Here is an 81,052-nt window from a genome sequence, read left to right on the forward strand (position 1 = left end):
TGTGCCGCCAAAGAAGCGCTGACTGAAGTTGATTCGGCTGAGGTTGCGCACGGCGATTGGCACTCAGTTTTAACCCGCCAGGCTTTCGATGCGATGCTGGAGCCCATGCTCGCTCGCAGTCTGAAAGCCTGCCGTCGTGCGGTTCGCGATGCGGGTATTGAGATTGAAGATGTTGAAGCAGTGGTCATGGTTGGCGGTTCGACCCGTGTGCCTCGTGTCCGTGAAGCGGTTGCTGAGTTGTTTGGTCGCCAGCCGCTGACCGAAATCGATCCGGATCAAGTAGTCGCCATTGGTGCTGCGATTCAGGCCGATACTCTGGCAGGCAACAAGCGCGATGGCGAAGAGTTATTGTTGCTTGATGTCATCCCGCTGTCTCTGGGGCTGGAAACCATGGGCGGGCTGATGGAGAAGGTGATCCCACGCAATACCACCATTCCAGTCGCCCGTGCCCAGGATTTCACCACTTATAAAGATGGCCAGTCAGCCATGATGATTCATGTGCTGCAAGGCGAACGCGAGCTGATCAGCGACTGCCGTTCCCTGGCACGCTTCGAATTGCGTGGTATTCCGGCGATGGTGGCGGGCGCGGCGAAAATCCGTGTCACCTTCCAGGTCGATGCCGATGGCTTGCTCAGCGTTGCTGCTCGCGAGCTGGGTTCGGGTATCGAGTCGAGCATCCAGGTCAAGCCGTCCTACGGTCTGACCGACGGCGAAATTGCCCGCATGCTCAAGGATTCGTTCCAGCACGCCAGTGACGACAAGGTGGCTCGCGTGCTGCGTGAGCAGCAAGTCGACGCTCAGCGCCTGATCGAAGCCGTACAGGGCGCGCTGGAGGCCGACGGTGATCGCTTGCTCGATGCCGAAGAACGTATGGTCATCGAGCTGCAAATGCAGGAACTGACCGAATTGATGCAGGGCACCGATGGCTTTGCCATCGAGCAACAGACCAAGCGTCTGTCGCAAGTGACCGATGCCTTTGCTGCCCGACGCCTGGACTCGACGGTGAAAGCCGCGCTGGCGGGGCGCAATCTGAATGAGATTGAGGAATAACGATGCCGCAGGTCATTTTTCTGCCACATGAAAAGTTTTGCCCGGATGGCATGGTGGTCGAGGCCGAGCCCGGCACGTCGATCCTTGAGCTGGCGCATGAGCACCATATCGAGATGGAAAGCGCCTGCGGCGGTGTCTGCGCCTGCACCACATGCCACTGCATCATTCGCGAAGGGTTTGATTCGCTGGAAGAAGCGGACGAACTGGAAGAAGATTTCCTTGATCGCGCCTGGGGGCTGGAGGCACAGTCCCGCCTGGGCTGTCAGGCCCTTGTCGGCACTGAAGACCTGACGGTCGAAATTCCGAAATATTCGCTCAACCATGCGGCCGAAGCGGCGCATTGATTCAAGGAATTGTTTCATGAGTCTTAAATGGGTTGATGTGCTGGAAATCGCAATCCAGCTCGCTGAAAGCAAGCCGGATGTCGATCCGCGCTTCGTGAACTTCGTCGATCTGCAGCGCTGGGTACTGGCTCTGCCAGAATTCAGCGACGATCCGACGCGCGGCGGCGAGAAGGTTCTTGAAGCGATTCAAGCAGCCTGGATCGAAGAGCTGGACTGAACCGTTTTGCACCGTTAGGCAATAACCCTAAACCCGCGTATAATTCGCGGGTTTAATTTTTCGCATTAATCACCGTTTCTGGAGTTACACCCATGGCTGTTCAACGTACTTTCTCCATCATCAAGCCTGACGCCGTTGCTAAAAACGTAATTGGCGAGATCGTCACTCGTTTTGAAAAAGCTGGTCTGCAAGTCGTCGCTTCGAAAATGAAGCAGCTGTCCAAGGCTGAAGCTGAAGGTTTCTACGCTGAGCACAGCGCTCGTGGCTTCTTCGGCGACCTGGTTGCGTTCATGATCTCCGGTCCGGTTGTCGTTCAGGTTCTGGAAGGCGAAAACGCCATTGCCAAAAACCGCGAACTGATGGGCGCTACCAACCCTAAAGAAGCAGCTGCAGGCACTATCCGTGCTGACTTCGCTGATTCCATCGACGCCAACGCTGTACACGGTTCGGACTCCGAAGCCGCTGCTGCACGTGAAATCGCTTACTTCTTCGCCGCTACCGAAGTAACCGCTCGTAAAGCCTAAGGCTAATGAGTGAGGGTGAAAAAATGACAACATCGACTGGCAAAACCAACCTGTTGGGTCTGACTCAACCGGAAATGGAAAAATTCTTCGACTCGATCGGGGAGAAGCGTTTTCGTGCCGGTCAGGTAATGAAGTGGATTCACCATTTTGGCGTCGGAGATTTCGACGCCATGACGAACGTCAGCAAGGTCTTGCGCGAAAAGCTCAAGGTCTGCGCTGAGGTTCGCGGTCCCGAAGTGGTCAGCGAGGACATCTCCACCGATGGCACCCGTAAATGGGTAGTTCGGGTGGAGTCCGGTAGCTGCGTCGAGACCGTTTACATTCCCCAGGGCAAGCGCGGTACGTTGTGCGTTTCGTCCCAGGCGGGCTGTGCGCTGGATTGCAGTTTTTGCTCCACCGGCAAACAAGGCTTCAATAGCAACCTCACCGCCGCCGAAGTGATCGGTCAGGTGTGGATTGCCAATAAATCGTTTGGCAGTGTTCCTGCTACGGTCGACCGTGCCATTACCAACGTGGTGATGATGGGCATGGGCGAGCCGCTGCTCAATTTCGACAATGTCATTTCCGCCATGCAATTGATGATGGATGATCTGGGTTATGGCATTTCCAAGCGCCGGGTGACGTTGTCCACCTCCGGTGTGGTCCCGATGATCGACGAACTGTCCAAGCACGTCGACGTTTCCCTGGCGTTGTCGCTGCACGCACCTAACGATGCGCTGCGCAGCCAGTTGGTACCGATCAACAAGAAGTATCCGCTTAAGGTTTTGCTGGAGTCTTGCCAGCGCTATATGGCGTCGTTGGGCGAAAAACGCGTATTGACCATCGAATACACGATGTTGAAAGACATTAACGACAAGGTTGAGCACGCCATTGAAATGGCTGAACTGCTCAAGGACATCCCTTGCAAGATCAACCTGATCCCGTTCAACCCGTTCCCGCACTCGGGCTACGAACGCCCAAGCAACAACGCGATCCGCCGCTTCCAGGATCAGTTGCATCAGGCCGGTTACAACGTCACTGTGCGCACCACCCGTGGCGAAGATATCGACGCTGCGTGTGGCCAGTTGGTGGGCATGGTCAACGACCGCACTCGCCGCAGCGAACGTTATATTGCCGTGCGTGAGTTGAGTGCCGAGGCCGATCCGGTCCAAAGCGCCGCGACGCAAAACTGATCGGGATTATGTTCATGAGCCTGCGCACTGCGCTGATGCTGTGTTTGGTTAACGTGCTGGTCGGCTGTGTGTCATCGGGCAACGTCAACCCGTTGAGCACCAGCAAGGGCCGGGATGAGGCGCGCCTGGCCTACGTGCAATTGGGTGTTGGGTATTTACAGCAAGGGCAAACCGAACTGGCCAAAGTCCCGCTGAAAAAAGCGCTGGACATGGACAGCTCGGACGCTGACGCCAATGCAGCGTTGGCGTTGGTCTTTCAGGCCGAAATGGAGCCGGAACTGGCCGACAAGCAGTTTCTCAAGGCGCTGTCGGCACGTCCCGGCGATGCGCGAATCCTGAATAATTACGGCAGTTTTCTCTACGAACAAAAGCGCTATAAAGACGCTTATCAGCGTTTTCAGCAAGCGGCCGCCGACACGCTGTATCCCGAGCGTTCCAGAGTTTTCGAGAGCCTGGGGATGACCTCAATGAAGCTGGGTCAGCGTGACGAGGCCCTGACTTACTTCACCAAGGCCTTGGGGTTGAACCCTCGACAGCCGCGGACGCTGCTGGAAATGGCTGAGTTGTCTTACGAAGACGGGCATTATGTGCCCTCGCGTGACTATTACGACCGTTTTAGCCAACTGAGCGATCAAAATGCACGTAGTCTATTACTCGGTGTGCGATTGGCTAAACGTTACGACGATCGCAACAAGGCGGCCAGCTATGGCTTGCAACTAAAAAGACTCTATCCCGGTTCGCCGGAATATCAGCAATACCAGGCGGAGCAATGATGAAAGCGGCGCATCCTGAAGTTGTAGCAGCCATTCGCGTGAATCCTGGTGAAACCCTGCGCAAGGGACGCGAGAGTAAAAACTGGTCGCTGCCAGATGTCGCTTCGAGGCTCAACCTCACCGTGACATCGTTGAGCAATGTCGAAACCGGTAACTTTGACAAACTGCCTGGGAATACCTTCGCCCGCGGTTATATTCGTGCCTACGCGAAACTGCTTGGCCTTGACCAGACCGCACTGGTTCAGCAATTCGATCATTACACCGGGACCGATTCCCAGGGCAGTAATGTCCACAGCCTCGGCCGTATCGAAGAGCCGGTGCGTTTGTCCCATAACATTTTGCGCATTGTCAGCCTGTTGTTGCTGGTCGTGCTGGTTGGCGCCGGTTTTTTCTGGTGGCAGGACCAGGCGTCCATGCGTGGCAAGGACCCCGTCAGCACCAACCTGGAACACGTCGAAGTCGAAAGTGCGGACGGCACCACGCAAATTCATCCGCTGGATGAGCCTGAAGACCAGGCCGTAGTACAAGCTCAAGGTTCCACTTCTTCACTGCCGCTTCCGGCTGGCAATCAAACTGCCGAAGTCGCACCCACTGTGCCACCGGTTGTCGCGCCAGCCAGCACCGTGCCTGCAGCACCGGTCCATGTGGTTCCTGTGACGCCGACCACCACCGTTGCGCCAACCCCGGCCACTACTACGCCAGTGACGGCGCCAAGCACACCTGCGGTACCTGTTGCCGGTGCCGGTTTGGTCAATCTGAACTTTTCTGCCGATTGCTGGACCCAGGTGACCGACGGCAATGGCAAAGTGCTGCTCAGCGGTGTCAAGCGTAAGGGTGAGAACCTGGACGTCAGCGGCAAACCACCACTTACCCTGCGGCTGGGCTTTGCCCGCGGTGTCCAGGTGACCTATAACGGCCAGGCCGTTGATCTGGCCCCTTATTCCTCTGGCGAAACTGCTCGCCTAAAATTAGGGCAATAAGTCATGCACGGCGAATCCCCAATCAAGCGTCGCGAAACACGTAAAATCTGGGTCGGCTCGGTTCCGGTGGGCGGTGACGCCCCTATTGCCGTGCAGAGCATGACCAACAGCGACACCAATGACGTTGCGGCGACTGTTGCGCAGATCAATCGTCTGGAAGCTGCGGGCGTCGATATTGTCCGGATCTCAGTGCCGGACATGGACGCCGCCGAGGCGTTTGGCCGGATCAAGCAATTGGTCAAAGTGCCGTTGGTTGCCGATATCCACTTCGATTACAAGATTGCGTTGCGCGTTGCGGAACTGGGCGTCGATTGCTTGCGGATCAATCCAGGCAATATTGGTCGCGAAGACCGTGTGCGCGCAGTGGTAAGCGCCGCCCGGGACCGTGGCATTCCAATCCGAATCGGCGTCAACGCGGGTTCATTGGAAAAAGACCTGCAGAAAAAATACGGCGAGCCGACACCGGCTGCCTTGGTTGAGTCCGCATTGCGCCATGTCGAGCATCTGGACCGCCTGGATTTTCAGGATTTCAAAGTCAGCGTCAAGGCCAGCGACGTGTTCATGGCGGTGGCCGCTTATCGACTGCTGTCCCAGCAAATCAGCCAACCGTTGCACCTTGGTATTACCGAAGCCGGTGGTTTACGTTCAGGCACCGTGAAATCTGCGGTGGGCCTAGGTATGCTGCTCGCCGAAGGAATTGGCGATACTATCCGCATCTCGTTGGCCGCTGACCCGGTCGAAGAGGTGAAAGTCGGCTACGACATCCTCAAATCGTTGCACCTTCGTTCCCGTGGTATCAACTTCATCGCCTGCCCGAGCTGCTCGCGGCAGAATTTCGATGTGGTCAAAACCATGAACGAACTGGAAACGCGCCTTGAAGATCTGTTGGTGCCGCTTGATGTCGCAGTGATCGGTTGTGTGGTCAACGGTCCGGGCGAAGCCAAAGAGGCGCATATCGGCCTTACCGGTGGTACGCCGAACCTGATCTACATCGACGGCAAGCCAGCGCAGAAACTGACCAATGACAATCTGGTGGACGAGCTTGAACGCTTGATCCGGCAGAGAGCGGCCGAGAAAGTCGAAGCCGACGCAGCGCTTATCGCGCGCGGCTAAACGTGCGGCTAATTTAGTTTTTAAGGATTTTTTGTGAGCAAGTCTCTGCAAGCCATTCGCGGCATGAACGACATCCTGCCGGATCAGACGCCGCTGTGGCGCTATTTCGAAAGCACGGTTTCACGGCTGCTGGATAACTACGGTTATCGCCAGATCCGTATGCCGATCGTCGAATTCACCGAGCTGTTCAAGCGCTCTATCGGCGAAGTGACCGACATCGTCGAAAAAGAGATGTACACCTTCGAAGACCGCAACGGTGACTCCCTGACCCTGCGCCCTGAAGGCACTGCTGCGTGTGTACGCGCGGTGCTTGAACACGGGATTACCGGTGGCGGTCAGGTTCAAAAATTGTGGTACATCGGCCCGATGTTTCGCCACGAGCGTCCGCAAAAAGGCCGCTATCGTCAGTTTCACCAGATCGGCGTGGAAGTTTTCAACCTCGACGGTCCGGACATCGACGCTGAGCTGATAGTACTCACCTGGCGCCTGTGGGGTTTGCTGGGTATTCGCGGTGCAGTCAAACTGGAACTCAACAGCCTGGGCACCAGCGAAGCGCGCGGCCGTTATCGCGAAGCCCTGGTGGAGTTTCTGTCGTCACGCTTGAGCGAGCTTGACGAAGACAGCCAGCGTCGATTGAAGACGAACCCTTTGCGCGTTCTCGACAGCAAAAACCCTGAGACTCAGGCGGTGCTGGTCGATGCGCCGAAGCTGGCGGATTACCTGGACGACGAGTCGCGCATCCACTTTGATGGGCTCAAGGCCCGTCTGGACGCAGCGGGTATACCGTTCGTGATCAACCCCAAGCTGGTTCGCGGGCTTGATTACTACAGCAAGACCGTCTTCGAATGGGTCACTGACCAATTGGGCGCCCAGGGCACCGTGTGTGCCGGTGGCCGTTATGACGGTCTGGTCGAGCAAATGGGTGGCAAGCCTACCAGCGGTGTTGGCTTTGCGATGGGTATCGAGCGGCTGGTATTGCTGCTGGAAACCCTGGGGCAAATTCCAGAAGAAATCTCGCGTCAGGTCGATGTCTACCTGTGCGCCTTCGGCGAAGCGGCCGAAGTGGCCGCATTGGCGCTGACCGAGCGTTTGCGTGACCAGTTGCCGAACCTGCGGTTGCAGGTGAATGCCGGCGCTGGCAGTTTCAAAAGCCAATTCAAAAAAGCCGACAAGAGCGGTGCGTTGTATACCCTGATCCTGGGTGACGACGAGTTGGCTCAGCAAGTGGTTGGTGTCAAACCCCTGCGTGGCCAGGGCGAACAACAAAATATTGCCTGGGATGCTCTGTCAGAGCACCTGGCCTCCTGCGTTGTGCAGGGTTGAAGCTGATAACAGCCGATTTAGTAAAAAGGAGTATTGGGGTGTCGAGTACCGAAGATGATGAGCTGGCAGTGATGAAAGACTGGTGGCAGCGTAACGGCAAACCCTTGGTCACCGGCTGTTTGGTCGCGGCGATCCTGGTACTTGGCTGGCAGGCTTGGCACCGCTATCAAAACAATCAGTCCCAAGGCGCATCAATGCTGTATCAGGCGTTGCTGGAAACCACGTTGACCCCGGATGGTCAGCCGGACGCCGCCCGCGTTGCCGACATCGCCGGCAAGCTGAAAAGCGAATTCGGCGGCACGGCTTACGCTCAATATGGCAGCCTGTTTGTTGCCAAGGTGGCGGTGGATACCGGCAAGCTGGATGACGCCGCTGCAGAACTCAAAGCCGTAGTCGACAAGCCGGTGAGTGACACGCTGGGTGAAGTGGCGCGCCAGCGACTGGCTCGCGTACTGGCGGCACAAAACAAGGCTGATGACGCGCTGAAACTGCTCGATGGCGATGCTGATAAAGCGTTCCTCGCCAGTCGCGAAGAGCTCAAAGGTGACTTGCTGGTGCAGCTGGGCCGCACCGACGATGCTCACGCTGCTTATCTAAAAGCCAAATCCGCGCTGTCTGAAGAAGCGGCAGTGGGTGGCCTACAAATGAAGCTCGACGACTTGGCGAAAGGGGATGCGTGACGTGATGCGTTGGAAACATGCAGCATTGCTGGCCTTGGCCATTTTGGCCGCGGGTTGCAGCAGCAACGGTAAAAAAGAACTGCCACCAGCCGAGCTGACTGACTTCAAAGAAGAAGTTGTTTTGCAAAAAATATGGAGTCGTTCAATCGGTGACGGTCAGGGCGACATCTATAACATCTTGACCCCGGCCATCGATGGCGAGCATCTCTATGCCGCTGACGTTAAAGGCGTTGTCATGTCGCTGGACCGCAATACCGGTGACGTGGAGTGGAAGAAGGACCTTGAGTTACCAGTGTCCGGCGCCATTGGCTCGGGCTATGGCATGCTCATGCTCGGGACGCTCAAAGGTGAAGTCGTTGTTCTGGACGCCACTACGGGTGACATCAAGTGGACTGCTCACGCTACCAGCGAAATTCTGTCAGCCCCGGCTACCAATGGCGATGTAGTGGTCGTTCAGACCCAGGATGACCGTGTCATCGGCTACGACGCTGCCACCGGTAACCAGCGCTGGATTTACGAAAGCACCCCTGCGGTGCTGACGTTGCGCGGTACGGGTGCCCCGATCGTCACTAACCACCTCGCGTTGGCAGGTCTGTCGACGGGTAAGGTTGTAGCGCTGAATACCAGTAATGGCGTGCCGATCTGGGAACAGCGGGTAGCGATTCCACAAGGTCGCTCGGAACTTGATCGGGTTGTCGATATCGATGGCGGTCTGTTGCTGTCGGCTGACAAACTCTATGTCGCTACCTATCAGGGCCGCGTTGCCGCTCTGGATCTGGAAAGCGGTCGTATACTTTGGCAGCGTGACGCCTCCAGTTACTCAGGCGTTGCCCAAGGGTTTGGTAGCGTTTACGTAAGTTTGGCAACCGGCACCGTTCAAGGCATCGATGAGCGTTCGACGACTGCTCTGTGGAGCAACGATTCGTTGGCTCGTCGCCAGTTGGGTGCGCCGGAAGTGTTTTCCAGCTACGTAGCCGTCGGCGATATGGAAGGCTATTTGCACCTGTTGAGCCAGGTCGATGGGCGTTTCGTAGGCCGTGAAAAAATCGATGGCGATGGCTTGCGTGCCCGTCCATTGGTCGATGGCGACACCATTTATGTGTTTGGTAACAGCGGCAAGCTGGAAGCCCTGAAGATCAAGCAGTAACTGTCCAGGCGTGAGGTCGCTGTTTATGCTTGACGCAGAAGGCCTCTCGTAACCTTGCTCTGGCAAGGCTCGCGGCACTTTACGTGCCGCTCCGAACACCGGCCGCTGCCCTGCAGCGGCCTTTGTATTTTCTGAAATAACGAAGTGGAGAGCCGCATGGTTCCCGTAATCGCCCTGGTGGGTCGACCGAACGTCGGCAAGTCCACCTTATTCAACCGCCTGACCAGGACTCGCGACGCTATCGTCGGCGATCTGTCCGGTCTGACCCGTGATCGCCAGTACGGCGAGGCCAAATGGCAAGGGCGTTCCTACATTCTGGTCGACACCGGCGGTATTTCTGGTGATGAGCACGGCATGGACGAAAAGATGGCCGAGCAGTCGCTGCTGGCCATCGAAGAAGCCGATGTTGTGTTGTTCCTGGTAGATGCCCGCGCCGGTTTCACCGCTGCCGACCAGATGATTGGCGAGCATTTGCGCAAGCGTGGCAAGCGTTCCTACGTGGTTGCCAACAAGGTCGACAACATCGACCCAGAGATGGCCCGCGCAGAATTCAGTCCGCTGGGCATGGGCGATGCAATCCCGATTGCCGGCGCGCACGGTCGTGGCATCACGCAGATGCTGGAAATCGCCTTGGGCGAATTCCCGAAAGACCCTGAAGAAGAAATCGACGAAGAACACGTTGAAGAAGGACAGGAAGCCAAGCGCATCCCTGGCCCGAGCGAAAAAGACGGCATCAAGATCGCGATCATCGGCCGCCCTAACGTCGGTAAATCGACACTGGTTAACCGCATGCTGGGTGAAGACCGGGTTATCGTTTATGACGAGCCTGGCACTACCCGTGACAGCATCTACATCCCGTTTCAGCGTAATGACGAGAAGTACACGCTGATTGACACTGCTGGTGTGCGTAAGCGCGGCAAGGTCCATGAGGAAGTTGAAAAGTTCTCGGTAGTCAAAACCCTGCAAGCGATCAAAGACTCCAACGTCGTGGTGTTCGTGATGGACTCCCGTGAAGGCGTGGTCGATCACGACCTCAACCTGTTGGGTTTCGTGCTTGAATCAGGTCGTGCACTGGTTATCGCATTGAACAAGTGGGACGGCATGACGCCCAGCGAGCGCGACTTCGTGAAGGTCGAGCTGCAACGTCGACTGTTCTTCGTCGACTTTGCCGATATCCACTTCATCTCGGCCCTGCACGGCACGGGCGTGGGCAACCTTTACCAGTCGGTGCAGAACTCGTTCAAGTCTGCGGTTACTCGCTGGCCGACTAACCGTCTGACCCAGATTCTCGAAGACGCAGTCAGCGAGCACGCACCGCCGATGGTGGGCAGCCGCCGCATCAAACTGCGCTACGCGCACTTGGGTGGTGCCAACCCGCCATTGATCGTGATCCACGGTAACCAGGTCGAGAAAGTTCCAAAGTCCTATGTCCGTTATCTGGAAAATACTTACCGTCGTGTGTTGAAGCTGGTCGGTACGCCAATCCGGATCGAGTTCAAGGGCGGCGAGAACCCGTACGAAGGCAACAAGAACACGCTGACAGACCGTCAGGTCAACAAGAAGCGTCGGATGATGTCGCACCACAAGAAAGCCGACAAAAAGCGCAAAGATAAGCGCTGATTGTGTAACGGACTTTCTCAAGAAAGGCGCCAATGGCGCCTTTTTTTATGCGCGTCGTATGGGCTATCCTGCTGTCTTCCGCGCCCCGTAGAGTCGGGGCCAGCAAGGTATTAGCCGATGATCACCAGTAAACTGCCGAACGTCGGCACCACCATCTTCACCACCATGTCACAGCTCGCCACGCAAACGGGCGCGATCAATCTGTCCCAAGGGTTTCCGGATTTCGACGGCCCGCAGTCGCTGCGCGATGCCGTGGGGCGCCATATCGCTGAAGGCCACAACCAATATTCGCCTATGACGGGCCTGCCAGCGCTGCGCCAGCAAGTTGCGGCGAAGATCGCTCGCAGTTATGGCCGTCAGGTGGACGCCGACACTGAAGTCACCATCACGCCTGGCGCGACCCAGGCTATTTTTTGCGCGATCCAGACGGTGATTCATCCCGGCGATGAAGTGATTGTGTTCGACCCGTGTTACGACAGCTATGAACCTTGCGCCGAACTCGCCGGTGGTCGCTGCGTGCACGTGCAGCTGAGTGCTGGCGACTTCGCAATTGATTGGCAGAAGCTCGCCGAGGCTATCAGCCCGCGTACCCGAATGATCATTCTCAACAGCCCACACAACCCGACGGGCGCGCTGATTACTCGGGCTGAACTCGATCAACTGGCTGCGCTGATCGCCAACCGCGATATCTATCTGGTCAGCGACGAAGTGTATGAACACCTGGTGTTCGACGGGGCGAAGCACGTCAGTATCCTGGCCCATGAAGAACTGTATCAGCGTGCTTTTGTGGTTAGCTCATTCGGCAAGACCTACCACGTCACCGGCTGGAAGACCGGCTATGTGGTCGCGCCACCGGCACTGACTGCGGAGCTACGCAAGATTCATCAGTACGTGAGCTTTTGCGGAGTGACGCCACTGCAATACGCCCTGGCTGATTTCATGGCCGAGTGTCCCGAGCATGTGGAAGAGCTGCCTGCGTTCTATCAGGCCAAGCGTGATCTATTCTGTGATTTGCTTGGGCCGTCGCGCTTCACGTTCGAGCGTGTAGGCGGCACGTACTTTCAGTTGGTGGATTATTCACAGATTCGTCCGGACCTGAATGACGTCGATATGTCGCTGTGGATGACCCGGGAGTATGGGGTCGCGAGCATTCCTGTTTCGGTGTTCTACCAGTCCCCGCCGCAGGGCCAGCGGCTTGTTCGACTGTGCTTCGCCAAACGCGAGGAGACGCTGCGTCAGGCAGCCACAAAACTATGCGCGATCTAAGCGAGTTACCCGACCTAAACATAGCCTTGGTGCAGACCACGCTGGTGTGGCATAACCGCCAAGCGAACCTCGACCATTTCGAGCTGCTGCTTGATCAGGCCATGGGTGCTGATTTGGTCGTGCTGCCAGAGATGTTTACCACCGGTTTCACCATGGAATCCGAAGCCCAGGCAGAACCTGAGCAGGGTCCTACGACGAGCTGGATGTTGGCCCAGGCGAAAAAGCTCAACGCTGTGATGACTGGCAGCGTGATTATTCGTGCTGCTGACGGCAGCCATCGTAATCGCCTGCTGTGGGCACGGCCTGACGGAGAAATGCTGCATTACGACAAGCGCCATCTGTTCCGCATGGCGGGCGAGCACAAGCACTACACCCCTGGTGAGCGCCAGGTGCAGTTCGAATTGAAAGGCTGGCGAATCCGCCCGCTGATTTGCTATGACCTGCGTTTTCCGGTGTGGAGTCGCGATCCGCAAGACACCGATTTGCTGCTATATACCGCCAACTGGCCCGGCGCCCGACGTTTGCATTGGAACCGCCTGCTACCGGCGCGGGCCATCGAAAACCTGTGCTATGTCGCGGCGGTCAACAGGGTGGGTGTTGACGGCAAAGGATTTGCGTATACCGGCGACAGCCACGTTTTTGACTTCCAGGGCGAGAGCTTATTGAATGCCGGCGAAGCCGATGGCGTGTTTCACGTCAGCCTCAACGCCGCCGACCTGGCCGCCTACCGCACGCGCTTCCCGGCCAACCTCGATGCGGATGTGTTTGAGCTGAAATAGGTGTTTTTTTGGGGCGCGGTTCATTCGGTGGGAGCGAACTTGTTCGCGAATGGCTTGATGCGGTGGCTCAGGTACACCGCCTTCGGCAGCTCCTAAAAAATACATGCACATAAAAACGGCGCTGAAGCTTGCACTCCAGGGCCGTTTTGTATTTCAGGCGTTTAGATCAAGCCGCTTTGGCTTCAGCCAGGCACAGCGACCGGTTCAGGGCGCTGAACAGCGCGCGGAAGCTTGCGGTGGTGATGTTCTCATCGACACCCACACCATGCACCGCACGATCACCGTTAACCCGCAGCTCGATGTAAGCCGCCGCTTTGGCCGTGGTTCCGGCACCAATCGCGTGTTCGTTGTAGTCCATGATTTCCACGGACACCGGCAGCCCGGCGACCAGCGCTTCCAGTGCGCCTTTGCCCTTACCGCGCCAGTGTTGGGTTTCACCTTCGCAATGGACCTCGGCATCCACGGCGCTGTGGCCATTCTCTTCCTGCAGCTTGTGGCTGAGCAGGGCATACGGGGTGTTGGCTTGCAGATATTCCCGGTGCAGCAAGCTGTAGATCTGCTGCGCAGTCATTTCCAGGCCCAGACGGTCGGTTTCGCCTTGAACCACCTGGCTGAACTCGATCTGCATCCGGCGCGGCAGGCTAATGCCGTATTCCTGTTCCAGCAGGTAAGCGATACCGCCTTTGCCGGACTGACTGTTGACCCGAATAACCGCTTCGTAACTACGGCCGATGTCAGCCGGGTCGATTGGCAGGTAAGGCACTTCCCACAGGGTGTCCGGCTGTTGCTGAGTGAAACCCTTGCGAATCGCGTCCTGGTGCGAGCCAGAGAATGCGGTATGCACCAGGTCGCCTACATAGGGATGACGAGGGTGAACCGGAATCTGGTTGCACTCCTCAACGACCTTACGCACGCCATCGATATCGGAGAAGTCCAACTGCGGATTGATGCCTTGGGTGTAGAGGTTCAGCGCCAAGGTCACCAGATCGACGTTGCCGGTGCGCTCGCCGTTACCGAACAGGCAACCTTCAACGCGGTCGGCGCCAGCCATCAGGCCCAGCTCAGTGGCGGCAACGCCAGTGCCACGGTCGTTGTGGGTGTGCAGGCTGATCAACACGCTGTCGCGGCGGTTGATATGACGACCGAACCACTCGATCTGATCGGCATAAATGTTCGGTGTTGCGACTTCAACGGTCGCCGGCAGGTTAAGGATGACCTTGTTCTGCGGCGTTGGATTCCACACCTCGATCACCGCATCACAGACTTCTTTGGCGAAGTCGAGTTCGGTGGCGCTGAAGGTTTCCGGTGAGTATTCGAAGGTCCATTGCGTCTCAGGCTGCTCGGCGGCAAATTTGACGAACAGCTTGGCAGCACTGACGGCAATTTCCTTCACGCCTTCTTTGTCTTGGTTAAAGACAATGCGGCGGAACGACGGCGACGTCGCGTTATACAGGTGAACAATGGCCTTCTTCGCGCCGCGCAGGGATTCGAAGGTACGCTGGATCAGGTCTTCGCGGCCTTGGGTCAGCACCTGAATGGTGGTGTCGTCCGGGATGTGATTGCCTTCGATCAGCGTGCGAACGAAATCAAAGTCGGTCTGCGATGCGGCCGGGAACGAGGCTTCGATCTCCTTGACGCCTACTGCAACCAGGGTCTTCCAGAAACGCAGTTTTTTAACCGCATCCATTGGCTCGATCAGCGATTGATTACCGTCGCGCAAGTCAGAGCTGCACCAGATAGGCGCCGTAGTGATAGTTTTTGACGGCCAGGTACGATCAGGCAGATCGATGGTTGGAAACGCGCGGTACTTGGTCGACGGGTCGTTGAGCATGGTCATGGGAAATCCTTTTGTGTACTGGCCGGAAAAAGGCGGCCTACCGTTGTAGCAAAAGAGGGTTGCGTCGAGGCACAGCGATTAGCGTGGCAGTCGTGCACTGACCAGGCTAAGGCAGCTGTGTTGGCGCAACAGGATGAGGGTCTGAGGAGTATTCATGCTCTAACCGTACTCACTGAGGTGAATGTTGGCAAGCAGCGGTGAAAATTTGATAGAAAATCTTGAGCGGGGTGGTTTTATCGATTTTTATTGCGTTGATTCCCGTTGGAGTGCGGGGTTATTGCGTAACGCAACGGCCCTTAGCAATCGGCCGCACAGTTAAGTCGCGATCCTCTGTAGGAGCCAACGTGTTGGCGAAACAGGCAGCGCGGTTCATCTGGAACACCGCGGTGCTGTTGATATCGCCAACGAGTTGGCTCCACGGAAGGTCGCGGATATGTATGGAGCCGAATTCATTCATCGGGAAGGGCCGGAATCATCAAGGCTGAAACGCCCCAATAAAAATCGCCGGATCAACCCGTGCATCATTCAAGCTAACGTTCCAATGCATGTGCGGGCCAGTCGCGCGGCCCGTCGAGCCAACACGGCCTACCACGCCGCCCCGTGGCACGTTGTCGCCGACCTTCACGTCGATCTTCGACATGTGGCAGAACATGCTGATGAACCCTTGACCGTGGTCGACGAACACTGTGTTGCCATTGAAGAAGTAATTGCCGATCAAGATCACTCTGCCCGCAGCGGGCGATTTGATTGGCGTACCTGCCGGCACGGCAAAGTCCAGCCCGGCGTGGGGGTTACGCTCCTCACCATTAAAGAAGCGCCGCACGCCGAATTTGCTGGAGAGCGGGCCATTCACTGGTTTGTCCAACAATAGATTGCTCGGCGTGCCCGGCGAAAAGCTGCGATAGGCGCGGATCTGCTCGGCCAGCTCGCCATCGATACGTTTCAAGTCAGCCGGATTCGGATTGACCTGACGCTGATTTTTCAGCGTGATGTGCTGCTCCGGGTAAGCCTTGAATCCGACGGTGAAGGGCAGGGTGCGGGTGCCGCTAGAGGTTTTCGCGGTGATTTGCTGACTGCCAGGTTTAATCGTCAATGGCACACCGATTATCGCCACCCAACGTGCCTCCTGCTTAACCACTAACACCGGTTTGCCTTGATAGCTGGCCTGTGGCGTTTGCGCGCTGGGGCCGAGGTCAACCACCGCGACGCCGCCGGGCACCGGCTTGTTTAGCAGCCGATCTATATAACTGTCGGGCGCAGCGTGGGCCGGTAAGGCCAGAAGCAGAGCAACAATCGGGGTAATAAAACGCAGCATCACTTTCATATCCAGGCTTTTCATCTCTAAGCTTTCTGTTTGTAAGCTTTCTATTTCTAAAGCATCAGTCCAACAGGGACAGGGTGACCGGGGCCAAATGGTTATCTTCGACCCGTACGTGCAATTCACCTTCGCCCAACCGCGCTTTCAAACGCTGACCGTTGTGGGTTTGTTCTGCACTGCGAATGGCATGGCCGCGCTCATCGAGCAAAATGCTATACCCGCGACTCAAGGTAGCCAGCGGGCTGACCACGTTTAAGGTCTGCACCTGACTTTGTAGTTGTAAGCGACGGGTTTTAAGGGTTTCACGCATGGCCCTGGGCAAGCGTTCGGACAAGCCGTCCAGGCGCTGCTTCAAAAACGCCAACGTGCGCCCTGGATGTTGCGCGGCAAGGCGAGATTCCAGATGCGCCAGGCGTACCGTGCGTTTATGGGCGTTTTGTTCAAAGGCTCGACGCAGGCGCATGTCCAGGTCATCCAGGCGCTGCGCCTGTTGCCGCAGGCGTTCGCCGGGATGACGCAGGCGTCGTGACATGCCTTCCAGACGTAACCGGTCACGCATCAGGCGGTCTTGAATCCGCGCCACCAAGCGGCGTTTCAAGCTATCGACGCGGCGATGCAGATCGCTGGTGTCTGGGGCAAGCAGTTCTGCGGCGGCTGACGGTGTCGGGGCGCGTATGTCGGCGACGAAGTCGCTGATCGAGACATCGGTTTCGTGCCCGACGGCGCTGACGATTGGCGTGACACAGGCGTCAATCGCCCTGGCCACGGCTTCCTCGTTGAAACACCACAAATCTTCCAGCGAGCCGCCGCCTCGGGCCAGGATCAGGGCGTCGAAACCTTGGGCATCGGCCAGTTTCAGCGCTCGCACGATTTGCGCGATGGCCTCGCGACCTTGCACCGCGGTGGGGATCAACGTTAGCCGGACCTGCGGCGCACGTCGGCGAAACACGCTAATGATGTCGCGAATCACCGCGCCGGTTGGCGAGCTGATAATGCCGATACGCTGCGGGTGTAACGGCAGCGGCACTTTACGTTCGGCGCTGAACAGCCCTTCGGCACTGAGCTTTTCTTTCAACGCATCGAAAGCCAGGCGCAACGCACCTTCGCCAGCAGGCTCAACGGTGTCGAGAATCAACTGGTAGTCGCCACGGCCTTCGAACAGCGAGACTTTGCCCCGGACCTTCACTGCCAGGCCGTCTTTCAACACCTGACGAACCCGTGCCGCGTTCTGCCGGAACAGCGCGCAACGCACCTGGGCGCCACTGTCCTTTAGCGTGAAGTACACATGGCCAGACGCGGGACGAGACAGGTTAGAGATTTCACCCTCAACCCAAATATTGCTGAACACATCCTCCAGCAGCACACGCGCGCGGCCGTTCAGTTGGCTGACAGTGAGGACTTCCCGGTCGAGGCCGAGTCTTGCGAAGGGGTCTTTGATCATGCCCGGCATGATACACGGAGCAGGCAACGTGATCCTCTGTAGGAGCCAACTTGTTGGCGAGGCGGCGTTTCAGGCAGACCCTATTCATATTCTCGCCAACACGTTGGTTCCTACAGGGAAGCTGAACCTTGCTACAGTCAGCGCCCCTGCATTCACGGACGTGCTCCCATGGTCTTTTCCGATATCGCCACGCTGTTCAATCACCTGGCTTTTACGCCGCTTGACTGGGTGTTGATTGAACTGGGCGTCGTAGGGGCTTATATCGTGTTCGGCATTGCCGGGTTCGGCACTGCCCTGATCGCTGGGCCGGTGTTAATCAACTTCATGCCGCTGTCCCGGATCATTCCGTTGCTGGTGTTGCTGGACTTCATTGCAGCGTTCGGCAACCTGCTGCCTTCGCGCAAATCCCTGGTCAAAGCCGAACTGTTGCGCTTGCTGCCATGCATGGCGGTAGGCTGCACCCTGGGCGTGGTGTTTCTGCTTAACCTTCAGTCCAATGTGTTGCTGTTGTTGATGGGGCTGTTTATCACCACCTATGCCCTGTACACCCTGCTGATCAAGGCACGCCCGGCTCAGCTCGCGGTAGGTTGGGCGATACCGATGGGTACTGTGGGCGGGTTGTTCGGCGCACTGTTTGGCAGTGGCGGCTTCTTATATGCGATCTACCTCAATAGCCGCTTATCCTCCAAGGAGCAAGTGCGGGCCACCCAAGCCGCGCTGATCAGTTGCAGTACCATCGTGCGTTTAAGCTTATTCATCATCGCCGGGGTTTATGCGGATGTTTCCTTGTTGTTATTGGCCGCATGCCTGTTTCCGGCGATGGCATTGGGCTCTTGGATCGGCCGCTCCCTGACCAACAAGCTGTCCCGCGAGGCGTTTGTGCGATTGATCACATGGTTGGTATTGGCCAGCGGTATTGCGCTGATTGGCCGCTATATTTCTCTAACAGCCGGCACTTGACCTGACCTCGCGAGGGATTAAGCTGCCGGGTTCTTAACGCGTCACAACAGGCAGTAGCATGAATTCGCAAAGCATCATCGTCCCGAAAATCTCCACGCTGGCGGTTCATGAACCCCGGGCGCGGGCTATCGTGCGTTGGCTGGTGCGCAAAAATATCGTCGAAGAAGCGCCGACCACCTGTGGCCGCAGCGGTAATCGCATGGCCCATGCCATTGCGCCGGGCGCGGCCAGCGTCGTATTGCACCCGGAAGCCTTGCCGTTCAATGAGCCGGTCAATGGCCTGGAAGTCATCACCCATCGCTGCATTTACACACCGGCCAAGGGGTTTTTAGAAGAAGCAGGCTGCGCCGAGTGCCGTAAAGAAGTCGGCGAAGCGCTGTTCGAAAGCCTGGAAGACTGGATGCCAGGGCGCACCGACAACTTCGTCTGCCCGGAATGCGGGCACGAAGACGACATCAACGGGTTCCTGTTCTTGCAGCCCTGCGCGTTTTCCAACCTGGGCTTTATTTTCAACAACTGGGCTGAAGCCGGATTCAAACAGGACTTCATCGACGAATTCGCCGATTGGCTGGACAACCCGGTGGCGTGGGTCAAGGTTGAGCTCTGACTGGCGCACCTCTAAAAAACCAATAAGTTATTGAAATTAAAGGTATTTGTAGGAGAGCGCTTGCCGGCGATGGAGCGCGAAGCGGTCCAGGTGCCGAACGCAGTTCTAACGGAAGAATATACATTCGCTGGATTACGACTGCTGCGCAGCTGACGTGAGAACACAGTTGCTACAGTGTCCGTATTTGCGGCTCGACGGCACGCGTCGAAGATTGGGTATCGCAAACGAGCGTAAATGACCGCTCTGGAGCTCAATGAATAATAGCCCAAGGTTTACATTGAGCCGAAGGGTCTGTCTGGGTATAATGGCGCGCTTCCAATTTCCCGCTCGGGAGCCCCCGCATGCTGCGTATCAGCCAAGAAGCTCTAACCTTCGACGACATTCTCTTAGTGCCCGGTTATTCCGAGGTACTTCCTAACGAAGTTAGTTTGAAGACACGTTTGACACGTGGCATCGAGCTCAACATTCCGCTGGTTTCGGCCGCAATGGATACCGTGACCGAAGCCCGATTGGCAATTGCCATGGCTCAGGAAGGCGGCATCGGCATTATCCACAAGAACATGACCATCGAGCAGCAAGCTGCCGAAGTGCGCAAGGTCAAGAAGTTCGAAGCGGGCGTCGTGAAAGACCCAATCACCATCGAGGCCGACGCCACGGTTCGTGACCTCTTCGAACTGACGCGCCTGCACAACATTTCCGGCGTACCTGTACTGCACGATGGCGACCTGGTCGGCATCGTGACGTCCCGCGACGTGCGCTTCGAAAACCGTCTGGACGCCAAGGTCCGCGAAGTGATGACGCCTAAAGAGCGTTTGGTCACCGTGCGTGAAGGCGCCGACAAGTACGAAGTGCGTGAATTGCTGCACAAGCATCGTCTGGAAAAAGTCCTGATCGTCGACGCCAGTTTCGCGCTCAAAGGCATGATGACGGTCAAGGACATCGAAAAAGCCAAGGCCTATCCATTGGCCAGCAAGGATGACCAGGGTCGCCTGCGCGTCGGCGCTGCAGTCGGCACCGGCAAAGACACTGGCGAACGCGTTGCGGCCCTGGTGCTGGCAGGCGTTGATGTAGTGGTGGTCGACACTGCCCACGGACATTCCAAAGGTGTTATTGACCGCGTCCGCTGGGTCAAGGAAAACTTCCCCGACGTACAAGTCATTGGCGGCAACATCGCCACTGGCGCTGCCGCCAAGGCATTGGTTGCCGCTGGCGCTGACGCGGTAAAGGTCGGCATCGGTCCTGGCTCCATTTGCACTACGCGCATCGTCGCCGGTGTAGGCGTCCCGCAAATCAGCGCCATCGCCAACGTGGCCGCTGCCCTTGAAGGCACCGGCGTTCCGTTGATCGCCGACGGCGGCATCCGTTACTCGGGCGACCTGTCCAAAGCCATCGTCGCCGGCGCTTCCAGCGTCATGATGGGTTCGATGTTTGCCGGTACCGAAGAGGCTCCCGGAGAAATCGAACTGTTCCAGGGTCGCTCGTACAAGGCCTACCGCGGCATGGGTTCGCTGGGCGCCATGTCCCAGGTTCAGGGCTCGTCGGACCGTTACTTCCAGGATTCTTCGGAAGGCGCCGAGAAGCTGGTGCCTGAAGGCATCGAAGGCCGCGTTGCCTATAAAGGCTCGTTGACCGCCATCGTTCACCAACTGATGGGTGGCCTGCGTTCCTCCATGGGCTACACCGGCAGCGCCGACATCGAAGAAATGCGCACCAAGCCAGAATTTGTGCGTATTACCGGTGCCGGGATGGCTGAGTCCCACGTCCATGACGTGCAGATCACCAAAGAAGCGCCGAACTACCGCGTCGGCTAACAACGCAATTAGCTGTCCCTGCAGGAGCGAAGTCATTCGCGAAAAAGCAACAACACGGTCTGCCAGACAAACCGTGTCGTCCGCTTCGCGAATGGATTCGGTCCCACGGGTAATCGGGGCTGCTTTAGCAGCCCCGTGTTATTTCCGAATTCCACGAGAGAAGAGTCATGGCCCTCGACATTCACGCCCACCGCATTCTGATCCTCGACTTCGGTTCGCAGTACACCCAACTGATCGCCCGTCGTGTGCGAGAAATTGGTGTGTATTGCGAGCTACATCCGTTCGACATGGACGATGAAGCGATCCGCGAATTCAATCCGCGCGGGATCATCCTCGCTGGCGGCCCGGAGTCTGTTCATGAAGCGGGCAGCCCACGGGCGCCGCAAGCGTGTTTCGACCTGAACGTTCCCATCTTCGGCATCTGCTACGGCATGCAGACCATGGCCGAGCAGTTGGGCGGTCGCGTGCAAGGCTCCGAGATGCGCGAGTTCGGTTACGCCCGTGTTGATGTAGTCGGCAAAAGCCGCATCCTTGATGGCATCGAAGATCACATAGACCTCGACGGTGTTCTCGGCCTCGACGTCTGGATGAGCCATGGCGATAAAGTCACTGAAATTCCAGAAGGCTTCCATCTGTTGGCCAGCACCCCAAGCTGCCCGATCGCTGGCATGGCCGATGACACACGCGGCTACTACGGCGTGCAGTTCCACCCGGAAGTGACCCACACCAAGCAGGGCGGGCGCATTCTGTCGCGCTTTATCCTCGACATCTGCGGCTGCGAAGCGCTGTGGACGCCATCGCATATCGCTGACGACGCCATCGCCAGCATTCGCGCTCAAGTGGGCACCGACAACGTACTGCTCGGCCTGTCTGGGGGCGTGGATTCTTCGGTAGTCGCCGCCCTGCTGCACAAAGCCATCGGCGATCAGCTGACCTGCGTGTTTGTCGACAACGGCTTGTTGCGCTTGCATGAAGGCGAGCAAGTGATGGCCATGTTCGCCGAGAACATGGGAGTCAAAGTGATTCGGGCCAACGCTGCGGACCAGTTCCTCGGCAACCTGGCAGGCGAAAGCGACCCAGAGAAGAAGCGCAAAATCATCGGTCGTACCTTCATCGATGTGTTCGACGCCGAATCCTGCAAGCTGGACAACATCAAGTACCTGGCCCAAGGCACCATCTACCCGGACGTGATCGAGTCGGCTGGCGCGAAAAGCGGCAAGGCCCATGTGATCAAGTCGCACCACAACGTGGGCGGTTTGCCGGACGAGATGAACCTCAAGCTGGTCGAGCCACTGCGCGAACTGTTCAAGGATGAAGTCCGTCGTTTGGGCCTCGAACTCGGTCTGCCTTACGACATGGTTTACCGTCACCCATTCCCTGGTCCAGGCCTGGGCGTGCGGATTCTCGGTGAAGTGAAAAAGGAATACGCCGACCTGTTGCGTCGTGCTGACCATATCTTCATCGAAGAACTGCGCAAGGCCGACTGGTATCACAAAGTCAGCCAAGCGTTCGTGGTGTTCCAGCCAGTGAAATCGGTCGGCGTGGTGGGCGATGCTCGTCGCTACGCATGGGTCGTTGCCCTGCGCGCCGTTGAAACCATCGACTTCATGACCGCACGCTGGGCGCACCTGCCCTACGAGCTGCTTGAGGTTGTCAGCGGCCGTATCATCAATGAAATCGAAGGCATCTCCCGCGTCACCTACGACGTGTCGAGCAAACCGCCAGCGACCATTGAGTGGGAATGATCTCCAATAGATGTCGCAAAAAAACCGCTGATTTTTGATCAGCGGTTTTTTTTACGGCTCGCAGCGTAGCTGCGGGTGATACCGCTGAAGGTCGTACCGATCCAATCGCAGCCTTCTGCAGTTCCTACACATTCTGCATTTATGTGGATTGCGGTTTGCCTATAAATAACGGGCTAGTGAACCCACGTCATGCCCATCAACGTCAGCGCGTCCACCAGTTGGCGAACGCTGTCATAGCGCCTGCCGCTGATGTAGATCCATTTCGGTCGCAGGATATAAAAATGCCCGTCCTCGGACTGGATGGGGGTGCGAACCAGCACGTTTTCTCCACTGCGGTGAATCAAGACCGGTTGACCCGTTGAGCTGTCGATGGTGAACATGCCTGCCTGAACCAACCAGTCGCTATCCATGCTCAGTGGGGTATCGCTTGGGCGCGTTCCCATTTGTAGTCGCAGGTCGCTTTTTACAAACCCGGCGTTCGCCCCCATTGCAGTAGTCATACCGGCGCCAGGGTCAACCTCGATGCCACTGGAACGTCCTTTACTGACGTCTTCAATTCGCAGACCGATGGCGCCTTCTAGTTCGCTTACGCCGGGCACGCCTTTGAACGTATTGGCGTGGCTATTGCCAACCAGCGCCACCCAATTGCCAGCGCCGTGAGCAGTTTGATCGGCACGGATGACGAGCCGAGCAAAATAATTCATTGCTTGCTGGCGAAGCGTTTTAGTGTGGTCAGGTAATCCTGCCAGCCTGTAACTGGCCATGCAGTCGATGGCACGGATGCGAATATGATGTTCGTTGGCCGCCTTGACCAGCGCGAGAAAGGTGAATTGGCCGCTGGGGTCCGTACGGTGTCCGATATCCAAACTCTTGAGATACCGTTTCAGGCCCTTGGGCATGCTCCCTGTTCGGGAGAACGCGTCTAGCTCAACCTGATGGAAATCTGTTAGCAGATGCTCCATGTACAGCGTCTTGACCTTCAACTTGGCCAGCTGCGGCATGCTCTCAATCAGCAATTTTTTGCTGCCAATGCTTGCATGATTTTCGCCGATGACCAGGCCCGACGATTTTTCGAAAATCTGTTTAAAGATATCTTTGCTGTTAGCCGTGGCTTTTATCGCCGGGATTTCAGGCCGAGGGGGTAATCCCGGGTTGGCGAAAAAGGCAGAAACGTCTGCGGCCAAGCGCTTTCGAATTATCCTGAATGCCACGTAAGGGTCACGCCAGCCAGGGGCGAGATTTACTCGTTCACCGCTGAGTACTTTGGGGTCGGCACCCTCGGCACCGGCTCGTAAATCTGCTTTTTCCACGTCCGATACATCATAGGGATAAACGACAGGGTCCACCTCAGGCGTCACCGCGGCGGCCCGCCCCCAGGGCATTCTGCCAAAAATTTTACCGCCACCTTTAAGTCCACCAGCCAGTACGGGCTCCCACTCGCCAGCAGCATTCAAACCCACGGGTAAGTTTCGGTAAAACGAGAAAGGGTTGGTCGGGTCGATGATCACCCAGCGTTTCATCTCGTTGACGTAGCGTACGGCGTACGCAAAGCCATTCATGGGGATATAGGTTTGACCCATTTCCAGCTCATAAACGCCGAGCATCTTGCCCTCGCTTGAGGGTACATAACCGTCGAGCAGTACGTTGGTTTCGAACGGCGTCAACAACGCGTCAGCTTCCACCGGATAAACCGGTCCTGGCGCCAGGGTTGCAAGTTCACCAGCGATGGCCGGGTGGTCGACAGGCAGCGGCGGCCCAACGTCTACTTCGTGTATCGCAGGGTCCACTGCGCCTTCGCCTTCTACGGACTCTCCACCCAGGCCGACTAGAAACAGACTGTTAAACAATGTATCCACACCGCTGAGAATGGCACCAATGACTCCGGCCCTGCGTTCAGCCGTTGTGTGGCCAGTGACCGCTTGATCAATGTTCAGGCCAGTGTTCGAAACGCCAGCGCCGACGGCTACTAACGCGACCGGCCAATCCAGTGCGGCCAGTCCGCCAGCGATCCGCGAGAAATTGCCGAGAAAACCGATCCACATCTGTTTTCTCAGGTCAGCATTGGAGTGCAGGGAGACGTAAGCGTCCTCGGTCATTCGAGCCTTCGCTGAGTCGCGCAGCCAGGTGAACGCATCGCCGGTAATGGTGTGATCGTTTTGGTTGATCAGACCAGGGCCAGGCGCACCCCACTGGCTGAACATCAAGTCGATCATGTGGTTCAAGCCCACGGCGCTGTCAGTTTCCAGATGGCTGGATAAAGGAAAGTGCGCCATGAACTCGGCGCGGTTGGTGGCTCGGTTGGTTTGCGACATGACCCACCACTGCAGATCGTCCGGGGTTTCAAACCCATGAAACGCGTCAATATTGCCTGGCACGTAGAGCAGCTGCCGACCGTTCCGGTCGACGATACGCAGGATATTGCTGGCGACGATACCGGCGATATCAAAGCTGCAAACCCGCAGAGAATCGACGGGAGACGCCTCGGACATGAGCTCAGGAATGCCCATCGGCCAGGTGGCCTCGCCGCAGGTGGCTTTAACGACGGTGTTAAAGTTCGCTTCAGACAGCGAGCCACTTTCCCGTTCTTCCAGTGCTTTGGCGAGGAAGTTGCCTTTAGCCATGGTTCGGAAGTCATCTGCGCATTTTTGCCAGAAAGCATTCAGTTTCGTCGAGTAGCGAGCGCTGAAGTCTATTTCCCAAAGGTCATTAAGCACGTCGGCAGGCAGCAGCCTGACTTCGTTAGTTTCATTGAATATCCTGGCCGACGGACCCGCTGTATAGAAGCCGCCAATGACTTGAAGGTCGAGCACGTTATCTTGGTCATGGGCGTTAAATCGACGCATCACCAGCTGCGGGAGGGTCAGGGATTCGATGGGTGGATCGTAGTGTTGCCAGCCGTTGAATGTCTGCGGGCTGCTGACGGAAGTAGTGAAGCGGTGCCAGTAGACATGATCGGGTTCGATAAACGCGCCGATGCGTTTTTCGAGGATCTCGATGGCTGCTTCCCGGGCCATTTGCAGCATGTCTGGGCAGTTCCAGACGAGGTCTTCAGCAATAGTCTGGAGGACGGATTGGTCTACAGTGGCGTTGTTTGAGGCTGTAGTTGTTTCAGGCGAGAGCATGTTCTTCATCCATGAATAAAGGTGGAACGTCATCGTGACGGATGTCTTTACCCATTGAGTAATAGGTATTTATCGGATATGTAACGGGTAAGACGGGTGCTGCTGTTGCGAAAAAACCCGCTAAGAATCAGCGGGTTTTTTTTGCGTGAGGGCAGTCAGCGTTGGCTGCCGTTTAGCAGGCTAGTGAACCCATTTCATACCCATCAATTTCAGAGCGTTTACGAGTTCACGGATGCTGTCGAAACGCCGTCCGCTGACGTATGGCCATTTCGGCCTTTCGATATAAAAATGCCCGGCTTGCGAGTGAATCGGCGTGTGGACCGGGACGTTTGTTGAATCGCGATGTATCAGCATCAGCTGATCGCCAGTTCTGTTGATAGTGAACATGCCCGCCCGGGTCAATCGATCAACGGACACGCCCAGCGACGTAGCGCTTGTGGCCAGTTCCATCTGCAGCCTTAGGTCGCTTCGAACAAACCCTGTTTCGTTTGCCGAGCCAACAGGCAAGCGTTCACCGGGATCTGCTTGAATTCCACTGGATTGGCCGTTGCCGACGTCTTCAACTCGCAGGCTAATGGCGCCCTCCAATTCGCTGATTCCGGGCACTCCGTTGTAAGTGCTGGCGTGGCTACTGCCTACTAGCGCTACCCAGTTTGTTGCGCCGCGGGCTGTTTTGTCTGCGTGAATAACGGTTCGGGCAAAATAATTCATAAGCTTTTGGCGAAGCTGGCCGCTTGGGTTCGGCATTCCGCCGAGCCTGTAACTCGCCATGCAGTCTATTGCCCGCACGCGAATATGATTTTTGTTGGCTACCTTAACCAATTCCAGAAAAGTGAATTGGCCGCTGGGGTCAGTACGGTGGCCGATGTCCAGCTTTTTGAGATAACGCTCAAGCCCTTCGGGCATATTCCCGGTACGGGAAAAAATATCGAGGTCAGTCTGATGGAAGTCTGTGAGAAGGTGTTCCAAGTACAGCGTTTTGACCTTCAGCTTGGCCAGTTGCGGCATGTTTTCAATGAGCAGTTGTTTGCTGCCAATACTGGCGTGGCTTTCTCCGATCACCAGGCCCGAGGTTTTCTGAAAGATTTTTTTGAATCCATACTTAGCCCCGGTCGTGGCCTCCATTACCGGCAGTCCCGGCCTGGGTGGGATGTCCGGGTGTGTATAAAAAGCTGAGGCGTCCGCCAGTAACCGCTCTCTGATGGCCCTGAAGTTGACATAGGGGTTACGCCAAGCGGGATCCACGCTTTGACGTTCACCACTGAGCACCTTGTTGTCCGAACCCTCGGCACCGGCTTGTAGATCTGCTTTCTCTGAATCCGCGACGTCGTATGGACTGACAAAGGGCTCGGCCAGAAGCGCTCCCCCGGTTGCCTGGCCCCAAGGTAATCTGCCAAGGACCTTGCCGCCGCCTTTAAGCCCACTGCCAACGGACGGCTCCCATTTGCCGAGGGCATTCAACCGAACGGGTAAATTGCGGTAAAACGAGTATGGCTGGGCCGGATCAACGATCACCCAGCTTTTTATCTCGTTGACATAGCGCACCCTGTAGGCGAGGTTGCCTATGGAGACATACGTTTCGCCGTTACTCTGCACGGAGATACCGCGCATTACGCCATCGCCCGCTGGCGCAAAGTCTTTAAGCAAGGCGTTGGTTTCGAAGGGTGCCAACAGTGCATCGCCCGCAACGGGATAAACCGGGCCGGGTGCTATCGCTTCAACGTCAGCGACTGAGCCTTGGTAATCACTAGGCTCGAATGAGGCGCCGCCTGCCTCGGGAGGGTCCGGATGCAGCGCCGCGTCGCTTTCTGCTGGCCTTGTTCTCAGGCCGACCAAAAAGGGTGCGTTGAACAACGCATCAATGCTGTCGAGAATGGCACCGATCACTCCTGCCTTGCGTTCAGCGGTAGTGTGGCCGTTTACCGCTTGATCGATGTTCATGCCAGTGTTCGTCAAGTCAGCCCCTACCGCCACCAACGCCACTGGCCAATCCAATGTGGCCATCCCACCGGCGATCCTCGAGAAGTTACCGAGATAGCCGACCCACATCTGTTTCCTCAGGTCGGCATTGGAGCGCAGGGAAACGTAAGCGTCATCAGTCATCCGGTTTCTTGCCGAGTCGCGCATCCAGTTGAAAGCATCGCCGGTAATGGCCTGTTCTTTCTGGTTGATCAGGCCTGGGCCGGGTGCGCCCCATTGGCTAAACATCACGTCGATCAGGTGATTCAAACCCACGGCACTGTCGGTTTGAAGGTGGCTGGATAAGGGGAAGTGCGCCATGAACCGGGCGCGGTTCGGCGCTCGGCTGGTTTGCGACATGACCCACCATTGCAGGTCGTCCGGGGTTTCAAACCCATGAAATGCACCGCTGTCGCCCGGTACGTAGAGCAATTGCCTGCCGGAGGCGTCAACGATGCGCAGGATATTACTGGCAACGATACCGGCGATGTCAAAGGTGCAAACCCGCAGATTTTCGGCTGGAGGACTCGCCGACTCCAGTTGCTCCAGGCTGACCGGCCAGGAAACGTTGCCACAGACCGCCTTGACGACTGTGTTGAAATTTTTTTCAGACAACCCACCGCTGTTGCGTTCCTCCAGCGCCCTGGCGAGAAAATTTGCCTTGGCCATGGTCCGAAAGTCATCTGCGTGGTCGTGCCAAAAGTCATTCAGTTGTCCCGTATAACGGGCGCTGAAATCGATTTGCCAAAGGTCGCTCAGCACGTTGGCGGGTAACATTCGGACTTCGTTTGTGTCATTAAAAACCTTGGCTGACGGCCCCGCAGTGTAAAAGCCTCCAATCACCTGGAGATCAAGTACATCGTCTTGGTCATCGGCGAAAAATCGGCGCATGACCAGTTGCGGCAGCGTCAGGGATTCAATGGGTGGATCGAAGTGCTGCCAACCGTTAAACGTTCGTGGGCTGCTGACCGAGGTGGCAAAGCGGTGCCAGTAAATCTGGTCGGGTTCGATATAAAATCCGACATGGTTTTCCACGATTGTTTTTGCAGCGTCCCGCGCCATTTGCAGCATGTCCGGACACGCCCGGACCAGTCGCTGGCCCGTGCTGTTGAGCGCCAACTGGACAGGGCTGGCAGCGGATGATTGTCGAGAGGTTTCAGGTGAGGGCATCGTCATTCATTCATAAAAAAGCAGAGCTTGAGCGTGATTGATTTGTTTATCGGTTTTGCACTAATCATTTATCGGGATGAAAAAATATAAAACGGGCTAGTCATCTGGAATAACAGGTTGCAAGCCACTGCGTTTTGCCTGACGCGTGACCCGGTGTATCGTGGTTGCCCTTTTCCAGGCCGTGGTGTTCGACAGCGCGTCGGGCCGGCTTCGTTTCATTCAGGCGTTTTTGTATTCATGTCCTTTACCCGTCGGCAAATGCTCACAGGTTTGATCGGTCTTGCCGCTGTCGGTTTCGGCGCGGGGGGTGCGTCGCGATATTGGCTCGGCCGCCGGGAATCGCCTGCAGGTTCAGTCTACGAACTGATCGCCGCGCCGTTGGACCTTGAGCTGGTACCCGGTCATCAAACTCACGCCTGGGCCTTCGGTGGATCCGCGCCGGGCACCGAGCTGCGAGTGCGGCAAGGCGATTGGCTGCGGGTGCGCTTCATTAATAAGCTGCCGGTGGCCACTACGATTCATTGGCACGGCATCCGCTTGCCGCTGGAAATGGACGGCGTACCTTACGTGTCGCAGTTACCGGTGCTGCCGGGTGAATATTTCGATTATCAGTTCCGCGTACCCGACGCGGGCAGTTTTTGGTATCACCCTCATGTAAACAGCAGCGAGCAACTGGGGCGCGGGTTAGTGGGCGCTTTAATCGTTGAAGAGCGCGAACCCACGGGTTTCAAACACGAACGGACCCTAAGCCTGAAAAGTTGGCACGTAGATGAGGCGGGCGCTTTCACCGACTTCAGTGTGCCCCGGGAAGCGGCCCGAGGCGGTACGGCGGGGCGTTTGTCGACAATCAATGGCGTGCCGCAGGCCGTTATCGATTTGCCCGCAGGACAGATCGTTCGGGTACGCCTGCTCAACCTCGATAACACCCTGACCTATCGTTTGAATGTACCGGATGCCGAAGCGCGAATTTATGCGTTGGACGGCAATCCCATCACGCCGCGCCCGCTGGGCAAGGATTACTGGCTGGGGCCGGGTATGCGTATGTGCCTGGCCATAAGGGCGCCGGCCGCAGGAGAAGAAATTTCGTTGCGCAATGGGCCGATTCGACTGGGCACCTTTCGTTCAGTCGCCAACAGTGGAGCGCTGGGCGACTGGCCAGCCGCGCTGCCGGCCAATCCAATCTCCGAGCCGGATTTGGCCAATGCCGAGAAGCTAAATTTCAACTTTGAGTGGGTGGGGTCGGTTTCTGTCAACGTCGACAAGGGTGCGCCGCCGAGCCTTTGGCAAATCAACGGTAAGGCCTGGGACATCAATGACAAGACCTGTGCTGATCGGCCAATCGCCCAGTTGGTAAAGGGCAAAAGCTATATTTTTGAACTGAAGAACATGACCCAGTATCAACACCCGATTCACCTGCACGGGATGAGCTTCAAGGTCATCGCCTCGGACCGCAAAGCTATCATCCCGTATTTCACCGATACGTATTTGTTAGGTAAAAACGAACGCGCACGCGTGGCGTTGGTGGCTGATAATCCCGGCATCTGGATGTTTCACTGCCATGTGATCGACCACATGGAAACCGGCCTGATGGCCGCAATTGAGGTGTCTTGATGAGGCAGCCACAGATTATTGATCGCAGTCAGGATCGGCACTTTATGCAAGAGGCCCTGGCACTGGCGGCACAAGGCGCGACCCTGGGCGAAGTGCCAGTGGGCGCGGTGGTGGTGCAAAACGGCGAGATCATCGGTCGCGGCTTCAACTGCCCGATCAGTGGCCATGACCCAAGCGCCCATGCGGAAATGGTCGCGGTTCGCGCTGCCGCCCAGGCGCTGGGCAATTATCGGCTGTCAGGCAGCACCCTCTACGTCACCCTCGAACCGTGCAGCATGTGCGCCGGTCTGATCGTGCATTCACGCATCGCTCGGGTGGTGTACGGCGCGCTCGAACCCAAGGCCGGCATCGTTCAGAGCCAAGGGCAGTTTTTTACTCAGGCTTTTCTGAATCATCGGGTGCTATTCGAGGGCGGCGTATTGGCCGAAGAATGCAGCACGATGCTCAGCGAGTTCTTCAAGGCGCGGCGGGCGAAGGCAAAAGGCTGAATACAAAACCTGTAGGAGCCAACCTGTTGGCGAGAATTCAACGCGGTATGCCAGCTATCGCCTCGCCAGCAAGTTGCCCCCGACAGAGGTTCATGGCAGGTCTACAGCGCAGGGTTTTCTTCTTGCGGTGGCTTGGTAGTCTTGTCGACACCGGGCACATGCAGCGCGCCGTCAGCCACCTGACTGCCTTCAAGCTGTGGCTGGGTTACCCAGGTAAGAATGTCGTAGTAGCGACGGATGTTCGCGACAAAAGTTACGGGCTCGCCACCGCGGGCGTAACCGTAGCGGGTTTTGCTGAACCACTTTTTCTGAGCAAGCCGTGGCAGCATCTTTTTTACGTCCAGCCACTTATTGGGGTCTAGCCCCTCGGCTTGCGCTAGCTTTTGGGCATCGTCCAAATGGCCACTGCCAATGTTATACGCGGCCAGCGCCAGCCAGGTTCGATCGGGCTCCTGGATTTTGTCGTCCATTTGATCTTTGATCGAAGCGAAATACTTGGCCCCGCCTTTTATACTTTGCTTCGCATCCAGCCGATTGACCACGCCCATGGCTTGCGCTGTGTTCTGGGTCAACATCATCAGGCCGCGCACACCGGTTTTAGAGGTCACCTCCGGCTGCCATAACGACTCCTGATAACCGATGGCGGCGAGCAGACGCCAATCCACCTGTTCTTCCTTGGCAGACGTACGAAAGTGTTTTTCATACTTCGGCAGACGCTCTTGCAGATGCTGGGCAAACGTCTGGGCGCCGACATAGCCCAACACATCAACGTGCCCGTAATACCGGTCTTTCAAACGCTGAAGCGTGCCGTTCTTTTCAACTTTGTCGAGAAAGTTGTTGATCTCGTTCAACAGGCTATTGTCTTCCCCCGGCGCAACCGCCCAGCGCTGATCGCGACCATCGCCCAAATCGAAGCCGACGCGGACATTAGGGAAGTACACCTGATTCATGGCTAATTCATTCGAGTCGACCAGGGTCAGGTCGATTTGTCCCTCGTCGACCATTCGCAGTAGGTCCACGACTTCAACGGCGTCGGACTCTTCGTATTCCAGCGTAGGCATTGTCAGTTTCAGCGCCGCCAGTTGCTCTGCGTGGCTGCTGCCTTTGAGCACCATGATCTTTTTTCCGATCAAATCTGCGGTGGTCGAAGGTCGGGACTGGCCGTTGCGATAGATAATCTGCGGCGTGACTTGCAGGTAGGGATGGGAGAAGCGCACCTGCAATTTTCGCGAATCTGTCGCCACCAGACCGGCAGCCGCCAGCACTGGGCCGCCAGGTTTGTGCAACTCATCGAATAAATCGTCGATATTGTCTGCGGTCTCGATCTTCAGAGTGACGCCGAGATCTTCGGCGAAACGCTTGACCAATTCGTATTCAAAACCGGTTTCGCCGGTGCGATCCTGAAAATAAGTGGCCGGACTGTTACGAGTTACGACGCGCAAAACGCCATCCTCCTTGACTCGCTCCAGTGTGTTGGGTTTATCAACACAGGCGCTGAGCATCAGGAAGAGTCCGGTTGCGATGAGCCATTTGGCACACAGCGGGCGGAAAGCGGATTGGGAAAACATCGGTGCAGTATACGCAAAGGACCCCCGGCACCATATCTCGACAGAGAAGAGCATGTCTGGTAGAGCAGGGGGTGTTCTCCGGGCACCGACACCCGGCAACGTCAAAAACCACCGTTCTGGGTGCCGAAAGGGGCGGTTTAGGCTAGAATGCACGGCCTCAAAGCACACCCCTTCCCGAGGCTGTCCCGAAGATGTTGATCCTGCGCGGTGCTCCTGCCCTTTCTGCCTTCCGCCACAGCAAATTACTTGCGCAATTGAAACTCAAAGTTTCAGCTGTCAGTGGCTTGTACGCCGAATTCGCCCACTTCGCTGAGGTCGCCGGCGTTCTTAGCGACGAAGAACAGCAGGTGCTTGCACGCCTCTTGAAATACGGCCCGAGCGTGCCGGTTCAAGAACCTGGCGGTAGGCTATTTCTGGTGTTGCCGCGGTTCGGCACTATTTCGCCATGGTCGAGCAAGGCCAGCGATATCGCACGCAATTGCGGTCTTGCGAAAATCCAGCGCCTGGAGCGCGGGATTGCTTTCTATGTAGAAGGCCAGTTCAGCGACGCCGATGCCGAGTTGATCTCAAGCTGCCTGCATGACCGCATGACCCAGTTGGTGCTGGGCTCGCTGGAGCAGGCCGCCGGCCTGTTCAGCCACGCCGAACCGAAGCCATTGACGGCCGTCGATGTATTGGGCGGCGGTCGCGCCGCACTGGAGAAGGCCAACGTTGCCTTGGGTCTGGCTCTGGCTGATGACGAAATCGATTATTTGGTAACGAGTTTTGCCGCCCTGGGGCGCAATCCCCACGACATCGAACTGATGATGTTCGCTCAGGCCAACTCCGAGCATTGCCGTCACAAAATCTTCAATGCCAGCTGGGATATCGACGGCGAGAACCAGGAAAAAAGCCTGTTCGGCATGATCAAAAACACCTTCCAGATGCATGGCGAAGGTGTGTTGTCTGCTTATAAAGACAACGCTGCGGTTATCGCTGGCCCGGTTGCTGGACGCTTCTTCCCGAATCCCGAGACCCGCCAATACGGTGCGGTGCAGGAACCGGTGCACATCCTGATGAAGGTCGAGACCCACAACCACCCCACCGCCATCGCGCCGTTCCCGGGTGCGGCAACCGGTTCCGGTGGTGAAATTCGTGATGAGGGTGCGACCGGTCGTGGCGCCAAGCCCAAAGCGGGCCTCACCGGGTTTACCGTGTCCAACCTGCAAATTCCCGGTTTCGTACAACCTTGGGAAGTGCCTTATGGCAAACCTGAGCGCATCGTCACCGCCCTGGACATCATGCTCGAAGGCCCACTGGGCGGCGCAGCATTCAACAACGAATTCGGGCGTCCGGCACTGACCGGTTATTTCCGCACGTTCGAACAATCCATCAGCACCCCCCACGGCGATGAAGTCCGTGGTTACCACAAGCCGATCATGTTGGCTGGCGGTATGGGCAATATTCGTGACGAGCACGTCCAGAAAGCCGAAATCGTGGTGGGCTCCAAGCTCATCGTGCTCGGCGGCCCGGCCATGTTGATCGGCCTCGGTGGCGGTGCCGCCTCCTCGATGGCCACCGGCACCAGCTCGGCCGACCTCGACTTCGCCTCGGTTCAGCGTGAAAACCCCGAAATGGAGCGTCGTTGCCAGGAAGTGATCGACCGTTGCTGGCAGTTGGGGGAAGACAACCCGATCAGCTTCATCCACGACGTCGGCGCGGGCGGTCTTTCCAACGCCTTCCCGGAACTGGTCAACGACGGGGAGCGCGGTGGTCGTTTTGAACTGCGCAATATCCCGAACGACGAACCGGGCATGGCCCCGCTGGAGATCTGGAGTAACGAATCCCAGGAACGTTACGTAATGGCGGTAGGCGCGGCGGATTTCGAGCGCTTCAAAGCCATCTGCGAGCGTGAGCGTTGTCCGTTTGCGGTTGTCGGTGAAGCCACCGCTGAACCACAATTGACCGTCACCGACAGTCACTTCGGCAACAGCCCGGTGGATATGCCGCTGGAAGTGTTACTCGGCAAAGCGCCGCGCATGCACCGTTCGGCTGTTCGTGAAGACGCGCTGGGGGATGATTTCGACCCCGGCACGCTGAACATCGAAGACTGCGTGACGCGGGTTCTGCATCACCCGGCCGTTGCCAGCAAAAGCTTCCTGATCACCATTGGCGACCGCACCATCACGGGTCTGGTCGCACGGGATCAAATGGTCGGCCCGTGGCAAGTGCCAGTGGCTGACTGCGCGGTGACCGCCACCAGTTTCGACGTTGAAACCGGCGAGGCCATGGCCATGGGCGAACGTACTCCGTTGGCGCTGCTGGATGCTCCGGCGTCCGGGCGCATGGCCATTGGCGAGACCCTGACCAACATCGTTGCGTCACGCATCGCGAAAATGTCTGATATCAAACTGTCAGCGAACTGGATGTCGGCGGCCGGTCACCCCGGCGAAGACGCCCGTTTGTACGACACCGTCAAAGCGGTCGGCATGGAGCTGTGCCCGGAACTGGGTATCACTATTCCAGTGGGCAAGGACTCCATGTCCATGAAAACCCAATGGCGTGATGAAGACACCGACAAAAGCGTGACCTCGCCGCTGTCGTTGATCGTGACCGGCTTTGCGCCAGTGACGGACATCCGCAAAACCATGACCCCTGAGCTGCGCATGGACAAGGGCGAAACCGACCTTATTCTGATCGACCTGGGCCGTGGTCAAAACCGCATGGGTGCTTCGATTCTGGCGCAGACCCACGGTAAGCTCGGGCGCATTGCTCCGGACGTTGATGATGCCGAAGACCTCAAGGCCTTCTTCGCAGTGATCCAGGGTCTTAACGCCGACGGTCATTTGCTGGCTTACCACGACCGTTCCGATGGCGGCTTGTTGGTCACCACGCTGGAAATGGCCTTTGCCGGCCACTGCGGCTTGAACCTGTTCCTCGATGGCCTGGCCGACAGCTCGGCTGATCTGGCGGCGATCCTGTTCAACGAAGAACTGGGCGCCGTCATTCAGGTTCGTCAGGACGATACTCCGGACGTGCTCGCGCAATTCAGCGCAGCCGGACTTGGCGAGTGTGTGTCGGTCATCGGTCAGCCGGTGAACAATGACGAAGTGGCCATCAGCTTCAACGGTGATCCGGTGTTCGGCGGACAACGTCGCTTGCTGCAGCGCCAGTGGGCTGAGACCAGCTATCGGATTCAGCGTCTGCGTGACAACGTTGAGTGCGCCGAGCAAGAGTTCGACGTGCTGCTGGAAGAAGACAACCCAGGCCTTAGCGTTAAAGTCGGTTTCGACGTTAACGACGACATCAGCGCGCCGTACATCAAGAAAAATATTCGTCCTCAAGTGGCGGTTCTGCGTGAGCAGGGTGTCAACGGCCAGGTCGAGATGGCGGCTGCGTTTGACCGCGCCGGCTTCAATGCCATCGACGTTCACATGAGCGATATCCTCGCCGGTCGCGTCGATCTGGATGAATTCAAAGGTCTGGTAGCGTGCGGTGGTTTCTCCTACGGCGACGTACTGGGCGCGGGCGAAGGCTGGGCCAAATCGGCGCTGTTCAACACCCGTGCACGAGACGCTTTCCAGGGCTTCTTCGAGCGTCAGGACAGCTTTACCCTGGGCGTGTGCAACGGTTGTCAGATGTTGTCCAACCTGCGTGAGCTGATTCCAGGCAGCGAGTTCTGGCCACACTTTGTGCGTAACCGTTCCGAGCAGTTCGAAGCGCGAGTGGCCATGGTTCAAGTGCAGGATTCGCCCTCGATTTTCCTGCAGGGTATGGCCGGTTCACGCATGCCGATCGCCATTGCTCACGGTGAAGGTCATGCCGAATTTGCCAGCGAAGACGCACTGCTCCGGGCGGATACTTCTGGTTCGGTGGCGATTCGTTTCGTCGACAACCACGGCAAGGTCACTGAAAAGTACCCGGCCAACCCGAACGGCTCGCCACGCGGTATCGGTGGTCTGACGACCCGGGACGGTCGCGTCACTATTCTGATGCCACACCCTGAACGGGTATTCCGTGCTGTGCAAAACTCATGGCGTCCGGAAGAGTGGGATGAAGACGGCGCCTGGATGCGCATCTTCCGTAACGCACGGGTGTGGGTGAACTGAGGCTAGCGTCAGGCCATGTACAAGCTCAGCTTTTTCGTTCCGCCGAGTCATGTGGAACAGGTCAAAAGTGCTGTATTCGCTGCCGGTGCGGGGCGGATCGGCGCTTATGATCAGTGCTCATGGCAAGTGCTGGGTCAAGGCCAGTTCCGCCCGTTGGATGGCAGTCAGCCGTTTATCGGGCGCACGGGCGTGACTGAGCAAGTGCAAGAATGGAAAGTCGAACTGGTCGTGGCTGACGAGCTGATCGCTCACGTGGTCGTGGCGCTCAAGCAGAGCCACCCCTACGAAACACCGGCGTATGAAGTGTGGCGCCTGGCTGATTTGTAGGCGCCAACGTGTTGGCGAGGGGGCATGTGCGGTGTACCCGTTATTGCGCCTCGCCAACACGTTGGTTCCTACAGATTCATCGCGGTTTCAGGTTTTTCTATATTCGCTCCCATAGTTTTCCAACCGCTCAACCTCTGACCAACATGGGCTTAATCGCCTCGCTCAGCCCTTGGGCGCGATTGCCTACCAGCACGTGCCACACGCCGGCTTCCAACGGACTCAGGCCCAGACAACCCAGCGCGTTCAAGCGGTTTTCAGCCATTTGCTGGTCTGCATCCAATCGCACGCGCAGACGTGTGTGGGCAACGCAATCAACTTGCATCACTTGATCGCCTCCCAAGGCCGCAAGCCACTGTTGCGCTTCGGTGGCGGTGATCGGAGCTGGCTCTGACGTGATCTGCGTAGCCGTCGGCATTGTTGGCAGTACACCTGCATTGGGCAACGCAATCCGCAGTTCATCTGCCAGGCTGTCTGCCATCGGCCCTACCACCACTTGCAAGCTTCCGGCATTGCCCGGTCGCACAATGGCCATGGCGCCCAAGGCCTTGAGTTCGCTGTCGATGGCTTTGTTACGGTCTGCCAAATGCAGACGCAGGCGCGTGGTGCAAGCATCGATACTCAATAGATTATCGGCACCGCCCAAGGCGCGGATGTATGCACCGGCACGTTCGCTTTGGGGAACTGCGGCGAATGGGCTGCCGGGCAGCTGTTCACGCCCCGGAGTTTTCAAGTTGAAGCGGCGGATGCAGTAATCGAACACGCAGTAATAAACCACCCCGTAAAGCAGCCCCAACGGGAAAATCATCCAGCCGTTGGTGGACTTGCCCCAGCCCAACGCCATGTCGATCGCGCCGCCTGAAAAGGTGAAACCCAGATGGATACCGAGCAGGTCGGTCAACGCCATCGACACCCCGGTTAACACGGCGTGGATCAAATACAACAATGGCGCGAGGAACATGAACGCGAATTCTATGGGCTCGGTGACCCCGGTCAAAAACGAGGTCAGGGCCATGGAAAGCAGTACGCCGCCGATCAGTTTGCGCTGGGTGGAAAGGGCGTTGCGGTACATCGCCAGGCAGGCTGCGGGCAGGCCAAACATCATCACTGGGAACATGCCAGTCATGAACTGGCCGCCTTTCGGATCACCGGCGAAGTAGCGCGCCAGGTCGCCGGTCACCACACGTCCGGTTTCCGGATCAGTGAAGGTGCCGAACACAAACCACACCAGGTTATTCAGGATGTGGTGCAGCCCGGTAATAATCAGAATCCGGTTCATGACGCCGAAGGCAAAGGCACCGACGCTGCCGCTTTCCAGCATCAACCTGCCCAGACTGTTGATGCCTTCTTGCAGCGGCGGCCATATCAGCCCGAAGATCAACCCAAGCAGCACGGCGGATAATCCGGTGACGATGGGCACAAAGCGTCGCCCGCCGAAAAACGCCAGGTAGTCCGGCAGCTTGATGTCCTTGAAGCGGTTGTACAGTGCGCCGCCCATCAGGCCGCTGATTATCCCGGCGAGAACGCCCATGTCGATTTTCGGGTCGAGTACCTTAAGCGCCGAGACCATCACCAGGTAGCCAATGGCGCCAGCCAGCCCGGCCGTCCCGTTATTGTCCCGTGCAAACCCCACGGCAATGCCGATGGCGAAAATCAATGCCAGGTTGGCAAAGATCGCGTTACCAGCCGCGTGCACGATGGCGATGTTCAGCAGGTCGGTATCGCCCAGGCGCAGCAACAGACCGGCGATGGGCAAAATAGCAATGGGCAACATAAGGGCCCGGCCAAGCCGCTGTAAACCTTCAATGAAGTGTTGGTACATGGCGGTTCTCCTTATTGTTGTTGTCCGGATGAGTCCGGTAACCACTGTTGTTGGCACGCCTGACGAACCGCCTGGGCGCTGTTCAAGCCGAGCAGCGATTGGCCCCAGCGTTGGCATTCACCCAAGTCCAACTGACGGACCCGATCCTTGATTTCGCCTATCTGTGACGGACTGACCGACAGCTCGCGCACGCCAAGGCCGATCAGTGCCGCGGTCGCCAACGGATCGGAGGCTAATGCACCGCACACGCCCACCCAACGGTTGTGCCGCGCAGCACCGGCGCAGGTCATGGCGATCAGGCGCAGCAACGCCGGGTGCAGAGCGTCGACCCGTGCCGCCAGCCCAGCATGATCGCGGTCCATGGCCAGGGTGTATTGACAGAGGTCGTTGGTGCCAATCGACAGAAAGTCAGCATGCTCGGCCAGTTGCTCGGCCAACAGCGCCGCCGATGGCACTTCGATCATGACCCCCAGTTCCGCGCGGTGACTGATCCCGAGCTCGGCGCTTAAGGTGTCCAGGCGCTGGCGGATGTCCAGCAACTCCTGCACTTCGCTGACCATGGGCAGCAGAATTCTGCAACGTTGCTGCGGGCTGACCCGGAGTAACGCCCGCAATTGTTGATCGAGCAGTTCCGGCCGCAATTGGCCGAGGCGAATGCCGCGCAGGCCCAATACCGGGTTGGCCTCGGTTGGCAGCGGCAGGTAGGGCAATTGCTTATCGCCGCCGACGTCAATGGTGCGAATGATCACCGACGTGTCACCCATGGCGTCGAGCACGCTTTGATAGGCGGCCAGTTGTTCCTGTTCGTCCGGCGCGGTGGTTCGCTCCACAAACAAAAACTCGGTGCGCAACAAACCTACGCCATCGGCGCCCGCAGCAAACGCTTCGGCTGCATCGCGACTGGAAGCAACATTGGCAGCCACTTCGATGGTCACGCCATCGCGGGTGGTCGCCGGCAAATGCGCGTGCTCCTGCTGTTGGTGCCGCCGCTGTAAAAATTGCTGTTGTAACTCGGTGACCCGCAGCAACCGTTCCGCATTGGGGGCCAATTCCAACGTGCCCAGATCGGCATTCAGCACGACGGTGCGGCCCGTTTGCTGTTCCAACAGATCTGGACCCAGCGCCACCAGGCATGGAATATTGTTAGCCCGGGCCAGAATCGCCACATGTGAAGTCGCTCCGCCTTCGGCCATGCACAGCCCCGCGACCTGGCGCTCACTGAGCAACAGCAGATCGGACGGGGTCAGCTCGTTGGCAACCACAATGGCGCCGCTGGGGATATCAATCTGTCGGGCCTCGCCGAGTAGCCCGCGCAGCACTCGCTGACGCAGGTCGTGCAGATCGTTGGCGCGTTCGGCCAATAGCGGTTTGCCCAATGCTCGCAATACTTCGCACTGAGTCAGCAGGGTCTGGCTCCAGGCGTGGGCGGCGGAGCTGCCTTGGTTAATCGCCAAATCAGCGGCATCCAACAGCGCAGGGTCTTCGAGCAACGCTAAGTGGGTCGCGAAAATCGCTGCTTCGTCTTCATTACCGCGACGCGCAGAGCCCCGCAGTGTGTTGCGAATTTCCGCGCTCACCTGGCCAATGGCGGTACCCAGCGCCTTATGCTGTTCATCCGCTATATGCTGGCCCGGATCATCCGGCAGATGAATGGCGTTCAGCCGAAACAGCGGGCCACTGGCCAATCCTGGCGACGCGCAAACACCCTGTAATATGCCGGTTTGCGCAGCACTGCGAACGGTCACCGGCAAGACCGGCCGGGTAGCTGCCTTTTCAGCGGCTGACGGTGTGGAAAGGGCTTTGAGCAATGCTTGAAGCGCGGCTTCGCTGTCTTCACCCAAGCACACGACCTCGATCTCATCCTGCTCGGCGACGCCCAGCGCCATGATCCCCACCAGACTGTTGGATGAACTGCTTTGCCCGGAAAAATGTAATTCGCTACGGCTGACAAAGCCTTGAGCGGTTTGGCGGACCAAGGCAGCGGGACGTGCGTGCAAACCACCACTGTGGGCCACGCGAACGCTGCCGCGCACTTGTCGGGGTGCGCCCTCACCGAGGATATCGAGGGGGGAGGCGGACCGCAATTCGCTGACCTGTAGCAAGGGCTGACCCACTGTTACCGAGGGCGATCCATTGACAGGTTTCAGTGTAAAGCGGTCGCCATTAATCAAGATCAACGTGCTTATCAGGCTGGTGCAGTGTTGCGCAATACCGTCGAGATCAAAACGCAGCAGCGCCTGGCCTTCGCTGACTTGGGCGCCTTCTTCCACCAACGCAACAAAGCCTTTGCCGGCGAGGGCAACGGTGTCGAGGCCGATATGCAGCAAGAACTCGGCACCATTTTCTGCACGTATCGTCATGGCGTGCAGCGTTCGCGCAACGTGGACGATCACGCCGCTACAGGGTGCATACAGGCACTCGTTGATCGGGTCGATGGCAATACCTTCGCCGAGGGCACCACTGGCGAACACCTGGTCGGGCACCTCTGACAGCGGCACCATTGGGCCACTGAGTGGGGCGCTGAGAATCAAATCCTTATTGTTATTCATGGCGCATGCTCATTCAGTGGGTGAGGGTGACTTTGCTCAAATGCCGGGGTTGATCAGGGTCCATGCCGCGGGCCTTGGCCAGGTGGGCGGCCATGACGTAAAAGCTTTGAATCGCAAGAATAGGGTCAAGCGCTGGGTGGGCCGCCTGACTGAGGGTCAAATCACGTTGCGCAATATCATCTGGCGCGGCCAGCAGCACCAGGGCGCCTTGTTTACGCATGTCGGCGGCGAAGCTCAGCAAACCGGCCTGCTCGGCACCGCGGGGGGCGAAAATAAGCAGTGGGTAATGTTCGCCCACCAACGCCATGGGGCCGTGGCGCACTTCGGCGCTGCTAAACGCTTCGGCTTGAATCGCTGAGGTTTCCTTGAATTTCAGTGCGGCTTCCTGGGCGATGGCAAACCCGGCGCCACGGCCGATGACCAGCAATTGCTGACAGTTGCGCAAGGCCTCAACGGCGGCGCTCCAGTCTTGCCGTGCTGCTTCGCGCAAGCTGGTGGACAGCGTCAGACCCGCCTCCAGCAATCCGTGGTCTTGTTGCCAATGGCCGATCAGGCGCGCGCTGATGCTTAAAGTGGCGATGAAACTTTTGGTCGCCGCGACGCTGCATTCCGCGCCGGCACACAGGGGCAGTACATATTCGCTGGCGGCCTCCAGGGGAGAGTCTTCGGCGTTCACCAGCGCGACGCTCAGGGCGCCGCGCTCACGCAAGGTGCGTAGGCTGTCCACCAGATCAGGACTTTGACCCGATTGTGAAAAGGCAAAAACCGTTTGCCCACGTACGTGCATCGGTGAGTGCTGCAACGTCACTACCGACATCGGCAACGAGGCCACCGGCACCCCGGTCAGTTGCATGGTCAGGTAGGCAAAATAGCTGGCGGCATGGTCTGAACTGCCACGGGCCACGGTCATGATGACTTGGGGTTTAGCTTCGCGCAGGCGTTCCGCGACTCGAATCAGCGATTGATCCTGCGTCTGTAGCTGGCGTTCGACCGCGTCTGCGGACGACAAGGCTTCTTCAAGCATTTTTGAGTTCAATGGCTTCTCCTTCGACCATCACGGCCTGCACATTCAGCGAACGATCAAGCACAACGCAATCAGCCCAGCTCCCAGGTTGCAAGCGCCCACGCCCTTGCAGACCCAAATAATCGGCGGGAAATTGTGACAAACGTTGTGATGCTTCAGGCAGCGATAAACCGATTTTCACCAGATTGCGCAGGGCCTGGTCCATGGTCAGGGTGCTGCCCGCCAGCGTACCGTCGGCCAGGCGAACCCCGCCCAGGCATTTAGTGACGGTGTGGCTGCCCAGGGTGTACTCGCCATCCGGCATGCCTGCTGCGGCGGTTGAATCGGTGACGCAGTACAGGCACGGAATGGCCCGCAGTGCGACGCGCATGGCACCGGGATGGACGTGTAACAGATCCGGGATCAATTCCGCGTAGCGAGCATGGGCCAAGGCTGCGCCGACGATTCCTGGCTGACGGTGGTGCAGGGCACTCATGGCGTTATACAAATGGGTAAAGCTCGACGCCCCGGCTTCCAGGGCAGCCACTCCTTCCTCGTAGCTGCCTAGGGTGTGACCCAGTTGCAGGCGTATGCCCCGTTGGCTCAACGCCGTGATCAGGTGCAGATGCCCGGCGATCTCCGGGGCAATCGTAATCACCCTAATCGGCGCCAGGCTCAAGTAGTGCTCGATTTCAGACAGCAGGGCGGTGTGTGCGAAGTTTGGCTGTGCGCCGAGCTTGCCGGGATTGATGAACGGACCTTCCAGATGCACGCCCAATACCCGTGCGGTGCCGGGCTGGCGTTGTTCGCAATATTCGCCCAGGGCCGTTAACACCCCAATCAGCTCGTCGGCGGGGGCGGTCATGGTGGTGGCCAGCAACGAAGTGGTGCCGAAGCGCAAATGTGTGCGGGCGATGGTTTCGAAGGCATCGCGGCCTTGCATGATGTCTTTACCGCCGCCGCCGTGAATGTGCAGGTCAATGAAGCCGGGCAGCACGTAGGGCAGGTCGTTGCTTTGCGGGTCGCAGGGTTGGCCCTGAACGCCGGTCACACGCCCGTCGTGGTGTTCCAGATGGCCGAGAATCCAGCCCTGTGGCGTGAGAATGTTGTGTTCGGACATCAGTGGCTCCGTGGATATGCCAGCATTGAAACGATGTTTTCAAAGGCCGAATTGAGGTCAGCGCTCAGCGCCGAAGTTCGGCGACGAAATCGTAATAATCGTCACGGCAATAGGTGTCGGTCAGTTCGATGGGGGTGTTGTCTTCGAGGTAGCCAATACGCGTCATCAACAGCATGGCGGTGCCGGTTTCGATGCCCACCAGGGTAGCGAACTCGGCCGAAGCATTAATCGCGCGGATGTGTTGCAGGGCACGCACGACTGGACGGCCGATACTGTCGAGGTACACGTAAAGGGAATCGCCGATGGTTTGCGGATCAGGTAGCAAATGCGCGGGCAAGGTACTCATTTCGATGGCCATTACAATGCCGTCGGCTTTGCGCAAACGCTTGAGGCGCGCGACTTTGTCGGTCGGTGACAGGCTCAAGCGAATCAATTCATCATGCGTCGGCAGGGCAATGTCCCGCTCCAGCCATTGCGAGCTAGGGGTAAATCCTTTCAGCCGAAGCATTTCACTGAAGCTGGACAGGCGCGACAGCGGTTGCTCCAGGCGCGGGGTAATGAACGTCCCGGAGCCTTGGTTGCGGCGGATCAAGCCTTGATCGAAAAGAATTTCCAGCGCTTTGCGGGCGGTCACACGAGAGATGCCGAGCAGCTCGCTCAGGTTGCGTTCGGACGGCAGCGCTTGTTCGGGTTTCCATTGACCCGCATGAATCGCCGCTTCGATATTGCGCGCGAGTTGCAGGTAGAGAGGGGTGGGCTGACTGTCGTCTGGCCGTAGAGCAAGAATCGAATTCATGGCGGGTCCCGAAATCGGCATCACGCCAAGCTAATACCACTTGGATACCACGTCAATACCAATTAAAGACCATTGAGTCTGCTAGACGAACATCAAGGACGAATCTCGATCAAGGTGCCGTCTTTCACCAGGCTCCATACTTCGCGTATATCGGTGTTTTTCATGGCGATGCAGCCATCTGTCCAGTCCAGGGTCTGGAAATACCATTCTGGGTAGTTTTCATCCACCGGCGTGCCGTGAATCATGATCATGCCGCCCGGATCGACCCCTTCACGGCGGGCACGGGCCGAGTCGCTGATGTTGGGGTAGGAGATGTGCATCGACAAATTGTAAGCGTCGCTGACCTTGCGGTAATCCAGCCAGTAAAAACCCTCAGGGGTTCGCCTGTCGCCTTCGCGAAGTTTTTGTCCCTTGGGGTATTTCCCCAGTGAAACGCGGTAGGTTTTAAGCGCTTCACCGTGGCTGACCAATTGCAGTTGGTGCGCGGATTTCAGGACCAGTATTTTGTCGATATTACGCTCGGCGATGTCTTGGGTGTCGATGACTTTTTGCCCAAGGAATGCTTGCTCGCTGCCTTTGGGCACGATGGTTTTGGTGAATTCGGCCTGAGACAGCGACGCGAAGCACAGGCAGAAAAAGGCAAACAACCAACGCATTAAAACGGTATCCCTGGGTAAGGTAATGACAGCTTTTGCCGACGAGGAAATGCAATCAGCTGGTTTTCATGGGTTGCGATGAAGAGATGGCTTCTGATCGCACCGGGTAAACCTGATTGATTCGGTCGGAAAAATAGCATTCTAAAGTACGTCTCACGGTCTGAAAAGCCAGCTCCGACCATGGAATTTCGTCTTCTTCGAACAATTTGACTTCGAGGCTTTCGACCCCTGCGGCAAAATCCAGGCTGACCAGATCTGCACGATAAAACACGTGGACCTGACTGATGTGGGGCACGTCCACCAGCATATACAACGTCATGTTACGCAACGTCGCGCAGGCTTCCTCGACGGTCTCACGGCGGGCCGCCTGTTCGATGGTTTCGCCATTTTCCATAAACCCGGCAGGCAAGGTCCAATAACCCAGGCGCGGTTCAATAGCGCGGCGGCACAGCAACACCTGCGTTCCCCATACAGGGACGGCGCCGGCGACAATATTAGGGTTTTGGTAATGAATGGTCTGGCACGTTTCGCAAACGAAACGCAGGCGACTGTCCCCTTCAGGGATGCGCTGAACGACCGGGTTACCGCACTGGCTGCAAAAATTCATACGGGATAAATTCCTCAAAGCAGTGGCTATCTTGGCGTGGCGCTGCAGCCCCGGCAAGTCACCGCTGCAAATCCACAGATTGTGACGGGGCGCAGACGTCATCAAGTTGTCCGACAAGGGCTTGGGCAGTTCGTCGCTTTGGTGCATGATGCGGGGTAAGCAACAGATCGAGATTTCCCATGCTGGACGAGCTACTTCGCCGTGTAAGCAGTCACACACCCAACACGCTTGAGTCGGGCCGAGGCTTCCCCGAGGCCGCAGTGTTGCTGCCCATCACGCGCAGTGAACAACCGGAATTGATCCTGACCCTGCGCGCCAGCGGCCTGTCGACCCACGGCGGAGAAGTGGCGTTTCCGGGCGGTCGTCGGGATCCGGAAGATCCGGATCTGGTGTTTACCGCGCTGCGCGAGGCCGAAGAAGAAATCGGTTTGCCGCCAGGGTTGGTGGAAATTATCGGTCCGCTCAGCCCGCTCGTTTCCAAGCACGGGATCATGGTCACGCCGTATGTCGGGCTGATCCCCGATTTTGTCGAGTACCGTCCCAACGACGGCGAGATCGCTGCAGTGTTCAGCGTGCCGCTGGAGTTCTTCCGTCAGGACACCCGCGAACACACCCATCGTATCGATTACCAAGGCCGTAGCTGGTACGTGCCGTCTTACCGCTACGGCGAATTCAAGATTTGGGGTCTTACCGCGATCATGATCGTTGAGTTGATTAACGTGCTCTACGACAGCAACATCAGCCTGCTCACACCGCCTGAACGTTTTCTGACGTTTGAATAGTTATCGTTGATAGCTAAGCCTGTGCTTAACCGATGGCCGTAGAGCCTTGAGGACATAATATGAAATACCGCCTGGGCGATTCCCATGTTGAAACCGATCCCAAGAGCTGGGTCGCACCCACCGCCACCTTGATCGGCAAAGTAAAACTGGAAGCAGGCGCTAGCGTCTGGTTCGGCGCCGTGTTACGCGGCGATAACGAACTGATCCATATCGGCGAAAACAGCAACGTGCAGGACGGCACGGTGATGCACACCGACATGGGATCGCCGCTGAACATCGGTAAGGGCGTGACCATTGGCCATAACGTCATGCTGCATGGCTGTACCGTCGGCGATTACAGCTTGATCGGAATCAATTCGGTGATCCTCAACGGCGCGAAAATCGGCAGGCATTGCTTGATTGGTGCCAACTCGCTGATCGGCGAGGGCAAGGTCATCCCTGACGGCTCGCTGGTTATGGGCTCTCCCGGCAAAGTGATACGCGAACTGTCCGACGGGCAAAAGAAAATGCTCGAAGCCAGCGCCGCGCACTATGTGCATAACGCCCAGCGCTATGCCCGTGATCTGGCGCCCCAGGAAGACTGATGGACACTGAGCGCCGAGTCCCGTCACCGTGTGTCGACATTTGCTGCCTGGATGACGCGGACGTTTGCCTGGGCTGCCAGCGCACCGTTGAGGAAATCACCGGCTGGAACCGCATGGATAATGCCCAGCGCCGCGTGGTACTCGGGCTGTGTCACGAGCGCGCCCGGGCCAGTGGGATGCTCTGGGAAGTGGGCGGTGCACCGAAAAGCTGATGGGCTCACTTGGGGACCCATCTGTAGGAGCCAACTTGGCGAGGCAATAGGCGTCTCGCCAACAAGTTGGCTCCTACAGTGGTAAATTGCACGTCTTTCTTCTCCCCCGAGCCGTGCGCCACTGCGGGCGGACTCGATGACTGCTCCATGAGGACCTGAAATGACTCAAATCGGAACGCCACTGTCGCCTACCGCGACCCGTGTAATGCTCTGCGGTTGCGGTGAGCTTGGCAAGGAAGTGGTGATCGAGCTGCAACGGCTGGGCGTCGAAGTCATCGCCGTCGACCGTTATGCCAACGCCCCAGCCATGCAGGTCGCCCACCGCAGCCATGTGATCAACATGCTCGACGGTGCAGCCCTGCGTGCAGTGATCGAAGCCGAAAAGCCGCACTACATCGTGCCGGAAATCGAAGCCATTGCGACCGCGACCCTGGTTGAGCTGGAATCCGAAGGTTTCACCGTTATCCCTACCGCTCGCGCCACGTTGCTGACCATGAACCGTGAAGGCATTCGTCGTCTGGCGGCTGAAGAGCTGGACCTCCCGACCTCGCCGTATCACTTCGCGGATACCTTCGAGGACTACAGCAAAGCGGTCGAAGACCTGGGATTCCCGTGTGTGGTCAAGCCTGTCATGAGTTCGTCGGGCAAAGGCCAAAGCCTGCTGAAAAGCACCGATGACGTGCAGAAAGCCTGGGACTATGCCCAAGAAGGCGGTCGCGCCGGTAAAGGCCGAGTGATCATCGAAGGCTTCATCGATTTCGATTATGAAATCACATTATTGACTGTGCGCCACGTTGGTGGCACCACATTCTGCGCTCCGGTGGGTCATCGTCAAGAGAAGGGCGACTATCAGGAATCCTGGCAGCCACAGGCCATGAGTCCAGTGGCATTGTCGGAATCGGAGCGGGTTGCTCATGCCGTGACTGAAGCCTTGGGTGGCCGCGGTCTGTTTGGCGTCGAGCTGTTCATCAAGGGCGATCAAGTGTGGTTCAGCGAAGTCTCGCCGCGTCCCCATGACACTGGCCTGGTGACGCTGATTTCCCAGGATCTGTCGCAATTTGCACTGCATGCCCGGGCGATTCTCGGTCTGCCGATCCCGTTGATCCGCCAATTCGGGCCATCGGCCTCGGCGGTGATCCTGGTCGAAGGAAAATCCAGCCAAACCGCCTTCGCCAACCTCGGTGAAGCCCTGAGCGAACCTGACACCGCGCTGCGTTTGTTCGGCAAACCGGACGTCAACGGCCAACGCCGCATGGGCGTGGCCCTGGCCCGGGACGAATCCATCGAAGCCGCCCGCGCCAAAGCGACGCGTTCTTCCAGGGCAGTCAAGGTTCAGTTGTAAGGTACATCGGCAAAACTCTGTAGGAGCCAACGTGTTGGCGAGGCGGCATACCTGACACACCACCTCGCCAACAGGTTGGCTCCTACCGAGATGAGACGGTCAGGCAATCGTATCCAGATCGCGCTCTCGTGTTTCTTTCAGGCACAGCACCGCGATCAAACTAAGCGCCGCCGCAGCCGACACATACCCGCCCACCCAGCTCAAACCACCCATGGCCACCAGCTTTTGGGCGAAGAACGGTGCCACCGATGCACCGACAATGCCGCCCAGGTTATATGCCGCCGAAGCGCCGGTATAACGCACGCGGGTCGGAAACAGCTCCGGCAGCATCGCGCCCATGGGTGCAAAGGTCACGCCCATCAAAAACAGCTCGATGCATAGGAACAGCGCGACGCCGCCGGTGGTGCCGTGGGTCAACAGGGGTTCCATGGTGAATCCAGACAGGATCGCCAGCACGCCGCCAATGATCAGCACCGGTTTGCGCCCGAAACGATCACTGGCCCACGCTGACAAAGGCGTTGCTGCGGCCATGAACAACACCGCGAAGCACAACAACCCCAGAAACGTCTCACGGCTGTAACCGAGAGAGGCTACGCCGTAGCTCAGGGAAAACACCGTCGAGATGTAAAACAGCGCATAACACACCACCATCGACGCCGCGCCCAGCAGCATCGGCTGCCAGTATTGGCTGAACAGCTCGACGATGGGCATTCTCACCCGCTCATGACGTGCGATGGCGTTGGCGAAGATCGGCGTTTCTTCCAGCTTCAGTCGCACATACAGGCCCACCATCACCAGCAATGCGCTGAGCAGAAACGGAATGCGCCAGCCCCATGAGCGAAACTGTTCGTCGGACAAGGTCAACGCCAGCGTCAGAAACAGTCCGTTTGCCACCAGGAAGCCAATCGACGGGCCCAGCTGTGGAAACATACCGAACCAGGCGCGCTTGCCCTTAGGCGCGTTCTCTGTCGCGAGCAATGCCGCGCCGCCCCATTCACCGCCTAATCCCAGGCCCTGGCCGAAACGCAGCACGCACAATAGGGTGGGGGCCCAGAAACCGATCGTCCCGTAGCCGGGCAATACGCCGATGAGCGTAGTGCAGATACCCATTAATAAAAGCGAAGCGACCAGTGTTGATTTGCGCCCGATGCGGTCGCCGAAATGGCCGAACAGCGCCGAACCCAGAGGCCGCGCCAGGAAAGCGATACCGAAAGTCAGGAACGCCGAGAGCATTTGTGCTGAGCCGGAGGTCTGCGGGAAAAATACCGGACCGATCACCAGCGCCGCGGCCGTGGCGTAGACGTAGAAATCATAGAACTCGATGGCGGTGCCAATGAAACTGGCCACCGCGATGCGCCCGGCAGAGTTGGCCGGTTTTGCAACGCTGGCGCTGCTGTGGTCGTTAAACGTCGTAGAACTGGTCATGCAGGTGTCCCCGATGGATTTTTATTGTTGTAGAAGCGACGTGCTATGCGACATTTTAATACAGCGCCAGGGGGCTGGCAGCCAGGCGTCAGATGACCGCATGGGTCAGGCTGTTGTGCCACATCATTACCCGGGTGACGCGATTGTCTTCTGTTTCAAGGATTTCCAGGCGGTACGGCCCGATCTTCAAGCAGACCGAACTGTCCGGGATGGTTTCCAGCGCCTCGGTGACCAGGCCGTTGAGGGTCTTGGGGCCGTCCGAAGGCAAATGCCAGCCCAGAATCTTGTTCAGCTCGCGGATCGACGCTGCGCCTTCGATGACCAGTCGGCCGTCGGCTTGGGGGTGAATATGCGGGTTGTCCAGGTCTTGCTCGCTCTCGAATTCACCGACGATTTCTTCGAGGATGTCTTCCAGGCTGACGATGCCCTGTACTTCGCCGTATTCGTCCACCACCACGCCCAGGCGACGCTGTTGCTTGTGGAAGTTCAGCAACTGCAATTGCAGCGGGGTGCTTTCCGGTACGAAATAGGGTTCGTAACAGGCGGCCTTCAAGTGTTCTTTGGTCAGCTCGGCACGGGGCAACAAATGGCTGATCTGGCGGGTGTTAAGCACGCCTTCAACCTGATTGATGTCGTTGTGGTACACCGGCAGACGGGTGTGACGAGAGATGATCAACTGCTCGATGATGTGTTCGATGCTGTCGTCCAGATTGATTCCGTCAACTTCGCTGCGCGGCACTAGGATGTCGTTCACGGTAATGCTGTCTAGCGCATGAATACCCGATATTACGTGGTGACGGGTTCCGCGTTCCTGTGCACCGTCGTGCAGCATGACCGCCAACGGCACTTCATCGTCATCGAACTGCCGCACGGCCGGCTTGTGGTTGACGCCGAACGGTTGAAGCAGCGCATCAGCCACGGTGGAAAACAACCATGCCAGCGGATAAACCAGCTTCATTGGCAGGCGCAACAGACTGTTACCCAGCATCACGATGGCGTCCGGGTAACGGGCGGCCAATGTGCGCGGTATGAGTTCGGCGAAGATCAGCAGCGCGCTACTGACGCCGATCCATGCCACTGTCGGGCCATTGAAGTACCAGAAATCCAGTGCCAACAAGGTGCTGATAATCGTGATCAACACCTTGATCAACGTATTGCTCAGGGTGAGGCTGGCAGGTTTGAACGCTAATTTGGGCTTGGCGGAGTCGGAGCGGCGTCCGTTGGAGCGCAGCGCCTTTAAATGCAGGTGGGCGGTTTCCACCGCCGTGAGCAGGCCGGACCACAATAGTAGCAAGACCAATACGCCGAGCATCGGGCCGACGGGCAGGTTATCCATGATCAAACGCCCGTCAGATGTGCAAAATGAATTCGCGTACCAGCTTGCTGCCGAAAAACGCCAGCATCAGCAGGCAGAAGCCGCCCAGGGTCCAACGGATCGCTTTGTGTCCGCGCCAGCCAAGACGGTTACGCCCCCACAGCAACACGCTGAACACCAGCCAGGCCAGGCAAGCCAGTAACGTTTTGTGCACCAGGTGCTGGGCAAACAGGTTTTCGACGAACAGCCAACCCGAAATCAGGGACAGCGAAAGCAGGATCCAGCCCGCCCACAAGAAGCCGAACAACAGGCTTTCCATGGTTTGCAGCGGTGGGAAATTCTTGATCAGTCCGGACGGATGCTTGTGTTTGAGGCGGTGATCCTGCACCAGCAACAGCAACGCCTGGAACACCGCGATGGTGAACATCCCGTACGCCATAATTGACAACAGAATGTGGCTCAGAATGCCCGGCTGTTCTTCAATCAGCTGGACCGTGCCGCTGGGCGCGAATTGGGCGAGCAGCACGGTTAAAAAACCCAGGGGAAACACCAGGACTAACAGGTTCTCTACCGGAATGCGCGCGCAGGCGATCATGGTCACCACGATGATTGCCACGGCGATCATGCTGGCGGCGCTGAAAAAATCCAGGCCCAAGCCAATCGGTCGGATCAATTGGGAGTAAAGACCGGTGGCGTGTGCGATCACCGCCAGGGTGCCGAGCAGGCACAATAGGCGTTTGTCAGCCTTGGCGCCTTGCTTCAGGCGGAGCGCTTGATAGAGGGTCGCAGCGGCATATAGACAGGCGGCGGCGAGGCTGGGTAGCAAACTGGGTGACAAGGTGAGCATAAATCCTGGTAGGCAAGCCCGAAAGGCGCTGAGTTTCGCATACAACCGACATTTGACGAAAGACCACAGAAGCAGACTCGATGGTGTCCGTACAGCAGACTCTTCGCTATAATCTGCCACCTGCTTAAGTCGCAGGCTCGTCGAAGGCTATTTTCAGCAGCAGTTTTAACCGCTGTTCAGAGCAGGGCGCCGCGAGCCAGGCCGCACCAACCGTGGGTTCACCAGGAACCTGAAAGGATCGCGCATGTTTGAAAATCTTACCGAACGTCTTTCACAGACCCTGCGCCATGTCACTGGCAAGGCCAAGCTGAACGAAGACAACATCAAGGACACGCTGCGCGAAGTGCGGATGGCGCTGCTCGAAGCCGACGTCGCCTTGCCGGTGGTCAAAGACTTCGTCAACAAGGTCAGGGACCGTGCTGTCGGCACCGAGGTGTCGCGTAGCCTGACGCCGGGCCAGGCGTTCGTGAAGATTGTTCAGGCCGAACTCGAATCGTTGATGGGCGCGGCCAACGAAGATCTGGTACTCAATGTCACGCCGCCTGCCGTCGTGCTGATGGCCGGTTTGCAGGGTGCGGGTAAAACCACCACCGCTGGCAAACTTGCGCGCTTCTTGAAAGAGCGCAGAAAGAAAAGCGTCATGGTGGTCTCGGTGGACGTTTACCGTCCTGCGGCTATCAAGCAACTTGAAACACTGGCCAACGAAATTGGCGTGACGTTCTTCCCGTCCGACATTAGCCAGAAGCCAGTCGATATCGCACTGGCCGCTATTAAAGAAGCCACGCTTAAGTTCATCGACGTGGTGATTGTCGATACCGCCGGCCGCTTGCACATCGATGTCGAGATGATGGGCGAGATCCAGGCGCTGCATGCTGCGGTGAAACCTGCCGAAACGCTGTTCGTGGTTGACGCCATGACCGGTCAGGATGCGGCCAACACTGCCAAGGCGTTTGGCGATGCGTTGCCGCTGACAGGTGTGATCCTGACCAAAGTCGACGGCGATGCTCGGGGCGGCGCTGCACTGTCGGTGCGTGCAATCACCGGCAAGCCGATCAAATTCATCGGTATGGGTGAGAAGAGCGACGCGCTCGAACCGTTCCACCCGGACCGTATCGCTTCGCGCATCCTCGGCATGGGCGACGTGCTCAGCCTGATCGAACAAGCCGAACAGGGCCTCGACAAAGAAAAAGCCGACAAGCTCGCGCAAAAACTGAAAAAAGGTAAGGGCTTCGACCTCGAAGACTTCCGTGATCAGTTGCAGCAAATGAAAAACATGGGCGGCCTCGGCGGTCTCATGGATAAATTGCCCAGCATCGGCGGTATGAATCTGGCTCAGATGGGCAACGCCCAGGGCGCGGCCGAAAAGCAGTTCAAGCAGATGGAAGCCATCATCAACTCGATGACGCCGGCCGAACGCCGTGACCCGGACCTGATCAGTGGCTCGCGCAAGCGCCGAATCTCCCTGGGTTCAGGCACTCAAGTGCAGGACATCGGGCGTTTGATCAAGCAGCACAAACAAATGCAGAAAATGATGAAGAAGTTTTCTGCCAAAGGCGGCATGCAAAAAATGATGCGTGGCATGGGCGGCATGATGCCGGGTCGCGGCGCACCGAAAATGTAATTGCAGCCCCCCTCACATGGAGGTTCGCCTCCAGTAATCCCGCTTTTGGCGGGATTGAAATGCCGCTGTTTACGGCGGCTCCATGGCAGATCTCGATGGCATGCCGGTAGGCGCCTGAAAAAGACATTTGCAAAAGTGCGGATATTCCTTAGAATATGCGGCCTTTCGGGCACCTATGCCCGTTGTGCATCTTAGATTTGCTGCACCGACTACAGGAACGATGCTTATATGCTTACCATCCGTCTTGCCCTTGGCGGCTCCAAAAAGCGCCCGTTTTACCATTTGACCGTGACCGACAGCCGCAACCCGCGCGACGGTTCACACAAGGAACAAGTTGGTTTCTTCAACCCGGTTGCTCGTGGTCAAGAAATCCGTCTGTCCGTGAACAACGAACGCGTTGCCTACTGGCTGAGCGTTGGTGCACAACCTTCTGAGCGTGTTGCTCAGTTGTTGAAGGACAATGCTAAGGCAGCGGCCTGAGCAATATGAACGCGACGCCAACCATTGCTGATGATTTGATCGTTATTGGCAAGATCTACTCGATTCACGGCGTTCGCGGCGAAGTGAAGGTTTTTTCCTTTACTGATCCAATTGGTAACCTGCTGGATTACAAAACCCTCACGCTTCGGCGCGACGGTGAAGTACGACAGGTAGAGCTGGTCAGTGGACGCTTGCAAAACAAGTTCCTGGTCGCAAAGATCAAAGGTCTCGATGACCGTGAAGAAGCTCGTCTTCTGGCCGGTTTTGAAATCTGCGTTCCGCGTAACCTGTTCCCTGATCTGACCGACGGCGAGTACTACTGGTACCAGCTTGAAGGTCTCCAGGTCATCGACCAACTCGGGCAATTGCTCGGGAAAATTGATCACCTGCTGGAAACCGGCTCGAACGATGTAATGGTGGTCAAGCCTTGTGCAGGTAGCCTGGATGATCGCGAACGCTTGTTGCCCTATACAGAGCAGTGTGTGTTGGCAGTTGACCTTGGTGCCGGCGAGATGAAGGTGGAATGGGATGCGGACTTCTAAGCGACATGGCTAGCCTACGCGTAGAAGTGATCAGTCTGTTCCCTGAGATGTTTTCCGCTATCAGCGACTACGGCATTACCAGCCGTGCGGTGAAACAAGGGCTGCTACAGCTGACTTGTTGGAATCCGCGGGACTACACCACTGATCGTCACCACACTGTTGATGATCGCCCTTTTGGCGGTGGTCCGGGCATGGTGATGAAGATCAAGCCTCTGGAAGATGCTCTGGTTCAGGCCAGGCAGGCAGCAGGGGAAGCGGCGAAGGTTATTTACCTGTCGCCACAAGGCCGCCAACTGAATCAGTCGGCGGTACGCGAACTGGCGCAAGGGGAGGCTTTTATCCTCATCGCAGGTCGTTATGAAGGCATTGACGAGCGTTTCATTGAAGCTCATGTCGATGAAGAGTGGTCGATTGGTGACTATGTACTTTCCGGTGGCGAGCTGCCGGCGATGGTCCTGATAGATGCGGTTACACGGCTGCTGCCTGGAGCTTTAGGGCATGCGGACTCTGCGGAGGAAGATTCCTTCACGGATGGTCTGCTGGATTGCCCGCACTACACCCGTCCGGAGGTGTATGCGGATCAGCGTGTTCCCGACGTGTTGCTAAGTGGCAACCACGCACATATCCGGCGTTGGCGTTTACAGCAGTCCCTTGGGCGGACCTATGAACGACGACCCGATCTTCTGGAAAGCCGCTCGCTTTCTGGAGAAGAGAAAAAGCTGCTGGCGGAATATATCCGCGAGCGGGACGATAGTTAACGTATCGATGGTAGATCCTGATGATCTGCCTTAGGAGCACAGCATGACTAACAAAATCATTCTGCAACTCGAAGCTGAGCAGATGACTAAAGAGATCCCTCCCTTTGCCCCGGGCGACACTGTTGTCGTTCAGGTGAAAGTGAAGGAAGGCGACCGTTCGCGTCTGCAAGCGTTCGAAGGCGTAGTAATTGCCAAGCGTAACCGTGGTGTGAACAGTGCTTTCACTGTTCGTAAAATCTCCAACGGTGTTGGCGTTGAGCGTACTTTCCAGACCTACAGCCCGCAAATCGACAGCATGGCAGTGAAACGTCGCGGTGACGTTCGCAAAGCCAAACTGTACTACCTGCGTGACCTGTCCGGTAAAGCAGCTCGCATCAAAGAAAAACTGTCCTGATTTCAGTTTTTCACGGTGTAAAAAAAGCAGCCTAAGGGCTGCTTTTTTGTGCCTGGGATTTGGCCCGTGGGGCCTGCCTTCTGTGGGAGCCAACGTGTTGGCGAAGCGTCTTTCCTGACACACCGCTTCGCCAACACGTTGGCTCCTACAGAGGTTATGTGAAAAACTCCGTCCATTCTTTTTCGCAGAAGCTTTCAACCCTATGCCCGCCATCGACCACCCTTTGATCGACCAGTTTCTAGACGCGCTATGGCTGGAAAAAGGCCTGTCGGACAACACCCGCGGTGCGTACCGCAGCGACTTGGCGTTGTTCAATGGCTGGCTTCAAGAGCAGGGCATTGAGCTGGACAAGGCTGGCCGCGAGCTGATTTTGGACCACTTGGCATGGCGTCTGGAAAAAGCGTACAAGCCGAGGTCGACAGCACGCTTTCTTTCCGGGGTTCGTGGCTTCTATCGGTATTTGTTGCGGGAAAAACTGATTCAAATTGATCCCACGTTGCAGGTGGACATGCCGCAGTTGGGCAGGCCGCTGCCCAAGTCGCTCTCCGAAGCGGATGTCGAGTCATTGTTGGCGGCGCCAGACTTGAGCGAAGCGATTGGCCAGCGTGATCGCGCCATGCTTGAAGTGCTGTATGCCTGCGGCCTGCGGGTTACCGAGCTGATTAGCTTGACCCTAGAACAAGTCAATTTGCGTCAGGGTGTTTTGCGGGTCATGGGTAAAGGCAGCAAGGAACGCCTGGTACCCATGGGTGAAGAGGCGATTGTCTGGATTGAGCGTTACATGCGCGATGCCCGGGCTGAAATGCTCAACGGTCGCCCCAGTGATGTGCTGTTTCCCAGCCTGCGCGGTGAGCAAATGACCCGTCAGACGTTTTGGCACCGGATCAAGCATCACGCCATGGTTGCCGGCATCGGTAAATCGTTGTCGCCGCATACCCTGCGCCATGCCTTTGCCACTCATTTGCTGAACCATGGCGCTGACCTGCGCGTGGTGCAAATGTTATTGGGGCATAGCGATTTGTCGACCACGCAGATCTATACCCATGTCGCCCGTGCAAGGTTGCAGGAAATGCACGCCAAGCATCACCCACGGGGTTAAAAACCCAGTGATTTTCCGACCGGTCTTACATCAGTCGAAGTCGGCCTCTCAGCCCTAATGTGATAGGCTTTGTCGGTTCGCAATTTGGGCATTGTTAAAACGCCTCCGGTCCTCCATGACCACCGTTATTAGCATCCCCCATAGCCCATCGCCCAAGGAGTCCCCCGTGCGCGTGACCCAGATTTTTGCCGCTGCCGCCATCGTGTTGGCCAGCTCGCTGAGTATGTTTGCCCAAGCTGACGATGCCGCCGATAAAGCCATCCGCGAAACCTTGGGCACCTTGAAGCTCGACGTGCCGATCGAGAGCATCGCGGTCAGCCCGTTGAACGACTTGTATGAAGTCAAACTGCAGGGCGGGCGCGTGCTGTATGCCAGTGCTGACGGCCAGTTCGTGGTGCAGGGTTATCTGTTTCAGATGAAGGATGGCAAGCCGGTCAACCTGACCGAAAAAACCGAGCGTCTGGCTATTTCAAAGACAATCAATGCCATTCCCATGGCTGAAATGGTTGTTTATCCGGCCATCGGTGAAACCAAATCGCATATCACTGTGTTCACTGACACCACCTGCCCGTACTGCCACAAATTGCATGCTGAAGTACCCGAGTTGAATCGCCTGGGTATCGAAGTTCGTTATCTGGCGTTCCCACGTCAGGGCCTGAATTCTCCAGGTGATGAACAGCTGCAAGCGGTCTGGTGTTCCACAGACAAGAAAAGCGCCATGGACCGAATGGTCGCTGGCAAAAATATCGATGCGCCAAAATGCGCCAATCCTGTGACCAAGCAATACGCTATGGGCCAGTCCATTGGTGTGAATGGCACGCCAGCCATTGTTTTGGCTGACGGTCAGATCATTCCGGGTTATCAGCCAGCACCGCAAGTTGCCAAGCTGGCTTTGAGCGCCCAGTAATCCTGTTTCGCCAGGGTTAGGCTTTGACGATTATGGGCGCGCGGACCTGAACCGCCGCTTCACTAAATAGAGAGCTGCCTCATTGCAGGTGGCGTTTTTCACGGCCGGCCTTTGCGTCGGCCGTTTTATGGGGAGTTCATAGTGAAACCGGTCAAAGTAGGCATCTGTGGGCTAGGTACTGTTGGTGGCGGCACCTTTAACGTGCTTCAGCGTAACGCTGAGGAAATTGCTCGCCGCGCCGGGCGTGGCATTGAAGTCGCGCAAATCGCCCTGCGTACGCCCAACCCCAATTGCCACATTACCGGTACCCCTACAACCACCGATGTTTTCGCCGTGGCGACCAACCCGGAGATCGACATCGTCGTCGAGCTGATAGGTGGCTACACCGTTGCCCGTGAACTGGTGCTCAAGGCTATAGAAAATGGCAAGCATGTGGTCACTGCCAACAAGGCGCTGATCGCCGTACACGGCAATGAAATTTTTGCCAAGGCTCGTGAAAAGGGCGTGATCGTTGCGTTCGAAGCGGCTGTGGCGGGCGGTATTCCGGTGATCAAGGCTATTCGGGAAGGTCTGTCGGCCAACCGCATCAACTGGGTCGCCGGCATCATCAACGGAACGGGTAACTTCATCCTCACCGAAATGCGGGAGAAGGGCCGTACCTTTCCTGATGTGTTGGCCGAAGCTCAGGCCCTGGGCTATGCCGAAGCCGATCCGACCTTCGATGTCGAAGGCATTGACGCTGCGCACAAGCTGACGATTCTCGCCTCGATCGCTTTTGGCATTCCATTGCAATTCGACAAGGCCTACACCGAAGGCATCACCAAGCTGACCACTGCTGACGTGAACTACGCCGAAGCGCTGGGCTACCGCATCAAGCACTTGGGCGTGGCCCGTAGCACCGCTGCAGGCATCGAATTGCGGGTTCATCCAACGCTGATTCCAGCTGACCGTCTGATCGCCAACGTGAACGGCGTAATGAATGCGGTCATGGTCAACGGTGATGCGGCAGGTTCGACCCTGTTCTATGGCGCTGGGGCTGGCATGGAGCCTACGGCTTCGTCGGTTATCGCCGACCTGGTCGACGTGGTCCGCGCCATGACCTCAGATCCGGAGAACCGTGTGCCGCACCTGGCGTTCCAACCGGACTCGTTGTCCGCCCACCCGATCTTGCCCATCGAAGCCTGTGAAAGCGCGTATTACCTGCGCATCCAGGCCAAGGATCACCCGGGCGTGCTGGCTCAGGTGGCGAGTATTCTGTCGGAACGCGGCATTAACATCGAATCGATCATGCAAAAGGAAGTCGAAGAACACGACGGCCTGGTGCCAATGATTCTAGTGACCCACAGCGTGGTAGAAAAACGCATGAACGACGCTATCGAGGCGCTGGAAGCTTTGCAGGACGTGGTTGGACCGGTGGTTCGGATCCGCGTAGAACATTTGAATTGAGTCGCGGTAAGCCTCAAGCGGCAAGCTGCAAGTAAAGCAAAATCAACATCGCGATAGGCGTTACGTAGCAAGTCGCAGGTTAGAGTCGAATCGTTCTCAACTTGCAGCTCGCAGCTTAAAGCTTGCCGCTCCAAACGAAGGTTGCCCCCATGCGCTACATCAGTACCCGCGGCCAAGCGCCAGCGCTGAATTTTGAAGACGTGCTGCTCACTGGCCTTGCCAGCGATGGCGGCCTGTATGTACCCGAAAACCTGCCGCGCTTCACTCAGGAAGAAATAGCTTCCTGGGCCGGTTTGCCGTATCACGAGTTGGCTTTCCGAGTCATGCGGCCGTTTGTCACCGGTAGCATTCCAGATGCCGACTTCAAAAAAATTCTCGAAGAAACCTATTCGTCAGGCGAGAACGGCGTATTTGCCCACAGCGGTGTAGCGCCTCTGCGCCCGCTGAATGGCAACGAGTGGGTGCTTGAACTGTTCCATGGCCCAACCTTGGCGTTCAAGGATTTCGCCCTGCAACTGCTCGGGCGTTTGCTCGATTACGTGCTGGCCAAGCGTGGCGAGCGCGTCGTGATTCTCGGCGCCACCTCCGGTGACACCGGCTCGGCCGCTATCGAAGGTTGTCGTCGTTGCGACAACGTCGACATTTTCATCCTGCACCCGAACAATCGCGTGTCGGAAGTGCAGCGTCGGCAAATGACGACCATAGCTGGCGAGAACATTCACAACATCGCCATCGAAGGCAACTTCGATGATTGCCAGGAAATGGTCAAGGCCAGCTTCGCCGATCAGGACTTCCTGAAGGGGACGCGTCTGGTTGCGGTCAATTCGATCAACTGGGCGCGAATCATGGCCCAGATCGTTTACTACTTTCACGCCTCGTTGCAGCTTGGCGGCCCGGCACGCTCCGTGGCGTTCTCGGTACCTACGGGTAACTTCGGCGATATCTTCGCCGGGTACCTGGCCCGCAACATGGGCTTGCCAATCAGCCAGTTGATCGTTGCCACCAACCGTAACGACATCTTGCACCGTTTCATGAGCGGTAATCAGTACAGCAAGGAAACCCTGCACGCGACGCTGTCGCCGTCCATGGACATCATGGTCTCGTCGAACTTTGAACGTTTGCTGTTCGATATGCACGGGCGCAACGGCTCAGCCATTGCCGGCTTGATGGACACATTCAAGCGGACCGGCGAATTCAGCGTTGATGCCGAGCGCTGGACTGAAACCCGGAAGCTGTTTGACTCGCTGGCGGTCAGTGACGAGGAAACCTGCGAGACAATTGCCGAGGTGTTTGCAAGCACTGGTGAAGTGCTCGATCCGCATACCGCCATCGGCGTAAAAGCGGCCCGAGATTGCCGTCGCAGCCTGGACACACCGATGGTTATTCTGGGGACCGCGCACCCGGTCAAATTCCCGGAAGCCGTTAATAAGGCAGGCGTAGGAAAAGCGCTTGAGCTACCTGCACATTTGTCTGATTTGTTCGAACGCAAAGAGAAGTGCACCGTGCTTCCCAATGACCTCAAAGCCATACAGGCCTTTGTCAGCCAGCATGGTAACCGCGGTAAACCGCTCTAACGGTATCGTTGTGTAACAACATAAGGCCCGCCCCATGGCGGGCTTTCTTATTTTTGCGTGCCACACTTGCGAGGTATTTGGATCCATAGGAATGGACACCGCGGTGAACGAAGTCAGTATGAACGGCATAAGTGCCGCCTTTAAAAACGTGATGCGCACAGCCCTGCTGTCGTTACTGTTATGCCTCTGTCAAACGGCGTTGGCAGCACAAAGCCTGTCGTTCAGGCTCGTGCCACCCTTCGTTGGCCTGCCCCCGCTGACGTTGGACCCCCAACAGAAACAATGGATCGAACAGCACCGTCTATTGCGTGTCGGCATTTCGATTGCCGACTACGAGCCGATCGACATCACCAGTGATCGCAATCGTTATCAAGGCATCAGCGCCGACTACCTGAGTTTGATCGGCGACAAGCTCTCTGTGCCTATCCAGATAGTGGGTTTTGCTCGGCGCTCCGAGGCTGTCCAGGCGTTACGCGACGGCTCCATCGACATACTGACCAGCGCAAATGGCTTTGAGCGTGGGGTCGAAGGACTGGCGTTCTCCACGGAGTACTTGCCGGACCGCTCGGTCACCGTCGGCCGTAGCAATGACGTCATGTGCCATCGGGTCTGAAGGGCAAAAAGGTCGTACTCCTTGATGGTTACGCTGACGCCAAAGTTGTACAACGGGTTTATCCCGACAGTGACGTGATCCTCGCACCTAATCTGCAAAGCGCCCTGGAAGCCTTGAGCCAAGGCGAGGTCGATGCTTTTATCGGCAACGAGGTCATTGTGCGTGCCTATACAGCGCTACGGCCGTATATGGGTTTGCACATCAAGTTTGAAAGCGCGTTACCCCCTGTAGGATTTTCTTTTGCCATACGTCAGGAAGACAGCGCGCTGGCGACAATGATCAATCTTGCGCTTGCAGACCTTGATGATTCAGTACGCCGTGAAGTGCTTGGTCGTTGGACCACTGGCCTGGGCTCCGACGTCGGCCGCCAGCGAATAAAGTTAAGCACTGCCGAACAAAGCTGGATTCGAAAGCACTCTCGGGTCACGGTGGTTTCCGGGCAACATCCGCCGTACGTGTACACCGATAAAGACGGACGCTGGATTGGTCTTAACGAGGACGTGTTAGAGCGTATTTCACGCATGACCGGTCTTCAGTTCATTCATAGAGAGGTGGCGTCAACCAAGGAAAGTATCGAGTTACTGCGCACCGGCCAGGCTGACATGAGTACGACGTTGGCCGAGAACAGCGAGCGCAAAAAATTTCTCGATTACACCTACTCGTTCGGGGGTAGCAATTGGGTCTTCGTAGTGAGAGACAGCGATGCGTCACTGGTCAGTCTGAAGAGCCTGTCGGGGCGTAATCTCGCGCTGCCAGCCAAACATGCCATGGAAGACTATCTTCGTAAAAATTATCCAGAAATCAATATCCTTTCAGTAAAAACCTACGAACAGGCCCGGCAATGGGTGTCGAATGGGCGAGCCGATGCAACCATCCAGAGCGAGGCGGGCGCTCATATGTTTCCCCATGACGGGCTGAAAGTCGGGCGAACCGTTGAAGGGCAATGGTCGTCAGATCGTTTTGCCATCCTGAACACTCAGCCTGAACTACTCAGCATCTTGAACAAGGCGCTCGAAGAGTTTCCGGTGGCCGACCTTCGCGCAATACGTATCAAGTGGTTGGGAGCTGTCAACCCCCAGCCACCTGTCTGGCGGCGCATCCCTGAATGGGTCAGTTGGGCATTAGCCGTCATGCTGATGCTGGGATCGATTTCCTTGATCTGGAACAGCCGCTTGAAGAAGCAGATCCGTCAGCGACTCAGGGCGCAGGAGCAACTGAGCGACCAATTGGTATTCCAGCGCGCTTTGCTCGACGGCATTCCTAATCCCATCTACGTGCGTGACCTCAAGGGTCGCTTGATCTCATGCAATCGCAGCTACGAAGAGAGCTTTGGCGTCAGTTTCGAACAAATGAGTGGGCGCCGATTGATTGATGTCGATTTGATTCCGCATTCCAGTGCCCAGCAAATGCATGCTGATTACCTTCGATTACTGGAAACCCAGCAACCGGTATTCGCCGATCGAAGAATGGAGCTGTTCGGCCGCTTGATCGACGCTTACCAGTGGACGGTGCCGTTCTACAGCGCAGACGCTCAACTGCAAGGGTTGCTGGGCGGCTGGATTGATATTACCGAGCGTAAACGGCTGGAAGCCGAACTGACAGAAGCGCGACAACAGGCCGAACAGGCGAACGAGGCGAAAAGCGCGTTTCTGGCGACCATGAGCCATGAGATCCGCACGCCGATGGGCGCGATTATTGGCTTGCTTGAACTCGAGCGAGAGCAGGCAGTACTCCGGGGTGATACGCCGTCCGAAGGACTTGAGGTCGCTTACCAGTCGGCATCGGAGTTGATCGACCTGATCGGCGACAGTCTGGACCTGACCAAAATCGAAGCCGGGAACATGCAACTGGCGCTGGCGGTCACGCCTCTTCGGAAATTTTTTGACGGCATATACCGAATGTTCAAAGCCAGTGCAGAAAGCAAAGGCCTTGAACTGAGTTTGGAATTCGCGGATCAGGCCGAGGGCGATTACTGGCTTGACCCGATGCGCCTGCGCCAAGTGATGCACAACCTGTTAGGCAATGCGTTGAAATTTACCCGCGAAGGCAGCGTGGTGCTAAAGGTCGATATTTCAGGTGCACCGCAGCGACCTTGTTTTCGGATCAGTGTTCAGGACAGTGGCATCGGCATTGATACCGAACAGCAACACCTGATGTTCCAGCCCTTTGTCCAGGCAAGTGACAGCACGGGTGCTCACTACGGCGGCACGGGGCTTGGCTTAAGTATTTGCAAGCAATTGGTTGAGTTGATGGGTGGCCACGTCAGCCTGAAAAGCGAGCCTGGAACGGGTACCTGCGTGACGGTGGAGGTGAGCCTGGCCCGGGTGGCTCCCGGCCGCGACAAAACCACCAGCCCCGTCGAAATTCAGTTCTCGGGTCGCTCGCTGCAGTTGCTGGTAGTAGACGATCTGTCTGCAAATCGACTGGTGCTGACCCGACAGCTCGAGTTTCTTGGTCACGACGTGGTATCGGTCAGCAGTGCCCATGCGGCTTTGCAGCAATGGCAAGACGGCAATTTCGATGCGCTCTTCACCGATTGCAACATGCCAGGCATGAGCGGTTATGCGCTGACTGAAGCCATTCGTCGCACAGAACTGAATGAGCAACTTCGGGCGTGTCCGATTATTGGCTGCACAGCCAATGCGTTGAATGATGAGCGCGACCGCTGCGAGCAGGCAGGCATGAACCAACTGCTGGTCAAGCCGGTGGCGTTGAATCGGCTGGCACAGGTGCTGGCAGATATCGCGCCGATGCAGTCATTTGATATCGACACCCTTCGCCAGATGACCCAGGCCAACGACGTTCAACTGCAGCATTTGCTATTGGAACTCTGGAAAAACCTAAGGGAGGAGAGCGAGCGCTTGCACCCCTCTGTCACCGAGCTGGACTGGACGGCGCTAAGTGCTTCGCTGCATCGCTTGAAGGGCGTGGCGTGTTTGATTGATGCCGTGCCGTTAGCCAAGGCGTGCGCGCTGCTTGACGGCAGCGTACGAGAGAAAGTCAGCGCCGTGTTGCCCCAGCAATGGCAAACGTTAAACGCTGCCATTGATCAGTTACGCATCGATATCAACTATCACCTCCCGGAGCGGGCAGATTAGGACGTGTCTTATTGGGTACAGATAACGAGGTCTTTAAAGTGCAGACACCGCTGGCCAAAACGGCTTCGATCCGGGAGGGAAAACCGTGCGCTCGCTTAATGTTTTGATACTTGAAGACAACGCTTTTCAACGGATGGCGCTGCACCAGATGCTCAACGCCAATCAGGTGTTCAATGTCATGACGGCGCACAGTGTCGCCAGTGCTCAGCAATCACTGGCCAATCGCGGCCCTGTGGACATTGCTATCTGCGACTTGCAAATGGAGGGGCCGGATGGCCTGGAGATGATTCGCTACCTGGCTGAACATCAACAGGCTTGCGCGATCATTATCCTTAGCAGCAGCGACCGAAGCGTACTCGACGGAGTCGCCCACCTGGCCCGCCAGCAGGGGATGTGGGTGTTAGGCAGTCTGCAAAAACCAGCGTCGGTCGTGGCCCTTCGTGAATTGCTTGAGGTGTACCGAGAAGGGGCTCATCGGGTTTTCCCGTCCGTTTCCTCTACGTCAGACGCCGCATTGTTTTCGCTGGAAGAATTGCACCAGCTTGCCCCTGGCCAGTGCGTTGGCGAGAACCGCAATTTTGAGCAGTGGATCGCCCATTACCAACCAAAAGTCAGCCTGGACGGCGACTTGATCGGCGTCGAAGCGCTGGTCCGCTGGCAGCATCCGCGGCACGGCATTTTGACGCCCGGCAGCTTTATGGCTGCCGTTGAACGGGCCGGGCTGAGCGTGCCGTTGACCTGGCGTATGCTGGAACTGGCGTTAGCCTTTTCGTCCAGGGTGAGGGGGGCAAGTGGTAGCCCGCTGCCCGTTGCGGTCAACATCGTTCCGGCCATGCTCAGCGAGGCGTATTTTTCCGACAGCGTCCTGGCGCTTCTGGCGCATTTTGATTTGCCCGCCGAAATCCTCACCCTTGAAATCGTCGAGGACTTTGCGTTGCAAACCTCTACCGTACAGCTGGAAGGCTTGTTGCGCTTACGCATGCAGGGCTGCAAGTTGTCTATCGACGACTTTGGTACCGGGGCCTCGAACATTCAACGTTTGCTACAACTGCCATTTTCCGAGCTGAAGATTCCGGCCGAGTTCATCCGTGGCATGGGCGAAGACGCACGCAAGGCCGCCGTGGTAGCCAGCGCCTGCACGATGGCGAGCAAGATGGAACTTAATGTGGTGGTCGAGGGCGTGGAAACGGCCAGTGACTATGAAGCGGTCAGCGCGCTGAACAAGCCGTCGGTGCAAGGGTATTTCATTGCCAAACCCATGAGCGATAGCGAGTTGTTGAACTGGATGGCCGAGCGGTCGACGGCGTGATTCACGTCAGGCCGTGTTCCTGCAAATATATAAACAGGCTCGCATCATTGCTAAGGCCCAGTTTGCGCATTGCACTGACTTTTTGCGCACTGACCGTTTGTTTGCTGCGGCTGAGGTGCGTGGCAATTTCCCCCACCGAACGACCGGCTGCCAACAAGCGCAGCACTTCAGACTCCTTGGGCGAGAGCTGTTCATGGGAGATCAGTGTATCGGTACCAAAATCGGTCGCCTCGCGCAGTATTCGCGTCACTGAATCTGCAACAAACTGTTTACCCTGGCATATGCATTCAATGGCAGCAGGCAGCTCGCCCGCCAGACTGGCTTTACTCAGCAATGCATTGACGCCCACTGCAAGGATTGAGCGAAACAGCCCCGGGTTGTTGAGCATGGTCACGACCACAATAGGCAGCTGTGGGTAGTCACGGCGCACCCGTTGCAACAACCGCAACCCATCGTTCTGCACATCGCAAGGCATCATGAAGTCTGTCACCAGCACATCACAGCTGTGGCGTTTCAAGGCATCGACCAGCTCGCTTGGCGAACTGGCCTCAGCCACCACCTTGGCATGGCTGTGCTGCTCAAGCACCACCCGCAACCCAATTAGAAAAATAGGGTGATCGTCTGCCAGGATGATCCGTAACGGTGTATCAGTAGCAGCGTCCACGTCAGGCTCCTTTTCGGCGGACAAGGGCTGTTGTTTTTTCTCTGTCATGGTCGTCAGGCATGCTCATGGTCCCGCTCTGGCTGAGGTAGCGGGCAATCACCTCGCTCACATGAGAAGAACTTTCTCATTGTACCGATGGTCATTGATAAGCACCTTGCATTCAAACTGTCGAGTGGTGACTAGATGGAAAATATCGGCTTACTGCTTAGCGAAGCCCTGACACCTTATCAGGCAACTCTGGGGCCGGCGGGCGCAAATGGCGAACGCGTAGTCACTTTGAAAAATGTGGCCGGTGCAATTGTGATTGAGCGCACGCTATGTATGGCGCAGCTTCGAGACAAACGCCAACTGACGGATGTGGTGGATGGATTTCATCGCGATCTGCTGATTGCCGAAGGCCGGATAGAGCCGTGCGTGGTGGCGGCCATGCGTCACGCCACCCAGGCGCAGGTTTTTACCTCGTTTCAAGCTTTTAATTGATTGCGCCGGGAACCTTACTCACATTCGATGCTCTGATTTATTACGGCAGGTACAAGCATTGTGCTCCGGTGATTGGCACCTGACGTACTGGTCCTGAGGGATCACGGTTTGACCCCGAGTAAGTACCCCACTACTCGGGGTTTCTTTTGCCTGCAATTTGGCGAACAGCGCTTCATGGGCTTTCAAAAAACGCCTTGGCGTCCTGCAGGTATTCGCTCCGGGATTGCGGGTCCAGCCAGTCGGCGTAAAAGTCGATGAGTTTGGTTTGGCGCAAAACCCGCATCTCGCGGTTGATGATGTCTATCGCTTCACGGCCTTTAGGTGTGTCCGAGCAGCCCACATGGGCAAATTGGTATTTAGCCGTCCCCTTGATTGGATAGAACATTAGGTCCGCTGGGTCCATGTTCTGCTGTGCGGCCTGAAAGCGCGCCTCTGGCCAATAACTGATCAGCGCCTGTAATCGTCCCAGTCGCTGCATCTGTAGCAAGCTGCCGATTGCATCGTTGCCGTAATGCTTACTGACATTGCCGCCCGGCGATGCATGCAGCATCCGATCGATGTCAGGACCGTAGCTGCGCTCGGCAACGATTCCGAGCTTGATTGATGGGCTGGCTAGCACCCCCTGCAAATCAATTTGGCCCCTGTCGATAAAGGGGCTGAAACTGCCAAGGTCTTCTTTGCGAACCACCATGCCATTACTTTTCGTCGCATGGGTGGGGATGGAGTAAATAATGGTCTTGGCTCGTTCGGCGGTCCACAGCAGCGTCGGGTCGCAGGTGAGTGATGGCTCTTTGAGCATTTGCATCCCGCGGGCGCGGTTAACGTGCATCATCAGGTGGTTGTATTCAGGCATCCGCGCAATCAGCAACGGCAGCAGCCTATCGATGGAGCCTTGGCCCTGCTGCGGGCCGGCAAATATGGTCAGGGGAGGAAAGTCGCGCAGCAGCCATATCAGTGTGTCTTTCGCCATGACCATTTGCGGCATGCACAAGAGGCTCAGGGCGATCAGCAAGATGCTTGAAAAATATCTGCCAGGCAGCAGAGCGCCATAAGCCATTCGCTGATTCCGTCTACAAAAGTGGCTAAATTACATTGCCATACCAGACGGCGCCATGTCTGTGGCGACGTTGGGGTCGGTACAGTGCTTGATACCACACCAACCACTCAAGCTTCTACTGCACGCACTTGGCTGGTCGCGTCCGTCCGATAACCGCTTCGCTGAGAAGTTGCTTTAGCATCGGCGTCGTTGAACCGTCCGGCATCGGGTAGACTTGTCGCCTTTCTCCGTATCTAGAAGCCCGTTCATGGCCCAGCCGTCCACGACCTACAAAGTCGAACTCCACCTCACCGACCTTGATCGCGGAGTGTATGAGAGCGTCAAACAGACGATTGCCCGGCACCCCTCCGAAACCGAAGAGCGCATGACCGTGCGTTTGCTTGCCTACGCCTTCTGGTACAACGAGCAGCTGTCGTTTGGCCGTGGCCTGTCAGAAGTAGACGAACCAGCACTGTGGGAAAAAAGCCTGGATGATCGCGTTTTGCACTGGATCGAGGTAGGTCAGCCAGACGCTGATCGTTTGACCTGGTCCTCACGTCGTACCGAACGCACCAGTTTGCTGGCTTACGGTAGCTTGCGTGTCTGGGAAACCAAGGTTATTCCGGTGGCAAAAAACCTGAAAAACGTCAATATCGCTGCCGTTCCCCAAGACATTCTGGAAGTGCTGGCCAAGGACATGCCACGGGTCATCAAGTGGGACGTGATGATCAGCGAGGGTACGATTTTCGTTACCGACGACCGTGGCCAGCATGAAGTCCAGTTGCAATGGCTCACCGGCGAGCGCGGCTGACGCTATTGGCAGGATCAGGGCACATTGCCCGGCAGCAAAAAAATAGAAAAATATCAGCGGAAACCGAATGCGTATCGAAGCTCGACTGTTGCCTGACACCCTGCCGTTCCTTGGCGATCTGCCGCCGTTGTTGACCCGCCTGTATGCTTCGCGCGGTGTGGTGTCGGAGGCTGAACTGGACAAGAGTCTGGCGCGGCTGATCCCGTATCAACAACTGAAAGGCATTGAGACGGCGGTCGATCTGCTAGTGATCGCGCTGAAACAACGCCAGCGCATCTTGATCGTCGGTGACTTCGACGCCGACGGGGCGACCGCCAGTACTGTAGGCGTAATAGGCCTGCGTCTGTTTGGCGCGGCGCATGTCGACTATCTGGTACCAAACCGCTTCGAATATGGCTACGGCCTTACCCCGGAGATTGTCGCGGTTGCACTGGAGCGTCAGCCCCAATTGCTTATCACCGTGGACAATGGGATTTCCAGTGTTGAGGGCGTTGCAGCGGCCAAGGCGGCGGGTTTGACGGTGCTGGTTACCGATCACCACTTGCCTGGCCATGAACTACCGGCAGCCGACGCCATCGTCAATCCCAATCAGCCCGGCTGTGAATTTCCCAGCAAGGCGCTCGCCGGCGTTGGGGTGATTTTCTACGTCCTGATGGCATTGCGTGCGCGCCTGCGTGACACCGGTTATTTCGAGGCTAATCAACAAACCCAACCCAACCTGGGCGAGCTTCTGGATCTGGTTGCCCTGGGCAGCGTTGCTGACGTGGTGCCGCTGGACGCCAATAATCGCATTCTGGTGCACCAAGGCCTGCTGCGCATTCGTGCCGGACGCGCGCGGCCGGGGCTCAAGGCGATCCTTGACGTCGCCCGTCGGGAAGCCGCCCGCATTACCTCCACCGACCTGGGATTCATCATCGGTCCGCGCTTGAACGCTGCGGGTCGATTGGATGACATGAGCCTGGGCATCGAGTGTCTGCTGTGTGAAGACGAAACATTGGCGCGAGAAATGGCCGGACGTCTCGATGAGCTGAACCAGGACCGCAAATCCATCGAGCAAGGCATGCAGCGCGAGGCGTTGGCCCAGTTGAAGGACCTGCCGCTGGAGTCCATGCCTTTCGGCTTGTGCCTGTTCGAAACCGACTGGCACCAAGGCGTGATCGGCATCCTGGCTTCACGCATGAAAGAGCGTTATCACCGTCCGACCATTGCATTTGCCAGCGCCGGGGAGGGCGTGCTCAAGGGCTCGGCGCGTTCAGTGCCGGGCTTTCATATACGCGATGCGCTGGACGCGGTTGCGGCAAAGCACCCGGAGCTGATCAGCAAGTTTGGTGGCCATGCAATGGCGGCAGGACTGTCGTTGCCAGAAGCGAATTTTCCCGCGTTTGCCCAGGCCTTCGACGCTGAAGTGCGTCGTCAATTGAACGAAGAAGACCTGACCGGACGATTGTTGTCCGATGGCAGCCTGGCCATAGAAGAATTTCACCTGGAGTTGGCCCGCGCACTGCGCAATGCCGGTCCTTGGGGTCAGCATTTTCCCGAGCCGCTGTTTCACGGTGTGTTCCAACTGGTCGAACAGCGTATTGTCGGTGAACGGCACCTGAAAATGGTGCTGAAAAGTGAATGCGGCTCACTGAAACTCGACGGCATCGCGTTCAGCGTGGACCGCGATATCTGGCCGAATCCGACTATCCGTTGGGTGGAACTGGCCTACAAACTGGACCTCAATGAGTTTCGTGGCAACGAAACGGTTCAGCTATTGGTGGCACACATCGCGCCGCGTTAATGCCGCTTCGCCAGGAATGCACGAACACTCGCGAGGTCGGACTGTCTACTAGGCTCTAAGCACTGTCGGAAACGTCAGCTAGTAACCTTCGCACGCTGCCTGTTAACTTGAGAGGTGACCATGAGCCTGCTGCTTGAACCCTTTACCATTCGCCAACTGACCCTGCTCAACCGCATCGCGGTGTCGCCGATGTGTCAGTACTCCTGCGTCGACGGCTTGGCCAACGACTGGCATCTGGTCCATCTCGGCAGCCGCGCCGTGGGTGGCGCCGGCTTGATTTTCACCGAGGCCACCGCTGTCACCGAAGACAGCCGCATTACCCCTGAAGACTTAGGGTTATGGAACGACGAACAAATCGAGCCGTTGCAACGGATTACCCGCTTCATCACTGCCCAAGGCGCGGTGGCCGGTATTCAACTGGCGCACGCCGGGCGTAAATCGAGCACCTGGCGGCCGTGGATCGGCAAGCATGGCAGCGTGCCGCTCAGCGAAGGCGGTTGGGTGCCGGTGGGTCCTTCGCCCATCGCATTTGATCCGCAACACACCGCGCCGACCCAACTGGAAGAAAGCGAAATCCAGGGGATAATTGTCGCCTTCGTCGAAGCTGCCAAACGCGCGTTGATTGCCGGATTTAAAGTGGTCGAACTGCACGCAGCCCACGGTTATCTGCTGCATCAATTCCTGTCACCCATCAGTAATCAACGTCGCGACCAATACGGCGGATCGTTTGAAAACCGTATTCGTCTGACCTTGCAAGTGACCGAAGCGGTGAGGGCTGTCTGGCCGCAAGAACTGCCGTTGTTCGTGCGGGTTTCTGCGACCGATTGGGTGGAGGACGGCTGGAACCCGGATGAAACCGTCGAACTGGCGCGGCGCTTGAAAGACTTGGGCGTGGACCTGATAGACGTGTCTTCGGGCGGCACGGCGGCGAAAGCGGAAATCCCGGTTGGTCCGGGCTACCAGACGCGCTTCGCCGAGCGTGTGCGCAAAGAGTCCGGCATCGCCACTGGTACCGTGGGCATGATCACCGAACCGGCACAGGCCGAACACATCCTGCGCACCGGCCAGGCCGACTTGATTTTGCTCGCACGGGAACTGCTGCGTGATCCGTACTGGCCTCTTCATGCCGACGACGATCTCGGCGGCCGCAAAGCCATCTGGCCCGCCCAATACCAACGCGCCACCCACCGTGACCAACCGATCCACGAGTCTGATTTGCGCGATTGAGTGAATAGGCGGCGCGCCAGACACGCCGCCTGCTTCGCCAACACGTTGGCTCCACAGTTTTTCCGGGACAGCGTTGGATTCGGGAAGCCCACAGAAAACCTAAACGCCAGCCTCCCGACTGAGTAGGTCACTGACCCACGGATTAACGCTTTTATCTAATCCATCCTCATCGCTGTACTCAATTCGGGCGGATAGACTTTGTATTCAGGTGCCGGCCGCATTTCGGCCATCCCTTCGGGGCCAAAAATCCTCTCGAAACATCAATCTAAGGCCTGAGAGGCTGGGCTATACTCAGCCAGCTTTGGGCCGATGGTCGGTCCACTTCTTGAACGCGCCAGTGCTGTCGCGTTGAACTCTTGAGGTCAGGACTGTGAAGAATTGGACATTGCGCCAGCGTATTGCCGCGAGTTTCGCTGTAATCATCGCCATTATGCTGTTGATGGTCGTCGTGTCGTATTCCCGACTGTTATCCATTGAATCCAGCGAAGAAAAGGTCCGCACCGACGCGTTGCCGGGCCTTTACTACAGCACCACGGTGCGCGGCGCCTGGGTCAACAGCTATCTGGCTACGTTGCGCCTGTTCGGCGAAGACGAGGGCCGAGTGCTCACGCCCGCCGAGTTGGACATGTTCAAGGGCTTTGAGGATCAACTGGTTGCCGAATTGAACGGCTATAAAAAGACCATCTTTGATCAGGAAGACCAGATCCGTTTCGACGCGTTCGAACAGCAGCACGCGGCGTACAAAAAGATTTCCGAAGAGGTCCTCGCGCTTTATCAGACCAACGACTTCGCTAAGGCACACGGCCTGTTCCTCTCGCAAATGGCGCCCGCCTGGGATAAGGGCCGTGCGTTCCTCACTACCCTTATTATTAAAAACAAACAACTCGCAGACGACTCAATCGCCTCGATTGAGGCGGCGGTCTATGAGGCCAAGATCAGCATGGGCATTTCTCTGCTGGTGGCGATTATGGCTGCGGTTATCTGCGGTTTGCTGTTGATGCGCGCGATTATGTCGCCCATGCGTCGGATCGTCTGGGTTCTCGATGTCATGCGCAGCGGCGACCTGAGCAAGCGTCTGAACCTGGGTCGCAAGGATGAGTTCGACACCGTTGAGAACGGCTTCAACGATATGATGACCGAGCTGACAAACCTGGTTTCACAGGCTCAGCGTTCGTCTGTGCAAGTCACCACCTCGGTAACTGAAATCGCCGCCACCTCCAAGCAGCAGCAGGCCACCGCCACCGAGACCGCCGCCACCACCACGGAAATTGGCGCGACGTCACGGGAAATCGCCGCGACTTCCCGTGATCTGGTGCGGACTATGACCGAAGTCACTTCGGCTGCAGACCAAGCGTCCAATCTCGCGGGCTCTGGCCAGCAAGGCTTGGCGCGTATGGAAGAAACCATGCATTCGGTGATGGGTGCTGCAGACCTGGTCAACGCCAAGCTGGCAATCCTCAACGAGAAGGCCGGCAACATCAATCAAGTGGTGGTGACCATCGTCAAAGTCGCCGACCAGACCAACCTGCTGTCGCTCAACGCAGCCATTGAAGCGGAAAAGGCCGGTGAATACGGACGTGGTTTTGCGGTAGTAGCGACGGAGGTGCGGCGTCTGGCTGATCAGACCGCCGTTGCCACTTACGACATTGAGCAAATGGTGCGGGAAATTCAGTCAGCGGTGTCCGCTGGTGTGATGGGCATGGACAAGTTTTCTGAAGAAGTACGTCGTGGTATGTCCGAAGTCACTCAGGTGGGCGAACAGCTGTCGCAGATCATCTATCAGGTTCAGGCGCTGGCGCCGCGAGTATTAATGGTCAACGAGGGTATGCAAGCCCAGGCCACCGGTGCCGAGCAGATCAATCAGGCCCTGGTGCAGTTGGGCGATGCCAGCAGCCAGACCGTCGATTCGTTACGTCAGGCCAGTTTCGCTATCGACGAATTGAGTCAAGTGGCGGTGGGTCTGCGTAGCGGCGTCTCGCGCTTTAAAGTCTGAGCACCCGCGATGATCGAGCATTCAGCCAGGCGGGGTGTTTCACTGCCGCCGCAAAACAAGCTGTTTTTATTGTTTCGCGTCGGCCAGGAGCGCTACGCGCTGGAGGCCGTCGACATCGCAGAAGTATTGCCACGCTTGCGGCTCAAGCCCATTGCCCAGACACCGCATTGGGTGGCTGGGGTTTTTGCTCATCGTGGGGTTATCGTGCCGGTCATCGATCTCAGTGCGCTGACGTTTGGCCAGCCTGCGCACATTCGGACCAGCACGCGTCTGGTACTGGTGCACTATCGGCCGGACGCTGAACGCCCGGGTCGATTGCTTGGGTTGATGCTGGAACACGCCACCGACACCTTGCGGTGTGCGCCCGGTGAGTTCAAGGAATACGGTGTGGACAACCGCCAGGCGCGCTATTTGGGGCCGGTGCGTGAAGATGAACACGGTTTGCTGCAATGGGTGCGGGTACAAGACCTGCTCAGCGATCCGGTGCGCGAGTTGCTTTATCCCGAGCCACCCTTGAGCCTTGAAGCGCTCGAGGATGCACCATGAGTCGAGACGGGCGCTTCTTCGGCTTTCTCAACGATCGGATCGGTCTGGATGTTGCGTCGGTGGGCGAGGCGACCATCGAACGCGCCGTTCGTTTGCGCTGCACCTCGGCCATGGCTGCGGACCTCGACTGTTATTGGCAATTATTGCAATCCTCCCCCAACGAACAGCAAGCGTTGATCGAAGCCGTAATTGTTCCGGAGACGTGGTTTTTCCGTTACCCGGAATCATTTGCGACGTTGGCCAAGCTGGCCCAGGCGCGCCTGGCTGAACTCCTGGGCGCTCGGCCATTGCGGATTCTCAGTCTGCCATGCTCCACCGGCGAAGAGCCCTATTCGATTGCCATGGCCTTGTTGGATACGGGCATTGCTGGCGCACAGTTCAACATTGATGCGGTGGACATCAGCCCGATATCCATTGCCCGGGCCGAACTTGCGGTCTATGGCAAAAATTCCTTTCGTGGCGATCAAACCGCTTTTCGGGACCGACACTTCAGCGCCGAGCCCGAGGGCTATCGGGTCAGTCAGCGAGTGCGCGAGCAGGTGAATTTCCAGCCCGGTAACGTGCTTGATCCCCGCCTGTTCGCCGCGCAACCGGCATATGACTTCGTGTTTTGTCGCAACCTGCTGATCTATTTCGATCTGGCGACTCAGCACCAGGCATTCAGCGCGCTCAAACGCTGGACCCGGGAAGAGGGCGTGCTGTTTATCGGTCCCGCCGAAGGCAACTTACTGGCACGGTTGGGCATGCGCTCAATCGGCGTTCCGCAGTCGTTTGCCTTCAGCCGCTATAAAGAACCCCTGCAACAACCGACCCCGAATGTTCAGCCGGCGGTCTGCTCACGCTCGGTGACTCCGGTTCTTTTACCGACCCAGTCCCGGCCCTTTGCACCGAGTCGGCTGAGCCCCTTGGGATCTCCCGTGCTGCCCACCCAGCGCGCTGCGATGAATACGGATGCTGGCGGTTTGCTGACGCAGATCGCGGCCTTCGCCAATCAGGGCAAAAGCACCGAGGCGCGGGCGGCGTGTGAACGCTATCTGCAATTGTATGAGCCGGTGGCTCAAGTGTTTTACTGGTTGGGACTGTTAAGTGATCTAGGCGGCCAGCCAGCACAAGCCCAGGGATTGTATCGAAAAGCGCTGTATTTGCAGCCGCAACACCCCGAGGCGTTGGCGCAACTGGCGGCATTGCTTGAATTCCAAGGCGACGTCGTGGGCGCCCGACGATTGCAGGCGCGCGCGGCGCGTGGTCTGAGCAAGGATGGAAGTGATCAATGAGCGGACCTCGGATTGACCTGAGCCTGATTGACTTGAACCTGAACCAGGAGGACGCCGGGGCGGTCGATGACTGCTGGAACCGTATCGGTATCCATGGCACTCGCGCCTGCCCGCTGCTGGCTGAACATATTCACTGCCGCAATTGCGCGGTCTATTCCGCTGCTGCCACGCGGCTTCTCGACCGCTATTCCCTGGCCCGAGAGCATGAGCTTCCGACCCGCAGCAGCGAGGCGTATCAAGAAATCAAAACCCGCTCGATTCTAGTATTTCGCCTGGGGGAAGAGTGGCTCGGGATGCCCACACGGTGTCTGGTTGAGGTGGCGCCGTTGCAGACGATCCATTCCGTGCCCCATCAGCGCTCGCGGGCATTACTCGGCGTCGCCAACGTACGAGGCGCATTGGTCGCCTGTTTATCCCTGGTTGAACTGCTGGGTCTGGACACTGCGCAAGTGGTCAGCCAGTCCGCCCGAATCATGCCGCGAATGTTGATCATCGCCGCCAACGAGGGCCCGGTTGTCGTGCCCGTGGATGAGGTCGACGGCATTCATGCCATGGACCAGCGGGTGCTGGACTCAGCCTCCAGTTCCGGCCAGCAGGCCAACGCCAAATACACCCGGGGCGTCATTCAGTGGAAGGCGCGCAGCCTGCGCCTATTGGATGAAGACCAATTACTGTCGGCAGTGAAGCGGAGCTTCTCATGACCCCAGAGCAGATGCGCGACGCGTCAATGTTCGAGCTGTTTACCCAGGAAGCCGAGGCGCAGACCCAGGTGCTTAGCGCGGGTTTGCTGGCTCTGGAGCGCAATCCAACGCAAGCCGACCATCTGGAAGCGTGCATGCGCGCCGCCCATTCGCTGAAAGGCGCAGCGCGAATAGTCGGGATCGACGCGGGCGTCAGCGTGGCCCATGTGATGGAGGACTGCCTGGTCAGTGCACAGGAATCTCGTCTGTACCTGCAACCGGAACACATCGACGCCTTGTTGCTGGGTACTGATCTGTTGATGCGGATCGCCACCCCCGGCAGTTCAGGTGCCAGACCGGAAGACATCAACGCGTACGTCGTGCAGATGAACCGTTTGCTGAGTCCGACGGCTTCGGTGCTTTCCTCAAGCTCATCTCCGTCGTTGCAGGCGTCCTTGTCGATCGGACCTGACCTGTCGACTGCGGACTTGGTGGCCCAGGCGTTGCGCCTCGACGCGCTGGCGCTGGAGCCTGTACTGAGTCCGACGGCGCGAGCAGAACCTGTGGCCGTCGCCAGCCCGGTAGCGGCACCCGCGCCACGGCGTAAACGGCAGGCAACGGAAGGCGGCGAACGGGTACTGCGGGTCACCGCCGAGCGGTTGAACGGCCTGCTCGACTTGTCTAGCAAAGCGCTGGTCGAAACTCAGCGCTTGAAGCCTTATCTGGTAACGATGCAGCGGGTCAAACGCCTGCAAACCAACAGCGGCCGGGCACTGGACGCGCTTGGCGCGAAGCTTAAAGAAACTGGCGTCAGCGACGACGTACATGAAGCGCTCGAAGAGGCCCGGCGTTTGTTGTCCGAAGCACAAGCCATGCTGACCCAGCAGACCGCCGAACTGGATGAGTTCGGCTGGAACGCCGGTCAGCGCGCTCAGCAGTTGTACGACACGGCGCTGGCTTGTCGTATGCGGCCGTTTGCCGACGTGCTGGTGGGGCAGGCGCGTATGGTGCGGGACCTGGGCCGCGAGTTGGGCAAACAGGTACGCTTGGAGATTGAGGGCGAGAAAACTCAAGTCGATCGCGACGTACTGGAAAAACTCGAAGCGCCGCTGACGCATTTGTTGCGTAACGCCGTGGACCATGGCATTGAGTCTCCCGAGCGACGTTTGCTGGCCGGCAAGGCCGCCGAAGGGGTGATTCGCCTGAAGGCTTCCCACCAAGCCGGAATGCTGGTGCTGGAGGTCAGCGATGACGGCGCGGGCGTGGACTTGCATCACTTGCGCCACAGCATCATTGACCGGCAGTTGTCCCCAGTCGAAACGGCCGGGCTATTAAGTGAAGAAGAACTGCTGAGCTTTCTGTTCTTGCCCGGTTTCAGCCTGCGCGACAAGGTCACGCAAGTGTCTGGGCGTGGCGTCGGGCTGGATGCCGTGCAACATAGGGTCCGCCAACTGCGCGGCGCCATCGAACTTGAGCAGGGCGCAGGGCAGGGCAGCTGTTTTCACCTTCAGGTCCCGCTGACGTTGTCGGTGGTGCGCAGCCTGGTGGTGGAGGTTGGCAACGAGGCTTACGCGTTCCCATTGGCGCACATCGAACGCATGCTTAATCTGCCGGCCGACGAAATCGTCCAGCTTGAAGGCCGCCAGCATTTTTGGCATGAAGGCCGGCATGTTGGGCTGGTAGCGGCTAGCCAACTGCTGCAACGCCCGCAAGGCGCGGTGATGTCGGACGTGCTGAAAGTGGTAGTCATCCGCCAGCGTGATGCGGTTTATGGGGTGGCGGTAGAGCGTTTTATGGGTGAGCGAACCCTGGTGGTATTGCCGCTGGATCCGCGCCTGGGCAAGGTTCAGGATATTTCTGCCGGTGCGCTGCTGGACGATGGTTCGGCGGTGTTGATCGTCGATGTCGAAGATATGGTGCGGTCAGTTGAGAAACTGCTTAATACCGGACGACTTGAGCGCATCGACCGTCGAAGTCGACAGGCTGACGCGGTGCCACGCAAGCGCGTGTTAGTGGTGGATGATTCGCTGACGGTCAGGGAGCTGGAGCGCAAATTGCTGGTCAATCGTGGCTATGAGGTCGCCGTGGCGGTGGACGGCATGGACGGGTGGAACGCATTGCGCGCAGAAGACTTTGATCTGCTGATCACCGACATCGACATGCCGCGTATGGACGGTATTGAACTGGTCACGCTGCTGCGACGCGATAGCCGCTTGCAGTCGTTGCCTGTGATGGTGGTTTCTTATAAAGATCGCGAAGAAGATCGAAGACGCGGCCTGGATGCCGGCGCGGATTATTACCTGGCCAAAGCCAGCTTCCATGATGACGCCCTGTTGGACGCCGTCACGGAGTTGATAGGGAGCGCGCAAGGATGAAGATAGCGATTGTCAACGATATGCCCATGGCGGTTGAAGCCTTGCGTCGAGCCATCGCTCTTGAACCCACGCATCAGGTGGTATGGGTGGCGACCAATGGTGCCGAAGCGGTTGAACGCTGCGCTCAGTTGGTCCCGGACCTGATTTTGATGGACCTGATCATGCCGGTAATGGACGGCGTCGAGGCTACGCGCCAGATCATGGCCTCGACCCCATGCGCCATTGTCATCGTTACCGTGGATCGACAGCAAAACGTCCACCGAGTATTCGAAGCCATGGGCTATGGCGCGCTGGACGTGGTTGATACACCGGCGTTGGGGGCGGGTAACCCGAAAGACGCCGCTGCGCCGCTGTTGCGCAAAATCCTCAACATAGGCTGGCTGATCGGCCAGCGTGACAGCCGTGTACGCCCCGTCGCCACCCCGTTGCGACAGAGCGTGCTACGTCAGGGTTTGGTGGCCATCGGCTCTTCGGCAGGCGGTCCCGCAGCCTTGGAAGTGTTGCTCAAGGGCCTGCCCGTAAACTTTCCCGCGGCCATCGTATTGGTGCAACATGTTGATCAAGTGTTCGCTGCGGGAATGGCCGAATGGCTAAGCAGTGCTTCAGGCTTGCCGGTGCGACTGGCGTGTAATGGCGAGCCTCCGCAACGTGGCACGGTCTTGTTGGCCGGCACCAATCACCATATTCGCTTACTTAAAAACGGAAATCTGGCGTATACCGCCGAGCCCGTGAACGAAATTTATCGGCCTTCTATCGATGTTTTTTTCGACAGTGTGGCCCGCTTCTGGAGTGGAGACGCGGTGGGTGTTTTGTTGACAGGTATGGGGCGCGACGGTGCCGAAGGGCTAAAGTCGATGCGTCAGCAGGGTTTTTTGACCATTGCTCAGGATCAGCGCAGCAGCGCGGTATATGGCATGCCCAAAGCGGCCGCGGCCATTGATGCCGCTGTGGAAATCAAACCGCTGGACACGATTGCGCCCAGATTGATGGAGATGTTCGCCCAATGATTACTCAAGTGAGTGTACGTTTGGCTCGGGAACTGGAGTTGCGCCATGCATGATCTGCATATCGAGGGTTTGCCGCGAACCGACGAAAACTCGGCAATGGTCCTGCTGGTGGACGATCAACCAATGATTGGTGAGGCGGTGCGTCGGGGCCTGGCCAATGAGTCAAACATCGACTTCCATTTTTGTGCTGACCCGCATCAGGCGGTCAATCAGGCGGTCCTGATCAAACCGACGGTGATTTTGCAGGACTTGGTGATGCCGGGCCTGGACGGCCTGACGTTGGTACGCGAATACCGCAATAACCCACTGACCCGCGATATCCCCATCATCGTGCTCTCGACCAAAGAAGACCCGCTGATCAAAAGCGCGGCCTTTGCCGCAGGTGCCAACGATTACCTGGTCAAGCTGCCTGACAACATCGAACTGGTCGCGCGGATTCGTTATCACTCACGCTCGTACATGACCTTGCTTCAGCGCGACGATGCGTACCGGGCGCTACGCGTGAGCCAGCAGCAATTACTCGACACCAACCTGGTGCTGCAGCGTTTGATGAACTCGGACGGTTTGACCGGCTTGTCCAATCGCCGTCATTTCGATGAATACCTGGAGCTGGAATGGCGCAGGTCGATTCGCGAGCAAACCCAGCTCTCGCTGCTGATGATCGACGTGGACTACTTCAAGGCTTACAACGACAGCTTCGGCCATCTGGAAGGCGACGAAGCCTTGCGCCAGGTCGCAACAGCCATCCGCAACAGCTGCGCGCGCCCCTCTGACCTGCCCGCGCGTTACGGCGGTGAGGAGTTTGCCTTGGTACTGCCCAACACCTCACCGGGCGGTGCGCGTTTGTTGGCAGAAAAACTGCGCCATACCATCACTGCGTTGGCGATTCCGCACAACGCCCCGACACCCGGCTCCAATCTCTCCATCAGCATCGGCCTGGCAACCATAATCCCGCAGTTGGGTTCCAACAGCCGACAGTTGATCCATGATGCTGATAACGGTTTGTATGCGGCGAAGAACAATGGACGCAACCAAGTGGTAGTCGGCGGAAGCTGAGGGTCACCCCACAATTCAATACCATTACCCCTGCTCAACGGGCTGCCTTCGCGGTCCGCAGTGGGGTATACTCGCCGGCTTTCAAAAGTTCGCCTACGAGTGCTGCCCACCATGGAAATCAACCCGATCCTAAACAGCATCAAGGACCTGTCCGAGCGTTCCGAAACTATTCGGGGGTATCT

General features: G+C 57.5%; 66 protein-coding genes and 1 pseudogene. 49 read left to right on the forward strand and 18 right to left on the reverse strand.

The genetic code is table 11. From position 1 onward, the window contains the following. The 14 genes from JWR17_RS04600 to JWR17_RS04665 form a co-directional block, all read left to right on the forward strand. On the forward strand, positions 1-1,050 hold a 1,050-nt coding region (locus tag JWR17_RS04600; RefSeq protein ID WP_299828756.1), incomplete at its 5' end, for an Hsp70 family protein. 2 nt (positions 1,051-1,052) lie between these two features. Beyond that, entirely contained in the window at positions 1,053-1,394 is a 342-nt protein-coding gene (fdx, locus tag JWR17_RS04605; RefSeq protein ID WP_299828758.1) for an ISC system 2Fe-2S type ferredoxin, read from the forward strand. A 16-nt stretch (positions 1,395-1,410) separates the two neighbouring features. Beyond that, positions 1,411-1,611 carry a Fe-S cluster assembly protein IscX gene (gene iscX / locus JWR17_RS04610; RefSeq protein WP_299828760.1) on the forward strand — a complete coding sequence of 67 codons (201 nt, stop codon included), beginning with the start codon at positions 1,411-1,413 and terminating at the stop codon, positions 1,609-1,611. 92 nt (positions 1,612-1,703) lie between these two features. Next, a complete protein-coding gene (gene ndk, locus JWR17_RS04615) occupies positions 1,704-2,135 on the forward strand; it encodes a nucleoside-diphosphate kinase (protein WP_219061131.1) in 432 nt (143 codons plus the stop codon). A 23-nt stretch (positions 2,136-2,158) separates the two neighbouring features. Then, positions 2,159-3,307, forward strand: coding sequence for a 23S rRNA (adenine(2503)-C(2))-methyltransferase RlmN (gene rlmN / locus JWR17_RS04620; RefSeq protein ID WP_299828762.1), 1,149 nt, complete (start codon positions 2,159-2,161; stop codon positions 3,305-3,307). 14 nt (positions 3,308-3,321) lie between these two features. Beyond that, entirely contained in the window at positions 3,322-4,080 is a 759-nt protein-coding gene (gene pilW, locus JWR17_RS04625; RefSeq protein WP_299828764.1) for a type IV pilus biogenesis/stability protein PilW, read from the forward strand. After that, positions 4,080-5,060, forward strand: coding sequence for a RodZ family helix-turn-helix domain-containing protein (locus JWR17_RS04630; RefSeq protein ID WP_299828871.1), 981 nt, complete (start codon positions 4,080-4,082; stop codon positions 5,058-5,060). The genes pilW and JWR17_RS04630 overlap by 1 nt, the downstream gene beginning before the upstream one ends. 3 nt (positions 5,061-5,063) lie before the next feature. Further along, a complete protein-coding gene (gene ispG, locus JWR17_RS04635; RefSeq protein ID WP_299828766.1) occupies positions 5,064-6,173 on the forward strand; it encodes a flavodoxin-dependent (E)-4-hydroxy-3-methylbut-2-enyl-diphosphate synthase in 1,110 nt (369 codons plus the stop codon). A 33-nt stretch (positions 6,174-6,206) separates the two neighbouring features. Then, entirely contained in the window at positions 6,207-7,496 is a 1,290-nt protein-coding gene (gene hisS, locus JWR17_RS04640; protein WP_299828768.1) for a histidine--tRNA ligase, read from the forward strand. A 38-nt stretch (positions 7,497-7,534) separates the two neighbouring features. Continuing rightward, positions 7,535-8,176: a tetratricopeptide repeat protein gene (locus JWR17_RS04645; RefSeq protein WP_299828770.1), complete on the forward strand. Its 642-nt coding sequence runs from the start codon at positions 7,535-7,537 to the stop codon at positions 8,174-8,176. Next, positions 8,169-9,323, forward strand: coding sequence for an outer membrane protein assembly factor BamB (gene bamB / locus JWR17_RS04650; protein ID WP_299828771.1), 1,155 nt, complete (start codon positions 8,169-8,171; stop codon positions 9,321-9,323). Before JWR17_RS04645 ends, bamB begins: the two co-directional genes overlap by 8 nt. A 156-nt stretch (positions 9,324-9,479) precedes the next feature. After that, a complete protein-coding gene (gene der / locus JWR17_RS04655) occupies positions 9,480-10,943 on the forward strand; it encodes a ribosome biogenesis GTPase Der (protein WP_299828773.1) in 1,464 nt (487 codons plus the stop codon). A gap of 117 nt (positions 10,944-11,060) precedes the next feature. Then, positions 11,061-12,209, forward strand: coding sequence for a pyridoxal phosphate-dependent aminotransferase (locus JWR17_RS04660; protein ID WP_299828775.1), 1,149 nt, complete (start codon positions 11,061-11,063; stop codon positions 12,207-12,209). Next, positions 12,197-12,988, forward strand: coding sequence for an amidohydrolase (locus JWR17_RS04665; protein ID WP_299828777.1), 792 nt, complete (start codon positions 12,197-12,199; stop codon positions 12,986-12,988). The genes JWR17_RS04660 and JWR17_RS04665 overlap by 13 nt, the downstream gene beginning before the upstream one ends. Positions 12,989-13,154: 166 nt before the next feature. Here JWR17_RS04665 and leuA read toward each other — a convergent pair whose 3' ends face one another. From leuA to xseA, 3 genes are all read right to left on the reverse strand, one after another. After that, on the reverse strand, positions 13,155-14,825 hold the full coding sequence (gene leuA / locus JWR17_RS04670; protein ID WP_299828779.1) for a 2-isopropylmalate synthase: 1,671 nt from the start codon (positions 14,823-14,825) through the stop codon (positions 13,155-13,157). Positions 14,826-15,300: 475 nt separating this feature from the next. Continuing rightward, the gene (locus JWR17_RS04675) at positions 15,301-16,140 is read right to left on the reverse strand and encodes a M23 family metallopeptidase (protein WP_299828873.1); all 840 of its coding nucleotides are present in this window, start codon (positions 16,138-16,140) and stop codon (positions 15,301-15,303) included. Between the two features lie 64 nt (positions 16,141-16,204). Next, on the reverse strand, positions 16,205-17,584 hold the full coding sequence (xseA, locus tag JWR17_RS04680; protein WP_299828875.1) for an exodeoxyribonuclease VII large subunit: 1,380 nt from the start codon (positions 17,582-17,584) through the stop codon (positions 16,205-16,207). Between the two features lie 168 nt (positions 17,585-17,752). Between xseA and JWR17_RS04685 the strand changes: the two genes are divergently transcribed. The 4 genes from JWR17_RS04685 (at position 17,753) to guaA (ending at position 22,707) form a co-directional block, all read left to right on the forward strand. Beyond that, positions 17,753-18,544, forward strand: a complete 792-nt coding sequence (locus JWR17_RS04685; protein ID WP_299828781.1) for a sulfite exporter TauE/SafE family protein — start codon at positions 17,753-17,755, stop codon at positions 18,542-18,544. 58 nt (positions 18,545-18,602) lie between these two features. Next, positions 18,603-19,151 carry a sugar ABC transporter ATPase gene (locus JWR17_RS04690; RefSeq protein ID WP_299828783.1) on the forward strand — a complete coding sequence of 183 codons (549 nt, stop codon included), beginning with the start codon at positions 18,603-18,605 and terminating at the stop codon, positions 19,149-19,151. 341 nt (positions 19,152-19,492) lie between these two features. Beyond that, entirely contained in the window at positions 19,493-20,962 is a 1,470-nt protein-coding gene (guaB, locus tag JWR17_RS04695) for an IMP dehydrogenase (protein ID WP_299828785.1), read from the forward strand. Positions 20,963-21,129: 167 nt separating this feature from the next. Then, complete coding sequence (guaA, locus tag JWR17_RS04700; protein ID WP_299828787.1) at positions 21,130-22,707, forward strand: glutamine-hydrolyzing GMP synthase; 1,578 nt, start codon at positions 21,130-21,132, stop codon at positions 22,705-22,707. A 173-nt stretch (positions 22,708-22,880) separates the two neighbouring features. Here guaA and JWR17_RS04705 read toward each other — a convergent pair whose 3' ends face one another. Next, on the reverse strand, positions 22,881-25,829 hold the full coding sequence (locus JWR17_RS04705; protein ID WP_299828789.1) for a membrane-targeted effector domain-containing toxin: 2,949 nt from the start codon (positions 25,827-25,829) through the stop codon (positions 22,881-22,883). A 180-nt stretch (positions 25,830-26,009) separates the two neighbouring features. Continuing rightward, positions 26,010-28,958, reverse strand: coding sequence for a membrane-targeted effector domain-containing toxin (locus tag JWR17_RS04710; protein WP_299828791.1), 2,949 nt, complete (start codon positions 28,956-28,958; stop codon positions 26,010-26,012). Between the two features lie 237 nt (positions 28,959-29,195). On the opposite strand from JWR17_RS04710, the gene JWR17_RS04715 reads away from it, so the two are divergent. Continuing rightward, on the forward strand, positions 29,196-30,569 hold the full coding sequence (locus tag JWR17_RS04715) for a multicopper oxidase family protein (RefSeq protein ID WP_299828793.1): 1,374 nt from the start codon (positions 29,196-29,198) through the stop codon (positions 30,567-30,569). Further along, a complete protein-coding gene (tadA, locus tag JWR17_RS04720; protein WP_299828795.1) occupies positions 30,569-31,057 on the forward strand; it encodes a tRNA adenosine(34) deaminase TadA in 489 nt (162 codons plus the stop codon). The genes JWR17_RS04715 and tadA overlap by 1 nt, the downstream gene beginning before the upstream one ends. A gap of 101 nt (positions 31,058-31,158) precedes the next feature. Here the strand turns inward: tadA and mltF are convergent, their stop codons facing one another. After that, positions 31,159-32,625, reverse strand: coding sequence for a membrane-bound lytic murein transglycosylase MltF (gene mltF / locus JWR17_RS04725; protein ID WP_299828797.1), 1,467 nt, complete (start codon positions 32,623-32,625; stop codon positions 31,159-31,161). A 191-nt stretch (positions 32,626-32,816) separates the two neighbouring features. Here mltF and purL point away from each other — a divergent pair, with 191 nt between their 5' ends. Next, positions 32,817-36,713 (forward strand): phosphoribosylformylglycinamidine synthase, encoded by a 3,897-nt coding sequence (gene purL, locus JWR17_RS04730; protein WP_299828799.1) that lies wholly within the window; start codon positions 32,817-32,819, stop codon positions 36,711-36,713. 15 nt (positions 36,714-36,728) lie between these two features. After that, on the forward strand, positions 36,729-37,040 hold the full coding sequence (locus tag JWR17_RS04735) for a YqfO family protein (protein WP_299828801.1): 312 nt from the start codon (positions 36,729-36,731) through the stop codon (positions 37,038-37,040). 127 nt (positions 37,041-37,167) lie between these two features. Here JWR17_RS04735 and nagE read toward each other — a convergent pair whose 3' ends face one another. The 7 genes from nagE to JWR17_RS04770 all read right to left on the reverse strand — a co-directional run bounded on the left by nagE (position 37,168) and on the right by JWR17_RS04770 (position 45,590). After that, the gene (gene nagE / locus JWR17_RS04740; protein WP_299828803.1) at positions 37,168-38,859 is read right to left on the reverse strand and encodes an N-acetylglucosamine-specific PTS transporter subunit IIBC; all 1,692 of its coding nucleotides are present in this window, start codon (positions 38,857-38,859) and stop codon (positions 37,168-37,170) included. Between the two features lie 11 nt (positions 38,860-38,870). Then, positions 38,871-41,408 (reverse strand): phosphoenolpyruvate--protein phosphotransferase, encoded by a 2,538-nt coding sequence (gene ptsP / locus JWR17_RS04745; protein WP_299828805.1) that lies wholly within the window; start codon positions 41,406-41,408, stop codon positions 38,871-38,873. A gap of 13 nt (positions 41,409-41,421) precedes the next feature. Beyond that, positions 41,422-42,444 (reverse strand): SIS domain-containing protein, encoded by a 1,023-nt coding sequence (locus JWR17_RS04750; protein ID WP_299828807.1) that lies wholly within the window; start codon positions 42,442-42,444, stop codon positions 41,422-41,424. Beyond that, on the reverse strand, positions 42,425-43,531 hold the full coding sequence (gene nagA / locus JWR17_RS04755; RefSeq protein WP_299828809.1) for an N-acetylglucosamine-6-phosphate deacetylase: 1,107 nt from the start codon (positions 43,529-43,531) through the stop codon (positions 42,425-42,427). The genes JWR17_RS04750 and nagA overlap by 20 nt, the downstream gene beginning before the upstream one ends. 64 nt (positions 43,532-43,595) lie before the next feature. Next, positions 43,596-44,327 (reverse strand): GntR family transcriptional regulator, encoded by a 732-nt coding sequence (locus tag JWR17_RS04760; RefSeq protein ID WP_299828811.1) that lies wholly within the window; start codon positions 44,325-44,327, stop codon positions 43,596-43,598. 92 nt (positions 44,328-44,419) lie between these two features. Next, the gene (locus JWR17_RS04765) at positions 44,420-44,983 is read right to left on the reverse strand and encodes a L,D-transpeptidase family protein (RefSeq protein ID WP_299828813.1); all 564 of its coding nucleotides are present in this window, start codon (positions 44,981-44,983) and stop codon (positions 44,420-44,422) included. 55 nt (positions 44,984-45,038) lie between these two features. Next, positions 45,039-45,590, reverse strand: coding sequence for an NUDIX hydrolase (locus tag JWR17_RS04770; protein WP_299828815.1), 552 nt, complete (start codon positions 45,588-45,590; stop codon positions 45,039-45,041). A 179-nt stretch (positions 45,591-45,769) separates the two neighbouring features. On the opposite strand from JWR17_RS04770, the gene JWR17_RS04775 reads away from it, so the two are divergent. The 4 genes from JWR17_RS04775 to purT all read left to right on the forward strand — a co-directional run bounded on the left by JWR17_RS04775 (position 45,770) and on the right by purT (position 48,510). Further along, positions 45,770-46,372 (forward strand): CoA pyrophosphatase, encoded by a 603-nt coding sequence (locus JWR17_RS04775; RefSeq protein ID WP_299828817.1) that lies wholly within the window; start codon positions 45,770-45,772, stop codon positions 46,370-46,372. Positions 46,373-46,431: 59 nt separating this feature from the next. Continuing rightward, positions 46,432-46,956 carry a gamma carbonic anhydrase family protein gene (locus tag JWR17_RS04780; protein WP_299828819.1) on the forward strand — a complete coding sequence of 175 codons (525 nt, stop codon included), beginning with the start codon at positions 46,432-46,434 and terminating at the stop codon, positions 46,954-46,956. Then, entirely contained in the window at positions 46,953-47,168 is a 216-nt protein-coding gene (locus JWR17_RS04785) for a DUF1289 domain-containing protein (RefSeq protein ID WP_299828877.1), read from the forward strand. The genes JWR17_RS04780 and JWR17_RS04785 overlap by 4 nt, the downstream gene beginning before the upstream one ends. Positions 47,169-47,328: 160 nt before the next feature. Next, complete coding sequence (purT, locus tag JWR17_RS04790) at positions 47,329-48,510, forward strand: formate-dependent phosphoribosylglycinamide formyltransferase (protein WP_299828821.1); 1,182 nt, start codon at positions 47,329-47,331, stop codon at positions 48,508-48,510. Between the two features lie 99 nt (positions 48,511-48,609). Here the strand turns inward: purT and JWR17_RS04795 are convergent, their stop codons facing one another. The 3 genes from JWR17_RS04795 to ccsA form a co-directional block, all read right to left on the reverse strand. Continuing rightward, a complete protein-coding gene (locus tag JWR17_RS04795; protein ID WP_299828823.1) occupies positions 48,610-49,935 on the reverse strand; it encodes an MFS transporter in 1,326 nt (441 codons plus the stop codon). Between the two features lie 88 nt (positions 49,936-50,023). Continuing rightward, entirely contained in the window at positions 50,024-51,271 is a 1,248-nt protein-coding gene (locus JWR17_RS04800; RefSeq protein ID WP_299828825.1) for a CNNM domain-containing protein, read from the reverse strand. A gap of 13 nt (positions 51,272-51,284) precedes the next feature. Next, entirely contained in the window at positions 51,285-52,097 is an 813-nt protein-coding gene (gene ccsA, locus JWR17_RS04805) for a cytochrome c biogenesis protein CcsA (RefSeq protein ID WP_299828827.1), read from the reverse strand. Between the two features lie 244 nt (positions 52,098-52,341). Here ccsA and ffh point away from each other — a divergent pair, with 244 nt between their 5' ends. The 11 genes and pseudogenes from ffh to JWR17_RS04860 all read left to right on the forward strand — a co-directional run bounded on the left by ffh (position 52,342) and on the right by JWR17_RS04860 (position 65,938). After that, positions 52,342-53,718 carry a signal recognition particle protein gene (gene ffh / locus JWR17_RS04810; protein ID WP_299828829.1) on the forward strand — a complete coding sequence of 459 codons (1,377 nt, stop codon included), beginning with the start codon at positions 52,342-52,344 and terminating at the stop codon, positions 53,716-53,718. A 228-nt stretch (positions 53,719-53,946) separates the two neighbouring features. Further along, complete coding sequence (gene rpsP, locus JWR17_RS04815; protein ID WP_297846527.1) at positions 53,947-54,198, forward strand: 30S ribosomal protein S16; 252 nt, start codon at positions 53,947-53,949, stop codon at positions 54,196-54,198. 5 nt (positions 54,199-54,203) lie between these two features. After that, entirely contained in the window at positions 54,204-54,740 is a 537-nt protein-coding gene (rimM, locus tag JWR17_RS04820; protein WP_299828832.1) for a ribosome maturation factor RimM, read from the forward strand. Positions 54,741-54,745: 5 nt separating this feature from the next. Further along, entirely contained in the window at positions 54,746-55,498 is a 753-nt protein-coding gene (trmD, locus tag JWR17_RS04825; RefSeq protein WP_299828834.1) for a tRNA (guanosine(37)-N1)-methyltransferase TrmD, read from the forward strand. A 43-nt stretch (positions 55,499-55,541) separates the two neighbouring features. Continuing rightward, the gene (rplS, locus tag JWR17_RS04830) at positions 55,542-55,892 is read left to right on the forward strand and encodes a 50S ribosomal protein L19 (protein WP_296248607.1); all 351 of its coding nucleotides are present in this window, start codon (positions 55,542-55,544) and stop codon (positions 55,890-55,892) included. Between the two features lie 202 nt (positions 55,893-56,094). Continuing rightward, the gene (gene xerD, locus JWR17_RS04835; RefSeq protein WP_299828836.1) at positions 56,095-56,991 is read left to right on the forward strand and encodes a site-specific tyrosine recombinase XerD; all 897 of its coding nucleotides are present in this window, start codon (positions 56,095-56,097) and stop codon (positions 56,989-56,991) included. A 166-nt stretch (positions 56,992-57,157) separates the two neighbouring features. Next, the gene (gene dsbC, locus JWR17_RS04840; RefSeq protein ID WP_299828838.1) at positions 57,158-57,898 is read left to right on the forward strand and encodes a bifunctional protein-disulfide isomerase/oxidoreductase DsbC; all 741 of its coding nucleotides are present in this window, start codon (positions 57,158-57,160) and stop codon (positions 57,896-57,898) included. Positions 57,899-58,039: 141 nt separating this feature from the next. Beyond that, entirely contained in the window at positions 58,040-59,344 is a 1,305-nt protein-coding gene (locus JWR17_RS04845) for a homoserine dehydrogenase (protein WP_299828840.1), read from the forward strand. 149 nt (positions 59,345-59,493) lie between these two features. Then, positions 59,494-60,918 carry a threonine synthase gene (thrC, locus tag JWR17_RS04850; RefSeq protein WP_299828842.1) on the forward strand — a complete coding sequence of 475 codons (1,425 nt, stop codon included), beginning with the start codon at positions 59,494-59,496 and terminating at the stop codon, positions 60,916-60,918. A 151-nt stretch (positions 60,919-61,069) separates the two neighbouring features. Next, positions 61,070-64,629, forward strand: a pseudogene (locus JWR17_RS04855) (transporter substrate-binding domain-containing protein). A gap of 85 nt (positions 64,630-64,714) precedes the next feature. Further along, positions 64,715-65,938: an EAL domain-containing response regulator gene (locus JWR17_RS04860; RefSeq protein WP_299828844.1), complete on the forward strand. Its 1,224-nt coding sequence runs from the start codon at positions 64,715-64,717 to the stop codon at positions 65,936-65,938. A 1-nt stretch (position 65,939) separates the two neighbouring features. On the opposite strand, the gene JWR17_RS04865 is transcribed toward JWR17_RS04860, so the two are convergent. Continuing rightward, entirely contained in the window at positions 65,940-66,602 is a 663-nt protein-coding gene (locus JWR17_RS04865; RefSeq protein WP_299828846.1) for a response regulator transcription factor, read from the reverse strand. A gap of 183 nt (positions 66,603-66,785) precedes the next feature. Between JWR17_RS04865 and JWR17_RS04870 the strand changes: the two genes are divergently transcribed. Beyond that, the gene (locus JWR17_RS04870; RefSeq protein WP_299828848.1) at positions 66,786-67,082 is read left to right on the forward strand and encodes a DUF3509 domain-containing protein; all 297 of its coding nucleotides are present in this window, start codon (positions 66,786-66,788) and stop codon (positions 67,080-67,082) included. 172 nt (positions 67,083-67,254) lie between these two features. On the opposite strand, the gene JWR17_RS04875 is transcribed toward JWR17_RS04870, so the two are convergent. Continuing rightward, the gene (locus JWR17_RS04875; protein ID WP_299828849.1) at positions 67,255-68,139 is read right to left on the reverse strand and encodes a TIGR02285 family protein; all 885 of its coding nucleotides are present in this window, start codon (positions 68,137-68,139) and stop codon (positions 67,255-67,257) included. A 247-nt stretch (positions 68,140-68,386) separates the two neighbouring features. On the opposite strand from JWR17_RS04875, the gene JWR17_RS04880 reads away from it, so the two are divergent. From JWR17_RS04880 to JWR17_RS04930, 11 genes are all read left to right on the forward strand, one after another. Further along, positions 68,387-68,929 carry a YaeQ family protein gene (locus JWR17_RS04880; protein ID WP_299828851.1) on the forward strand — a complete coding sequence of 181 codons (543 nt, stop codon included), beginning with the start codon at positions 68,387-68,389 and terminating at the stop codon, positions 68,927-68,929. A gap of 67 nt (positions 68,930-68,996) precedes the next feature. Continuing rightward, complete coding sequence (gene recJ / locus JWR17_RS04885) at positions 68,997-70,712, forward strand: single-stranded-DNA-specific exonuclease RecJ (RefSeq protein ID WP_299828853.1); 1,716 nt, start codon at positions 68,997-68,999, stop codon at positions 70,710-70,712. Positions 70,713-70,832: 120 nt separating this feature from the next. Continuing rightward, a complete protein-coding gene (locus tag JWR17_RS04890) occupies positions 70,833-71,939 on the forward strand; it encodes an NADH:flavin oxidoreductase/NADH oxidase (RefSeq protein ID WP_299828855.1) in 1,107 nt (368 codons plus the stop codon). Between the two features lie 370 nt (positions 71,940-72,309). Beyond that, complete coding sequence (locus JWR17_RS04895) at positions 72,310-73,932, forward strand: methyl-accepting chemotaxis protein (RefSeq protein WP_299828857.1); 1,623 nt, start codon at positions 72,310-72,312, stop codon at positions 73,930-73,932. A gap of 9 nt (positions 73,933-73,941) precedes the next feature. After that, a complete protein-coding gene (locus tag JWR17_RS04900; RefSeq protein WP_299828859.1) occupies positions 73,942-74,478 on the forward strand; it encodes a chemotaxis protein CheW in 537 nt (178 codons plus the stop codon). Next, positions 74,475-75,752, forward strand: coding sequence for a protein-glutamate O-methyltransferase CheR (locus JWR17_RS04905; protein WP_299828861.1), 1,278 nt, complete (start codon positions 74,475-74,477; stop codon positions 75,750-75,752). Before JWR17_RS04900 ends, JWR17_RS04905 begins: the two co-directional genes overlap by 4 nt. Beyond that, positions 75,749-76,453 (forward strand): chemotaxis protein CheW, encoded by a 705-nt coding sequence (locus JWR17_RS04910; RefSeq protein WP_299828863.1) that lies wholly within the window; start codon positions 75,749-75,751, stop codon positions 76,451-76,453. The genes JWR17_RS04905 and JWR17_RS04910 overlap by 4 nt, the downstream gene beginning before the upstream one ends. Continuing rightward, the gene (locus JWR17_RS04915) at positions 76,450-78,807 is read left to right on the forward strand and encodes a hybrid sensor histidine kinase/response regulator (RefSeq protein ID WP_299828865.1); all 2,358 of its coding nucleotides are present in this window, start codon (positions 76,450-76,452) and stop codon (positions 78,805-78,807) included. Before JWR17_RS04910 ends, JWR17_RS04915 begins: the two co-directional genes overlap by 4 nt. Beyond that, positions 78,804-79,814, forward strand: a complete 1,011-nt coding sequence (locus tag JWR17_RS04920) for a chemotaxis response regulator protein-glutamate methylesterase (RefSeq protein WP_299828867.1) — start codon at positions 78,804-78,806, stop codon at positions 79,812-79,814. Before JWR17_RS04915 ends, JWR17_RS04920 begins: the two co-directional genes overlap by 4 nt. A 45-nt stretch (positions 79,815-79,859) precedes the next feature. After that, positions 79,860-80,870, forward strand: a complete 1,011-nt coding sequence (locus tag JWR17_RS04925; protein ID WP_299828869.1) for a PleD family two-component system response regulator — start codon at positions 79,860-79,862, stop codon at positions 80,868-80,870. Positions 80,871-80,981: 111 nt separating this feature from the next. Then, positions 80,982-81,052, forward strand: a 71-nt coding sequence (locus JWR17_RS04930; protein ID WP_296306140.1) for a hypothetical protein, incomplete at its 3' end; no start/stop codon positions are given.

Source organism: Pseudomonas sp. (assembly GCF_028293835.1).
Classification (GTDB): Bacteria; Pseudomonadota; Gammaproteobacteria; order Pseudomonadales; family Pseudomonadaceae; genus Aquipseudomonas.

Bases quoted from the DNA above. Each gene is read 5' to 3' on its own strand.
- ispG (WP_299828766.1), top strand. From the start codon at position 5,064: ATGCACGGCGAATCCCCAATCAAGCGTCGCGAAACACGTAAAATCTGG.
- recJ (WP_299828853.1), top strand. From the start codon at position 68,997: ATGCGTATCGAAGCTCGACTGTTGCCTGACACCCTGCCGTTCCTTGGC.
- rpsP (WP_297846527.1), top strand. From the start codon at position 53,947: ATGCTTACCATCCGTCTTGCCCTTGGCGGCTCCAAAAAGCGCCCGTTT.
- JWR17_RS04900 (WP_299828859.1), top strand. From the start codon at position 73,942: ATGATCGAGCATTCAGCCAGGCGGGGTGTTTCACTGCCGCCGCAAAAC.
- ptsP (WP_299828805.1), bottom strand. From the start codon at position 41,408: ATGAATAACAATAAGGATTTGATTCTCAGCGCCCCACTCAGTGGCCCA.
- guaA (WP_299828787.1), top strand. From the start codon at position 21,130: ATGGCCCTCGACATTCACGCCCACCGCATTCTGATCCTCGACTTCGGT.
- JWR17_RS04880 (WP_299828851.1), top strand. From the start codon at position 68,387: ATGGCCCAGCCGTCCACGACCTACAAAGTCGAACTCCACCTCACCGAC.
- JWR17_RS04760 (WP_299828811.1), bottom strand. From the start codon at position 44,327: ATGAATTCGATTCTTGCTCTACGGCCAGACGACAGTCAGCCCACCCCT.
- JWR17_RS04920 (WP_299828867.1), top strand. From the start codon at position 78,804: ATGAAGATAGCGATTGTCAACGATATGCCCATGGCGGTTGAAGCCTTG.
- xerD (WP_299828836.1), top strand. From the start codon at position 56,095: ATGCCCGCCATCGACCACCCTTTGATCGACCAGTTTCTAGACGCGCTA.
- rplS (WP_296248607.1), top strand. From the start codon at position 55,542: ATGACTAACAAAATCATTCTGCAACTCGAAGCTGAGCAGATGACTAAA.
- JWR17_RS04800 (WP_299828825.1), bottom strand. From the start codon at position 51,271: ATGGATAACCTGCCCGTCGGCCCGATGCTCGGCGTATTGGTCTTGCTA.
- pilW (WP_299828764.1), top strand. From the start codon at position 3,322: ATGAGCCTGCGCACTGCGCTGATGCTGTGTTTGGTTAACGTGCTGGTC.
- JWR17_RS04915 (WP_299828865.1), top strand. From the start codon at position 76,450: ATGACCCCAGAGCAGATGCGCGACGCGTCAATGTTCGAGCTGTTTACC.
- JWR17_RS04875 (WP_299828849.1), bottom strand. From the start codon at position 68,139: ATGGCTTATGGCGCTCTGCTGCCTGGCAGATATTTTTCAAGCATCTTG.
- JWR17_RS04705 (WP_299828789.1), bottom strand. From the start codon at position 25,829: ATGCTCTCGCCTGAAACAACTACAGCCTCAAACAACGCCACTGTAGAC.
- JWR17_RS04925 (WP_299828869.1), top strand. From the start codon at position 79,860: ATGCATGATCTGCATATCGAGGGTTTGCCGCGAACCGACGAAAACTCG.
- rlmN (WP_299828762.1), top strand. From the start codon at position 2,159: ATGACAACATCGACTGGCAAAACCAACCTGTTGGGTCTGACTCAACCG.
- JWR17_RS04905 (WP_299828861.1), top strand. From the start codon at position 74,475: ATGAGTCGAGACGGGCGCTTCTTCGGCTTTCTCAACGATCGGATCGGT.
- JWR17_RS04710 (WP_299828791.1), bottom strand. From the start codon at position 28,958: ATGCCCTCACCTGAAACCTCTCGACAATCATCCGCTGCCAGCCCTGTC.
- JWR17_RS04775 (WP_299828817.1), top strand. From the start codon at position 45,770: ATGCTGGACGAGCTACTTCGCCGTGTAAGCAGTCACACACCCAACACG.
- nagA (WP_299828809.1), bottom strand. From the start codon at position 43,531: ATGTCCGAACACAACATTCTCACGCCACAGGGCTGGATTCTCGGCCAT.
- rimM (WP_299828832.1), top strand. From the start codon at position 54,204: ATGAACGCGACGCCAACCATTGCTGATGATTTGATCGTTATTGGCAAG.
- JWR17_RS04795 (WP_299828823.1), bottom strand. From the start codon at position 49,935: ATGACCAGTTCTACGACGTTTAACGACCACAGCAGCGCCAGCGTTGCA.
- purT (WP_299828821.1), top strand. From the start codon at position 47,329: ATGACTCAAATCGGAACGCCACTGTCGCCTACCGCGACCCGTGTAATG.
- JWR17_RS04665 (WP_299828777.1), top strand. From the start codon at position 12,197: ATGCGCGATCTAAGCGAGTTACCCGACCTAAACATAGCCTTGGTGCAG.
- JWR17_RS04660 (WP_299828775.1), top strand. From the start codon at position 11,061: ATGATCACCAGTAAACTGCCGAACGTCGGCACCACCATCTTCACCACC.
- thrC (WP_299828842.1), top strand. From the start codon at position 59,494: ATGCGCTACATCAGTACCCGCGGCCAAGCGCCAGCGCTGAATTTTGAA.
- JWR17_RS04715 (WP_299828793.1), top strand. From the start codon at position 29,196: ATGTCCTTTACCCGTCGGCAAATGCTCACAGGTTTGATCGGTCTTGCC.
- JWR17_RS04685 (WP_299828781.1), top strand. From the start codon at position 17,753: ATGGTCTTTTCCGATATCGCCACGCTGTTCAATCACCTGGCTTTTACG.
- mltF (WP_299828797.1), bottom strand. From the start codon at position 32,625: ATGTTTTCCCAATCCGCTTTCCGCCCGCTGTGTGCCAAATGGCTCATC.
- ccsA (WP_299828827.1), bottom strand. From the start codon at position 52,097: ATGCTCACCTTGTCACCCAGTTTGCTACCCAGCCTCGCCGCCGCCTGT.
- purL (WP_299828799.1), top strand. From the start codon at position 32,817: ATGTTGATCCTGCGCGGTGCTCCTGCCCTTTCTGCCTTCCGCCACAGC.
- JWR17_RS04675 (WP_299828873.1), bottom strand. From the start codon at position 16,140: ATGCTGCGTTTTATTACCCCGATTGTTGCTCTGCTTCTGGCCTTACCG.
- ndk (WP_219061131.1), top strand. From the start codon at position 1,704: ATGGCTGTTCAACGTACTTTCTCCATCATCAAGCCTGACGCCGTTGCT.
- leuA (WP_299828779.1), bottom strand. From the start codon at position 14,825: ATGACCATGCTCAACGACCCGTCGACCAAGTACCGCGCGTTTCCAACC.
- JWR17_RS04780 (WP_299828819.1), top strand. From the start codon at position 46,432: ATGAAATACCGCCTGGGCGATTCCCATGTTGAAACCGATCCCAAGAGC.
- tadA (WP_299828795.1), top strand. From the start codon at position 30,569: ATGAGGCAGCCACAGATTATTGATCGCAGTCAGGATCGGCACTTTATG.
- JWR17_RS04910 (WP_299828863.1), top strand. From the start codon at position 75,749: ATGAGCGGACCTCGGATTGACCTGAGCCTGATTGACTTGAACCTGAAC.
- der (WP_299828773.1), top strand. From the start codon at position 9,480: ATGGTTCCCGTAATCGCCCTGGTGGGTCGACCGAACGTCGGCAAGTCC.
- fdx (WP_299828758.1), top strand. From the start codon at position 1,053: ATGCCGCAGGTCATTTTTCTGCCACATGAAAAGTTTTGCCCGGATGGC.
- JWR17_RS04630 (WP_299828871.1), top strand. From the start codon at position 4,080: ATGAAAGCGGCGCATCCTGAAGTTGTAGCAGCCATTCGCGTGAATCCT.
- JWR17_RS04770 (WP_299828815.1), bottom strand. From the start codon at position 45,590: ATGAATTTTTGCAGCCAGTGCGGTAACCCGGTCGTTCAGCGCATCCCT.
- xseA (WP_299828875.1), bottom strand. From the start codon at position 17,584: ATGATCAAAGACCCCTTCGCAAGACTCGGCCTCGACCGGGAAGTCCTC.
- bamB (WP_299828771.1), top strand. From the start codon at position 8,169: ATGCGTGACGTGATGCGTTGGAAACATGCAGCATTGCTGGCCTTGGCC.
- guaB (WP_299828785.1), top strand. From the start codon at position 19,493: ATGCTGCGTATCAGCCAAGAAGCTCTAACCTTCGACGACATTCTCTTA.
- JWR17_RS04890 (WP_299828855.1), top strand. From the start codon at position 70,833: ATGAGCCTGCTGCTTGAACCCTTTACCATTCGCCAACTGACCCTGCTC.
- nagE (WP_299828803.1), bottom strand. From the start codon at position 38,859: ATGTACCAACACTTCATTGAAGGTTTACAGCGGCTTGGCCGGGCCCTT.
- JWR17_RS04690 (WP_299828783.1), top strand. From the start codon at position 18,603: ATGAATTCGCAAAGCATCATCGTCCCGAAAATCTCCACGCTGGCGGTT.
- JWR17_RS04735 (WP_299828801.1), top strand. From the start codon at position 36,729: ATGTACAAGCTCAGCTTTTTCGTTCCGCCGAGTCATGTGGAACAGGTC.
- iscX (WP_299828760.1), top strand. From the start codon at position 1,411: ATGAGTCTTAAATGGGTTGATGTGCTGGAAATCGCAATCCAGCTCGCT.
- JWR17_RS04870 (WP_299828848.1), top strand. From the start codon at position 66,786: ATGGAAAATATCGGCTTACTGCTTAGCGAAGCCCTGACACCTTATCAG.
- trmD (WP_299828834.1), top strand. From the start codon at position 54,746: ATGGCTAGCCTACGCGTAGAAGTGATCAGTCTGTTCCCTGAGATGTTT.
- JWR17_RS04765 (WP_299828813.1), bottom strand. From the start codon at position 44,983: ATGCGTTGGTTGTTTGCCTTTTTCTGCCTGTGCTTCGCGTCGCTGTCT.
- ffh (WP_299828829.1), top strand. From the start codon at position 52,342: ATGTTTGAAAATCTTACCGAACGTCTTTCACAGACCCTGCGCCATGTC.